Genomic DNA, 115,343 nt, shown 5'->3' with positions numbered 1-115,343 from the left:
AAGGGCAGGCGACCGGAAGGTTACCAGCACGGACCGCCCTTGATCCGCCTCTTGCTTGGCTGCCTCGACCAGGACCATTGATTTTCCGGTTCCCGCACCGCCGTGCACGAGCATGCGTTGGTTACGCGCGAGGGCCGCCAAGACCCGCGATTGCCCGGCAGTTGCGCGGTTCTGTTCCTCGATGACCGCGCCGCGCTGCGCGTCCACAACTGGCATCCGAGTGAACTCTCCAAAGAGATGCGTTCTGAGGTCTTTCATTCGCGCAAGCTTTTGACCCGACGGAGCATTCCGCGCCCCTGCCACTACCTCGTCGAGTGCGGTAGCTATGCCAGCAGCGGTCATCTTGTCTCGGGCAAGCCAGTGCGTGGGTAGCCAGCCAACTGCCTCTGGAGGCGCGTCGATGTCAGGGGTCACTACGACTGCCTCGTGTGCGAACCATCCGATCCCCTGCTCCTGGAGGATGCTTCGGAGGGCGAAGGCCGCGGAGCGAGCCTGCTCCATGGGTGAGCTCGCAAGCTTGTGCCAGTCCCCTCGCCGATCGACCGAGTACCATGCGCCGTCATGTTTGCGGACGCCTCCGCCTTTTACTTCTATCAGGATCAGGGTACCGCGCCACAGTATGACAAAGTCTGCCTCGGCCTGCTGCTTATAGGCGTGCGAGCGCAGGCTTACCGAGAAGAAAGCTACTGCGTCAGGATCGGCCTCGACATCATGCAGCAGCCGCGCGACGGAACGTTCAGCAGGGCTTACTGATTGCTTCTCGATATCTGCCAGGGTTGGAACCAGGATCATCCCTGCTGCTCCTTCCAGAGCTCTTCGTACTCGTGGTAACCGAGGAAGTTGTTCATAGCACCCCAGTTGTCTGCAACGTCGACGATCAGACACTCCTCCTTACCGCCGTTTTCCTTGCCACGCAGCCCACGTCCAGCCATCTGGATGTACGCGCCTGGGCTGAACGTTGGTCGCGCAATGTACAGCGCGCGAACGCCGGGTGCATCGAAACCCTGGACCAACAGGTCGCAGTTGGCAAGCACCTTGATCCCGCCGTCCTGGAACTCCTTGATGACCTTCCGGCGTTCCTGGCGTCCGGTCTGGCCACTCACCGACGCCGCCTTTACACCGCGATAACGCAAGGAAGCTGCAAGCACCTGGGCTGAAAGCACACTAGGTGTGAACACGAGAATCGGCCATTCCGGATCCTGTTGCAGGATGTGCTCCACCAGTATCCGCATACGGTGCTCGTTGCGGCCAATGCGCTCATAAACGTTTCGGTCGATGAGACGACTCGACTGGAGCGCGCTGCGTTCATTCATGCTGAGATCAACGTCGACCCCCGACGGAAGCACCTCGTGTCGGACGCTCGCTAGGACGCCGAGATTGACGAGCTGCTTATAGGCGTCGGACTCGAACGCCGTAAGTCGTTTCGTACCGAACCTCGCGACCAACTCCTTGGTCCCGCTGTGGTCCCCTGCCCGCCCCTTGAAGGGGGTCGCCGACAAGCCCACCAGCGGACGTTCCCAGCTGCGTCCGTCGACTCCGAGCCATCGCAAGATGGTCGTGTAGCGCGTCGAGCCCCCGGCACGGTGTGCCTCATCGATAAAGACGGCAGTCGGCCTGCTCAGCCACTCGTACTCAGGCCGGGCCATGATCGCTTCAATTTTGGCGTCTGTCGCCACAACGACGGAGAGTTCGGTGTCAGGTTCGTGGACGGAGTTGGTGTCCCACAGTCGGCCGATGGTCAGAGGGCGTTCGTCTCCCAAGTAGCGCCAGACTGTCTGGAACGTCTGTACTGCCTGCTCGCACAGCTCCGCGGACTGGGCTATCCACAGGATTGTGCCTGAGAGCACCTCGTCAACGAACAACTTGAGCGCGGTTTCTGTCGCCACACGGGTCTTGCCCGCACCGGTGGGCAACTCGACCATGCCCTTCTGCGCCGGTCCGTCCGCGGACGGCTGGGTTAGTACGGTTCGGAGGTCTTCGCTGATCTTTTTTTGGTAGCTGTGAAACTTATTAAGGCGCACGGCACCCACGACGACGAACTCTTCCGGACGCGGCTGGTTTCGCTGGCCCGCGAACTCCGGGCCGAAGCCCATTTTACGCACCCAGGAAATTGCTGCCGGCGTTCCCGCCCACGCCGACGGGACGTCAGAGAACCCCTCCTCCCGGAAGCGCTCCGCAAGGATCTTCAGCGAGTCGGAACCGTAGACCGTCAGGAACAGATCGGCTACGGACGTGTGGTCATCGACAAGTCCTTGCACCTCCAATGCCGTCCAGAGGCCGGTCGGCAGCGCATCCCGCAAATCGTCTGGCCCGATGTACAGGTCGAGACGTTCAGCATCGGACTCAATCGCCTGCGCCTGCTGACGTAGAAGCTCCAGCCTATGGTCGAGGCCAGCCCTGAGCACGGCGGATAGCCGGGCGTTGTCGAGGCGAAGATCGAATGCCTCGTTCACGAAACCGAGGATTCGTCGCTCGTCTGAGTCGCCGGCGACTACCAGTTCAAACCCATCACGGTGCCAGTCCAAGGGCTGGTCTTCAACACCATCCTCGGTTGTAACGCGTTTAGCGATCAGCAAGGCACGGGAGACCTTTGAGGCATATAGCTGCACTCCGAACTCGCTACGCAGTCCGGTGTAAACGTCAAGAACCTTCTGAGCTTCCTGCTGGCCCTCAATAACCATAGAAAACGAGAAACTGTCCTCAAACCTGCGACAGCCGACGACGGCGACCAACTCATCAACCTGCTCGGGCATTGCGCGCAGATAAGGGCGATGGCGGGCGCGAAGGAAGTTTTCCTGCTCATCCGTCTTAGCAAGGTAAACGGTAGACGGCGCATGTGCTTCCACCGTCTGCCTTACTCGAGCCGGAAGAGACTTCGGTTTAGCACCTTCTAGCCCGATCCTGCTTGCGGTCAAGACGAACTCCACCAAGATGTCATCATCTACCCGGGGGAAAAGTTCTCCCTCGAGCATCTCTCGCAAAACGTGAGGGGGAACGTCGGTGAGCTCGTCCGGAAGGTCAAGCACGGTCAGCGCCTGATGTGGACCCTTGTAGAGCGGCAGCAGGCCAGAAAAACGCACCAACGAGGGTGCGACGACATCACGGAGTGGACGAAAGCCTCGAGTCGTGTTGAAAAGGCCCGCCTGCTCAATGGCCCAACGAACGGGTGAGCAAACGGAAAATGTGCGTCCAGTGCCCGCGTCCTCGACAACCCAGTCTCCCTCGGCGAACGACAGGAGGGCTGTCGTCCAGCTCGCACGAACCTGATCGGGAGCGCCCGCGTCGCGGAGCATAAAAAGCACCGAAAATGGACCTGGTCCCTCGGCCGGGCTGAAGTCTATCGACTTTATCGGCCGTTCACCTGGCCCCTGCCCCGCGTTAAGCTCTGCGAGCATAGCCTCAACATACGCTTCGTTCGCCAGCTCGTCCTCCAGGGCAAAGTTTTTCACCGGCTGCTGCACTACACCCAACCGGTGCGCCACATCGGGTACGCAGCGTCGTCGATCGAGGAGCCTCGACGCGAAATCCTCTGATAGAGCAACATCGAGGTCTATCACCTGCTGCGGCCAAGCCCAGCCGCCGTCACGAGTTGGCACCTTGATCGCGGCCCTAGAACTGCCCATAAGCTTTGCAGCCGCAGGGGCGGCAACTGACAGGACCGCGTCCCATAGCTTGACGAGGTCGGCGTCATTCGGCTCCACCGGAAGCGTAGCTAACCGTGCGTTGAGAATCGCTTCAGGGTCGAGGTCGCGGAACCCTCGCCCCCGGAGAAGCATTTCGATGCCTTCCTCCGCGAGAAATGCGGCGTCGACGAAGACGGCTCCTTCGATTTCAAGGTCTGCCTCGCGGTGGAGGAAGACGATGTCCTTGTCGGCAAGTGCTCGCATACCTGCCGACGTAGGGATCACCTTCGCGGTGGCAATCTCATCAAGACCAGGATTCTTAGTAACAGTGCGGAACGCGTTGGCCGCGGACTTCGGATCGTTGCCTTCCGCCCACTCTCGAAGCCACGTCAGAAGGCCCCTCTTCGGCATCTGCTCCAGAGCGAGCCTAATGTCACGTTGACTCGGTTCAATGGCCGAGTTGGTCGCGGATAGCAGGAGGTCTCTTAAACGGCTCGCGCGCGTTGAAGTCGAGTAACAGCGCCAATGCGGGACGTCGTCTCCTGTATTGGGAGATGCGATCCAGCCCTGATGAACCGGCTCCTCGAAGCGGACTGTCAGATCTAGCGGCCGCAGCGCTGAACCGTTGCAAAGCTCGGCCCTAGCATTTGGGATTAGCTCTGTGGCGCCCGCGAGTTGCAGCACGTGGGTTGACAAGTTCTCGTCCCCAAACCCGTGGCTTTCCTGGCCCCGACCACGCGCGGGCATGTAATCCAGGTGGGCCGCGGGGTCGCTTTCAGTCCTCAGTTGAGGCAGCAAACCTACGAAAATCTCGGCAAGTGTTCGAAGCATTTCCCGGTTGTACTCGTTTTTGAGCAAAGTAGTCCGGTCATCGTTTACGCTCCAAGGCGCGTTGAATAACCCCGATGCTGACGTCGTGTCTTGCAGCCGAAAGTATGACCAGAACTGGCCGATCTTCAGCTTGTTTTGCTGAGCTGGTACAGCGACGGTTACTTTCACTTCCGCCCGCGATACCGCTTCTCCCACAAGTTTGCGCGACTCGGCCGAGGGGGCGTGCATCCGGCTCCCTACAATCCATTCGCTACCTTCACCATCGGGGCCTTCAATCCGTAGGACTCCACCACCCAAGTCTCGAGAAACGTGGCTTGTCTCAAAGGGATCTGGACCTACCACGCGGAGCTTAACTTCTCGGACAGCGCTGACGAAAAGCAAGAACTCCGAGTTAAAGTTCTCGATCTCCTCGCGAAGATGGTCAAGGTTGGACGCGCACGGAAGCTTCACAATTGTGGACGCCCACATTCCCAGCTCAGCAAGGACCGGATCTTCCTGAATTTCCTCTGCTGCGTCCAAGAGGGTCGCCGTACGTAGGACCGGAAAACGTTGGCCAGCCAAAACGCTAGCAAGGGCCTGTCGAGCCTGTGCGGAGTTGAACTCGAACGCGACGGAGCGGCTGAGAACCTGTGGCGAGTCACTGACGGCAAGGACCGACTTAAACCCGAGCCCGAAACGCCCAATCTCGTCACCACGCTTCCCACTGAGATGCGCGTGGGTGATAGCGATCAATCCCGACTTGGAAAATGGCCGTCCCGAGTTTGCACAGTAGAGCGTCCGAGAAGCAGAATCGAGCACAATCTCAACTCTTCCGAGGTCTCCTGACCCGGCGTCTTCGGAACCAGCCATCGCGTCAGCTGCGTTCTGGACAAGTTCGAGAAGCGTGCGATTCGCGTAGCCACCCGTGCGGATGGACTCCTCATGATTAGCGTGTTCAGCGATCAGAGTTGGCTTAGCCTTATAGGCTGCTATCGCACTCGAGAACTGCTCGTTGATCTCACGAACAAGAACTTCGTCGGCAACCCACTCGACAGTTGTTTTTGCCATCTATTCCCACCCCAACCTTGCTGGCGCTCCCTCGCACCGTATTGCAGCCACTGAAGCATAGACAAACATGGAAATCATGTAGGGACAAGTTGCGCCGCGTTCACTACTGATGCCAGTGTTGCAGCACACCCCGCCATGAGCCCCGAGTCGCGGACGCGGTCGATCCAGCAACTAGAAAACCATTTACCACTACCAAGGTAACGCCGCAAGAACCCGTTGAAGCCGGTTTTCGCTTGATCCTGATACGGCCTTCTAGACCACTCGGCATCTAGGTTGAACGAGGTTGGTTGACCTAGGCGGGACGCGGCAGTGCGGTGAAACCGTTCGGTTCAAGGACGCAGGTGGCTTCGAGATTGCCGCGCAACCCAAACCACGCAGGGTTATGCCCGAAATTGAAAACCCGAACCAGTTGGTAGATGTCCGATTGCTCTTTGGACACTTTCAGCTCGTTGGCGGTTACAAAAAATGGAGTTTCCGCGCGTGATTTAGTGGTCTTTACTTCAATAAGCTTTTCTTTACCGCTATCTTCAAAGGAAAGGATGTCGTAGCCGTCCCCGTCTCCCCGTGACTGGCTCACGTGCTCAATCTTTCGAGCTAAATAGGCTTTTCCTGCTTTGACCAGGCGCCGATATTCGAGGTCAGCTACAGCGAGCTCGCCGGCGAGACCGAGGGCACGGTTTCTTGCTTCAATCGCCGCGTAGTCTGGCCGTCCCGTCTGTTCGCTAGTCCACTTCGATGCTTTGGGGAAGATGATCGAGGGGATTCCAGCACTACTGAAATCCAGCGTCCCGATGGGGCTGGCTGTCGGTGCTTGTAAAGCTTCTGCCAGAACGAGCTCGATAAGGGACGGGGTGGCTGCCAACTGGCGCTGAACTTCGGGAATTAAGGACTGCTGGTAGTTCTGAGCTGGCTGGTAACCGCGAATTGGCCGTAACCCGAGTTTCATCAGCACTGCGGAGATGTTCTGGTATTTAAATTCAACAGCAGATTCGGTACGGTTAGATAACAATGGTAAGAGCATCTTCCGGAAGTGCGTCTTCACGTATGGCTGGCCCAACACTTCCTGTCGCAACATTTCTAGGTAGCTTCCGACAGTTGCTGCCACTTCAACCTCGGACCAATCCGTTACTTTGCTTGCCATGCCACCCCAATTCCCCACAATCTCGCTTGATTCGGCCAGGCTACATCACGATCTTGGGCGCCGCACTTCAGACCCCGCAGAGTGAGTGGCTCCATGAAGGTCACTAGCAAGCGAAAGATGAAATCAATGGAGCAACCGTAGCCTCCCACCCTCTGCTACTGCCGGTTCAAAGTCGCCGTTTGACCGCCCTCGGAATGGCGCTCCGATCAGGCTCATGGAAATAGTCCTACGCACCGCATGGTTGCTGGAGACGGTATTCCCGTGAAACGCGCAAGACCGTCTGTCGGCTATGACAAGATACCGTCATGGCACGCATGCTTGAATCGCATTTATTCGTGACAATGGGAAACATCCAGAACCTCCGCTGCGACTGCTGGCTGGCTCCCACAGATGAAGATTTGAATATCGAACCCGGTTGGACAGGCAGCGTTGCTGGCCTGTCCGAGGCTGCCCGTCTAAGCACAGGTCCGTCATTCCGGGCAGGGAAAAGCTTTGCGGCAGCCGCTCTAAACTGGCCCGAGACTGACCCGCTTCCTGTGTTCACTTCCGTTCCTGTCAAAGGTGTTCAATCGGCCGACGAACTGCGCCCGAGAATTTCAGCCTTCCTCCGGGAGGCCGCGCGCGCAGTGTCTGCGATGCCACGCAGGGAAACGGCACAGACCAGAGTAGTACCCTTACTAGCCCTTCCGTTCTTCGGAACAGCGGCGGGAGGGGGCGACCTTCAACGAGGCGAGATTATGCGCGCCATTCTCGGCACAATCGTTCGCGAGTTGCCGACCTTGGGTTGTGATGTCGTTCTGGTTCTTCGGGACGAGGCAGCGTTTGCCCTAGCGCAGGATATCCGTAGAACAAATGTGACGAACTATTGGTCACAACTATCAGAGGAACACTTGGACCAGGCTAAATCGCTTGCTCAAAAAGCGAAAAAGGGGCGATTAGTCCCGTTCCTGGGGTCCGGGGTAAGCGTCACGGCAGGCGCACCTTCATGGGAAGGACTACTCGACAACTTGGCCGAAAGCGTGGGACTAGATCCTAGAATGGCTGAGCAGTTTCGGAAGCTAAGCCCTCTTGACCAAGCCAATATCTTGCAGTCACTGTACGAATCAGCGCCTTCAAGCGCTGAAAAGCCAAAGGAACCATTTGGCTCGCTTGTGTCGGCATTCGTTCGGGTCGAAAGATACGGGCTGGCGCCTACCCTGCTGGCGAATCTTCCATCCGATGGGGCGATCACACTCAATTACGATTCACTTTTTGAGCGAGCAAGCGCAGATGCCGGACGAAGCCGAGCCGTCATCCCCCAGGATTCCATGAATACCTACGCTGATACCGACTCGCGTTGGCTCCTGAAGCTTCATGGTTCCGTTTCACAGCCGGACTCCATCGTTCTCACTCGCGACGACTACCTCGGTTTCAATGCGAACCGGGAGGCCTTGTCGGCGCTCGTCAAAGCCCATCTGATGACTCATCATTTGTTGTTCGTAGGTTTCGGTTTGAAGGATGATCATTTCCATGAAATCGTTCACGACGTCCGCCGGGCCATGCCTCACGATCCTGGCCGACCCGCGAGTCTCGGTACCGTGCTCACTCTGAACACAGACCCTCTCCAAGAGCTCGCGTGGAAAGACAAACTGACTTTTATTTCTATGGAACATCCCATGTCGGGGGATTCCGCCCGAACTCTCGAAATCTTCCTGGACGCGTTGACCTGCTATTCAACCGCAAGTCACTTCTACTTCTTGGCACCTAAATATGAAATGGGCCTTAATGCGAAAGAAAGACAGCTGAGAAGAGAGATCCTCAAATTAAAGACCCTGCCAGCAGCTGTTGGCGACAGTAGCGTGGTCGGTGTGATCGATGAAATGCTGAGGACCTTAGGCTGGTCAGAAAACGCCTCATATCAAGAGGAGATTTAGCCAGCTTAGGTCCTTTGTCCCGTAAACAATCAGGAGTGATCGGAAAGCTTTACAGATCTAGCGTCGCCTCACCCACAACCGCGACGGCCTCCCCCGCGTTCCGTCGGACATCTGCCCCGTAACGGACAGCTTCGGCTCCATAAACCGCCGGAATGTGTCCCGCATCAATGCGGCACCCGCCACCGCCTCGTGCAGCTCCCGCAAATCCTTCAACGTAAACGGCTCACCCAATACTGCACCAGGATCAGGAGCCTCAGCGTAAGCGGCACGCAGCCACTCAACCGCCTTGGCCACGATATCCGCGTGCCCGTAAGGCAGTCCGGCAATCAGCTCCGGTTCCCCGGTCACGGAAGCCAGCCGGACGCCGTCGGACGTCAACGCCTCCTCCAGAGCCGCCAGCGGAACCACGTCCACGTGTGCCACTGACAGCACCCAGCCGCGGTCATCACGGCCCGGCTCGTCAAACACCTGCAGCTGCCGGGGCACCCGCCCGGAGATCCCCGCCTTCTCCCGCAGGCACCGGAGCACCGCGTCCGCCAGGGTCTCGCGCTCGCGCAGGAACGTTCCTGGCAGGGCCCACTTTCCGTGCTGGTGGTCCTTCGCGCGACGCACCAGCAGCACGCACACGCTCGCGTCGGAGACGGTCAGCACCGCCGTATCCACCGCCACCGACGGCCGCGGGTAGTCGAGCAGGGACGGGCCTGGAGTGTTCTTGGGATCCTTCACATCTCCATTTATCGCAGTCTTGCGCTAAAGAAGCAACCCGTGCATACTGGGACCGATTAGCGCAGAAATGCGATAAATCAACCGGAGGTTCCCATGAAAGTCCCGCAGCTTTACGTCGGCGCCGGCAGCAGCCTCGGCCCGCTCAGCATCTTCCCCGTCTGGACCTCGGCACCGGGAAGCCTCGGCATCAGTACCGGCACGCACGCCGACGTCGCTGTCACCGAACTCGCCAGCGGCGCCCAGGTGTCCCGCCTGACCGTCACCAACAACGGCCCGCACCCGGCACTGCTGCTGGAAGGCGAGCTGCTCGAAGGCGGCCAGCAGCACCGGACCTGCGCCCGCGACGTCGTCCTCGGCCCGGGCGAAAGCCGCGACATCGACACCTTCTGTGTCGAGGCTGGCCGCTGGGAAGCCGGACAATCCAACCACCGGCGGCAGGCCCGCCGCGCGCCGCTGAACGTGTGGTCAGAGCTGGCCAACGGCCTGAACGGGCAACGCGGAAGAAGCCGGCAGGACCGCATCTGGGAACGGGTCCGCCGCTTCGACGCCGCCCGCGGCCCCTCCGCCACCAGCTCCCTCCTCCAGCACATGGACTGGTTCAAGGACGACAAGGAGGCTCGGAACCGGTTCAGCGCCGCGGACGCACCCGCTCCCCTGGAGGGCCAGCGCGGCGTGGTGATCGGCCTGGGCCGGCAGCCGCTGCTCCTGGAGGTCTTCGGCACCCACACTCTCTTCCGGCGCCACTACCGGCAACTGATCGAGTCGGCGCTGCTGGACCTTGAGCTCCTGCCACCCCAGGCACTGGCGTCCGGGCCGATGCCCGGCCAGCGAGCCCGCGACTTCGCTGCCCGCGTCCAGGCGATGGACTTCGGAACGTTCGACGGCGGCGCCGCGGCTGTGGAGGTACGGAACCACGGCTCCCTCCGGAGCCGCAACGTGACCCGCGCCGCCGGAGCGGTCACCGCCGCCGGCATCGCCGTCGCACTCCCCCAGCGCCGCCCGCAGCTGGCCCACCTGACCGGCTGGAACACCCAACACCCCCTGATGGAGATGGCATGAAACTGAACTCCCTGCAGAATGACCGCGCGGCCGGCGTCCTCGTCGCCCTGGCCGCCGGCGACGCCCTCGGAGCCGGCTACGAGTTTGGCGCCCCGCTGCCGGACGGCACCGAAGTCACCATGAAGGGCGGCGGCCCGTTCGGGTTCGCGCCGGCCGAGTGGACCGACGACACCTCCATGGTGATCCCGATCGTCGAGGCGCTGCTGGAGTCCGCGTCCGACGGCGGCCCCTCCTCCCCCGCGGGGCTCACCGCTGTGGTTCGGGCGTGGACTTGCTGGGCAGGCGAGGCGAAGGACGTGGGTGCGCAGACGAGTGCAGTCATCGCTGCTGCCCGGCGGCTGGCTGTCGCTGCTGGCCGCGAGGTTGAGGCCGCGGACTTCACTGCCGCCGCCGCTGACTTCCATGCCCGGACCGGACGGAGCGCCGGCAACGGGTCGCTGATGCGCACTGCTCCTTTGGCTCTCGCGTACTTGGACCGGGAGCCATCTGAACTGATGGCTGCTGCGGGTGTGCTGAGCGCCCTGACCCATGCCGATCCTGATGCGCAGGAGGCGTGCGGGTTGTGGTGCGTGGCGATCCGCCATGCAGTCCTCACCGGGCTGCTCGATGTCCGGGACGGGCTGCCGCTGCTGCCCGCCGCTCGTGCTTCCCTGTGGCTGGAACGGATCGAGACGGCCGAGCGGTCCCGGCCCCGCGACTTCACCCGCAACGGCTGGGTGGTTGAGGCGTTCCAGGGGGCATGGAGCGCCATCCATGTCTCCGGTCTGTCCGCTGTTGGTCCCGCCCACCTTCGGGCTGCCTTGGAGGAGGCGGTACGGGGCGGGCGGGACACCGACACAGTGGCCGCCATCGCCGGCGGGCTGCTGGGCGCCGCGTACGGATACACCGCCGTGCCGTTCGAGTGGCGGCAGCGGATGCACGGCTGGCCGGGACTGCGGGCCCGTGAGCTGATGGTCCTGGGCATGGAGCTGGGTCGGGGCGAAGGCCACCGGTCCACGTACTGGCCGCGCGCTGAACGGCACGACTACAGCATGTGGAGCCGCACCGACGCGCTGGTCCGGCATCCGCACGACAACGGTGTGTGGCTGGGCGGTGTCGACTCGCTTGAGCGTGTGGTTGAGCTGGGGATCGACGCCGTGGTGTCGCTCTGCCGGCTGGGCACGTTGGACGTGCCGGGCGTGGCTGCTGAAGACCACGCGACCTTTTGGGTCGTCGATTCCGCTGTTGAGGACGACAACGCGCATCCGGCCTTTGTCCTTGAGGAGGCCGGATGCGCCGTCGAACGCTACCGCGCGGAGGGCAAGACAGTACTGCTGCACTGTGTCCGGGCAGAGTCCCGGACGCCAACTGTTGCTGCGCTGTACGGGGCGCGGGTGGCCGGCATTTCTGCGATGGAAGCGTTGGGGGACCTGAAGCGCGTTTTGCCTGGCGCCCGCCCGAATCCGGTGTTCATGCGGGTGCTGAGGAACAGCGGTGTCGGCACTAATTCGCTCCAGGGCGGAGCCACGCCCACTGCTGCTAAGTAATGTCCGTGCCTGCTGATAGGAATATGACCATGACAACAACTCCTGAACTCAGCCGGGAGCAGCGCGATGCTGCAATGGTTGAGCGCTACGCGGACGGCGAGACGCTGGACGCCATCGGCCAGAGCTTCGGCATCACCCGCGAGCGGGTCCGGCAGATCATCGCCAAAGTCGGTGGGACGAACGCCGAGGAATCCCGTAGGAACCGGATTGCAGCACGAGAGGCGGCTACACGCGACGCGCATGAAGCCTTCCTGGCAGAGTACGGGGATCTTGCCCGACAGATGGCCAAGCGTGGTGTGACCAGGCCCGATGCAGTGCTGAAGCTCCAGGCGCTGTACCCGGCGATCGACGTCGATCTGGCCGAGGATGCATTGAGGGGGTCGGCGATTCTCTTCTCGAAAGCGCAGATCGATGACATCTTCTCCAAGGAAGCCCTCGCCGCGGGCATCTGGTTCCTGCTGGGCTCGGACCGGAACCTTTCACCCGACCGTGAGTGGGCAGCGGTCAACCTGGATCTGTCCCTCATGAACGAGCTGCGGGCAGCCCTGGAATCCGCCGAAGCATCGCCCGACGACGTGGCCACCATCCTTGGCGTGATTGGTGCCGCCCACAAGCTTGTCGCGGAAAACCCGTTGGCGAGTATCACCGGCGCACGCTACCAGGAGCTCCGTGAAGAGCTTGTGGTGGCCCTGGGTCTGGTGTCCCGGCAGGGAGCATTCCCTTGGCCGCCCACCCGGCAAACCGTGATGAAGCGCTTCGGCGGCTGGAATGAGGCATTGGAAGCGATGGGAATCGGGACCACAAAACAGGGGCGTTCAAAGGGACTGCTGAAGTTCACCCGCGAAGACTACGACGACACTGTTCGTGACTACTGCTTCTATGCCTCGGCAGCGGAAACGAAGGCAACTTACTCGGGCTACGACAATTGGGTTAAGCAGGAGATAGCCGCTGGCCGCGAAAGGCCGTCCGGAGCTTCGGTCCGGAACATCTACGGCACTTGGGCGGACGCAGTCCGTTCGGTGAAGGGGTAGGTGCCGGACTTGGGGGAAACAGTGGATGGGTCCGTTTCTGATTTATGGGCGTTTCTGGACATGCCTGATGATTCGGCAGCAGCAAAGCAGGGAGCCTACCGAAGCGGTGATCCCTTGCGGACCATTGCCGCCGCCCATGGCGTAGAAATATCCGATTTGGCTAAGTCGATGGTCTCCATCTTGGACCAGTCCGACGAGCTCGAACGTTTCCGGTCCGTCCGGCGGCGAAGCGTAGCCACGGCCATCGCGCTCCTGGCCCAAGAGGAACTGGTGGACCGGTTGTCTGCCTCAGGTATTGCCCGAACGGACATCCCCACGATCCTGAAGGCGCTGGGCACCCAGATCGACATCGAGATGGCCATCGAACTGTTGGGCATTCCCGGCGGCCCCTTACCCGTTGAACCTCGCCGCGCCGGAGACAAGTTGAGCCTTCTTTTCGTGGCGGGAAAGCATCACGGGATCGAACCCGACTACCAACTGGCGCTCGGAAAGATGTCGCTCGACGCCGTGGCTGAACTCAGGCACCTGCTGCGCCCGGAGGTCCCGTACCGGTATCTGGCAGATATCCTGGCGATCATCGAAGCCTCTGCCCGCGCCATCCAGACCAGGAATATCACGACTCTCGCCTATCAGGAATATGAAGACACCGCCCGGAAAGTCACGCGTGAACTTGGCATGATCACGCGGGATCCTGCGGCTCCATGGCCCGTGCCTGCACCTACGCTGCGGGGCCGCTACGGCCGGGGTTTTTGGGAAGACGCACTAACGGCAGTGGGCCTGGCACTTCCCTCCGCCGAAGCCCGTCTGGGCCGGGACGACTACTTCCATGCTCTCGACCACTTCACGGAAGAATGCCTGGGCGTTGACTCTCCGATGGATATCGGGACCTACGATCGCTGGGTGGTTGCCGACTCTGCCATGGGCACCGACCGGCCGTCCGCCGTCGAGATGGTCCGCCACTACGGCAGCTGGGAAACGGCGATGGAAGCCATTCTCCCGTCGGGTCACCCGGAGGATACGCAGCCCGGTGAGCCCACGTACATTGACTGCGACTCCGGCTGGGGAACGGAGGAAGAGCTGGCGGAATGGGAAGCTAGGGAATTCGAAGAATGGCGGGTCGTCGGGAACCTCGTTGCCGAAGCAATCGAAGCACTGCCATCCGGTTCCTTTTTGCACATCCAGTACAGTCACACCGCCGCGCCCTATGCTCGGGCGACGCCTGGCAGCAATGGAGTTATGTGCGAAATCGTCTCCGATCTGGGTATTCCGTCTCACGAGTGGCGCATGAGCACGCATTGGCTCTCCGACAACGGTTGGTCGGCTCCCAGCCCGGAAAACACCAATTGGTTCAAGGAAGGGATACCGCGAACGGAAGCCGCTGCCCAAATTCTTCTGGCCATTCAACGAGGCCGCCATGCGGTCGAGCCGAAGGAGTTGAGGTGGAATGTCGGAACGCGTCTCTAAATGTCCCGGACCGTCCCGCGGAGTCAGCGTGAGCCATGCGCTTCACGGAGAGATCCAGACCCTGCACAATGCCCAGGGGAGACCGCACTATGACTTCCGCACAATCTGAGCCATCACCGGCCACGGACCGACAACTAATGATTGCGCAAGTTGTCGTGGGTTTCCTGGCGGGAGATCCGCTCTGGTCGATCGCAGAAGCTGCGAACATGAGCAGCTGGGCTGCGTTGGGTGTCCTAAGTAGCAGAATTGCAGAACGGGGAGAGCAACAGCGGTTCCAGGCGCTCCAGAACCGGTGCGCTGACACTGCCGAAGTTCTTCACCAGAATCAGGAGCTCGTCTGGCAGTTGTTGGATGCGGGCATTGAAGGCAAGGATGTTCCCAAGGTCCTTGTAGCTCTTGGAATCTCCATTGACCTCGAAAACGCAGTGGACCTGCTCCGCAGCCCGGAATCATCCATGAACATACATGTGATCAGCGAAGCGGACACGTTTTCGCTTCCCAGCGACAGGTTCAGTTTGCTCTATGTTGTCGGCCGCCGTCGAAAGGTTGTGCCCGACTTCAAGTTCGCACTTGGAAAGGTTCCTTTGCCCGACATGGGGGAGCTCCGTCAGATTCTGATTGGTTATCCTGAAGCCCACATCGCCGAGATTATTGCCATGGTCGAAACAACAGCTAGGGCGGTCAGCACCGGGGACGCGAGCGGGATTTCCTATTCGGCCTACATGGATACATTCAAAGCGTTGAACCAAGAACCTGGCAGCGCTGAAGTGACACAGTGGCTGGTACCGGCACGGGCCCTTCGCGAGGGCATGGGAGGAGGGTCCTGGACATCCGCCTTGCAGGCCGCCGGGCTGACGCTCCCGTCGCCGACTCAATTTATCCCCTCCGATTATGCGGATGCCTCCAGAGCATTCATGACCGTATACAGCGACTTCGGATCCCCGAAAGACGTGGCCAGCTACGACAGCTGGGTGACGGCCGAAGCCGCCGCCGGACGCGACCGTCCATCAGTGATTGCAATGCGGCGGTACTTTGGCGCCTGGGAGTCCGTGATTGGTGCGGTCATGCCCTCCGAAGTTGAAGGTGAGTTCGCCGGAATGGTGAAGCAGCTCCGGGAGGAAGGCCTTGCCGAAGAACGCTGGGCGCGGGCGGGCGAAATGGTCTGTGAAGCCCTGACCAACATGCCTTGGAATTCATTCCTCAGTATCGACTACGGCGATGAAGCTGACGGGCCGAACCGACCCTATGCACAGGCAACCCCAAGTGCAGACGGTGTTTGGTGCGAGATCGTGTCGGAGAAGTTCCTTCCCGCGGACAAGTGGCCAATTGATGCTAACTTCTTCAAAAGAAACGGCTGGTCAGCGCCTGACGAAGAAGTCCCAAACTGGCACAAGCAGGGCGTCCCGCCACTCGAGGCTGGGCACCAGATACTAGAGGGCCTGGTACACGGACGGAGTTGCCCTGATCCACAGAAAGTCCGGTGGCACAGCGGAGAATTCCCCGGCGGCCCCGGTCCCGATGGGGGCGTCATCCTGGACTTCGAGCCCGGCGGAAAAGTCCGGAACCTGCGGCGCGCGAGCTGACATTCGGCATCGCCGGGGAAGTACACCCGCTACGAATGTCAGTGACCGCCTATAGCCTTCCCAGCAACCGTTGATCTGCTGCAAGGAGGCCCACATGCCATTCCCTACTCCGCCGTCGCGCCGAGTCCTTTCGGCCGCTGAAGCTGTCGCAAAGCGTTCCGGACTTACAGTGCTGATCGTTTCTCGACGGGGCCTTATCCTGTGGGCGGTGGCACGAACGGTCGAAGCTGCCGTTCTGGGAGTGCGGTCGGGCTGGATCACCGAGGCCGCCGCAGGGCCGCATTGGGGCAAAGCCTACGCGGAAGCCGCTCGCGCCGTTACGGAACTGGCTGCGGGCGGGAACGAGCCCGTCTTTTCCGCTGTGGATACTGCGCGCGAACGGTTGCTGGGGCTTGGGCTTCCTGTTGATCTTTCCTACCCGCCCGCTGCAGGCGTCGTGGTGACAGAAAAAGCCGTGGCCGAGAGGATTGGTGCACTGTTCTACCGGCTAGAGATTGCCACAGACGCCTCCATCGGACACCGCACTCCCTGGGCAGGGCACGGCTGGGTATTGGATTTCGGAAAAGGCCTGCCGCTTCGCCCCGGCCTGAAGGCCGTGGGCGGCGGAAGCATCCTGGAAAGCGAGCTTCGGGCGATTCGGCTGGCTCTCGGTGCTGCCAAGAACGCGTACACCGGCGTATTGGACGGACGCTGCGCCGTCACCGTTTCCTCCGACAACCTCACAGCCGTGAGGATGCTCAACGACAACCGCCTTCAGCCCGGACAATCAACCGCAGCGTGCCGCGACGAGATCCAACGGATCCAGGTCCTGGCCGCATTTGCCGACGTTCAATTCCAGTGGGTCAAAGGCCACGCCGATCATGAACTGAACGTTCTCGCTGACCGGCTGGCAGTGATGTCCCGAAGGCACAAGGAAGCCGAGCTTCCGGCACACGAGACCTTGCGAATGGCCGCAGGCGTTGTCGAACAGCGAAATATGGGCTTGGCTGCGTGAACAGCTTCCGGGATGAAGTCGTCCTGCCCACAGCGGAAAGCCAAGCCAAGATCGTCAACGTCACGCGGTTTGGCCGCATACCTGTCGAAGCTCCAGACTTGAGCTGGACCATGGGACGCCCCTGATAGTCCGGCCCGCCCGACTAAGTCATATTGAATCTGACCTTCACGGGTGGGCCAAACTCTGCGGCCAACGGCCAGAGTTCTTACACTGCATTAGGAAGATGGAACGTGCCATGGAAATGCTGAGCGATTTCAGTGTTGATACATTCAAAAATCTTGTTTGGGTCGCTGCCTTTATTGTCGGCGGTTTCTTTGTCATTGGCGCTCCCGTGTCCTCGGCATGGAAAATTGCCGCGAGGGCGGCCAATGCTTTGCTTGCTGCCACCGTGTCATACGCTGTGGCGAATCTGGCCGTAGTGTTCTATATCCTTGCCCACCTCACAGACCCGCGCTGGTCTGTCGGGAAAGATCCAACACTTGACAGTCCCGAGCTGTCTGCCGGGCCGTTCTTCCAGTCGATCACCGATACATTGAATGACATTTTGAGCAGTCTGACGGGAAGCCTGAACAACGTCATCGCATTGAAGAACGCGTTCTCGACCATGCCGGACTTCATCATTGCGGCGGGCTGGGCATTCTTACTGTTGCTTCCACTCGTGATCGCAGTCCGCATCATTGCCTGGTTCATCGAAAGAGATCAGGTCAAACAGATCGAGCGAAACACACGGGATTTGGCTGACATCCGAGCCCAGTTTGGTTTGGCCCCCTTCAAAGACGCGGCCAGATCGCGCTCCTGATATTCAAGTACGTTACCTCGTTTCGTGTCGCGAAGGTGAAGCGCCCGGCCCCCGCTAACGTTGGATGAGTGCGAAACCGGGAGGCCGGTTCATCAGTATGGAGGCGGCAAATGCGATGCGTTCCGGAAGAACCTGAGTTCGGCGAGGGACAGCTGGCGGAAAAGGCCGTCTGGACCGCACTGAAGGACAGCCTCCCCGATGACTGCATCCTCGCCCACTCCGTCCACATCCGGGACGGCCGCAGCGAATACGAGATTGACCTGCTGGTCCTCTGGCCCAACGTCGGGATGGCCGCCATCGAGGTCAAGGGCGGACAGGTTTCCATCGACAACGGCCAGTGGTACCAGTCGGACCGAAACACCAAGCGCAAGATCAAAAGTCCGGTAGCGCAGTCCCAAGGCTCACTCCATGCCCTCAAGAAGTGGCTCGAGGACCAGTTGGGTTCCCCCATAAGCAGCCGCTGTGCCTACCTGGTCAGCCTGCCGTACACCGCTGTGCCGGCCGGCTGGACCATGGCAGGCTGCGCCCGGACGCTCATACTCGACCAGACCGACAACAAGTCCCCCGCCGACCTCGTGCGGCACGCGATCGAGACCGAAGGCGGCGGCGCCGCCCCACTGGCCCCGGCTTTCCTGGAACGCATCATCCACAAGCTGGGCGGAAACCTGGACACCGCCGTCGTACCCTCCACCACCTCCCAGGAGGACGAGGCAGCGCAGGACCACCTCACTGAGCGCCAGTCCGTGCTGCTCCAGGCTACCCGCTCGCTCCCCCGGATCCGCTTCACGGGCGGTGCCGGCAGCGGAAAGACATGGCTCGCCGTCGAAAAGGCCCGCATGCTCAGCAAAGAGGGCAAACGGGTAGGCCTTTTCTGCTACAACAAGGGCCTAGGGCAATACCTTCAGGACCGCGTCGAAACATGGAGGCGCCAGGCTAAGCCGGTGTTCACGGGCGAGTTCCACGAATACGTGCGTGGGCTCGGCGTTCCGGACGGTTCCGGGCAGGACTACTTCGACGTCGAAATGCCCCGCCTCCTGAAGGAGTTGGCAGCCGGAATGGCGCCGCACGAGCGGCTGGACGCCGTCGTCGTCGACGAAGCGCAGGACTTCGCGCCCCTGTGGTGGGACGCGCTCCTCGCCTGCACCACCGATCCCGCCGCGGGTGAGGTGTACGCCTTTATGGATGACCGGCAGGACGTCTACCAGCGCTGGGGAGGCGCGACGGCGGATCTCACCAACGGTCCGATGGCCACTTTGGTGCCCATCCACATCGACGATAACCTCCGGAACACCGTCAAGATCGCTGAGACGTTCAAGCCGTTCGCCGGCGAATACTTCAAGCCCCGCGGCAGCACGGGTCTGCCCGTACGGTTCGTGGACTGCCCAACCGAGGACGCGCTCGAGGTCGCCGGGGACTGTGTTGAGGCGCTGATTGACGAGGGCTGGGCGAACAACCAGATCGCGCTCCTCACTACCAAGGACCGCCACCCCATCCACCTGGACTATTTCGAGCGGGGCGCCACGGAGGAGTACTGGCGGGACTTCCACGCCAACGAGGGTGAGTTCTACGGCCATGTGCTGGGCTTCAAGGGCCTGGAACGCTCCGTTGTTGTCCTTTGCGTCAACGGCTTCAAGGACATGGGCCGGGCCCGGGAACAACTCTACGTCGGACTGTCCCGCGCCCGGAGCCTGCTGGTGGTGGTGGGTGATTCCGGGCTGCTGGAGGAGGCCGGCGGCCGCGAACTTAAGCTCGCGCTGTCCCGCAGCCAGGCCTGGAATCCAATGTTGGAAGACGGGTAGTGGCGCTGCTCACCTGAATTGTCAGTGCCTCGCCATACTCTTCAGGCACCAGATCAGAACCGTCCAATGGGGGATGAAATGCCAGAACTAGCCGACGCCGGGTCCCACCCGATGGCGACGCTTCCGCGGGTGCCCGTCGCGGCCCCGCCCGCGGCGGTGCCTGCCTCCTACGACTACGCCTTTCTGTACCCTTGGCAGCAGGAAGCCCTGAAGGCGTGGCACTCGAATGCGCGCCGCGGCGTCGTGGAAGCCGTTACCGGTTCCGGCAAAACCCGCGTTGGTATTGCCGCAGCTTTCGAGGCAGTCCGGCAGGGCATCAAAGTCCTGATTCTGGTGCCAACGGCCGAGCTCCAGCGCCAATGGCTGGTGTCCCTCCGGCGCGATCTGCCCGCTGCCCGGCGTGGCGCCCTCGGTGACGGCCGTTCCGATTCCTTGGACAACGTCGACATCCTCGTTGCCATCGTTCATTCGGCATCCAACCGGGAGACGCTCCGCTCCCACAAGGCCGGCCTCATCATTGCTGATGAGTGCCACCGTTATGCGGCCCCCATGTTCACGGGTGCGCTGCAGGAAGGGTATGCGTGGCGGCTTGGGCTGACAGCCACGTTCGAACGGGCGGATGGCGAGCATGAGAACCTCCTGACGCCCTACTTCGGCGGCGTCATCTACAACCTTTGGTATGACCGGGCGCTGAAGGACCAGGTCATCGCCCCGTTCGACATCGCTTTGGTTGGCGTTGACCTGACCCCTTCCGAACAGGTTGACTACGACGAGTTTTCTACCGTGATGGTGGAGGCGGCACGGAACCTCGAGACGTACGCCGGCATCCCGCGGCGGCCCTTCCCCCAGTTCATCACTGCCGTGGCCGCGCTGGCCGCTTCGGATTCGCCCAGCCGGGAAGCAACCATCGCGCGCAGGTACATGCGGGCAATGTCCTCGCGGCTCACCCTGCTGGCGGAGGCGAAGACAAAGTACTTGGCGCTGGCAGCTCTGAAGGGAACGGTTGACGGGTCCCGCGGGACCTTGGTCTTCACGCAGACCCAGGACTCAGCCCGGCGGGCACAGGAGCTGTATACGTCCCTCGGATCGACGGCGTCGGCCGTGTTCAGCGGCATGGCCAAGGATGACCGCCGGCAGGGCCTTGAGGATTTCCGCACCGGCGCATCACAGGTTCTGACCGCGCCGCGGCTCCTCGATGAAGGCATCGACGTCCCGGAGGCCGACCTCGGGATCATCGTTGCAGCCAACCGCAGCCAGCGGCAGATGGTGCAGCGGCTCGGCCGCGTTATCCGCAAGAAGGCCGACGGGCGGCCCGGCCGCCTGGTTGTCCTCTACTCCAAGGGCACGGTGGAGGATCCGGACGTCCAGGGTGAGGAGTTCCTGGGCAAGGTCCTGCCCTTCGCCCGCAACGTTGGGTTCTTCGACATCAAGACGGACCAGGACGGGTTGGAGGAGTTCCTCCGCCAGGCCGAAGCTGAAGAGGCACCTTCGCCCGGGACTGGTGAGCCAACCGTGGGTACGACCGGGAGCGGAGCGGGAGCCGAGGACGGCAGTGCGCCTGAGCCAGTGGTGGAACGTCCAGTGGAGGACGACGACGAGAGCGCACCGACGTCGTTTGATCTTGAGGACTCCGGCTGGCTGGAGGAGCTTCAAGGGCTTGAGGGGTTCAGCGACGACGGGGTTTCGGACTACCTGCAGCGGGCAGGGCGTGCGGATCTGCTGACAGCCGAGCAGGAAGTGGAGCTCGCGAAGGACATCGAGGCTGGCCTCTATGCTGCGCACCTGCTGGCGGATGGCACTCCGCGGGGGCGCCGCGAAAACCGGGAGCTGCGGATGATCGCGCAGTTGGGTGAGCGGGCTGCGGACGCTTTGCTCGAGGCGAACCTCCGGCTTGTGGTGTCCATTGTCAAGAAGTACGTCTACAGGGGGATGGACCTGCTGGACCTGATCCAGGAAGGGAACATCGGCCTCCACCGGGCAGTCTGCAAGTTCGACTACACCCTGGGTAACAAGTTCTCCACGTACGCGACGTGGTGGATCCGACAGGCTGTCACCCGCGCCCTGGCCGACCAGGCCCGGGTCATCCGACTCCCGGTCCATATGGTGGAGCAGATCAATAAGGTGAAGACCGTCCAACGCGATGCGTTCCGGAATGGCGTTGAGTACACCTTTGCCGAGCTCGGCAAATACACGGATCAGTCGGCCGACAAGGTGGAGCATCTTCTGTCACTGGACCAGCCCGTGCTTTCCCTGGACTATCTCGTTCCGGACGGCAAAGGTGGTTTGGAATCATTGGCAGGCCAGCTCATCGATCCATGCGGCGTTGATGTTCTCGACAAGATCGCCAAGGAGCAGTTGAAGGCCGAAGTGCATGCGGTCCTCGACACGCTGACGGAACGGGAAGCCGGCGTCATTGCGATGCGCTTCGGCCTTGACGACGGCGAGGAAAAGACCCTCGATGCCATCGGCAAGGTCTACGGCGTCACCCGTGAGCGCATCCGCCAGATCGAATCGAAGACGATGAAACTGCTCCGAGAACCAGAACGATCCCAGTCCCTCCGGGAGTGGAACTTCGGCAGCGCCACCAGGGCCAGCGGCGTCGAGGTAGGTGCAGCTTGATGCCGGGGCCAGGCAAATCGCCATGGCCGGCCAAAAGTACGGGACCGGTGGATAACTACGAGGAATTCATTGGCCGTCTTGATGCCGCCAGTGCCAAACTCAAGGTCCGGCGCAACACCCTAAACGAAATTGTTGAAATCCTGGCTCTGCTGATGAGGCAGAACACCACGGGTCTTCAGCTCTGGGAGCAGCGGCTTCACGTGTGCGAGGAGCTGCTAGCGGGTACCGCTGGAAAGTCCACACGGAGAACTGCCCTGGTTGAGCTCCATGAGGTTGCGCTCCAGATGGAGCCCCTATTCAGAAACCGGGTGCAGCGGGTCGATGTTCGATTAGCCGCCGTCCGGGCGCGCTGGGACGAAATCAACAGATCCCTCCAGGCGCTGGAGAAGAGCAGGACCAAGCTGACGTCATCCCGGATGCTCTCGCAGGAGCGCGAGAACCTCAGCAGGGCGATCGGCGAACTCAGCGGAACGGCGAACGCAGTGGCAGCGGTAAACCCGGACCCTGGCCTGCGCAGCGATCTCCAGGACGCACGGCAGGCCATCATCCTGGCCGAGGCCCTGCTCGAAGCGAAAGGGGAGAAATGATGACCAATCGACAGCCGGAGTCCCGCGTCCTGAAGGCATTTACGTCAGAACAGTGGAGCGGCCGGCCAGCAAACGGCGTCGGAAGCATGTTCTTTGGTTTTGCCGTGATCGGCGCTGTTGTAGGTCTGATCCTGATGATCTTCGTGCCGGTCCTCAGGGGCGGCGGAGCTTTCATGGTCTTCGCCGCTGCATTCGCCGTCGTTTTCACGGTACTCGCAATAAGGGGGAAGGCCTCCGCTGAGCGCAAGTGCCTCGAAGGACTGACGGGCACGGTCAACGAAATACTCGTGGGACTGACAGGAAATATTGCCAACGAATTGTCGGTGAAGCAGTTCAGGTCGCTGATCGAAACAGGCAAACCCCTGCCCCTCCTCGTCAACGGTGTTCCCGGACTGGAGCTTCTGGCGACTAGGGAGCAACCGCCTGCCCAGTCGCGGAATTCTGCCATAAAGCGCGTGGACAACGTGGTCTGGATGACGCGCATCGCCATCAGTGCCACCCCTCCCGACTACGGAATAACGAGCTTTGACCGCTTGCTTGTCGCAGCCACAGAATCTGGTGGGGACAGCAGCGCGCAGAATAGGGCACGGTAGGCCGATGACACTTCCGTCAGGGCCGTGCCATACCGTGGTACAAAGGCAGCAAACAAAGCTTGGGGGCACCAATGATCGTTGAATTCGGCTGGTTTCTGGACCGGGCGCCATGGGCCCACGCCCATCCCGGCCTCAACCGGGTCCGGGTAGGCCGCAAGGGATTCACCACCCTGCTGCAGACACGGCTGGGCATTACCCGCCCTGAAACCCCGCACGCCGAGCGCATCGGCCAGTACCTGCAGCGACTGCAGTCCATAGACACACCGGCCGAATGGTTCCATGCCTCGCTCCAGGTGGATCCATGGTCCACCGCCCGGGAGCTCCTCGACGACCGGGACGACGCCGTTAGCAACGGATGGGACGGCACACTGCCCGAAAACAGTCCCAACATCACGGGTCCTTCGCCGTTGCTTCGCACGCTGGCTGCTGCGGAACATGCCGCAGGACCTTTGGCCCCCTCGCTTGCGGACGACACCCTGGAACTGCTCGACGCCCTCGACACTCCCCTGCCGCTCGGGATCGACCAGCTGATCCTCCAGCACCCCGAGACATCCTTCCCCGCAATCTGGCAACGCATTATCGCCAAACTTCGCGGGCACGGCGTCCAGGTCAGCGATGCCACTCAGGCCACTGTCCAGCCGCGCCTGACAATTCTCACAGCCGAAACAGAGTGGGAGGCTGCCGAGCAGGCAGCCCGTTGGCTTTCCTACGGGGACAACGCCAGAACAGCTGTGGTGTGTTCGGACAGCACCTCCGTCCTTGACCAGTACCTTGCCGGGCATGGACTGCCCCGCCTGGGTGTGGGCGCCCGCTCCCCGTGGCGGGTACAGGACCAGCTAATTCCCCTCTTCTTCGAGCTTATCTGGGCCCCGGCCGACGTCCGGCTCCTGGCTGAGTTCCTGTCGCTCCCCGGCAGCCCGGTCAAGCGACGGGCAGCGCACCACCTCCTGCAGGCCCTCCAACAGGCACCCGGCACAGGCGGCGCCGCCTGGAAGGAGGCCATACGGAAGATCGCCGCCAACGAACAGCTTGGTCATGATCTGGCCGCCATCCTCGACCGTACGTTCAACGCCGGCCTGATCAGCGGGGACAGCGCCAACGGAGCCGAACTGGCGGGGAGCGCGGCTTGGTTCGCCGGGCGGCTGCGGGCCCGGGCCGCCGTCGACGCCGTCTTCCAGGCCCCGTCCACCCAACTACAGCGGATTCTGGAGCTCGTCGCGCCCCTCCCGTCGGTTTCCCGCCGCGAGCTGCGGCGCATCATCTCTGCCGTGGTGACGCCAACGTCCAGCCCCTTAGTCGCCGCGGAAGCCAGTCCTTGGCTCCGGCTCAACCATCTGCACGAACTCGGTGAAAACGTTGAGAACGTACTGTGGTGGGGCTTCCGCAGTGGATCCACGGCTCCGGGGCGGCGCTGGGACGCGCATGATGTCGAGACCCTCGCCAGGGCGGGTGTCCACCTGCCGTCACCGGAAGGTCTTGCGGCGCTTTCGGCCGGGCAGACGCTCGCAGCCGCCGGCCGGTGCCGGAACCTGGTCATCATCCAGGCCCAGCAGCTCAATGGCGAGCGGACCGAAAGCAATCCTCTCCTGGAGGCACTGGCCGCCGCCCAGCCCCCGCCCCCGGAAGAGGGAACTGCGAAGTCATTGTCCGAGCGCATCGCCCTACTGAGCGCGACGCCGGCCGAGCTCACCGACCCCGACGGCCGCTGGCGGTTCGCCGGGCGGAGCGCCCAACTGGTTCCAGTGGACCGGCACCTGCCCGTTCCACCCCCGCCTGTCCACGAAGTTGGCCCGAATCCCTCGCTACGACCGGAGCGGCTGTCCTTCAGCCAGCTAACGACGCTGCTCGGCTGTTCCCTTGCCTGGGTGCTGCAGAAGAAGTCACAGTTGCACGTTGCCGACGCCGCCGGCATCCCCATGGACAACCAAATGCTCGGGAGCTTCGCGCACAAGGTGGTGGAGGTCCTCCACGACCGCCTTCGCCCCGAGAATCGGGCAGTTCCAGACGAAACAGAGATCCGGCTGGCCGTCGACGAACTGATTCCCCACTACGCCTCTGAACTCCTGCTGCCGGGCCAGCTCCGCCGCCGCGCCGCAGTCACGGCCACTCTCCTGGCCTCGATCAGCACATTTTTCAGCCAGCTCTCGCGCGGGGGCATAACCCTCCAGGACGTTGAGCGGGAATTCGAGAAAGACGTTCTGCTCTCCGCCTCAGGGGAAGAATTCAGCGTCGCCGTGACAGGCAGTGCGGACGCCGTGGGCATCGACACTGAAGGCCGCACCGTCGTCGTCGACCTCAAGTGGACCAACAACGCGAAGTACCGCCGCGAGGAAATCCAGCAGGGCACCGCCCTCCAGCTGGCGCTCTACCAGTGGGCCCTCCATTCCGGCGATACCCCGCCCGATGACCCGACGGCGTTCTACCTGCTCAAACAGGGCGCTTTCGCGTCGGCCCATCCGCACTTCGGAACTCCCCTGCCCCGGGCGGTTGAGCCCGCGCTGCTTTGGACACAGGCTGTGGCGGCCGCCGAATTCACTGTTGAAGAGGTGCTCGCGGGCCGGATCACCGCAACCCAGCCGGCCGACGACGCCCGCACCGCAGACGCACCTGATCGCGCCCAGGTCGACGCCGACGCTGGCAGACACCACATAAAGCCGCCTTGCCGTTTCTGCGATTTCGGTGTGCTCTGCGGATTGAAGGGGGACTTTTCATGAACCTGCTGGAGAACGTCACCATGGTCTCGGCGAGTGCCGGGACCGGCAAAACGTTCCATCTCACCCAAGTCATCGCCGAGAAGATCGAGGACGGATTGCCTGCCGACGCCGTTATGGCGACAACCTTCACCAAGAAGGCGGCTGGTGAGCTGAAGGAACGCATCGGGGCGCGGCTTCTGGACCAGTCGGGTTCAGCCTCCTCGTCTGGAGAGCTCCAGCTGGCCGAGTCATTGCAGCTCGCGGCGCAGCAACTGCCGGCGAGCCTTATCGGGACAGTGAACAGCGTCTGCGGAAAACTGCTTCAGGAGCATGCCATCGATGCAGGGCTCTCCCCGGCACTTGAAGTGATCGGTGAGGAGCAACTCCACGGGATCTTCCACCTGGCCACAGACACCATCCTCGCTGAGCACGGAGCCGGTATCCTGCCCATCGCCCGCAGGATGGGCACTGACGGAAACGGAGCCCGGGACGCCCAGCCGTGGGAAGAGACTGTTCGCGCGATCGTAGACGCCGCGCGCACCAACCTCCTTGATGCCGATGATCTGGCTGCCTGTGCCGAGCAGTCCTGGCGCGGGCTCCGGGAACTGCTGGACGAGCCGGGCCAGGACGACCGGCAGGTGTGGCACCGGGAGTTCATCGAGCGGCGGATCCAGCTCGACACCGTTGCGAGGACGGGAATCGGCCCGGACGGAAAGGCCGCGAAAATCACCACGAAGGCTTTCTGCGAGCAGTACCCCAAGGTGATCCAAAAGCTCGACCAAGCGGTCAACGTCGATGACACACCTTGGGAGATCTGGCGCGGTTTCACCGCGTCCGCCCCTGCCGCGCCGATCAAGTCAATCTTCTGGGACCTGCGGGAACGCATTCATGAGGGACTTCTCTCCAACCCGGCGTTCCACTCCGATCTTGAGCAATACATCCGGCGCATCTTTGCCTGTGCCAATGAATGCCTCCTGACCTACGCCGAGTTCAAACGGCTTCACGGGCTCATGGACTTCGTGGACCAGGAGACCCTCGTCCTCCAGCTCGCCCGGAACAGCGAGGCCTTCCGCGCGTCGTTTGGCCGGCGCATCAGCTTCCTTGTTGTCGACGAGTTCCAGGACACGAGCCCACTGCAGCTGGAACTCTTCCTCCAGCTCAGCAGCCTGGTGAAAGAGGCCGTGTGGGTGGGCGATCCGAAACAGTCGATTTACGAATTCCGCGGCACCGACCCGGACCTGATGCAGGCGGTAGTTGACCGCGTGCCAACAAGACAGCAGCTTTCACAGTCCTGGCGGTCTCACCAGGCCGTCGTCGAGCTGTCCAACGCGGTCTTCGAGCCGGTGTTCGCCCAGCACGGCATGGCGCACGACACCGTGCACCTCGAGCTGCCGGACGCTCACAAAGACTGGTCCGCCGGAAGCCTTGAGGCCTGGACGCGTCCGCAAACCAACGACGGCGAGCGCTTGCGCGCGACGGCGGCCGGCGTTGCTGAGTTCCTGGCGCGCCGCACAGAGTTCCGCCCGGGAGACGTTGCTGTGTTGACCCGGTCCAACGCCGATGTCGAGGCGCTCTCCGCGGCCCTTGACGGCCTGGGTATCCGAGCAAGCCGCAATCCGCGCAAGCTTGCCGACGCCCGTGAAATCCAGTTGGCCCGCGCAGCCATGGCGTATGTGGCGGACGGCTACGACACGGTGGCACTCACCGAGATTGCGGCCCTCCACCCCGGCCATTCTGCGAACCTGAAATGGCAGTCGGAACTGCTGTCCGCCGCCGACCCCGCACCGGCGCTGGACCGCTGGAGAACGGAACCATTGCTGACAGCGCTGGATGCGCTGCGCACGCAGGCCAAAACGGCCACGCCGACCGAAATCTTCGAAGCGGTGGTCGGTGCGCTGGGCCTCCCGCGGCTGATCAAGTCCTGGTCCGCGCCAGCGACACGGCTGCGCAATCTCGACGCTTACCGCGGCGCCCTTGAGGACTACTACGAGCGTTGCCTGGCGCTCCGCTCGCCCGCCACCTTGCGGGGATTCCTGACGTTCTTCGGTTCGGAGCAGCAGCAGTCGGCTGAGAACGCCGGACCGGACGTCGTCAACGTCCTCACCTACCATAAAGCCAAGGGGCTGGAGTGGCCCGTGGTGGTCATGGAGGCACTGGACAAGGACCTGCGCTTCGCGGCGTTCGGTGCCGCCGTGGAACAGGACGGAACGCTCGATCTTGAGCAGCCTCTTGCTGGACGCTGGATCCGCTTCTGGCCCAGCCCTTTCCCCTACATGGGTTCACCGCTCGATGCCCGTGGCAAGGAAAGCCAAGTGGCTTTGAACGCAGAGGAGCGCGAGCGAAGGAACATGGCACGGCTGATGTACGTCGGAATGACCCGGGCGGTGGAGACCAATGTGCTGACGGGCAAGGGAAACGTCCCCGGCCTGCTGAACAATCTCGGCGTCGAAGCCCTTCTGTCCTGGTCTGCATTCGGGGGCCCCGAAGCCCGGGACACCGGGGCGGACCTGTTCGAGGACCCTGAGTCGCCAGGCGCCTCAGGGACCTTGAACGTTGCCGGCGACGGCGTCTTTCCGGCTCAGGTTGCGACACTCGAACCGGCGGAGCGCGCTGTGGCCGCACCTGCATGGGCCGCGCGGTTCACGGATGCGCCGAGTCAGCTACCTCCCGCGCTGTATCCGCCGTCGCGCCTCACTGCCAGCTCCGAAGGTTCCGGCGGCAATGACGCAAAGATATTTGTGGTTGCAGAGCTGGGCTCCCGCTTGGCAGAGCATGGCGCGGACGAATGGGGCGCCGTGGGCAGCGCCGTCCATGCATACCTCGGCACGGCATACGGCGTCCTCGACGCCGAACAGCAGCTTGACCTTGCGGAACGGATCATTGAGCGTTGGAAGATCGGACATCTGGTGGGCCCTGATCTCCTCGTGACATCGGGAACCCGCTTCGAGGAGCACTTGAACGCAGAGTTCCCCGGCTGGATCCGGTACCGGGAGGCCGCCATCGGCTGGAGGCCAGAGAACAGGGTGATGGAGGGATGGATCGACCTGTTGCTTGAGGGTCCGGAGGGATACGTGCTTGTGGATCACAAGACGTACCCGGGCAGCGATCCCGAAGGGCATGTGCGTGAAAAGTACTTAGGACAAATGGCGGCCTACAGGAGCGCGGTCCTCGCAGCCACTGGAAAGCCGGTATTGCGGACCCTGATCCACTTCCCGGCGTTGGGAAGTGTGTACGAGGTCAGCGAGGCATAGAACACGGTTGCGGCTACCACCAGCGGTGGCCGCAACCCGGATTCTGGCACGCCCAAGCCGGCGTTCCCCACTCCACTTTGCCGGTGGCAGGATAAATCCGTTGTTCCTCCACCATGACGCAGCCGGCAAACTCCGCTTTCGGATACTGCTCCCTGACATCGGGCATAACCATGCCGTAGATGATCCGCCAAGCCTCATGCCCGCAGACCGGGCATCTCCTTGTCGCAGCTCTTTTCCTCGTCGCTTCGTCTCTAGCCATGCGAGCAACATAGCGGCAGCCATAGACATTCCTCGACTTACAAAAATTTCTCAGCCGCTAAGCGCTTTTTGTATCGCTTAGAGGGCACACCACCAAGAACGGCAGATGAGCATCAGCGGATAGAGACGTCCGCTTTCTCAGTCACGCTCGTTCTTGTTCGGTGTCATCAGGAGCGGCGGCTGCGCTTGCGGCTGAGTTTTCGGAGGCGGGAAAGTTTTTCTTCGCCCAACTTCCGGCGGCGCGGGTGCTGGTGAAGTTGACACCGCCGCCGACTACGCCACCCACGAGAGGTGCGAGCTTGGTTAGGTTCACGATGCCCTTGCTGCCGGCCTTGGTGATCAGCCTGTAGCCGACCTTCTTGTTAATCTCGATGAGCACACGGCCTGGGACTTGCTTGATGGCGCTGATGGCGGACTTCGTACCGATCTGGACGCCGGCCTGCGCCAAAGCCTCGGTGGCCGAGGACCCGACGAGCGACATAAGAACGACGGAACGCACCTCATCCGAGCGGACGTCGTAACCGCGCAGGTGCGCGATTGCGCCGGCGAGGCGCGCCTGGGTTATCCAGAGCGTCGTGAAGTCGGCGGGCAGCGTGACGGGCAGGGTGATCAGCCCTCCGAGGCCGGTCAGGAAACCGGTGCTGGAGGTGATACGGACGTGAGTGGCGATAAGTCTTTCAATGGCCTTTTCAACGTCGCCGTGCTTCGCGAGATGCTCCTCCGCGACCTGTACGGATCCCTTCCATGCGCCCATGCCACCGATGCCGACGTTGGAGATCTTATCGCTGACCTCCAGTGCCTTGCTGGTGAGGCGCTCGAACCGTGTGGAATCGGTAGCCGGGGACTCGTCGTCGACCAGGACCTCGAAATCGTTATCGCTCATCCGAAGAGAATAGCGGGCAGGACATACGTTCGGAGGCGGCAACCCACCGTGTCGCCGTCAATGGCACTGGTGCCGTTACGTGCTCGTCCAACGACCATTCAGTAGGGAATAATTTGTCCTGTCCTACCGACGTTCCGAGTCAGGGGTAGCGCTCTAGGCTGTCAAGCGTTCTGTCGCGTACTTGTTGAGAGGCATTCCGTGATTGGCCGCTTCAATCGCCAGTCTGCGGTGGAGTTCGGGAGGGACCCGGAGGTTGAGGCGGCCACTGAACTTTTGCGTCGCGATCGGCTCGGGCACGGGCTCACCCGACTGTGTAAGTTCATCGATGACGTCGGTCACCAGCCGTTCAATGCCGCGGAGCGCCTCGAACTTGTCCTCGTCTAGCCAGGAGAGGGAAGGGAATTCGAGAACAGTGGCAACAAACTCTCGATCCTCCGGCGACCACTGGACCGAGTACCGGTACTGCGCCACGGCAGACGGCGCAGCAGCTGCTTTTCGAGTGGACATCTACTTCTCCTTGCTCCGATCGATGGCGGCTATGGCTTGCTTCACCTGGTACGGCTTGGCCTTGCCATTCTTGTTCTGCAAATTGATCCTGGGATCCCCCGCCCAAGGCATCTTAAATATTGCGTTGTGACTCCCAGAACCTGACCTCGGTTCTCCGAAGTAGTGCCTACAGAGTTTGAGCATGTCACTGTACGAGACGTTCTCAGGGGAGTTTCTAGCTTGCTTCTCGATCTTGTCGATGCTCGCCACATGTACAATGGTGCCACTTTTGGCACCACTTCTCAAGGGGTCCATAGATCACGTCTCCATGGGGGAAAAACTATGACGGAATTCGATCCTGCCGACTCACCAATGTGCATAGTCCGGACGGAGGGCTGTCGTGGCGCGGGGCTCCTCTTCGCCCCGAACAGCCGTTGCGTCGCCGGGACGGCTACCTGATATTCACTGACTCTTCCGGGACCAGGCATTGGTACGGCAGCGACGCCGTTACCAACTCCTACAACAGGTGGCTACAGCCGGAACCTCGAGTCGCAGCCATCGCCGGCCCGAAGGAGAAGCAGCGGGCCCGCTACCCCGACATAATGGTCCGCGACTAGCACGGCCGACGGCGCGAACTGCCTGACCTTCGCCCCTACGATCATTGGCCTCAAGTATCTCGCATACGACGTCGCCGTAAGATCATTTACCAAGGGCTTCAGGACGCGTCCGCTGATGCTCTGCTTTATTGTCGGGTACGCTGCTGCGTTTGCCTACCCTCGCCCTGACACGCACGCGGCAAGAAGGGCCCGTTACGCACCCAAGCCGGATGCCGCCGTCGTTACTTGCGAACCCTGGTCCCCACCGGGTGTCCGATCCTGCCTGCCCAAACGGAGGACATCGCACAGGTTCGTCAGCCCACGCGGATGCCATTGTCGGCTAGGAACTCGCGCGCACGGCCCATCTGGCGGTCGGCGGAGAAGGTGTACCACTGTTCGCTGAGGTTCTCGCCGTGGACGAGGTCACGGAACCTCGAGAAGGCACCTTTGCCTTCGATGGCATGCTCCAGTCGCTCTCGGAAGGCCTCATCATGCTGCCGCTCGGCGAAGGCCGCCATGTCCTGCCAGGCTTTCCGCGAACCGGTGCGACGGAGTCGAAGCCAACGGTCCGGCTCTTCCTCCACATCGATGGCGGAATCCTCCCCAACCATCGTCGGGTCAGTGGCATTGTCCTCGTACACCTGCCCGGTGCGAAGGTCGAGGTAGCCGCCGGTTGATAGGTCGGGATCGCCTTCCAGCACCATGCTGAGCATATCCAGGTCAACCGGCACCACCCGGCCTGACAGCGGCTCGCGGCGCAGAATGTCCAGCAGGTCCTCGGCCAGCACCTGGTCACCGTTTCCGCCGCGCCGGCTCAGCCGGTTGATGACCGAGAGTGCCACCGGCTCGGCCTCCTGCCTGCGGCTCTCCAACGCCATCGGTATGCCCGCCCCCACCTGCTGCAGAGCGTCATCGATGTCGTGTCCTGTCACCGCCGCCGGAAAGCGGCCCGCGTCTCCTGCGCCGATCGCTATACGCAGTTCGGACAGGTCGATCTCCGGAACTTGCGCCGGTGCGGGCCATGCGTGAAGCAGCATCGGGTGCCGCCAGCCCGGTTTCCCCGGCGGATTGCTCTCGCCGTCGTCGGTAGCCCATCGGCGCCCATACTGGTCGGGGATGGTGCCCCAGCCCCAGTACGGCAGGGGAACATCAGGACGAACACCCAATACCTGCAGCGGGTCGACCTTCACCTCCCCGACGACGCATCGGTGGGTCCAGGCGTCACCGAGGTCGAACGTGAACTGAAACTCGCCCCCCGGCTGCACCGTCCGCATGACTTTAGCTACATGGATGTCAATCGGTGCGATGATCGGGCCCCGGAGTGATGCGGCCATCTCGGCTCCTGTCTCTTCATCGGTGATGACCCGACTGTCGGACAGGGTGAACATGGACAGATGTGAGCGGTCCCACCGGGCGAACGCATCATTTATGGCATTGGCGAGATCCATGAAGGTGTGCGACGGTCCGACCGCGAAGATACGCCCCGGCCACGGCCAAAACTCCTCACCACGTCCGCCGAGCAACTCCACCGTCACCGATAACCAGGTTCGTGCCATAACCCAAGGATGGCATGTGTCGAAGCTGCTTTCGAAAGGCAGCGGGTCCAGATCCAGCCGCTGAGATTAAAGCGCAGAGAACACCTGCTTTGTCAGTCCTGACGGGTAGCTTTAAGCCGTGACTCTCGAGCACCCTCCCGTGATACACGACGCCGTCATCAGTTCCCTTGTCGGCAGCTCTTTCCTGAGCCGCGGCCGGACCTACTCACGCAAAGGCGCTGTCTTCGGCGTCGAGTGGAACCCCAAGTCCCTCGAGCTCAAAGGAAAGGTGCAAGGCACCCGAAACAACCCCTACAAGGCTAAAGCATCCTTCAAGGACGGCATCAGCGGCCTGCGGCTCGACTGGGGGCACTGCTCCTGCCCCGTGCAGTTCAACTGCAAGCATGTGGCAGCCCTGCTGCTCGAAATCAGCTGCGGTCCCGTGATGGAACAGCCTCCGCTGCTGGAAGTAACACCGGCGGCAGCTCCCCCGGCGCCAAAGAAGAAAGCCGCGCCTGCCCCACCAAAAGCTGCCGGGCAACAGGTGCGCAAGGACGCATCCCCCGCCCCCTGGCAGGAACAAATCCAGTCCCTTCTTCATCCGGAGGCAACGCCACGCCACGCCGGTGTCAGTGGAGGGAAGGGCCGGTCTACCGCCGCGCTTGGGGTGCAGCTGGAGCTTAGTGAGTCTTCCTCCGGGCAGTCCCCCTGGTACCAACGGGGACGGAGCGACCCCTGGCAGGGCAATTCGGCACCGCAGGTAACCCTAACCGCCCGGCCGGTAAAGCAGAACGCCAAGGGCACGTGGGTGGTGGGCCAGCTCCGCTGGGACACGTTCCGCCGTTCGAACTACGGTTATCAGCTCGACGAATTCTCCACCGGACAGGTGCGCTGGATGCAGGCCTTTGACGCCCTCTTCGCCGCCGGCGCCAGCCAGCCGCCTGGCACGCACCTGCCGCTGGAACGCTTCGATAACCCGCTGCTCTGGGAGCTTCTCGCCCAGGCCGGCCAAGTCGGGGTGGCGCTGCTCATGGCAAAGTCCGGAGACGCCGTCGTCGTAATTCATGACCCAGTTGACCTTTCGCTGGATCTCCGCGATCACGACGGCGGGCTGCGGCTGGCACCCCATGTGGGCTCCGGGGACTTCGCCACCCCGGCGGAGACCGCCGCCGTTGGCGCCATCGGAACGCCCGGGCACGGCGTTTTCTGGTGGGACGCCGCCACCGGGCCAGGCACCAGCTCGGCGGCCCGGGACCTCCACCTCGCTCCCACCACGGCAACGGTCCCCGCCGCCATCCGTACCCTGATCCGGCACCGAACGGAGCTGCTGGTTCCGGCGGATGCGCGCGACTCCTTCCTCGCGGACAGCTTCCCCCAGCTGGCGCAGTCGGCCCGCATTACCTGCAGCGACTCGTCCGTCGATTTGCCGGAAATCCTGCCGCCGGAACTGGTCCTGACCGCCGCACACACTTCCCGCGAACTGCAACTTGGCTGGCACTGGGAGTATCACGCCTCCGGTACCGTCACCCGCCTGCCGCTGACGCCTTTCGGCGAGGGATACCGGGATCACGCATTCGAAGAACGGCTCCTGGCCCAAGTGGCCGCCTCGCTGGAACAATTCCCGGTGGCCTGGCAGGAGCAGTTCCCGGACAACGGCTCCGGACAACCGGGCAGCACTGTGCCTTCGATCCTCAAGAATCTGTCCGCGGCCCGGTTCACCACCGAAGCACTGCCGCGGCTGAAGCAGCTGGAGCACGTCCGGGTGGTCACCACGGGACCGGCGCCGGACTATAGCGAGCTGACGGACAGCCCGCTCATCGGCGTCCGCACCCAGGAAACGGACGACGCCGACTGGTTTGATCTGGGCGTCACCGTCACATTGGGCGGGGAGGATGTCCCGTTCGACCTCCTCTTCCGCGCGCTGGCCGCAGGCGACGATCATCTGATGCTGGCCAACGGCAACTACTTCCGGCTGGACCAGCCCGAGTTCCTCCAGTTGCGCCGGCTGATCGAGGAAGCCCGTGCCCTGCAGGAGAACGAAGGGCCGCTGCGGATCAGCTTGTACCAGGCCGGGCTCTGGGGCGAACTCGAGGAACTCTCGGCCAACGCAGAGCAGGCTGAGTCATGGCGGCGGAGCGTTGGAGGCCTGCTGGGGTTCTCGGAGATCCAGGATGTGCCGCCGCCAGCGGGTCTCGATGCGTCCCTCCGGCCCTACCAGCAGGAAGGCTTTAACTGGCTGGCCTTCCTCTGGGAGCACGGGCTGGGCGGGGTTCTAGCGGACGACATGGGACTGGGCAAAACCCTGCAGGCCATCGCCCTAATCCTTCACGCCAAGAACGGCATCGGCGTTCCGGACCGGGACAAAACCGCATGCCACCCCTTCCTGGTGGTTGCCCCCACCTCAGTGGTCCCCAACTGGGCCGCCGAAACCGGCCGCTTCGCCCCCGGGCTCCGCACCACTGCCGTCACGGACACACTGCAGCGCAGCGGCACTGATCCCGCAGCACTCGCGGCCGGGTCCGACGTCGTGGTTGTCTCCTACACGCTGTTCCGGCTGGACTACGAAGCCTACGCATCAAGCCAGTGGGCAGGGCTGGTGCTGGACGAGGCGCAGTTCGTGAAGAACCCTGCTACCAAGGCCAGCCAGAACGCACGCCGCTTCCCCGCCACTTTCAAGCTCGCCATCACAGGCACACCCATGGAGAACAACCTGATGGAGCTGTGGTCCATGTTCGCCATCACCGCCCCCGGGCTGTTCCCGTCATCGAAGAATTTCACTGACTACTACCGGACCCCGGTGGAAAAGGACGGGGACGCCGCGAAGCTGGCGCAATTACGACGCCGGATCCGGCCGTTGATGATGCGGCGCAACAAGGAGCTGGTTGCCAAGGACCTGCCCGCCAAACAGGAACAGGTGCTGGAGCTGGACCTGGCGCCGAGGCACCGCACCATCTACCAGCGGCACCTGCAGCGGGAACGGCAGAAGGTCCTGGGGCTGCTGGATGACATGGAGAAGAACCGCTTCGCGATCTTCAAGTCCCTCACCACACTGCGAAGACTAAGCCTGGACGCGTCCCTGGTGGACGAGAAACACGCATCCGTCCCGTCCAGCAAGCTGGACGCCCTGCTGGAGCAGCTCGGCGATATTGTGGCCGAAGGCCACCGCGCGCTGATTTTCAGCCAGTTCACCGGCTTCCTGGCCAAAGCCGCGGACCGGCTCGATGCCGAAGGCATTCCCTACGCCTACCTGGACGGCAAAACCCGCCGACGCGCGGCCGTGCTCGAACAATTCAAGGCGGGCAGCGCCCCGGTGTTCCTCATCTCCTTGAAAGCCGGCGGATTCGGCCTGAACCTGACAGAGGCGGACTACGTCTTCCTACTGGATCCGTGGTGGAATCCTGCCTCAGAGGCGCAGGCCGTAGACCGCACCCACCGGATCGGCCAGACCCGCAACGTCATGGTCTACCGGCTCGTCGCCAAGGACACCATCGAAGAGAAAGTCATGGCACTCAAGGAAAAGAAAGCCAAGCTGTTCAGCGCCGTCCTGGACGACGACGCTATGTTCGCCTCGGCGCTGTCAGCGGACGATGTCAGGGACCTGTTCGAAGGCTGAGGCACCTCGGCTGCCGGCAGCGCGGCAACAGCACGGCCATCCTCCAGTTTCAGCACTCTGCCTTGACTCGTCCTTCAGCACGTTAAGCCCGTGCCCTTCCGGCAGGTGGCCGGAGAAGAAGAATGGCAGAGGTCCTCAGTCATGAGTCATAGCCCTTCCACCGCTCGTACGAACGGAGGCACCCGCCCCAGGTTCCGCCGTCGTACCCGTTAAGTCGTCGTACCCGTTAAAACGGAGGCGACACCCCCGCAATAGCCGGGGCGCCGCCGTCGTGCATGTCATTCCGCCTGGTTCAGTCGATGAGCACCGGCTGCTTGTCACCCTCCGAAGATTCGACAGGCGGCTGAGCGTCCCGCTTACGGTGGTTCAGCCAGCACCCCACCGCAAGAAGCGCTACGAGTCCAAACGTGCTCAGGAGCTGGGGACGGGAATCCTCGCCGATGAAGCCCACCGTGAAGATCGCCGCGAGGATGAGCAGGCCAAAGCTTGTAAGCCACGGGAAGCCGGGCATCCGCAAGGGAAGCTCTGTTCCCTCACGGTCGGCGCGGAGGCGCAGCGCGAGCTGGGCCAGGAGCGCGGACGTCCATACCAGAAGGCACGTTGAGCCCACGATGTTCAGCAGAACGCCAAGGACCATCTCGGGGAACGCCAGCTCCAGCACCACCGTGATAACGCCGAACGCGACGCTGGCCAGAACTGCGACAACCGGAACCCGTGCCTTGGACACCGAAGCAAGCAGCCGTGGCGCTTCGCCCCGCTCCGCGAGGGAGTACGCCATCCGGGAGGCGCCGTAGAGGTTGGCGTTGAGCGCGGAGAGCAGTGCCGCGACGGCCACCAGGGTGATGGCAGTTGCTGCGCCGGGCATGCCGGCAGCGTCCAGCACGGCGGCGAACGGGCTCTTCAGCCCCTCAGAACCGACGGGAACCACGGCCGCAATAATGAAGATCGCTCCGATGTAGAACACCAGGATGCGCCACAGCACCGTGCGGACTGCCTTCTTCACGCTCCGGGCCGGTTCGGCGGTCTCAGCTGCCGCCACGGACACAATCTCGGTGCCGCCGAACGCGAAAGCCACCACGAAGAGCGCCGTGGCAATCCCGGCGAAACCGCTCGGCGCGAACCCGTCGCCCATGAAGTTCGACAGGCCCGGCGACTGCACGCCCGGCAGCCAGCCGAAGAGAAGGGCAGCGCCCACAGCCAGGAACGCGACGATTGCCGCCACCTTCAGCAGGGCGAACCAGAACTCGAACTCGCCGAAGTTCTTCACACTCGTCAGGTTCACCGCGGTGAGCACCACGATGAACACGAAGGCCATCAGCCACACCGGCAGGGCCGGGAAGATGGTGGCCAGCAGGCCTGCCGCACCGAGAGCTTCGGCCGCGATGACCACCACGAGCTGGATCCACCAGAGCCAGCCCACGGTGGCGCCGGCCACCGGCCCGTACGCCTTGGCGGTGTACACGGAGAAGGCGCCGCTGTCCGGATTTGCGGCGGCCATCTCGCCGAGGGCCCACATCACCAGGATGATGAGGGTGCCGGCCACGAGGTACGAGATCAGCACGGCCGGGCCGGCCGCCTGGATGCCCGCGCCGGAGCCGATGAAGAGGCCAGCGCCGATGGCGCTGCCGAGGCCCATCATCGTGAGCTGGCGTGGTTTGAGGGCCGCGCCGAGGGCGCGGGCAGACGTCGTTGTCTGTTGTTCCATGGGGATTCCTCTAGCTAGTAGGTGGAACGGATTGGGGGGTTGAGGTTCAGTCAGTTTTAAGGGCCGCGTGGGCTTCGAGGATCCGAAGCACCCGGTCATTGGAGGCGGCGTCGGCAACGGTGATCCGCACGCCGTCGCCCTGGTACGCCCGGACCAGAATGCCGGCGCCGTCGAACGCCTCGATGAGCCTCGCCCGGAGCCCGTCGTCGGCACGGATCCACAGGAAATTGCCCTGGCTTGGCTGCAGTTTCCAGCCTTGGGCTGCCAGCTGCTCGGACATCCGTGCGCGCTCCTGCTTCACGACGGCGACCCGCGCCTCCATCTCCTCCCCCGCGTCCAGTGATGCGATGGCTGCCTTTTGGGCCAGTGCGCTCACTGAGAAGGGCAGGGCGGTCCGGCGCAGCCCCTCAGCAATGGCCGGGGCGGCCACGGCGTATCCCACCCGCAGGCCGGCGAGTCCGTAGGCCTTGGAGAAGGTTCGCAGGATGCAGACGTTCGGGTACTCGCGGTAGAGCGCCAGGGAATCGGGCCCGCTGCCCGCTTCGGCGTACTCCACGTAGGCCTCGTCTATCACCAGGAGGATGTCCGAGCGGACGGCGCGCAGGAAGGCGTCGATGCGTTTGTGGCTGATCGGCACTCCGGTGGGATTGTTGGGGGTGCACAGCAGGATCACCTTCGTGCGCTCGCTGACGGCCGCCGCCATGGCATCGAGGTCGTGGCCCTCAAGGTGATTCAGCGGGATGCGGACCGGCCGGGCACCTGCCAGTTCCACCAGGATGGGGTAGGCCTCGAAGGAGCGCCATGCGAAGATCACTTCATCCCCGGCGTCGCACAGTCCGGTAATGATTTGCTGGAGGACGCCCACGCTGCCGGGTCCCACCGCCACTTCCCCTGCCGTGACGCCCAGGTGACTGGCAAGCCGTTCGCGGAGTTCGACGGCGGCCGAGTCAGGGTAGCGGTTCATGGTACCGGCCGCCGCGGCCACCGCAGCAGCGGCAGCGGGCAGCGGCTCGTAATGGCTTTCGTTGCTGGCGAGGGCGGCGATGTCCGTGCCGGCGCTGCGCCTGCCCGGGACGTAGGACGGAAGGCCGGTCACCGCGTCGCGAAGGGTGGGGCGCGCGGTATCCGGTGAAGTCCGGAACTGAGTGATGGTCATGAGGACCGATCATGATTGTGATCCGGGGCACATTGCAAGATACGCTCATGCCATTGGGACTTCTGCTCAACTTCTACTGTGTGTGGTGAAAATATGACCATCGCGAACTCTCGTACCCTGGATTCCCTCGACGGCAGGATCATCCTGGCCCTCGACAAGGACCCCGAAGCCAGCGCCCTGGCACTCTCCCGGACACTAGGCGTCGCACGGAACACCGTCCACGCCCGGCTGGCACGGCTCGAGCGCAGCGGCGCCCTTCGCTCCTTCAGCCGCAGGCTGGACCCCGCCGCGCTCGGTTATGACCTAATGGCCTTCCTCTCGCTGGCCATCAGCCAGACACGGGCAGGTGCGGTGGAAGACGGGCTCGCGGGGATCCCGGAGGTGATCGAGGTGCACGCCACCACCGGGGACGCGGACCTGATGGCCAAGGTGGTGGCCCGGAGCACGGCGGACCTCTACCGCATCACCAACCAGATCCTGGCCATCGACGGGATCCAGCGGACCAGCACCGCCATTTCCGTGGTGGAACTTATGCCGCCCCGCTACGACGGCCTCCTGGCCAGGCTGACGGAACAGGAATCGCGCCCCTCGGAGTAAACCTGAGTGACGGGCGCCACAGTTGGTCAATTTGTCACTGTTGCCATCGCATGCTGCCAATTCTCCCAAGCTCTTTTCGCTCTATTGCCTCTGTGAGAAGCAGCCCACAAGATTCCTGCATGACCACTCTCACTGTCTCCGGCCGCGTGGCGCAGGTTCTCAGCAGCTACCTCAGCGATGTCTTCGGCGTCATGGGCAACGGCAACGTCTACTTCCTGGACGCAGCCGAAAAGCTGGGCCTCCGCTTCTCCCCCGTCCGCCACGAAGGCGCAGCCATCGCCGCGGCCGACGCCTACTATCGGACCTCGGGACGTCTCGCAGCGGGCACCACCACGTACGGCCCCGGCTACACCAACGCCCTCACCGCCCTCGCCGAGGCGGTCCAGGCGCAGATCCCGGTTGTGCTTGTCACCGGGGACGCACCGAGCAGCGGCGCCCGGCCGCAGGACGTGGACCAGGCGGCCATCGCCGCCGGCCTCGGCGCGGCCACCTTCACCGTCACCCGTGACGCCGCGGGAACCATTACGCAGCAGGCGGTGGAGTACGCACTCACCAAACGCACCGCCGTCGTCATTGCCATTCCCTACGACCTTGCGTCACTCGAGGCTGCGGACGAAGAGCTTCCCGAACTGCCGGCACCGAAGGTGACGGACGACGTCGACGGCGGCCTTGGACAGGTGGCCCGCCTGCTCGCCGGGGCCAAGCGGCCGCTGATCCTGGCCGGCCGGGGTGCGCACCTCGCCGGCGCCGGGCCGGAACTCCGCAAACTCGCCGACCGGCTCGGCGCACTGACCGCCGGAACCGCCCTGGCGCTCAATCTCCTCAATGGCGAGGGGTACCTGGGCGTCGCCGGCGGTTTCGGCACGGACACCGCGACGGGCCTCATGGGTGAGGCCGACGTGGTCCTGGTGGCCGGGGCGAGCCTGAGCCCCTTCACCATGCGGTTTGGGCATCTGCTCGGCCCGGACAGCACGGTAATCCAGATCGACACCGCCCTGCAGCCGACCAACGAGCGGGTGGACCTGTTCGTCAGCGCGGACGCGAAATCCGCTGCGGGACGCCTCCTGCAGTTGCTGGATGTCGAGGCTACCGCGGAAGGCTGGCGTGCGGAAGCCCGCAAACGGCTGGCCGAAGGACCGGCGCACAGCCCCGGTTCCGATGTGACCGAGGACGGCCGGCTGGACCCGCGCTCTCTTGCCATCGCGCTGAATGCCGTGCTGCCGGAGCGCCGCACGGTGGTTCAGGACGGCGGGCACTTCATCGGTTGGGCACCCATGTACTGGAACATCCCGCGGCCGCAGGACCTGGTGATGGTGGGGACCGCCTTCCAGTCCATTGGGCTGGGACTCGCAAGCGCCGTCGGGGCAGCCCGTGCATTGGAGGACGGCCGCACCCTGGTGCTGGCGTCCGGCGACGGTGGTTTCCTGATGGGCCTGCCCGACCTCGAATCACTCATCGGTACGGCAAGCAGCGCCATCGTGGTAATCTACAACGACGCCGCCTACGGGGCCGAAATCCATCAGTACGGCTCCCAGGGCCTGACCGAAAAGCCAATGCTGATCCCCGAGGTGGACTTCAGCGGGATCGCCCGCGCCCTCGGTGCCGAGTCGGCGATTGTCCGCTCACTGGCTGACCTGTCCGCGCTTACGGAGTGGATCGACGCCGGCACGCAGGGAACCTTCGTGGCCGACTGCCGGATCACGTCCAGCGTCCGGGCGCCCTGGCTGACCGAGTGGATGAACGCCAAGCAGGCGGCGAAGGCGGCGGTGGCTGGGTAGCTCGCCCTTCACCGAATGTGAACTTGCACGGGCCGTTAAAACAAAAGCGCCGTGGATACCTTCGACTGTATCCACGGCACTCCTGTTTGTGGCTTGCTTACTTATCGCAGCCGATACCGTCGCGGTCCCTGTCCAGGTGGGTTCCGTAGCCGGGCGTTCCGGCGTAAACCGGTGCTGCACCTGCCGCTCGAGCGGCGGCGCAGTTGGCGAACGGAGCGGCTGCGGGAGCCGGTGCCGGTGCAGGTACAACGGGCGCAGGCACCACAGGCGCGGGCGCGGCGGGGACCTGCGGGGCAGGACGTGCTGCCGCCTCCCGAGCGGCCTGCTCTGCAGCAGCTTGTGCAGCTGCAGCTTGTTCCGCTGCAGCCTTCTCGGCGGCGGCCTTCGCCGCAGCTGCTGCTTCTGCTGCGGCTTTCTCGGCTACCACCTTTTCGGCGGCAGCTTTTTCAGCCGCAAGAACGTCAAGGGACTTGACGCCGAGCTTTACCAAGGAGCCCTTGTCCGCGCTCTTGCCTTCCGTGGGGTCCTGGGAGATAACCTGCCAGTTTTTCGGCGCCATAATCGTTTTGCCGTCGACGACGTCAACAGCTTCTACTTCGAACGCAAGGTCTTCCAGCTGATCTGTTGCCTTATCCAGGGTCAGGCCCACCACACCGGGAACCGTCACCGTTTGTGCAACAGTCTCGACAGCTGTGGCAGCAGCCGCGGGCTCGACGTCCGCCTGCTGGCCGCCACATCCTGTCAGCATCAGGCCGGCCAGCACGGCCAGCGCCAGTGATTTCTTCAAATTTCCAGTCTTTGTCATCGTTTCCCCCGTAGGAATGTTGGTTGTTGTTGTGTAAGTGGAATGCGAACCCCCGAAAAGCTGAGCAGTTATTCGCAGGCAACGCCGTCCGAGTCGCGGTCCAGTGCAGGCCGGTAGCCGGCGTGCCCGGCGAAAAGGGGCGCGGCACCGGCAGCCCTGGCGGCGGCACAGTTGGCATAGTAGGCAGCCGCCGGCGCGGGCACGGCGGGGGCAGGAGCGGGTGCCACGGGGGCAGGGGCGGGTGCTACTGGAGCGGGTGCGGGAGCAACCGGAGCGGGCGCCGGAGCGACGGGAGCAGGAGCTACAGGTGCAGGAGCTACGGGCGCAGGCTCAGCAACAACGGGCGCGGGAGCCTGGGCGTTCGTAGGCGCCAGCTGCCCCGAGCAGTCCCCCAGAATCCGCGCCATGGCGTCGTGCTCGGCTTGAGTCACCCACAGCATGTACGTCGCCTTAACTGAAATCTGTCGGGCGACGTACTCGCACCGGAACCCCTTGTTCGGCGGCAGCCAGGTGGCGGCGTCGCCGTCGCCCTTCTTCATGTTGGTGGGACCGTCCGTCGCCTGCAGGTTCAGCGGGTCATTGGCAAACGCGGTCCGCTGCTCCGTGGTCAACTGCTGCGCGCCCTTCTGCCAGGCATCGCTGAGTGCGACCACGTGGTCGATCTGGACTGCGGTGCTTGTAGCCTGCCCGCGCAGGAAACTGATGCTCGTACCCGTGTACGGGTCTGCCAACGTTCCCGATCTCACCTTGCACGGCACGCTGTTGACGTAGGTAATGGCAGTAAGGTCGCGGTTGAGCATGTCGTTGCGCGTGTCGCAGCCGTTGCGGTCCACGTCCGCCCATGCCTGTCCGAACAGCGCCCGGTCATACCCCGTTTTAGGAGCCCTGCCCTTGATGGGAAGGGTTGCCAGCAGGTCCAGCGCCTTCGTGGCGTAAGAAGGCTGCTGGTTTGGTGCCGTCACCGAGGTGCCTTGTGCGACCACGGCCGCTGTCTCCGGGTCCAGTGGCGCGTCGGTCTCGTTCACTGTGGGAGTGGCCGACGGCGTGGCGCTGGCTGAAGCGGTTGGGCTGGCACTCGCGGTCGCGGTTGACACGGTACTGTCCGACGCGGCAGTTACCAGGTCCGCGGTGGCCACCGGCGGCAGGGCGAGCCCACCGGCGATGAAGAGGGCTAGTGAGGTGGCGAGTGCGACGGCGCCCGCTTTGCGCCTTGCCGGCAACATGGCCCAGGAGCGGCGACCCGTTGCCAAAACGTAGAGTCCAGTCAGCGCACCGGCAATGGCGAGGAAGACTAGGGCGAGTCCTATCCCGCTGCTCAACGCTCCCAGCAGCATGAAAAGCGCGGTGATGCCTCCGACGATGAAGGTGGAGATGCGTGTTTTGCGCTTCGGCTTCGGCGCAGACGGTGATGGACCCAGAAGGGTGCGGTAGTTCGACAATTCTTTCCCCCATGAAGCGGGTCGCACAGTGACCCGTGATTCGCTGGCTTCGAGAGTCCAACGAATGTACTGCCGTCAAGCCTATTTCCTTGCTATGTGCAGAAAGCGAAGATCACAGAGTCCTGTGGCAAAGCTGAGCCCTTCTTGATTGGGTCTTGAGCTTGGGTGTCGCGCTCGGGCTTTTGCGCTTAACAATTGCCCGCAGCGGGCAACCATTTCTCCCCGCTGAGCGTGGAAGAGCTCCGGTATGCAGGCCTACTACCGCGCGACTGCCGGATCACGCCCGGCGCCCGGGGCGCCGTGGCTGAGCGAGTGGATGAACGCCAAGCAGGCTGGGAAGGCAGCGGTGGCTGGGTAGCCAAGTCCTGCGGCCATCCGTGTGCCGGGTGCCCCGCGCCTAAGCCGTGATGACAAACGACACCGCTGCGACGAAGGCCGGCAGTGCCAGGAGGACTGCCAGCGCGAGGAACGCCCTGCCAGCCCACAAATACCTGGGAGACAACGTCCTGTTTGGACGAGCCGCCACGCCTGGCCATGCCACGACGAGCAAAGCGCCGAGAAGGATCAGGACAGCCGCCGGTGGAAAGACGATGACCGCCAGGAGCGGCAGGTAGGCCGGAACCGCCCCGCGCGTGAACAGCGGCAGCCGTTGGCTGTACCAGCCGGCAGCGGCTGCCACGATCGCCCCGGTCAGAACGGCGAGGAGGATGAAGAGCAGCACGGACAACCAGCCCGGGCCGATGAACGTGAAGTCGATGTTGCTGGTCCTGAACGGTTCAACACCCGCCCCGAACACGACGATTCCCAGGAGTCCTGCCAGCGGACCGGAGAGCCTTCCGGGCGGGAGCCAGCGGTGGATGGTGAGGTAGATCAGCGACGCTACAAACGCCGTCGGCATTCCACCGAACACCAGCAGGGCCAGGGTGCCGTCCACGGTAATGAAGCCCACGTTGGCCTGGGCCTCTGTGAGGCGTCCCTGCGCCGAATCCGGGGAGGTCGCCGCCAAAATCCGCATGAGAAGACGGCCACCGGGCCAGGTCATAAGCAAACCGGTGATCAAGGCCGTAAGGCACCAAAGGTTGGCCCACCAGAAGTACCGGCGTATCGCAGCAACCCTGGCGGTTCGACCGTCCTGATCTGGGCCGCCGCCGGCGGGCGGTTTGATCGCCATGCCGCCCCAACGGACGATAAGCCACAGTCCGGCCAGGAACAGCAGCACCGAACCCGCGAGGATTGCAATGGTCATCGGACGGCGCCTGGGTCCATAGCCGCCTCTGTCTTTGTGGCCATGCAACTTCCCTGGAACATTTCCGCCTCCGCGGTCGCCACGGCTAACACTCAGGGCATGCAGTTTCCCCCCCCCGGCCGGGCCCGCGTCAATGCACCATCTGGAAGGCGGGCACCCCGGCGAGCTGGGCCGACGTCGTCCGTTACCGGGAGTGCCTCGGACACGGAAAGGCCGCGGCACACACGTGCCGGCGCGGGCTGGCATTCCAGGCACGGAACAGGAGCTCTGGACGTTGACCTGGCTATGAGGAAGCGCGTTGTGGTCCCGGCCGTGCTGCTCGTGGCTGTCATCGCATTTGCTGTGGGACTGTACCTGTTCCAGCCCTGGCGCATCTTCACCAGCTCAACTGTGATCGAGGATATTCCAGCCGTTGCTACGCCTGCAGCCACGCCTGACGTCGGGTCGCAGGAGCCTTCGGCAACACCCACTGCAGCGCCCTCCGCCGTCGCCGTTCCGCGTGAGCTGGCATCAGGCCAGCTCATTAGCCATGAACACGCCAGCTCGGGAACTGTGAAGATTCTCGAGCTCCCCGACGGGAGCCGGATCCTCCGGTTCGAAGGCCTTGACACGTCCGATGGTCCCGACCTCCGCGTCTGGCTCACCGACGCTCCGGTCATCGAGGGATTGGCCGGCTGGCAAGTATTCGATGACGGCGCCTACCTCGACCTCGGCGCGCTCAAAGCCAACAAGGGCGACCAGAACTATGACATCCCGGCCGCCACAGTGCTGGGAGACTACACCTCGGTCAGCATTTGGTGCGCCCGCTTCACCGTGTCCTTCGCCGCTGCCGAGCTGAACACTTAATCGCGCTGCAGCTGGCCTAGCCGGCGGGCCGCCGTCGTAAATGTACGACGGCGGCCGCTCACCACAGTGCCAAACTCCCCTACAGTCCCGGGGCTTTACTGTCCCGGGGCTTTACTGTCCTGGCGCCCGGTAGGACGGCGTCTTCTTGGCGGCTTCATCGAGGTCTTCAACCGTCAGGAGCGGCTTCAGGCGGACGTTGACGTTGCCCGACGAATTGATCAGCAGCGACAGTGCTGCAGCACTTGCATCATCCGGCGCCTCAAAAACGCCAAGGACGTCGTAGTAGCCAAAAGCGTAGTAGAAACTCTCCAGCGTTCCGCCGACGGATTTCAGTGCCTCGGCCAGGGCGTCACGGCGCTTGGTACCGCCTTCCTGCATGAGCCCCTGGATTCCTTTGCCCACGTACGTCGCTTCAAACAGATACTTTGGCATGGCCTTTCCTTTCCCTAGATTTCGATTTCCATCCGGCGCTCTTAAGGCTGTCCCGAGTGCACAACGCAGCCCGGACGCACGCGGTGCTGAATGGGGCGCACACAGAATCCTCCTCACCTGGCTCCATCGCCGTGCAGGAGCGGCCCAGATCCGGCCCCTCATTCCGTGGAAACGGGGCGTTTGACCCCGCTACCGCAGAAACTATTCCTCCGGCTACAGGCAGTCAATAGGCCGGGGAAACCATCCCGCCGAACGGCTAGGCCAGCATCGGGGAACCGTAAGGGCGGCACCGCCGCCAGCGCAGTCGTACTGACGAAACGTAGGCGCGGCAGCCGGATTGCGCACTACCGCCAGCGGAGCAGGCCATGGACTTCGTCCCCCTGTGCCGAGGACGGGACCGGGAATATAATGTGCCATGCCTGTGACCGGCCGAATCGTTTCTGCCGTGCTGCTGCTCGTCGTCGGGGCAGGACTGGCGGTGTTGGCGGTGATGGTCCACTACGAATTCATGAGAATTTACGGCGATGTAAGCGGTACCGCGTTGGAGGGTCTCACGTGGGGGCTCACGGCCGGACCCTCCGGATTGGCGCTCGGTCTGGTCGCGGTGGTTGCCATGATCGGCTTCATGATCTCGACGCGACGGTGGATGCGGCTTACGGCCGTGGCCATCCCGGTCCTCATGCTGATTGGGATGTTCGCTGTCACTCCCGCGGCTCTGGGGCAGAAGATGGATAAACAATTTGTTTCCGCTCCGCAATGCGTGGCTGACGGGGCCGAGGAGCCCATGGCCAGCGCAGATCGCGAGGCCCAGCAGGCGTTCGATTCCATCAGCCACATCGGTCATTTCAGCGGTGGCGGCATGAGTGGCGTCGGCGGCTGTACCCGCTGGTTTAAGCTCCCAGGAGACGGCGATGTGTTGCAGCACTATCGTGGAGCGCTGCCAGCGGCGGGCTGGGAAGTGGTCGAAGATGACGGGCGGCATCTGAGGGCGCATCTTGATGGCCGGGCTTTCGACGTGATGCCCTGCCCCGGAGGCGGTGTCATCTGGGCGGGAAGCGACGACGAGCCTTCATACGGGCAGGGAAGGCCTCAGCTGGCGGGCACTGAAATTTGTCCACACGATCTCTGAACACAAGATTTCCGGTCACCGGTTTAGAAGAACGAAACCAATCCCAGTAATAATTTCGACGCCCGCCCCGGGTCCCCACTGGCTGGCGAAAGCCTCGTCGATGCCGAAGGATCCTTCCGATTCCCCATGGATGCCCATAGCGCGGAAGGTCCGCGTCTCGAATGCCCACTCCAGCAGCCGTGTGCCTGCGTGGCCGAATGGAGCGTCCAGTTGCTGGCCCCTCGCCCGTGCCGAAGCCGTCGAGGGAGACTGAGAAGTTATGCACGCGAACAAGGGACATGCTGCTCTCCTGAGGGCAGTCACGGTATGGCGGTTGGTCCCGAACCGCTCAAGGCCGGATGCACGGCGATTAGTTAGTCACGGGGTTCATCGGCCGCTGCCTCGCCACCACCTGCGCCTGGCTTGTTGTGAACCCTTTTCGGGATCTTACCCTCAACGTCTGCCGGCACGGGAGGGTCCTTCTCTTCATCAGTAGACATAGGCCAAGCCTAGGCTGCACCCCTTTGTCGCCGCACGTGCGGCGATCGCACACGCCCTTAGGTGTTGGTGACCGCGGCGGTGCCTGCCGCCGTCGTCCGACTCTGTAGGAGGTGACGGAAGGGCTCTTCCGTGTTTCAGGCCGCAGGTTTGATGTTCTGGTTGATATGGAACAGGTTGCCGGGATCGTACTTTGCCTTGATCCTGGCCAACCTGGCGTAGTTGCCGCCGTAGTTGTCCTCGATGCTGGACTGGTCGTCGGCATCAAGGAAGTTAACGTAGCCCGCGCCGGCTCCATAAGGATGCAGGGCCTGGTGGTAGTCCCTGACCCACCTCGTGTTGGCCGCGTTGTCCGCCGGGGACTCCCACATTCCGGCGATGGCTACCGAGAAGTTGGCACCCCGGTAAGGAAAGGCAGTCTCGTCCTGTCCCACGCGCTGCGCCGCACCGTTGATGGGGTAGTAATGATTGGCGGTTTGGGGACTGGGAATACCGGCTCCGAACTTCCGGGCAACGCCGATCACATCGTCGCTCAGCTCCGGAAGGAACTCCGCCTTCCAATACGCTTGAAGGCCTTTCGGGAGCATCGGGTCGAACAACGTGTTCAGCACCGGGTACGGGAGCGGGCCGACAAAGGACCCGGCAACCGGGGCGACCTCAAGGAACTGCTGCCACTGCCGCTCGCCTTCATCGTGGGGACCGGTCCAGCCGCCCACCACAACCACCACAGGTTTGCCGTGGTGCTCCTCCGGCAGGAAGGGAACCGGCGGGCCCTGGTGGAATCCGAGGAAGATGCCCATGTCTTCGGGAGCTGTGGCGATGTAGTCCCGGTACAGCTGCCCAACCGCCTCGGCGTGCTCGAGCAGGTAGATCACCACACCGCCGTAAACCACGTCCACCGGATGCAGTGTGAACTCCAGGGACGTGACCGCGCCGAAGTTTCCGGTGCCGCCGCGTAACGCCCAGAAGAGATCGTCGTTCTCGGTTGCGCTGGCCGTGAGGAACTTCCCGTCCGCGGTAACCACATCCGCGGATACGAGGTTGTCGCAGGACAGGCCGTGCTTGCGGGCGAGGTAACCGATGCCGCCGCCCAGCGTCAGTCCGGCAACACCTGTGGATCCGATAATGCCGCCGGTTGTTGCCAGCCCGAACGCGTTGGTGGCGTGGTTGAAGTCGGCCCAGGTGGTGCCTGCCTCAGCCCGGGCCGTCCGGGCAGCAGGATCCACCCGCACACCGGTACGGTCGGCGAAGTCCAGCACGAGGCCGCCGTCGCAGGTGCCAAACCCTGGGGCGCTGTGACCACCACCCCGCAACGCGAGGTCCATGCCGTTGTCGCGGGCAAAGTTCACTCCGGCAATGACGTCCGCGACTTGCGACACCCGCAGTATGGCGGCGGGGCGTTTGTCGATCATGCCGTTATAGACGGTCCGCGAGGCGTCGTAGAGGGGGTGGTCTGAAGTGATGACGTGGCCCCGTACTTTGTCCTGCAGGGCCTGGAATCCGTTGTTGTCCATGGGAGACTTCCATTCGCCCCGAGCATGCCTGGACGCTCGGGGACTTGGCACGGCATCCCCCGGCCGTGCGGGACCTTCATGATGCAGCCGCTGCGGCCCGGAAGAGTCCGGGAACAGGCCTGGCGGCCTGAAGCAGCGGCGGAGACCGGATGCGCCGGGGCTGCATGCAGACGCATGCAGTTGAGGCGTGATTCTCGAATATGCGCCTGCCGGCGACGTTGCCGGGCGAGGCTTGGGACGCCCTTGGATGGACGACTAACCGTAAGCTACGCCCGCCCGTTGTCAAGGTCAAGAAGCGGTAGGAAAAGGCATCGTCCCGGCGTCGGTGGCCGGGACGATGCGCACCGTGCGCCGCGCGGACGGCGCGGCGCACGGTCTACTCGCGCTAGATCCGCGCGGTTTCCTTCTCGCGGTCGGCCTTCTTGTAGGACTCCCAGAAGGTGGCCCCGGTGATGCCGAGGGGCTTCGGGTCGAAGACCGGGTCGAGGCCAAGCTTCTGCTGCCGCTCGAAGTCCTTGAGGGCCTTGAACGCGGGCTTCTGCAGGATCAGGATGCCGACGATGTTCAGCCAGGCCATCAGCCCGACGCCGATGTCGCCCATCACCCACGCATCGGCGGCCGTGTTCACGCAGCCGTAGGCAGCGGCGACGAGGATGGCTACCTGCAGTGCGATGGTGGTGGCGCGGCCGAGGCTGGTCCGGAGGCCGGGAATCATCGTGGCCGAGGAGTTGCCCAGGAGGAAGCGCAGGTTTGTCTCGGCCATGTAGTAGTACGCGATGACAGTGGTCAGGCAGAAGAAGATCAGCGTGACAGCGATGAACGCGGCGCCGACGCCGGGGAAGACGGAGTCGAATCCGGCCTGCACATACTGGGGCCCGACGACGGCCGAGGCGGACAGCAGGCCGCCTTCGGCGAGGATGTCACCGTCTTCGCTGCCGCCCGAGAAGACGCGGTAGGCACCGGTGGAGAGGATCAGGAAGCCGGTGGCCGAGCACACGAACAGCGTGTCGATGTACACCGCGAAGGCCTGGACGAGGCCTTGCTTGGCCGGGTGCGAGACTTCGGCTGCAGCCGCGGCGTGCGGGCCCGTTCCCTGGCCGGCCTCGTTCGAGTAGACGCCGCGCTTGACGCCCCACATCACGGCCAGGCCGATGATGGCGCCGAGGGCCGAGTCCATGCCGAAGGCGCTGCGGAACACCAGCGAGAGGATCTCCGGCAGCTGGGCGGCGTTGATGACGACGACGATCAGGGCGAGGATGATGTAGCCGGCGGCCATGAACGGCACCACGAAGGCGGCAACGCTGGCGATGCGCTTCACGCCGCCCATGACCACAAGCGCCAGGAGGATGACCGAGCCGACGGCAACAATCCAGGGCTCGAGGGCCCAGGCGCCGCTGATCGCGGTGGCCATGGAGTTGGTCTGGACACCCGGCATTAGAACGCCGCAGGCAAGGACGGTCACGGCCGCGAAGACGTACCCGTAGACCTTGAAGAAGCCGGCGCCCTTGGTGTGGGCGAACCCGCGGGAGAAGTAGTACGCCGGGCCGCCGCGGTACTCGCCGGTCAGCGGATCCCGGGTCTTGTAGATCTGGCCGAGGGTTGACTCGATGAATGACGTGGACGCTCCCAGGAAGGCGACCGCCCACATCCAGAAGAGAGCGCCCGGTCCACCGAAGGCGATCGCGGTGGCGACGCCGGCGACGTTGCCGGTGCCGACGCGGCCGGACAGGGACATGGCCAGGGCCTGGAACGAGGAGACGCCGGAGGCGGACTTCTCGCCGTGAACGAGCTGCTGGAACATCCCCTTGACGTGCCGGACCTGCAGGAAGCGGGTCCGGATGGAGAAGTAGACTCCGGTGGCGAGGCAGAGATAGACGAGCCAGTCGCTCCAAATCACGTTATTGATGGCTGATAAGGCATCGCTCATAAGTGTGGGTTCCCTCCAGGAAGAGCGTGGGTGATGCGTTTGGTGCTGCGCGGCGTCGGTTGACGCGATGTGGCGCACCACACCAAAACCTGTGAAGCTTCTCACAAAGAATTAATCCAGTCCATTTGGCTTCCCTGTGGGGGCTCTGGGAGCACCATCCCGGCATGTACCAGGCGGCCGGCCCTGGTGGTGCAGCGGCACTGGAGCCCGCCCATGCAGCCGGGCTGCTGTAGTCGCCGCCCAGTACGCAAACTGACGGCCACCCCAATCATTCGGGTGGCCGTCAGTTTCATGTGCTTTGGGGTTACTGCTCCTCTTCCCCGGCGGCAGCAGCTTTGATGGCGTCCTTCTCGGCGCGCAGGGCCTCGGCGTCGTGCTGTTCCTCGGCCTTTTCCTGATGGATGACCTCTGCGAAAAGCTTCTCCATCTCCTTGGCCACGCCGGCAGCCGACGCCGGGTTTTGCCCGGTCACCAGCCGGTCGTCAACCACAACCTTTTCCTCGAAGACACCGGCGGAGACGTGGGTGGCGCCCTGTTCCTCGAGCCGGTCCGCCAGGAAGAACGGGATGACCTTGTCCTTCCCTGCGGCAACCTCCTCGTCGTTGGTGAAGGCGGCCACCCTCCGGCCCTCGACGAGGCGTAGCCCGTTCTCCAATTCCACGTTCAGCAGTCCGGCCGGTCCGTGGCAGACCGCGCCCACCAGTCCCCCGGCGTTGTAGACGCTGGCCACCAGATTCTGCAGGCCTTCGCTGTCCGGGAAGTCCCACATGGTGCCGTGGCCGCCCACGAGGTAGACGCCGTCGTACTGGTCCGGATCCACCACGTCCACCCGGGCAGTGTTGTAAAGGCCGGCACGCGTAGTCTCATCCTCCGTGAAGGCGACCTGGATGGGATCTTTCGAGTCCACCTCGTCGCGCGGCGGCTGCCCGCCCTGGATGGACGCGAAGTCGACGAAATGCCCGGAGTCCTTGAACACCTTCCACGGATGTGCAGCCTCGGCCACGTTGTAGCCGGTCTTCTCTCCCGTATCGCCGATCTCGGAAACGCTGGTCAGTACCATGAGGATTTTCTTCATGACATGCTCCTTTCGTCCACCTTCCACCCTACGCGCAGCCCATTCGGGCCCTCCGCGTCTTGGATGGTGAACTGTGAGGTCACGCCGCTGAAGGTATCGGCACCGAATCTGCGGCGCTTCCCCATCCGGCCAGCAGCGCCGGAGGCACAATCATGCTGCCGGTATGGGCGTGCCGCAACGTGTCCAGCATGGCTCCCAGGGCGCCGTCTTTCGGAAGGAATCCGCAGATGCCCGTGCGGGCGGCTTCACTTAGGGCTTCCTGGGACGGGTTGCCCGTCAGCATGATGATCCTGGTTTGCGGCGCCTCCGAGAGGATGCGCCCGGCAGCTTCGAGCCCGGTTCCGTCGGGGAGGTGCAGATCCATAATCACGACGTCGGGCGCAAGGTCCCGGAACATCGTCACCGAAGATGCCACAGACTTCGCCGCTCCCACGCTTTGCAGGTCCGGCTCACGGTCCAGCGCCCCGGCCAACAGCTCGGAAAACGTGGTGTGGTCATCAACAATCAGGATTCGCAGGCGGTCCGTTGGCTTTGTGGCCGCCGCGGCAACGGGACGGCTTTCCGTGACCGCGGGACGACGGCCCCCGAACTCCACTGGCCCCGACGATGCGGTGCTCCTCAGCAGCCTGGCCTGTGCTTCCCTTAGCGTGGGAGCGGGGGCGCAGCCCAGTTCCTCATCCATGACCCTGCGGCAGCGGTCGTACGCCCGCAAGGCTTCCGTGCTCTCGCCGTTCTGCTCAAGCCCAAGAATCAACGCCGTCCACGCCCGCTCGTTGAGGGGATCCTCCTTGGCCGCCGCCCCGGCCCAGGCAATGGCCTTGCCCGTTTCTCCCACGGAGAGCGCGATGCCCGCAGCCGCAACGCGGGCCAGGCCGACGCGCGCTGCGTGCGCGGCGCGCTCCTCCTCTGCCCACGCCGGCAGCAGCTCGTCTCCCAGCAGTGGAGCGGAAGCCAGGTCCAGTGCTTCGGTCAGCAGTGCCAGCGCTTCGCGGGGCTCGGCCTGGGAGGCCCTTTTGGTCAGTGTTTCGAAGCGGTCCAGGTCCAGTTCCACCAGTGACCGGTCGATGGCGTAGCCGCCGGTGACCGTCCGCAGGGGACCGGTCCGCCCGGTGCCGGGCTGCAGGTTGCGCCGGAGGACGCTGACATAGCTTTCAAGGGTGGCCAGTGCAGCGGCGGGGTGGTTGCCGCCCCACAGCAGATCCATCAGCCGGGACTTTGACACTGCCGAGCCAAAATTCATCAGGAGAATTTCCAGTACCTGGCGGGGCTTGGGCCCGCCAAGGTTGTTGGCGCTCAGCTCGATGTCGCCGCGGCGGATTGTCAACGGGCCGAAAACCGAAATCGAAAGTGCCGGCGTCGTCGGCGGAATTTCAGGGACGAGGCTCGCCTGGCCGGTTTTGTTCGGCAGTTCCAAGGTAATCACGGTGGTATCCCCCAAGTAGTCCTGTGCTGCGTGGTTCCCATTGAAGTGGCGGGTAGACACACAAACCACAGTGGTCAGTACTCGCTTTCTTGTGCCGGCTTTCCGTCGAGTACTTGCTTCGGGGCGCAGCTACGCAGAAATTGTTGAGCGGACACTCAGCAAGGAATCGGGGAAAGTGAGCTGCCCGGAAGCCGTTTGCGCTGGTGAGATCCCGGATCATGATCCATGCCGAAGGTTGGAAAAACCCTAGGTAGTGCTGCGGGGGCTGCTCCTGGGGGCAGCCAGCCGTTGGCGCTCATTTTTTGGGAAAATTCCGAGTCGAACACCGCAGCGCCTGTACGTTACGGAATCCCTGCGCCCGCTCGACCACATGACTCGACCACCGGTCAGGTGCCGGAGGTTCGCTCATCAATCATGCGCTGCAATTCCGCCTCATCGGGACACGGACGGTTGTCGAGAGGGCATTGCCGGTCCCCGGGTAGCGCACCCATGCCTTCAGCAGCCTCGATGCACCCCGTGCACACAATGTCCGAGTCATGCAGCAGCGCCGGCTCGTTTTCAATGTGGCCGCAAAGGGCCCGGCGCCACTCCGCATCCCGGCAACACACCAGGTGATCCAGTTTGCCTGGGTTCTCCATGAGGTTGTACGTAGCTCCCCGCGCAGGGCCGCGACCCAACTCCACAGGCCCGGCTTTCCCGGCTGCCTTCGGATTTACCGCTGATGTCCCAGTCATCGCTCCCCGATGGAAATCATTCAGATATTGCTCGCCCCATTGGACGACATCGGTAAACGATTGTAAACCCTCGCTCCTGAATGGGACCGATAGTGCTCGGCCAGCCTCGCCAGCCCCTCATCAATCGAGACGGCGGGCGTCCAGTTGAGGAGTTCCCGGGTTTCGCGCTGGTCGAACCAGTGGGCGGTGGAGAGCTGCTCGGCGAGGAACCTGGTCATCGGCGGCTCCTCTTGCCGCCCTGCCCGGGTCCAGAGCTTTTCCACCACGGCTCCTGCAGCCCGTGCCACCGCACCCGGCACGGACCACGACGGCGCTGGGACGCCTCCCGCAGCGCAGATTCCGGCCAGTAATTCACCCACCGGTCGGGGCTCGCCGTTGCTCACCACCACCGCCCTGCCATGGACGTGTTCCATGCGGTGCAGGGCTGCGACGATAGCCGCGGCGGCGTTGTCCACGTAGGTGGTGTCGATCAAGGCCGCACCGGCGTCGAGCAGCGGCAGACGACGGCGGCTCGCCCGTGCCAAGACCCGCTCCACCAGCTGCGTGTCCCCCGGACCCCAAACGATGTGCGGGCGCACCGCTGCGACCCGGAAATCCGGAACGTTCGCCGCCAGCGCCAGGAGCTCCGCCTCGGCCTTCGTGCGGGAGTAGTCACCGTGCGCGCGCTGCGGGTCCGCCGGATCCGCGCCCAGCCCGGCGATGGCGGCGCCGGAATTCGCCACGGACGGGGAGGACACAAACACCACGTCCCGCACCCCGGCGGCCCGGGCAGCACGGAGCAGGCGGCGGGTCCCTTCGACGTTCACCTCATCGAACTCGGCCGCCCGGCCTGTAAAGGAAACCTTCGCCGCCAGGTGGATGACTCCTTCTGCGCCTTCCACTGCTCCCCGAAGCGCTTCACTGTCCGTAACGGACCCGCAGAAGTCCGTGGCGCCGTCGACCCCTGACGGACGGCGCTGGAAGGTGGCCACGTCATGGCCCTGGCGCACCAGCAGCCCGGCCACCGCTCCCCCAAGCAGCCCGCTGGCACCCGTGACGAGGACTCTCATGGCTTTCCCGGCCGGCCGCCGGCCAGCACCCGCGACGCCCAGCGGGACAGGCGGGTCCTGTCGATCTTGGCGTTGTGCCGGATGTCGGTGGGCTGTGCGGGGACTTCGAGCACAGCGGAGACCTGGACGCCGGCCTCGCGGGCCGCCCTGCGGACGTCACCGGCGAGCTGCGGCGCAGCAGGGCCGGCTTTCCGGGCAGGAGGGAGGGTCTCGACGACGGCGACCACCGCCTGGGTGCCCGCCGGTCCGACGCCGGTAATCGCCGCTAGCCGGACGGAGTCCAGCCGTTCGATCGCCTGTTCGGCACCCACCGGCGTCACGACGGCACCGGGCGCCGTCACAACATGGGCGAGGCGGCCCTCCACCCACAGCCGGCCGGCGGCGTCGAAGTGCCCCACATCGCCGGTGCGGTGCCATCCGGGCAGGCTGGCACTCTCCTGCTGGGTCAGCCACAGCCTGTCGTAGGCTTCGTTGACGTGCGGGGCGCTGACCAGGATCTCCCCCGTCACGCCGGGCTCCGTCACGGGATGGGTCCCGGGGGCGGTGCCATCTTCGGCCAGTGGGACGACGGCCACCCGGGCGCCATGCACCGGCCAGCCCACGCACACGCCGTCGCCTGCTCCCGCAACAGCGCCGGAGGGATTCTCAGCCCCGGCGGCAGCGTCGGCGTCGGCGGCCTGGATTTGTTCGAGGCTGATGTCGGTCACCGGCAGCGCCTCGGTCATCCCGTACGGGGTGTGCAGCTTGGCCCGCGGCAACAGCCGCTGCACCTCAGATAGCAACGGTTCCGGGACGGGGGCGCCGGCAGACAGCAGCAGCTCAACACCTTCCAACGCCTGTTGCCCTGCGGCACTCAAACCGTCCCGGGTGGCGAGGACATTGCGTAACGCGGCCGGCGAGGCGAAAACTACCGAAGCGTCTATGGCCGCGGCGGCGTCGGCGAGCCCACTGGCAGTCAAGGTGCGCGGCGCAGTGACGTCCATGGCCGGCGTCACCGACACCGCTCCGAGCGCCGGTCCCAACAGGGCAAACGGTGCGAAGCCTGCCACCAGCCGGGCACCAGAACGGATCCCGAAGGTTGCGGCCACCGTGTCCCGCATCGCAGCCAACTGCCGGTGCGTATAGAGCACGCCTTTGGCAGGGCCGGTGGAACCCGAGGTGAAGAGGACGGCGGCCGGGGCATCCGGACCCACGGTGTCCGCCATCTGCTGTGGACCTCGGCTAGCACCGGAACGGGCCAGGGCTTCGAGGGAGGCCTCGACCCCCAGCATGCGACGACGGGCGGCCGGGAGCTCCCGCACGCTGATCCGCCGCCCCGGCCAGCCGAGCACGGAGGCAGCCGCGAGCGCCTTGTCGATGCCGATGAGGAAGTCGGGGGTGGCGCCTTTCACGGCACGGCTGAGGCCCTTGGTTCCCAATCCGGCGTCGGCCACCACCACCACGGCGCCGAGCCGCAGGCAGGCGTAGAGGGCGACGGTCAGGTCCACCCCGGGCGGAACCATCAGGCTCACCCGGCTGCCGCTTTGGACTCCGGCCTCCCGCAGCCCCGCGGCGAGGTCCAGGATGTTCCGGTCCAGCTGCTGCCAGCTGAGCGAGCGGGCCACCGTACCGTCCGGCGCCATTTCCGCGACGGCGGTACCTCCTCCCGCTGGCCCTGCAGCCTGCTCGCCGAGCAGGTCCCACAGCAACCGGAATTCCGACGGCGCCGGCTGGACGGCGTCCTGCCTCTCCCCCTCGGCGGCTGTGGCTTCCGCTGCCGGGGGTACGCTTCCGCTGCCACCAAAGTTTCCGCCGAGCCACTGAAAGACCGGTGCCGCGATGTTCCGGTCCTCCGCCACAAGATGGCCGGCGCCTTCGAAGCGGTGCACGCTGGCGTGCGGAAGCCGGTTGATGAGGTCCTTGAGGTACCGGTCCGAAAAAATGGGATCCTGCGGGCCCCAGAGCATCAGCGCCGGGACCTTCAGCCCGTGCAGCCCTTCCGCTACGGAGTTGAGCGCTGGAAAACTGGGGTGGGACTCGTCCACCGGAATGTCCGCCACAAAGTTCCCCACCCCGGCTCGGCGGTGGGCTCCGCGGTAGGGCGCCATATAGGCGTTCCGGACATCGGCGGGCAGCGGCGGGTGGGCCAGGGAGTGCGTCACCCGCAGAAACGCGTCCGACGTCGTGGTTCCCCACGTGTGCACGGCGGGATGCAGGGCAAGCCGCAGGGCGGGCGGGATGCCCAAACAGGCGGGCTGGTGGACGGCGGTGTTGGTCAGCACCACACCGGTGAGGAGCTGAGGGTGCGCCAGGGCCCAGCCCAGGCTGATTACCCCGCCCCAGTCGTGGCCCACCGTCACCACGTTCCCGTCCAGGCCAAGTGTGGCCGTCAGGTCGCCGAGGTCGTTGACCCGGTCGGCCAGCCGCCGGAAGGTGCCGGTGCGCTCCGAGAAGCCCATGTCCAGCTGGTCCACCGCCACAACGCGCCACGGGTGGTCCTGATCCGATCCGGCAGCCAGCAGCGTCCGCCACAGATAAGACCAGGTGGGGTTGCCGTGCACGCACAGCAGGGTTCCGGCGGGAGTCAGACCGAGGCGGGAGAGCTGTGCGCCGTTGTCCAACAGGTGCCAGCGGCGCACTGTGCCGGGCCCATCAGCGTGGGACGTGGACGCAACCTCCACTTCGCGGGACCATTCCGGGTCCACGCCAGGCCAGTCTGCGCCTACCAAACGATTTCCATCATGGCGGTGTTCAGCCCGGATCCGACGCCCATGCAGAGGACCCGGTCCCCGGTTTCTAGGGATTGCGCTTCGGCCGCGAGGGTCATGGGCAGGGAGGCCGGGCCCACGTTGCCCCAGTGCGGGAAAGTGATGGGCACCTTGGCAGGGTCCAGGTCAATGGCGTCGATGATGGCCTGCGTGTAGGCATTGCTCACCTGGTGCGTGACGTACCGGTCCATGTCCGCCCAGTCCCACTCCGGCCGGGCTTCGTGCCAGGCGTCGACGACGAGCTGGAGGCCGCCGTCGAGCAGTCCCTTTGTGTCGGTGGCCATGCCGTCAATGCCGCCCACACACAACTCATGGTGTTCGGTGCCGGCGCGCATCACACCGCCGATGATCCGGTGCGCACCCGGGTGCTGGTCTGCCGGGCCCAGGACGGCGGCTGCGGCCCCGGAGCCCAAAGTGAGGGTGGCGAACTCCCGGTTGAAGTCCTCGCGTGTGGTCTCGGGCCGCTGGAGACGGGCCAGCGTGGCCTCCTGCGTGGCCTCGGCGTCCTCTGCGTTGACGATCATCGCGTACTTGATCTGGCCGGAGTCGATCATGTTCGCCGCCAGGGTCAGGCCGTTCACGAAGCCCAGGCAGGCGTTGGCCAGGTCGAAGTTCATGGCCGACGACGGCAGGCCGAGTCCGTGGTGGATCTTCACCGCGACGGACGGTTCCAGGTTCCGGCGCGTGACCGAGGTGTTGATCAGCAGTCCGACGTCGGACGCTTCAACCCCGGCCTCGGCCAGGGCCTTCGCGCCCGCTTCGGCGGCAGCGTCATCAAAGGATGTCCCGGCCGCCCACCAGCGGCGGTGCGTGACGCCGGCAACGCGCTCGAGCAGCCGGGGCGGGAACTTCAGCCGCTGCAGCGTGGACGCCAGCCTGCTGTCGAAATCCGTGGAACTCACGATCCTCGGAGCCTCCACACTGCTCACCGAAAGCAGCGCGGTATTGCTGTGCCGGAAGGTTGCGTTTCCTGCCAATTCGAGCCCCTGTTCCTGTCCGTCCTGCAGCCATGCGCTGACAGTACGTTAGCCGACTGACCCGAGACGCGATGGTAAGCATGCTTAGGATATGTTACAGGTGCAAGCACGGGCCGCCAACCGGAACAGGGAGCAAAACGGGATCAGGCGGCACGCCCGGGGATGGTTTTTCTTGATGCCCGCGGAGCGCGCCGCGACGTGAATGCTTATGAAGGAGCGCCCCGAAGGCGCATAGTTGGACGATGACAGGTCCATACACCCGGGGCGACTCCTTCAGTTGCGGCGCTTCCCGGGAACACATTCGACAAGCGCTCGTGGACTACGGGGCGACGGACGTTCTGTTCAGCCAACGCGGGAACCGGAGCGCCATCGCGTTCAGGGGCGGCGGGAGGCAATTCCGTATCGTCGTTTCCTTACCGCAGCCGGATGGTGCCTTGACAGGTTCCGGGGACGCAGCGGAGGGCCCCATCCGTGAAGCGAAGGCAAAAGAGCTTGAACGCGCCCCCCGCAGGTTTTGGCACGCCCTGTCACAGTCGATAGATGCCAAACTCCGGGCGGCCGCGTCAGGCATCGCCACCCTTGAATCCGAATTCCTGGCCCACGTGGTACTTCCAGGGAACCGCACAGTACTGGACGAACTCGAACCCGTCATCCACTCCGCTTACCGGTCGGGCCGGCGTCCCTCCTTCGGCGATTTCGACCCGGCTTTGCGGCTAAGCCCTGCGGAGCAATAACGGCGTAGATCGTCCAACTTCCGCTGAGGGCAACACAGCGGAACTGGTTCTGGTGGAGGACACCAAAGCTGTAGCCTCCTGCCCGCGGCAGTGCCAGTATGTGGAGAACCAAGTTCACCCCGGCGCCCCTCCCGGGCAGCAAGGACGCGGTCATGACCTATATCAACGATTTGAGCGATGTGGGGCCAGACGACGTCGCCGTGGCTGGCGGCAAGGCTGTGGGTCTCGGTGGCCTGATTCACGCGGGGCTGCCGGTCCCGCCGGGGTTTGTCCTCACCACCGATGCCTATGCGCACTTTGTCGATGACAACCACCTCGCAGCGGACATCCAGGACATCGCCACGCTGCCACCGCAGGCGGAGCCGCAAACCTACGAGGACGCCTCCCAGCGGATCACCGCACTGTTCAGGACCGGCACTATGCCGGCCGAAATCGCAGCCGAAATCGGCGCCGCCTACGGGCATCTCGGCAGCAGGGAGACGGCGGTGGCCGTGCGCTCCTCTGCCACAGCCGAGGACCTTGCCTCCGCCAGCTTCGCCGGCCAGCAGGAAACCTACCTGAACGTCCGCGGCATGGTGGAGCTGTCCACGGCGGTGATCGACTGCTGGGCTTCCCTGTGGACGGCGCGGGCCATGGCCTACCGCGCCCGGGAAGGTGTGGGACCGCACGAGGTGCGCCTCGCCGTCGTCATCCAGCAGATGGTGGAGGCCGAGGCAGCCGGGGTGATGTTCACCGCCAACCCCTCCAACGGCCGGCGGGACCAGACGGTGATCAGTGCGGCCTGGGGCCTTGGCGAGTCGGTAGTCAGCGGTACGGTCACCACCGATGACGTGGTGGTCGACGCCGGGACCGGCACCGTGGTGTCGCGGCGGACAGCCGACAAGGACGTGATGACGGTCTACGCGGAGAAGGGCACCCGGGAGCAGCCGGTGGCGGCAGCCCGCCGTCGTGAACCCGTGCTCGATGACCGGGCGGCGGCGGAACTGGTCCGGCATGGACGGCGGGCAACGGATCATTTTGGCGCACCACAGGACATCGAGTGGGCGCGGGCTGCCGGCAAGTTCTTTATCCTGCAGTCCCGCCCCATCACGGCCCTGCCCGAACCAGCGGCCGACATCCCGGACACGTGGCCCCTGCCCTATCCGAAGGGGCTCTACTTCCGGGCGAGCATCGTGGAACAGCTACCTGACCCGCTGTCACCCCTGTTCGCCGACATGATCGACGGCTCCGTGGCGAGGTCGCTGACAGCCTTGCTGGCCGATGCCCTGGGCAAGAACGTCATCCGCGACGGCGACGTCGGACTGCCTACCATCAACGGCTACGCCTACTACTATTACCGCACCTCCGGCATGTGGCGGATGACGGGCAAGGCCCCGGCCGCCGTGGGCGCGCTGGCCCGCGGCAAGGCGCACATGGGGGTGGCCGGCTGGCGCGAGTTTTCGCATCCCCGGTACGAACGGGTCATCAAGGACTGGCAGGCGAAGCCCCCGGCGGAGCTCACCGGCGAGGACCTGCTGGAGGGCGCGCAGGCATTGCTGGACGCCGGCACCGTGTACTACACAGCGGTGCAGTCCATCATTCCGCTCGCCGCCACCAGCGAGCTCTCCTTCCGGGCGTTCTACGACAAGCTGGTGCGGCGCGACGGCGATCCCCCGGCCCAGGCGTTCCTCCTTGGCTACGACAGCGAACCGATCCGGGCGGAGAAGTCACTGCATGACCTGGCCGGCTGGGCCCGCAGCGATCCCGGGCTGACGTCGGCTTTGCTGGAACGGCCGACGGCGGCGCTCGCCGAGTGCCAGCGCACCGGTTCCCCGCCCGCCGGTGTGGACAATCCGCTGTGGCAGGAATGGCGGTTCGCCTTCCAGGAGCATCTGGATCTCTACGGCCACGCGGTCTACAACCTTGATTTCGCCAGCCCGGTAGCCGCCGACGATCCCTCCGCCCTCTTGGAGACGGTGAAGTTCTACCTGCGCGGGCAGGGCACCGACCCGCATGAGCGGCAGCGGGAGCTGACCGAACGCCGGGAGTCGCTCACTGAACAGATGGCCGGCCGGCTCGGGCCGCGCCGGCGGGCAGCCTTCCTCCGGTTGCTCCGGTGGGCCCAGGAGATGGCGCCGATCCGCGAGGACGCGCTGGCCGACGTCGGACTTGCCTGGCCGCTGCTGCGGCGGATGCTGCTCGAACTCGGGCAGCGGCTGGTGGATTCCGGTGTCATCGCTTCCCCGGATGACGTGTTCTGGCTGCGCCACCAGGAGCTGCGAAGCGCCGTCGACTTCGGCCTCGCCGCGCCGGGAGTGCGGGCCGCCGTCGTTATTTCCGGTGCTGCCCGGCCTGTCCGCGCCGCAGTCGTCGAGGAGCGCAGGATGCTGTGGCGGGGCCAGGTGAAGGCCGCCGCCCCGCAAATGCTTCCCGAGAGCCGGTGGATGGAACGGGCCTTCGGGTCGATGATGCCGGCCGGCTCGCAACACCAACGCGGCGATGTCATCAAAGGCGTGGGGGCCAGTTCGGGCCGGGTCAGCGCTCCCGCCCGCGTCCTGGCCGGGCCGCAGGACTTCGGCCAGATGGAGCCCGGAGACGTCCTGGTGGCCCGCATCACCACTCCTGCGTGGACGTCGCTGTTCGCGATGGCCTCGGCCGTGGTGACTGACGTGGGCGGCCCGTTGAGCCACAGCTCCATCGTGGCCCGTGAGTACGGCATCCCCGCCGTCCTCGGGACGGGAGTGGCCACGCAGCGGCTTGCCACCGGCCAGCAGATCCTCGTGGATGGCGACGCCGGCACGGTCACCATTGAGCATCCGGGCGCCGCGGATGCCGCGCAAGGAGGGAACGTCGTCGGTATTTAAGAGTTCAGGGATGCCGGCGGGCGCGGTCAGCTTTCAAAAGGCCATGCGTTCCGTGGGAGCTCTTGCCTATCGCTTGGCGGAACCAAGTGGAGTAGGTTGAGCCTACGCCGTACGAGTAGGTGCTGCTGGGCACTGTCATTCCGGCCACCATCGCCTGGACTCCCACCGCCAGCCCGGCTTGAACAACGACGTCCGTGCCAGGGCAAAAGCTCAGCCACTTCGAAGATTCAAATCCATGACCTCTGCAACCATTCCCCGCCCCCGCCCAAACGCCAAAACCCGGTGGCTCGTGCCCGCCGCCCTGATCTTCCTCAGCCTCGTGCCGATCATCGCCGGGGCTGTCCGCCTGACCGACCTCACGGGAGGCCAGATAACGCCGGATAATGCGCGGTTCTTCGATTCGCCTGTCCCCGTGCTGATCCATATCCCCACGGTGACCGTGTACTTGGTGCTGGGCGCTTTTCAGTTCGTTCCCCCGCTCCGCCGCGGGAAGCGGGGCAGGGCAAGCTGGCACAAAATCGCCGGACGCATCCTCGCGCCCACCGGCCTGCTGGCTGCCCTGTCCGGCCTGTGGATGGCCGTTTTCTACGACCTTCCCCCCTTGGACGGGTCGCTGCTGCTCATCCTCCGGCTGGTGTTTGGGTCCGCGATGGTGGCGTTCATCGTGCTGGGATTCATTGCCGTGCGGCGCCGGAACTACGTCCGGCACAGCCAGTGGATGTCCCGGGCGTACGCCATCGGCATCGCCCAGGGAACGATCGTTGTGGTGACCATCCCCTGGATTGTCCTGGTGGGTCCGGTGGACGAGCTGACCCGTGCCCTGCTGATCGGGGCGTCATGGGTTTTGAGCCTGGCCGTTGCCGAGTACTTTATCTACCGTCGGGCACATGCTTCAGCACGGAAGCCCCGCCCCGCTATCCAGCCTGCCTAGGTTGATCGCTTGGAACGAGCCGGTAGGCGAAGCGGCTGTCCAGGCCACCGGGCCCCATCCTGAGGTCCACTCCTTCGGTGGGCAGCAGCACGGGCGCCTTGAACACGTTCCCGCCGCAGGGGATCTGCACAGGGGCGAGAACCTCAACACCTCCCCACGTGGAGACGGACAGTTCAGCCACCGGCAGTCCTGCGCAGACCAAGTGCAGTTCGTACTGGCCTGGTTCGGCCGTCAGGCTGGCCGTGGTGGTGGTTTCCGCGCTGCTGGTGCCGCGTAGTTCACCAGGCAGGCGCGGCTGGAGCTGCTGGGCTGACCACTCTGACACGTCTTCCAGCTCCGAAGCCCTGCGGTCCGGGTTGTTCTGCACTTTGACGCCCGTGGCGGACGGTTTGCCGGTCGGTGGAACCGCGCTGATGGTGATGGGCCCGCCGTCGTGCCTGACAAAGCGGTTCAGCGTGGAGGTGCACTCAAAGCTAGACGCCTCCGGAACGCCATCCGCCTTCACAATGGTGAGCTTAGCGCCGTAAACCCCCGCACAGGCGCCTGTGACCATGTAGTCGCCGGGCGCCAGGACAAGGGATAGTTTTCCGGCGGGCTCCGCCTCTGACGGCATGCCGGGGCCCGCGGGGGAAGCCTCGAGCAAACGCGCCACTTCACCGACGTTTTCCTCGAAGGACCGGGGCTGCGGCGTTGCCGCCGGCGGAGATGTTTGAGCCGGTTGTTCGGACGGGCCGCTGTACTCGCACCCGGCAACTGAAATAACCATGGCGGCTACAGCGAACAGAACTACTCCGCGCCGCGCCCGCATCCCCCCAAGAGCTGACATGGCTCCGAGTCTACGGCCCCCCTCTTCTCAGCTGGACGTTTAGGTGGCCGCGGGTGGGAGGTCCTGGTGAAACCCCCTAGCCTTGGAACATCGGTTGCAAACAAACCAGTTCGGAAAGGTACGCACCCATGCGGATACTCGTCGTCGGAGCCGGAGCCACAGGAGGGGCGTTCGGTACCCTCCTGCAGGAAGCGGGACGGGATGTCACGTACCTGGTGCGGCCGCGCAAGCAGGAGGTCCTTCGCCGCGAGGGGTTGCGCTTCATCTCCCCCACCGCTGACCGGACTCACCAGGTGAAAACCATCACCGCCACGGACGGGTCAGGGACATTCGACCTGATCCTCGTCACGGTCAAAGCCACCGCGTTCGAGGGCGTCCTCGGCGAGATCGGGGCTTTTGTCGGCCCTGGAACCGCCATCATTCCCATCCTCAACGGCATGGCCCACGTGGACCGCCTTGAGCAGCTGTACCCGGGACAGGTGCTCGGCGGCCTGGCCCGGATTGTCGCCACGCTCGACGGCGACGTGGTCCGCCAGCAGGTGCCCCTCACTTCCCTCATGGTGGGCGGGCTGAACGGAAACCCTGTCCCAGTGGATGTTTCCGAAGCTCTGGACGTGCCCGGCGTCGACTTCTCGGCAGTGGACGACGTAGTAGGCGCACTGTGGGATAAATGGGCGTTCATCGCTGCCGCAGGGATCATCAATTGCCTGTTCCGGGCGCCGGTTGGCCGGATCATCACTGCCGGCGGGCGGTCAAAAATCCTGGAGGCCATCAGTGAAACCGAAGCGGTGGCGGCCGCGGCAGGACATCCCGTTTCCGACGCCGCTCATGCACAAGCGATCGGAATCCTCACTGAGCCGGGATCGGCCTTCACGTCCTCCCTGTACCGGGACCTCAGCGCAGGGCTCCCATCGGAAGCCGAGCACATCCTCGGTGACCTCGCCCGCCGAGCCCGGAACCTCGACGTCCCGACGCCCCTGCTGGACCTCACACTCATCCAGATCAGGGCGGGCCTCCCGCTCTGAATCCAGGCAGTTCGACTGCAATCCCGCCCGTGTCATCAATCCACGCTGATTCTGAAACAGAACTCTCACTGTGATAGTCCGGTAGGCATGTCTTCCTTACCCTCGCCCTCCACGTCGGCAGTTGCCGCTGAAGAACGCAGCGCCCGCATCGCCGTCACTCTCTTTCCCGTGCTGATCCTGGCCGGAGGAGCCGTAGCGCTTGCCGCGCCCACAGCCTTCACCGGCCTGGCCCCCTGGATCACTCCCCTGTTGGGCGTCATCATGTTCGGCATGGGCCTGACCCTCACACCTCCTGACTTCGCCGTCATCGCCAAACGGCCCGTCCCAGTAGTTATCGGTGTTGTGGCGCAGTACGCCATCATGCCCCTGCTGGGCTGGCTGATCGCGGCGGCGCTCGGCTTGCCGCCGGCCTTGGCCGCGGGCGTCATCCTGGTGGGCTGCTGCCCCGGAGGAACGGCGTCGAACGTGGTGTCTTACCTTGCCAAGGGCGACGTCGCCTTGTCCGTTGCCATGACCACCGTTTCCACCCTGCTTGCTCCGGTGTTGACCCCGGTGCTGGCACTGTGGCTGGCAGGCCAGTACATGCCGGTGGACGCCGGTTCGATGGCGTGGTCCATCGTCCAGGTCGTACTGATCCCTGTGCTTCTGGGACTCGTGCTCCGTACATTCCTGCCGCGCCTGGTCACCAGAGCGCTGCCTGCCCTCCCCTGGATTTCCGTCCTCGCCATCACCCTTGTTGTGGTCGCGGTGGTAGCCGGAAGCGCGAAGGCCATCTTTACTGCAGGTCTGCTGGTCCTCGCGGCCGTTATCCTGCACAACGGCCTGGGGTACGCCCTGGGCTACGGCGCGGCCCGCCTGTTCAAGCTGCCCGTTCCATCCAGGCGCACCACCGCAATCGAGGTCGGCATGCAGAACTCAGGCCTGGCAGCAGCACTGTCACGGCAGTATCTGACTCCCGAATCGGCCCTGCCCGCCGCCATCTTCTCGGTATGGCACAACGTTTCCGGTGCTGTCCTGGCCGCTTATTGGCGACGCCGGAGCACTCCTGCTGTACGCGGCGGCGAAACAACAGCTCCGGTGGCCGTTGTGGAGTAAGCGTAGTTCCAGCCGAAACCGGACTGACCGCTTACACCAAAAGCGCCTGCCGCCCCTTTTTCGGAAAGGGCGGCAGGCGCTTTTGGTGTTTTGCGGAAGTTAGCCGATGCGGGTGTAGCTGATTTCCGTCTTATCCGCAGGAACCGAGTGAAGCGTCATGTACGTGCCCTGGGCTTTGTTCGCGTTGCCGGGAAGGACGCCGGGCAGCGAAACGTAGTTTCCCTCGACGCGGCGGAGCGGAACTTCCCGGCCTGCCGGGAGGCTGACGTAGCTGCCGCCACGCGGGGTGCTGTTTTTGGCGGTCGTTTGGGTTTCCTGGGTTACGGCCAGTTCGGACTGCAGAGTCAAGTGATCTCCTGTGGTTGTGGGGGCTTGCCGGCGTCGCCGATGCTGGTGCAGTACCGCCTGCACGCCATTCAGAAAGGGGCGCGGGTTCAAGCATGGGCAGTCAGACGCGGCGGCCGACTGCCGGCACGCGAGGACGTTATCCCTGCGGCAGCACTTAAGGGCTTCGGCGGCCTGGTAACAAGTCTACGGAATTAATGTGAGTAACTCAGAATAAGGTGGGCGATCTCACGGGGACTTCGTCCGTCCCTCGCGTGAGAGTCACAAGTGTTTGTTTTCCGTTTGGCCAGGCCATACCGTGAAGGGACGCTCAGCCGAAGCAGGTGCAGCCATGCGGACTATCTCGTGGTCAACGCGCTGCCTGCTGGTGTGCTTCCTCCTGACCGGAACTCTCGGCGGCGCCGCTCCACCCCGATCGGTCCACCTTGGCCTGATGCCCACCCAGCCCGGCACTCCGGAGCAAACCTACGAAGCTGTGGACACCTTCCTGCGGGAGCAGATCGAAGTCCTGGGGATTCCCGGTGCCGCCGTCGCCGTCGTCCGGGATGGCACCCAGGTGCACGCCGCCGCTTTCGGCCGCGCGGACCCCTCCGGGCGGCCGATGACCGCCCAGACTCCCGTTCTGCTCGCCTCCACCAGCAAGTCACTGACGGCCATCGCCGTGATGCAGCAGGTGGAGGCCGGGCGCCTGCGGCTGGATGAACCGGTGCAGACCTACCTGCCCTGGTTCACCCTTGACCACCCCCGATCGTCGGCGATCACCGTCCGGCAGCTGCTCCACCAGACCAGCGGTATGTCGGCGAGGGACACCGCTTTTGAAGCTTCCCTTGCACAGGACCCGGGAGCCCTCGAAAAAGCAGTCCGCGCGCTCGCCGACTCACCGCTGGCGGGCGAACCGGGGCAGCGTTTCCACTACGCCAGCGCCAACTACAACGTCCTGGGCCTCCTGGTGCAGACCGTCGCCAACCAGCCCTTCGGGGAGTATCTAAAGCAGCACGTCTTTGGGCCCCTGAACATGGTCCACAGCCATCCCACCCGCACCGCGGCACGGGCGGACAGCGCGGCTGCTGGGCATTCCCGCTGGTTCAGCTCGTTCTGGCTTCAGACCGACGTGCCGGCACCCACCGCCGGAATTCCCTCCAGCACCATGTACTCCTCGGCCGAGGACCTGGGCCATGAGCTGATTGCCCTGCTCAACGGCGGCCGTTACGGGGATGCCCGGATCCTGAAGCCTGAGAGCGTCGCGGCGATGTTCGAGCCCCGGACCCGGGTGGACGAGGCCAAGGGCTACGCCATGGGCTGGTACACCCGGCCGCTCGTGGAATCAGCTGGTCCCGCAGCCCCCGCTTCGGAGGACTTGCCGCTGCTGCTGGAGCACCAGGGGGAATGGGGCAACAGCCACACCTACCTGGCCATGGTTCCGGACTCCGGGCTCGGCGTCGCCCTGGTCATCAACGGCAACGACACCGCCGCCCCCTCCCGGCTCAAGGCCATCGACACGAACATCCTGCGGATCCTCCACGGACAGTCGCCGGTACCCGCCGTCGTATATGAGGACTGGCTGCAGCAGTTCAGCTGGGCGGTCTCGCTGGCCTTGCTGCTGGCGGAACTCCTGAGCCTGTGGCTGGCGCTCTCGGTCCTGCTCCACGGCCGGTTCGGTGCCGGCAAACGCTGGGCGCACCTGGCGTGGGCCGGTGGCACCCTGGCGCTCGACGCCTTCGCCTTATGGCTGTGCCTCGTCTACGCGCCCGCCCGGTTCGACACCGACCTCCTGGTGATCATCCGTCAGTTCCCTGACGTCGGCGTCTCGCTGGTGCCCGTGCTTGGGCTGGCTGTCGTGTGGTCCATCCCGCGAACGGTATGGCTACTCGTCACCATGCGGTCAACTCAGTGACCACCGTCAGCGAGCGCGCGGCCTACTCCCCCATGGCGGGATGCACCGGAACGAAATCAATCGTGTTGCCGGAATTCGTTCGGCCCGCAGGAGTCCTGGAGTATCCCCGCGCATCGAGGCCGTTCTTGGCACGGAATTCCGCGAGGGCTGCATCGTAGGCGTCGTTGAGGGTTTGCCCTGAGAACTCACCGGTGCTGCCGTCGGTGAAAGCGATCTTAATGCGGACGCTGGCGGGGTAGTGCCGGTTCATCCGGATAAAGCCTTCTGCGTCCTGCTGGAGGGTAATCAAGGAGAGCTGCTTTCGTTAGGGGCCAAACTCCAAGTGTGGCGCAGATTGCGCGGCACAGATACCAGCTCTGCCGCTTCGAAACACGCCGCCCTGCACGTACGCAGTTAGTTCACCGGGTAAACTTGGTGGAGGAATTGTTGGGCCAGCAGCGCCAGGTTCCGCTTCCCTCCCCCTTGAATGGAACATTCCTCATGTCCTCCGCGATTTCCGCGCCGGCTCCCCAGCGTTTCCCGCTGGCCGCCATGATGGTCCTGGCCACCATCGCCTTCACCGCCATTACCACCGAACTGCTGCCGTCCGGCCTGCTCCCGCAGATCAGCACCGGCCTGGACGTGTCCGAGCCGGTGGCGGGCTATCTTGCCGCCGCCTACGCCGCCGTCATTGTGGTCACCGTGGTGCCCGCCGCCCGGCTGCTGGCCAATGTACCGAAGAGGCCGTTGCTGGTGGCCCTTGTCCTCACCTTCGCGCTCAGCAACGCATTGGTAGGCCTCGCGCCCGATTTCACGTTCGCGATGGTGGCACGGCTGGTGGGCGGCCTGGCGCACGGACTGCTGTGGACCACGATGGCTCCTTACGTGGCCCGCGTGGTCCCGGCCGACAAGGTGGGCAAGGCCCTGGCCATCGTCTTCAGCGGCAACAGCCTGGGCCTGGCTATTGGCGCCCCGATCGGGACCGCCTTGGGCACGGTCCTCGGCTGGCGTGCGGCGTTCCTTGCCCTCGCCGGATTCGGCGTGCTCCTCGCTGTTCTGGGCTTTTTGTTCCTCCCGTCTGTGCGGCGCAGCGCAGGCGAGATCCGCCCGTCGATGCGCGCAGCCATCGCCCAGCCTGGCGTGAAGCCCGTTGCCATCGCCTGGCCGCTCCTGGTCCTGGCACACTTCGCGCTTTTCACCTACATCGCCCCGTACATCCGCGAAGCCGGCCTGCCCGACTACGCCATCAGCCTCTCCCTCACCGTCCTCGGAGTGTCCGGCCTGCTTGGCATCTGGATCGCGGGGCTCACCGTGGACTCACACCCCCGCCGTTCGCTGCTGATTACGACGGCGGCAATCGCCGTTTCGATGCTCGCGCTGCCGTTCGTGGGTGGGAGCCTGCCCATCGCCCTGGCTTTGATGACCGTGTGGGGCGCCGGGCTGGGAGCCATCGGCATCTACAACCAGTCCGCCATCCTCCGGGCCGGCCGGGAGAACAAGGACGCCGCCAACGGGCTCACGGTTCTCACGATCCAGCTGGGCATCACCATCGGCGCCCTCTACGGCTCTGCTGCCCTGGTGGTGGCCGGCCCGCTGCTGGTCCCGGCCGCCGCTGCTCTGCCGGTGATCGCGGCGCTGGTCATCACCTTTGCCGGCCGGAAAGCGGCCTACCCGCCCGGTCCACGCGAGTCCACGTGGAAGCGGCCCCGGCCCGTTGGCGAGCGCGAAGGCAGCCACTAGCAGCGCCAAGTGCTGTGCCAATCAGCACGCCTGACTAAGCGCGTTCACCGCCGCTTCTGACATCTTCAGCGATTCCGGATCCTCAAAACCAACCAGCTCCGGCTTCCGTACGCCCGCCACGGCCATGGCAATCTGCCGCGATCCGTCGGCGCTGATCAGCGCCAGGGCAGCGTATCCCCGCACCACTCCCAGGTGGCCGAAGTAGTCGTTGTTGGAGCAGGAGTCATAGCGGCGGACAACACCGAGCCCGTACTGCTGGTACTTGGGATGGTGCATTTCCGCCACGCTTTGAGGAGTCAGCAGTGTCCCCTTCTGCAGCGCGGCGAAAAACGTGTTGAGCTCGGGGACAGTCGAGATCATTCCGGTGTCCGGGGAACCGCTGTGGAATGGAGCCAAGGCGTTGTCCACCAGCTCACCGCTTTCCGTCTTCGTGTACCCGTGAATCAGGTTCTGCGGACCAGGCTCGTTACCCGCCATGTGGGTGCCCTGAAGCCCCAACGGCTCTACCGTGTCCGTACCGATGACCGCAGCGATGTCCTGGCCGCGCACCTTCTCGACGAGCAGGGCCAAGGCCGAGTAGTTGGTGCCTGAGTAGCTGAAAAGGCTGCCCGAGCCTCCCGTCCAAGGGTCAGCGGCTGCGGCCAAACGTTCCTCATGGCTGCGCTTGCCATCCGCCGGATCGCCGGCCCTGAGCAGGCTTTCCCAGTAGCGCGGAATGCCGGACCGGTGGCTGAGCAGGCTGCGGATGGTGATGGGTCCCGGCGGCTTGATGATGCTCTCGAAGCCCGGAACGTGCTTCTGGACAGGATCATGCAGCTGGATTTTCCCTTCCTCCACGAGCTTCATCACGGACACCGCCACCATTGTCATGGTGATGTCGCCCACGTGCGTTTGATCGGTCAGCTGGACGGGCTCATTGGTTTCCAGGTTCCGGACTCCCTCCGCCGAGGACCACTCACCCAGCCGGGACTTCACCTGGATGACGACGGCGGTAGCTCCCCCGGCGCGGATGTCCTTGCTGTACTTCTTGAGCACGGCTGCGAAGGCCGGCGCAGTTGCGGTTGCAGAGGCAGTAGCGGTGGCACTGGCGGACGCCGATGTGGGCGCCGACGTTTGTTGGTCCGGTGCGGTGGGCGCCCTGGTGCAGCCTGCAACTCCAAACAATACGAGCGCTGCGGCGGCTGCGGCCGCACCGTGGAGCGGGGTGAAACGTCCTGACTGCATCTCAAATCCCTTCGAGACGCCGTACCACAGCTGGACCCCTGGGAGACCGCCAGTTGCACCGACACTTCCGATGTTCCTCATGGCCGGAAAGGGTGTCAAGACCGCCTGCAGCCCGCAATGTTAACGCCCGGAACACCGCCGTTAACCCGCCCTCCAACTCCCCGCATCAAAGACGCAACCTGCCCTCCTTAGCGTTGGCGGGTCACCGGCGAACAGCCGGTCCCCGTCATCCCAGGAGGAACCACCCATGCGCCACGTCCTGACTGCCGCAGCAGCCGCCGCCCTGATCGCCGCCATGGCGAGCCCCGCCGTCGCCGCCCCGGAGGACGAAGCCGGGACGCCGTCGTCGAACGCTGCCGGAGCCGCCACGTCCGCCCTGAAGGTAAACGAGCGCAACGGCTCCTTCGACCTGCAGAGCCACCGCGGCGGCCGCGGCGAATGGACAGAGGAGTCCCTGGCCGCATTCGCGAACTCCCTGGCACTGGGCGTGACCACCCTTGAACTGGATACCCACCTGACCGAGGACGGCAAGGTGATCGTCTGGCACGACGACACCATCCAGGCCACCAAGTGCGCGGACACCGCACCCGCCACCGCCGGTGACCCCGAGTTCCCGTACGTCGGCGACCGCGTCGCCGAGCTCTCCCTGGTGCAGATCAAGACGCTCAACTGCGGCTTCGTGCAGCTGCCCGGCTACCCGGAACAGGACGTCATCGAAGGCAACCGGATCGCCGAGCTCAAGGACGTCTACCAGCTGGTCCGCGACGCCAGCGCCGGCAAGGTCCGCTTCAACGTGGAGACCAAGGTGGAGAGCAGCGAGGTTGGCGGCGCCGGCATGGAGTCTCTCACCCGCGCCGTGGTGGCCGAGATCCAGGCTTCCGGCATGGCGGACCGGACCACCCTGCAGTCCTTCGACTGGTCCTCGCTGAACCTCACCAAGGAGATCGCGCCCGAGCTCCCGTTGGTGGCTCTCTCCAGCGGCGACGCCTGGATGGGCGTGGGCCAGCCCGGCGCGAGCCGCAACCTGGGCGGCATCGACATCGACGACTACGACGGTTCCCTTCCCAAGGCGGCGGCTGCCCAGGGGTACGACGTCGTCTCCCCCACGTTCCGCTCGGTCACCCCGGAGATGATCACCGAAGCCCATGACCTGGGCCTGCCCGTCATCCCGTGGACGGTGAACACCACCGCTGACATGGTCCGCCTGATGGACCTGGGCGTGGACGGCATCATCACCGACTACCCCACCCGCCTGCGCACCCTCATGGAGGAGCGGGGCCTGAAGCTGCCGAAGGCTTACGACGTCAAGGGCTGACTTCCCCTGTGTGTCCGGCCCGGCTGCAGCTTCCGCAGAGCTGCTGCCGGGCTTTTCCATTCGGTAGTGTCTGTTCATGGACAGCGACACCCTGCTCAATTTCCTGTTGGTCCTCTTTTTTGTGCTGCTGGGCGGGGTGTTTGCCGGCACGGAGATGGCGCTGGTTTCGCTCCGCGAGAGCCAGGTACGCCGGATGGAGAAGTCTGGAAAGCGCGGCGCCCGAATCGCAGCGCTGGCCGGGAACCCCAACCGGTTCCTCTCAACGGTCCAGATCGGCGTGACGCTGTCCGGCTTCTTCTCGGCTGCCTACGGCGCCTCCACCATCGCGCCCGATGTCGAACCCCTGCTGGAAGGCATCGGTTTCGGTGCCTCCGCGGAACCGATCGCCTTTATCGGCATGACGCTGCTGGTCGCCTACCTCTCCCTGGTCCTCGGCGAACTGGTGCCCAAGAGACTGGCCATGCAGAGCGCCGTCGGCTTCACGAAAGTCCTGGCCCCTCCCTTGGGTGTTCTCTCCGAAATCATGCGGCCCGCCGTCTGGCTGCTGTCCGTGTCCACGGACGCCGTCGTGAGGCTGTTTGGAGGTGACCCGAATGCCAAGCAGGAGAGCGTCAGCTCCGAGGAACTGTGGGACATGGTGGCCGAGAGCGAGGTACTGGAAGAGCACAGCCGCAGCATCCTCTCGGACGTCTTCGGCGCGGGAAACCGCTCGCTGCAGGAGGTCATGCGCCCCCGCACCGAGGTGACCTTCATCAATGGCAACCTCAGCATCGCCGAGGCGTTCAGCATGGTCAGGGACGCTCCCTATTCGCGCTATCCCGTGATGGACAAAACGCCCGACGACGTCCTTGGCTTCATCCACGTCCGTGACCTCGTGCCCCGGGACGGGAAGCACGACGACGGGCACGTGCGGGACATCGTGCGGGAGATCCTTCCGCTGCCGGGGACCAACAAAGTGCTGCCCTCCCTGCAGCGGATGCGCAGGCTGGGCCAGCACATCGCGCTCGTGGTGGACGAATACGGCGGCACGGACGGCATCGTCACTCTTGAGGATCTCGTGGAGGAACTAGTGGGCGAAATCTACGACGAGTACGACGCCGGCGTGGACGCCGAGGACCGGGTCACCAGGGCCAACGGATCGCTTGACGTGGACGGCGGGCTCATCCTTCAGGAGTTCGCCTCGGCGTCCGGCATCGAACTGCCGGAGGGGCATTACGAGACAGTCGCAGGGTTCGTCATTGACCGGCTGGGGCGGCTGCCCCGGACAGGTGACAGTGTGGAAGCGGACGGCCATGTGCTGACCGTAACGGCGATGGACCGGCTGCGTATCGCTCGGATCCGGGTGACGCCGGCGGACGGGCAGGAACCGCCGTTGACCGGAAAGTAGACCGGGAAGCCCGGCGGAAGCCCGGGGCGCGGCCTCCTCCACTTCTTCATTGACAGTGATCCGAAGCGGATATCCAATTAAATTGGCTCCAGCAGTCGGCCGGAGCCAGTCCACGAAGCGGCCTCCGCTTCCGTGAGGCCGCCCAAAAATTGGAGGTCCCAAATGGGACAGGCACGCGAAGTCATGGATCGCCTCACCACCGCCATGAATGACAAAGACAAAGATACGCTGGCAAGTTGCTACGCCGCAGACGCCGTTGCCTACACCCCTGACGAAGGGGAACTGAACGGGCGGGATGCCATCACCAGCTACCTCTTCCATTTCTGGGAAGCCCTGCCCGACGTGCACTATGAGTACGCGGAGAGGCACGAAGCCGGCAACGTGGCGGTCGACGAGGGGTACGTTGTCGGTACGAACACCGGACCACTGCGCATGCCCTCCGGCGAAGCCCTTCAGCCCACCGGCAAGCAGGTCAGGATCCGGAGCTGTGACGTCGCCAGGGTTGAGGGCGGGGAGATCGCCTCCCACCACTTCTACTTCGATCAAGTGGAGTTCCTGGCACAGCTCGGGCTGATGCGCGAGTTGTCTTCGCACTAGGGAGCTTGCCTGCCGCCCTAACTAAAAAGCCGTGGATACCTTGAAGGAAAGGTACCCACGGCTTAGTCACGAACGCCTATTAGCAGGCAGCTCCCGCTGGTAGCCGTACGGAAAGTGACGCGGCCGGACGTTGGCGAGCGCCGACGTCGTACGTTCCTTCGGTCAGGCGCCCTGACGCGTCCGCTCAGATGCTACGTGCGCTGGGTGATATTGAGAATGTTCCCCTCGCTGTCCAGGAACCAGGCGGACTTTCCCCAGTCGTCAGTGACAAGGCCGTTCTCCGTCTTCAACCCGGGCTGATCGTAATCCTCAAAAACAACGCCTCGGCTCCGCAGTTCCTCCATGTCGCGTTCGATGTTGTCCGATTCCCAGCCCATCTGGGTGTTCTTTGCTGTCCCTGCGTTGTCCGTCTGATAGATGAGGAAGCTCGTTCCGTTCCCGCAGCGGTACAGCAGGCTGTACTCCTCCATGGCCTCGGAACTTTCCAAACCCAGCTTGTCCCGATAAAACTCCTTGGCCCGGTTGATGTCCTTCGCGGGCAGGACAGCCATAATTGCTGAGTCCTTGAGCATGATGAATTCCTTTGTGCATTGTTCGCGTTGGCGGGGATGCTCTCCCCTCTTACGTTCCCGGAGTATCCCTATTCCGGGGCCGCGTGGCCGCCCGTTCCGCCATAACCGTCCAGCCACCTGGGACCCTGCTGCGCCCCCCAGCATTCATCGCCGCAGGGGTCCCCGACGCCTACGTGGCCATTATGGAACCGAATTCCCTCTACGGAAATAGGTAATTCATTCTTTCCTATGCCCGCTTCAAGCCCTTGGCGTAAGCGGCCTGCCCCACGTGCTGCAGGCAGTCCGCGATGGTGCTCACCAGCCGGACGCCGAGGGTGACCGGCGGGTCCCACCGGGTGTCCACTATGCGGTCCAAATCCTCATCGCCGAGCGTCTGCACGAACTCCACCGTTTGCCGGTGGACTGCGTCGTAGTAACCGAGCAGCAGTTCCGGCGGCGCCTGTACCGCGTCCACCTGGTCGCTTGAATGGCCGTAGCCGGTGTCGTTCCTGGACAGTGGGAGGCCGAAGCGGCCCACGAAGTCCTGCGCGGTCCATACCTGGTCCAGTCCCCCAGCGTCGGCCACCTGCACATCCTCCACCCGGGCAAGGTGCCAAATCAGCCAGGCGATTGAGTTCCCGGTGCCACCGGGCCGCCGGACCAGGGGCCCGTCGTCGAGCCCTTTCAGTGTGGCTTCCACTGTTTCCCTGATTCTGCTGAAGGAGTCCAGCAGCAGTTCGTTGGACTTCATTGGTGCCCCCTCGTCGCTTCAGGCCTGCCGACGACCCGATAACTAGTTCTCCTGGCCGCCGTTTTCGTCGTCTGGCTTGTCGCGGGCCGCCCGCAGACGCTGCTCCAACTTGGACTCTGCGTCCCTTCTGCGGTAGCCGATGGAGCGGGCCTGCTCAGCCGTGGGATGGCGGGGTTCCCGCTCCCACGCATGGTCGTTTACCCCGGTTACCGGCACAGCGGCCGCGTCCGGTTTGTTGTTTTCACCCATACCGGATGGTCTCACACCCGGGGGTGGGGCAACAGGCCCGGGCCCTCCTGCGGGACACGTGATGGCGGTCCGGGCAGCCCTTACGAATCCCGTCAACGCCTTCTCCTCATCGGTTGTTCACCACGCGTTTGGAACCCGGACGTCGGGGCTTCCTACTGTCACAGGGACGGCGGCGGAAGCGTGGCCGCGCACCATGCAGGAAGGCAGCCATGACCATCAAGATCCACCAGCCCAGGTTCAGCCGGAGGGCCGCTTTGGCAGCCGCAGGAACCCTGGGCGCGCTGGGAGCCACAGTGGCGGCGGGAACCGGGGCCACTGCGGCACCGGGCGCGAAGGCGCCCAAGCCAACCCTTGCGTTCCGCCCTGACGGCCGGTTCAAGGTGGTCCAGTTCAACGACACCCAGGACGACGAGCAGACGGACCGCCGCACCATCGAACTGATGGACCGCACGCTGGACGCGGAGAAGCCGGACTTTGTGGTGATCAACGGCGACGTCATCAACGGCGGCTGCGATACGGAACTGGAGGTCAAGCAGGCGCTGAACCACGTGGTCCAGCCGATGGAAAGCCGGAAGATCCCGTTGGCCATCACGTTCGGCAACCACGATGAGGACTCCGTGGCCAGGACCGGGATGACCGAAGCCCGGATGCTCCAGTTCCTGCAAACCTACGAATACAACGTTAATGGCGACACCACCGACGGCGTCACCGGAACGTCCAACTCGCTGCTGCTGGTCCAGTCCTCCAAGTCCAAGGACCCTGCCTTCGGCCTGTGGCTCATCGACACCGGCCGCTACGCCCCGGACAGCATCAACGGCCAGGACTTCGAGGGCTACCCGGACTGGGACTGGGTACGGATGGACCAGGTCACCTGGTACCGCAACCTCTCGATCGCTACCGAGCAGAAATACGGGAGGAAGATCCCGTCACTCATGTGGGGGCACATCGCCCTTCACGAGCACCGCAACATGTGGTTCGCCAGCATTGATTCGCGGACGGATGCGGACCACCAGCGCGCCGTGCAGAAGCACAACATCACGGGCGAGCGGAACGAGGACGAGTGCCCGGGCCCCTTCAACTCCGGCCTGTTCAACGCTTTCCTCGAGCGCGGGGATGTGCGCGGCTACTTCGTGCGCCACGACCACGTCAACACCTATGTGGGCAACTACTACGGCGTGGAGCTTGGCTACGGTCCCGGGACAGGGTTCGGCGCCTACGGGCTGCCGGGCGCCGACCGGAACAGGCTCCGCGGCGCGCGCGTCTTCGAACTGGACGAGAACCAGACGGGACTCTACAAGGAGACACGGCTGGTTTTCGCCAAGGATTTGGGCATCGACCTGACGGCGAATGACCAGCCGATCACTCCCCTGCCCCTGGGCCCGGCGCAGCTATAGCGGCTACTTCCGGATCTCTGCCCGGCGCAGCCGGACCATCTCTTCCACCACGTCATCTGGGACGGGGTGGTCCGGCGTGAACCTGACGGTGCCCTTAGACAGGGAGTGGCCTTCAAGCTTGGATGCGACGGCGTCCACCACGGCGGGCGAGAACGGAAAGATGGACAGGTGCTTGGCAGCCGCCACCACTCCGATCAGGGGCTTGCCGTCCAGTTTCAGGGCCGACATCCCGTAGCTCATCCCTTCTTCCGCATCCGGGGCGATGCTCCGGGCTATCGCGACGACGCGCTGCAGGCAGGATCGGTCCGGCTCCGACATGGCGGCAAGGGAATCGTCAACGGCACCCATGCGGTCATCTTAGTCCTGGCAGGAGTGTCCGACGGCGGCACCCGGCTTCCAGCGCAGGCCTCGCTTTGCGCGTGCTATAGGGCGCTGGGTCTGGCCTGCAGGAGTGGCCTCTTTCCCTCCCGGCCGGATCGGGGAACCATAGGGTTTGGCGGAAGGAGTTCACCGGTGAGCTATGAAAAGGACCCGCGCGTTGACCACTACATCGACGCGCTCCCACCCTGGCAGCAGGACATCTGCCGGCAGGTCCGGGACCTGGTCCACGCCGCCGATCCCGAAGTCGAGGAAACCATCAAACGAACCGTCCAGCCGTACTTCGTCCTGCAGGGCAACATCTGCGCGCTGCTCGCCGCGAAGGATCACGTCAACGTGTTCCTGTACGACGGCGGCATCACCCCGGACCCGCACAACATCATCACCGGGGGCCACGGCAACAAAACCGGCCGAATGATTTCGTACTACGAGGGCGAGCCGCTCAACGAGGACGCCCTCGTGGAGATGTTCCGCGCGATCATCGCCAACAACCGCGCGGGCGGCTGGCGGAAAATCAAGGCTGGGCAGTAACAGACCGTCGCTTTCCCATGCACCCACCATCGCCGGGGTCTGTCAATTGCCGCGGAAGGCTTCCGCCCCGGATTCCCAAAGGCGGAAAGCTAGTCCTGCGGTGCCTCGGCCAAGGACAGGCTGTTGCCGTCCGGATCAAGGACGACGACGTGGCGCACCCCGTTGCCGTAGGTTTCCATCGGCTCGTGGTTAACGCCGCGGGCGGCGAGGCGGGAAAGAGACACATCAAGGCCTTCCACCCCGAGCGTCAGCAGCGCGCCGCCTGCCCGGTCCGGCTGCTCCGTGACGAAAAGCCAGGCGGTTTCGCTGACCTCCCGGAGCGCCTCATCGCCGATGATTTCGTCGGCCGGGCGCCCGAAAAACGCGGCGAACCACTCAAGTGCCCGCGCCTGGTTTGTCACCGGGACACCTGCATACAGGTATGACATCGAGCCCATATCGCCTGATCCTAGTCCCGCACCCAGCCGATTTTCCTGAGCCAACCGGTCAGGATAGGGAGCACCACCGAACTGTGCATCGCGCCAAGATGGTCCAGCCCGGGAAGGACCTGCACGTCCCAACCGGCGGCAACGAGCGCGTCGCGGTGCCTGGCCAGCGGCTCCCCGATGCTCACCCGGACGCCGCCCCACTGCGGGCTGTAGTCGATCTGGTCCTTGGACCCAGCGAATGCCAGCCGGAACCGGCCGGGCGGCAATGCGGCGGCGCCGTCGTCGAAATCCTGAAGTGCCTCGTATAGGGTGACGAACTGCCGGGTCTGCGCCTCAGTGGTCTGCACGGACACCGAGTCCCAGTCCCCCGGCTCGGCGTCGTCGACCGCGACGGCGGACGGGTCAGGTGGCCGCACGGACGCGGCGTGGGCCGCGCGGGTCACCGCCAGCATGCTCCGGTACGGCCCGCCGCGGGGCGGAAAGCCACCCATGGCCAGCGCCCGGAGGCGGTCAGTGCGCAGGGCCAGCTGGAGACCGGCAAGGGCCAGCCAGGAGTGTCCGTAGTAGCCAAAGGCGCCGGCGCCGCCCGCACCGGCAATGGCCAATAAGTCGGCGGCGAGGTTCTCAGGAGTGAGGGTTTTCGCCGCGGGCTGGGCCATCCGGTGGCCTTCATAGTCGGCAACGATGAGCCGGTTCGAGCGGGAAAGCCCTTCCACCAAAACTGCGCCCAATCCAGGATCGCCGCCCCACTTGCGCATGGTCTCCGCCTCGGCCGGCGGATGCGGGGCGAGCCGGACCGGCAGCAGCAGCGCAGGACCGTCGCCATGAACGGAAACAGGAATGACGGTGCCGTCATGAAGAACAGCCTCAGCGGTAGCAGCCATCACCGGCCCCTTCAGTGGTCGTGCCCAACCCGGACCATCCGCATCTCGGGCACGCTTTCCCATTCGGGTGGCAGCAAACCCCGCTTGCCGTCGGGCCGGAAACCGTGCCGGCGGTAGAAAGCCTGGGCCCTTGGGTTGTCCGCCGGCACCCAAAGGTACGCCGGCGAGTCACCGATCGCGGCTTCCAGCAAGACCGCTCCCAATCCCATGCCCTGGGCACGGCCGAGGATGTAGATCGAGTACAGCTCCAATGGAACGGGACCGTCCTCGTCGCGGCCTGGACCGGCGTCGGCAAATCCCACCACTTCATCATTGGAATCCACCGCAATGATCCGCGGGTCAGGGCCGTCCAGGTGCTTCCGACGGCGTTCCACCCGTTCCGGAATCGCATCGCGGCGGGCGGCGAAAAACTGCGGGGACAGCAGGTGGGGGTAGCACTCCTCATGGGACAGCGTGTGCATCAGCACCACCGCCTCGGCATCTTCCGGCGTAGCTTGGCGCAACTGATAGTCCATGCTTCAGCCTAACTAAGCTGCACGCAACCTCTCCGTACCCCGGGAAAAGCGCCCTTCGTACCGCTCGGGTGATGCATATCAACCTCCTAAAACCTTGCCCTTTCTTGGGGACAGAAGCATACTTGTTAGCAGGACTAATTAGCATTGCTAAGCATCTTCAGGAGGCGCAACGCAAGCGTGACCACCACCAACACCGAGAACACTGAAACGGCAGAGTCCGTCAGCCCCGACAGCCTGGCCATAGACCTCCGCACGGCCGTAATGCGCACATCCCGCCGGCTCCGCGTCGAGGCAACCGGCGACGTCATCACACCGGGCCAGTACACCGTCCTTGCCCAGCTCAACGGGAACGGGGCGCAGACCCTCCGCACCCTCGCCGAGCGGGAACATGTGCAGGCTCCGTCCATGACCCGGATCGTCAACGCCCTGGCCGAGCAGGGTTTCGTTTCCAGGGCCGCCAATCCCGACGACGGGCGGCAGGTCCACGTGGACATCACCGACGCGGGCAGGGCCGTTTTGGCGGAGGCCAGGAACCAGCGAACTGCCTGGCTGGCACAGCGTGTGGCCGGGTTGAGTGAAGAGGACCGGCTGGTGCTGAGCCGCGCGGCGCACATCATGCAGGAGATGAGCGGCAAATGAGTGCGATGTTCAGGGCCCTCGAAAACCGCAACTACCGGATCTGGGCTGGCGGTGCGCTGGTGTCCAACGTCGGCACCTGGATGCAGCGGGTGGCCCAGGACTGGCTGGTCCTGACCGTCCTCACCAACCATTCCGGCGCCGCCGTCGGCATCACGACCGCCCTGCAGTTCCTTCCCATGCTGCTGCTTGGCCCGTACGGCGGCGTGCTGGCGGACCGCTACCGCAAGCGGGTGATCCTGCTGTGGACGCAGGTGGCCATGGGCCTCACCGGACTGGCGCTTGGACTGCTGGTGGTAACCGGCACCGCCCAACTGTGGCACGCGTACCTGGCCGCCCTTTGCCTCGGCATCGCCAGCGCCATCGACGCCCCCGCCCGCCAGTCCTTCGTCTCCGAGCTCGTGGGGCAGGACAACATCTCCAACGCGGTGGCGCTGAACTCCGCGTCCTTCAACACCGCCAGGCTGACCGGCCCCGCCGTCGCCGGTGTGCTCATCGCCTGGGCGGGCACCGGCCCGGTCTTCCTGCTCAACGCTGCCAGCTACGCCGCCGTCATCATCTCGCTGTTCCTGATCCGCACCTCGGAGCTCGCCCCGGCCGCCCGGGCAGGGCGCGGTAAGCACCAGGTGGCCGAGGGCGTGCGCTATGTCCGCCAGAGGCCGGACCTGCTGCTGATTATGGTCCTGGTGGGCATCCTCGGCGCCTTTGGCATGAACTTTCCCATCATCAACGCGCTCATGACCACCACCGAGTTCGGTGTGGGCCCCAGCGAATTCGGGCTCCTCGGCTCCATCATGGCGGTGGGAACCTTGGCCGGCGCGCTGCTCGCGGCACGGCGGGCCGGGCCGCGGCTGCGGTACCTGCTGGGCGGGGCGCTCGGGCTCGGGTTCTTCACGCTCCTTGGCAGCGTGTCGCCGTCGTTCTGGCTGTACGCCGCGGTGCTGATACCTGTCGGCCTGGCGTCCATCACCTTCCTGAACAGCTGCAACACCAGCATCCAGCTCTCGGTGGAACCCCGGTTCCGGGGGCGCGTGCTGGCCCTGTACCTGGCGGTCCTGCAGGGCGGAACTGCAGTGGGGGCGCCGCTGATGGGGTGGATCGGCTCAGAGTTCGGCGCGCGCTGGTCCGTAGCTGCCGGGGGTGCGGTCGTTCTGGTGACCGCCCTGGTTGCCGTAATCGTGGTCAGCAGGCGGAACCAGCTAACGTTCCGCGACAACCTGCGAACCGTGTTCCGCAGGCGGCGCGAGCCCGCGGTTTAGACACGAACCGTTGTGTTCACGTTGGCGCGTCGCAAGGTACCAGGAGGCAGCAGCGCCGTCGTCAGCTCTTTCTTGCGGCCACAGCCTCGGTGAGCGATTTCAGCCCGCGTTCGAAGTCCGATCCCACCAGCTTGTCCATGTTCATAAAGACGGCGAACACCTTGGCGGCACCCTTGTTCTCGCCAGTCATCCGCCACGTCACCTCGGTACCGCCCGGCGCTGGGGTGAACGTGAACGATGTGGGGTTCAGCGCCTTGAAGGGTTTGGTGAATTGCAGGCGGACCTTGATTTCGCTTGACGGCACCGACTCAACGATTTCCATCGTTCCGCTGCCGGCTTTGCGGTTGCCGCTCCACTCGTAGCCGGCGCCCACACCGGCGTCGGTGCCAAAGTAGCGGCGGTCCATGCCCGGATCCACCGACTCCCACGGAGACCACTTGGTCCACTCGTGAAAGCTGTTTACCAGCGGAGAGATGTCTTCGGCGGGAGCAGGAATGACCGCGCTGCGGCGGACCTCATAAGTGGACATACGCCCAGCTTAGGAGCCGGGGGCGTGCTGCAAAGGCAACACGGGGTCACTCTTGGCCCCAAATATCAATTATTGGGCAAGGAGTGACCCCGCGTTGCAGTACGCCGCGGTGTTAGCCCCGGGACGGACCGCCCAGCACCACGTTCACTGGCTCCTTGCCATCGAGCATCAGGCCGATCTGCTGCCTGATCAGCCTGACCATCCGCGGGAACATCGCCGAGCTGGCCCCGCCCACGTGCGGAGTAATCAGCACGCCGGGGGTAGTCCACAGCGGATGGCCAGCCGGGAGCGGCTCGGGGTCCGTGACGTCCACAGCGGCACGCAAACGGCCGGACGACGTCTCCGCCAGCAAAGCGTCGGTGTCCGCCACCGGGCCGCGTGCCACGTTTACCAGCAGGGCGTCATCGGGCATCGCAGCCAGGAATTTTGCGTCCACCAGCTGCTGCGTCTGCTCGCTCAGGGGCACGCTCACCACCACGATCTCGTGCAGCGGCAGTTGCTCATACAGCGAGTCGATCCCGAAAATCTTCCCGGCATGGTCCTCACGCTCACGGCTGGCCATCCGGGTCACGTGCGTCTCGAACGGCAGGAGCCGCGCCTCGATCGCCTTGCCCACTCCCCCGTAGCCCACCAGCAGCACGCGCCGGTCCGCCAGGCTGGGCCGCTGGCTGTTGTCCCACGTTCCGCTGGCCTGGTTCCGCACGAAGTCGGCCATTCCGCGCTGGCTGGCGATCATCATTCCCAAGGCAAGTTCCGCCGTCGAGGTCTCGTGGACCCCGGCCGCGTTCGCGAAAACGCAGCCCTTGGGCAGGACGTCCGCGACGCCGTCGTACCCGATCGACTGGCTCTGCACGAGCCCAACGTCGACGCCCTCCAGGGCCGCCAACGCGGCCGGCTTGCCCATGTAGGCCGGTACCAACAGGTCCAGGCGGCCTTCCGGAGCAGGGCCGGTCAAGTCCCAGAGAACGAAGTCGACGCCGTCGATCGGCTCCAGCGCATCCAGCAGCTTTTGGTCGGGCAGGCACACCCGCAGCCGCCGGCTCATGCGGCTACCACGAGCTTGACATTGGCGGCAGCCAGCGCGTCCTCGATCTCCGGCGGCGGCGGCGCGTCAGTCACCAGCACATCGGCAGCATCAAAGGCCGCAAGCCTGGCCAGCGCGTACCGCAGCATCTTCTGGTGCGTTGCCACCACTACCACCTGTTCCGCAGAGTTCATGAGGGCGATCTTAGTGGCCCGCTCCACGTCCCGCTCAATGTAAAACGCCTCGTCATGGATGCCGCTGACGCCGATAAACGCCGTCTTCGCCCGGAGTCCGGCTGCGGCACTGACCGTCATCGGCCCGTTAAACGCCTGGCTGTCCAGGAGCAGCTCCCCGCCCAGGCAGATGGTCCGGGCAGCCGTCAGCTGCAAGCAGCGCTGGATGGCCGGAGCTGAGTGAGTGATGATGGTGCCCGTAAAGGAAGCGGGCAGTTCCTGCGCAACCTGATACGTCGTGGTGCCTGCATCCAAAATGATGGCGTCCCGCTCCCCGATCATTGCAACGCAGGCGCGGGCCACCCGCTGCTTGGCGTCGGCGTCCTCGCGGACACGGGCTGCGAAGTCCGCGTTCTGGCCTTGGCCATGAATGGCGCTCACCCCGCCGTGCACCACCCGGACCAAACCCAGTTTGGACAGCACGCGCGTGTCCCGCCGCACCGTCATGTCCGAGACCGCAAATGTTTCAGCCAGATCGGTGGTGGAAATGAACCCCCGGCGGCCCAGCTCGTCCAGAATGGTGCGCTGGCGGGGCGTCAGCGGCGCCTCCTCACGTGCCATGCTCATAACCCCTTCTTTCCTGGTCCTCATACTGGACGTCCGCACCGCGGAGTGTTGCAATTCCAACACCAATCTACTTACTGACGTACCCCGGCACCGCATTCGCAAGCTCAATGGGGCGTCCTTCTATGATGGAGCGCTCCGCCGCCAACCCCATCCGCACGGACTGCAGGCCGTCCGCGACCGTAACTTCCACAGGTCCTTCCCCCAGGATGGCCTTCCGGTAGCCAAGGTGCTCATAGTACGTGGAGCCGTGGTGGGCACCGGCGGCCAGGACCGCTTCATCCACCGGAACCTCATGCTTTTCAGGCCCCAGCGGCGAGCGCGGGCTGAACTCCACCGTCGCTTCCGCCTCATCACCTGCGATCCAGTGGTTGGCCGCCACCGGGATGAGGGTTTCGATCTTGGCAGCGTCCCCCACGATCGAGATCCGCTCCTGGAACTTGGACCCTTCGGCGAACATGGACAGCTCCAGCATGGCTCGGCGGCCGCCCTTGAAATCGACGATGACGTAGGCGTTGTCGATCATGTCCGAAACACGGCCGTTGTAATCCTCGTCCATATGGTTCACGTCGTGGCCACCGCTTGCGTAGACACGTACCGGCTCGTCCTGCAGGATCAGGCGCATCAGGTCAAAGAAGTGGCAGCACTTCTCCACCAGGGTTCCGCCGGTCCGCTCGGAGAACCGGTTCCAGGCGTCCACTTTGTGCAGGAACGGGAAGCGGTGCTCCACGATCGAGAGCATGTAGATGTTGCCGAGCTTGCCATTGCGCGCGGCCTGGATGACCTCCTGCACCGGCGGCATGTACCTGTATTCCATGGCAACCCACACCGGCGCCGGGTAATCCGCTGCAAGCTTTTCGAGTTCGTCGGCCTGGGCGGGACAGGTGCAGACGGGCTTCTCCACGAGAACGGGCAGGTTGGTGCCGCTGGCAAAGATGTCCTTGAGGATTCCCAGGTGCGTGTCATTGGGGCTGGCGATCACCAATGCATCCACCAGGCCGGAGGCCAGCAGTTCCTGGTGCGAGGGGAAGGTCTGCACCTCGTAGCCGATCTCAGCCACGGTCTCCTCCAGGGATGAGGGCTGGGGATCGGACACTGCGGTGATCCGGCTCCCGGGAATCAGGGCGAGGTTCCGAACGTGTTCGCGGGCCATGTGGCCGGCGCCGATGAGGCCGTATCGAATGGTCCGGACCGTTTCCGCAGAAGGCAATGACATGTGCTGCTCCGTTTCTCTACGTTGAGTTTGGGGGACCGCGGCGTTGCATCCCAAACAGAACTATACAGAAAGTGTTGTTATTCCAACATAGCGTGTGTATATTTCTTCAGTACCAGCCGGAACTACAACGAGGTGGAACGTGCCCCAACCGTCAACTGGACCCCTGCTCTTCGTAGGCTGCGCCACTCTTGACTCCATTGCCTTGGTGCAGGAGTACCCTGCCGCGGACAGCCGCACCGTTGCCACAGACTTCGCTATGGCGGGTGGCGGCCCCGCAGCCACCGCCGCGGTCGCAGCGGCCCGTGCCGGAGCCCGGACAGCCTTCGCCGGCGTCCTTGGCACTGACGAGGAAGGGGATCGCATCATCCAAGGACTGGAAGCAGAAGGCGTCGACACCTCAGCCGTCATCCGCGACGCCAGCGTCAAAACCGGCGCCAGCGTGATCGTCGTCGCCGCCGCCAGCGAAAGCCGGGCCATCGTCACCCGTCCGGTCCCGCCGGTCAGCTTTCCCGCAGGCAGCCGCTTCCACGAACTGCTGGCCACCGCACCCTGGGTCCATGCAGACCATTTGGGCTGGAACGCGGTGGCCAACATCCCTGGCGTCCACTCAGCTGAAATCAACATCAGTGTGGACGCCGGCAACCCCATTCCCTCCTTTACCCCCAACGGGATCGCACTCTATGTCCCCACCATCGAACGCCTCCGCTCGGAATATGGCGAGAGTCTTTCCCCGGAGGCCCTCCTGAGGAAAGCAATGGACGACGGCGCCTCCGCCGTCGTCGCCACCGCCGGCTCTGAAGGGGCCTGGGTCCTGGAACGCGGCGGGGACCCGATCCACGTTCCTGCGGCGCCGGCCACCATCGTGTCCACCCTGGGCGCCGGTGACGTCTACCACGGCGCGCTCCTCGCCGCCGTTGCAGCAGGCCTTTCCCTGGTGGAGGCCGCAGCATTCGCTGGCCGCACCGCCGCAGCCTCCTGCGCCGGGCTGGACGGCCGGTCCTTGATTCCTCACCAAACCGTCACCCCTGCCCTCTCCTCCAAGCCTTAACCTCCAAAACCCACCGCCTAGCTGAAAGAAGCAGCCCATGAGCCCCACCGACCTTTCCCCGCTCCAGCGCCCGTCAGGCGCATTCGCCATGCTCGCCGTTGACCAGCGTGAAGCAATGCGCAACATGTTCGCCGAGCACACCGACCAGCCCGTAACCGACGAGGACCTCCGGGACTTCAAACTTGAGGCAGCCCGGATCCTCACCCCGTACGCCTCCGGCATCCTCATCGACCGCCAGTTTGCGCTGGACCAGGCCATCGAGGCCGGCGTGGTGGACCCGACCTGCGGGCTCATCGCTTCGGCCGACCACTTTGAATCCGCGCACGGCGAGCTGGTGGGCGAGGTGACCATCGACCGGCTGGTGGACCCGCACAAGTACGCCGCCCTGGGCGTGAAAGCGCTCAAGCTGCTCGTCCTGTACCGTCCGGACGAACCCGCCGAGGGCCGAGTGGCAATGGTCCGCGAATTCGTCGAAAGCTGCCAGTCCGCCGGGCTCATCAGCATCATCGAGCCCGTCTCCCGCAAACCACTGGCCGGCGGAGACTTCGACTGGAACGCAGGCATCCTCGCCGCTGCCAAGGAACTGGGCAGCCTAGGCGCCGACCTTTACAAGGCGGAGGTCCCCTTCCACGGCCAAGCACCCGAAGAGGACGTCCGCGCCGCGTGCGCCGAACTCACCAAGGCCATCGACGGCCCCTGGGTGGTTCTCTCCTCCGGCGTCCCCGAGGACGTCTTCCCCGACGCCGTCCGGTGGGCTTGCCTGGAAGGCGCGAGCGGCTTCCTCTCGGGCCGCGCCGTCTGGGCGTCCTGCATCGGCACGCCCGACGTCGTCGAATCCCTGTCAACAGACGCCGTCCGCCGGCTGCAGCGCCTCTGCGCCGTGGTGGACGACGTCGTCTCCACCCAAAGGACCCACGCATAAGCGCTCCCGGAGCGCCAAAGCGTTCTGACCGTGGCAACCCCTTTTTCGCGGCCAAGTAAACAAGGCACAGCAAAACTCAACGAGGAGATTATTGTGAGTCAGATTTCACGCAGGCAGGCCATCGCGCTTCTCGGAGCCCTGGGCTTCGGCGCCAGCGCAGCAGCGTGTGCCGGACCTGGCGGTACCACAGCCCCGGGCGGCGCCACCGGACCGGCGGCTCCCACCACCGGCAACATCACCGGAAAGGTGTCATTCGCGCACTGGCGCGGTGAGGACAAGGTGGTGTTCGACGAACTGGTCAAGCGGTTCGCTGCACTGCATGACGGCGTGGAGGTGGCCCAGGATATCTCGACGTCCAACGACTACAACGCCCAGGCCCTGCAGAAGCTGCGCGGCGGCTCGATCGGCGACGCGTTCGCCACTTTCCGCGGCGCCCAGTTCAAGAACTTCACGGATGCCGGCATTTACACCGATCTCAAGGGCAGCAAGGCCGCCGGTAACTACCAGCAAGGGCTCCTGGCTGCCGGCAAGTCCGGGGACAACCAGCTTGGCCTGCCCTACCAAGTGGTGTTCCCCATGCCCATGGCCAACCTGGACCTGTTCGACAAGGCCGGTGCCGAGATCGCACCCAAGGACTGGGATTCCTTCCTGGCCATGTGCGAGAAGCTCGCATCCTCCGGAGTCATCCCCATCTCCTGGCCGGGCGGCGACGTTGGAAACGGCGGCCAGCTGTTCAACTGCATGATCGCCAACAATGCCCCTGTGGATGACATGTGCGCCCAGATTGAGCAGGGCAAGCTGAAAGTCACTGACGACTGGTTCATCAAGATGCTGAACCAGTACAAGGACCTGGTCCCGTACCTGCAGCCGAACGCCACCGGCACCGCAGTGGAGCCGGCGCAGAACCTGTTCTCCCAAGGCCAGGCCGCCATGCTGGCCACCGGCTCCTACCACATCGCCGCAGTCCGCGGCCTGGGCGCCCAGTTCCCCATCGAGCTGGTGTTCCCCAACACCTCCGACGGCAACGGCAAGTACGAGGGTGCCTACAATGCCACCTTCATCCTGGGCGTCAACTCCGCCAGCAAGAACCAGGCGGCAGCGGCAGCGTGGATCGACTTCCTGTCGGAGCCGGAGAACGCGGGCTACTACGCCAACCAGACGGCCCAGCACGTCTCCGTGAACAACGTGGAATACACCAACCCGGACCTGAAGCGCCTGAGCCCCTGGCTGGAGAAGAAGACGGCGCTCGCCGCACGGTTCCAGTTCCAGAACCTGGACGTCCGCAACGCCGTGGAAGCCAGCGCGACGGCGGTCATCTCCGGCACCAGTCCGGAACAGGCTGCCGAAGCTGCCCAGAAGATTGTTGATGAACGGCTATGAGCACCCACGCCACCAAACCGGCCGCAAAGCGCAGCAAGGCTCCGCACAGCGCTGACGAGGCCGCCGCTGCCAAGGCCCGCCGCCGCCGCTCCCCCACCCGGGTGAATCCGGCACTGTACCTCTTCCCGCTTCCCGCCGTCGCCATCATCGCCTTCTTCCTGGTGATGCCCACCCTGCAGGCCTTCCAGTACGCCATTACGGACTGGAACGGCTTCTCGGCCGCGTTCAACTATGTGGGGCTGGACAACTTCATCCGCGCTTTCACCAGCGATTCGCTGTTCACGAATGCGCTGGCCAACAACCTGAAGTTCGTGCTGCTGGTGGTGATCGCGCAGACGCTGTTCTCCCTGATCCTTGCCCTGATGCTCACGAAGAACTCCCGGGGCAGCATCCTGCTCCGGGCCCTGTTCTTCTTCCCCACCATTCTGTCCTCCGTGTCCGTGGCCTTCATATGGAAGTTCATCTACGACCCCAACTTCGGCCTGGCCAACTCGGTCCTGGGCGCCGTAGGGCTGGAAGCACTTCAAGGCTCTTACCTTGGCAACAACGCCCAGGCCCTCTACTGGGTGGCCGTCACCCAGGTGTGGTTCCACGCCGGCCAGATGATGGTGGTGTACATCGCGGGCCTGCAGTCCATCCCGCGCGAACTGTACGAAGCAGCTGAAATGGACGGCGCAGGCAAATGGCAGCAGTTCAAGTCAATTACCTGGCCGTTCGTGGCCCCGGCAACGTCCATTGTGGTGGCTTACACCACCGTCCAGTCGTTCAAGGCCTTCGACCTGATCCTGGGCATTGCGGGCAACCCGCCCAAGCAGTCCCTGGACATCCTCTCCACACGCATCTACAGCACCTTCGCCAACTCGGAGTTCGGCTACGCCGCCGCCCAGTCGATCATCTTCATGGCGATGATCGCCCTGGTCACCTGGCTACAGCGCCGCCTGCTCCGCCTCACCCCGAAGGGGGAATGACAGCATGCTCGCTTCAATAACCCGCCGCGGGATCCTTGCAATCTACGCGGTCATCATCATCGTTCCGCTGACCGTGGTGGGGTTCGGCAGCTTCAAGTCCACGCAGGAACTCTTCGCCGGACCGTTCAGCCTGCCGCAGTCCCTCTCCCCCGGCAACTACGCGGAGGTGATTGGCGGCCAGGACCTGGGCTCGTCCTTTATGAACAGCGTAATCGTCACCGCCATCTCCGTGCCGGTCACCCTGTTCCTGGCCAGCTTGGCCGGCTACGCCATCTCCAGGCTCAAGGGATTCATGTCCTGGGCCATCTTCGGCTTCCTGGTCCTGGGCATGGCCATCCCGGCGCAGGCCAACATGGTGCCGCTGTACGTGCTGTTCGGCAGGCTGGGGCTGCTGGACAGCCTGACCGGCCTAATCCTGGCCAACGTGGTGTCCACGCTGCCCATCGCAGTGTTCATCCTTGGCGGGTTCATGCGGACCCTGCCAAAGGAACTCTACGAGGCATCATCCATTGACGGCACCGGGCCCTGGAAGACCTACCAGTCCATCGCCCTGCCGCTGTCGGCACCGTCCATTGCTGCCGCCGCGATCTTCCTCTTCGTTATCCACTGGAACGAGCTGCTCTACCCGCTGCTGTTCATCCAATCCCCAGGCAACCGCACCCTGCCGCTGGCACTGCTCAGCTTCCAGGGCGAGTTCCAGACCGACTACCCGCTGCTCTTCGCTGGCGTCATCCTGGCCTCCCTGCCCGTCGTCGTGGCTTACGTCTTCCTGCAGCGTTACTTCGTCGCCGGTATCACCGCAGGTGCCAGCAAGGGATGAGGATGACGACAACGGCGGGCCGCACCCGCCCCTCCGCGCTTGAACTTTGCCAGCCCAACGAAAGGCACCATTCGTGAACCTCAAATCAGCCCGACACCTCGTGAACGGCAGCTGGCACACCGCCGGAACCGCCAAGGACGTGACGGACCCCGGCAACGGCAGTACCGTGGGCGAGGTGGCCTGGGGCACCGCCCTTGATGCGACCAAAGCGGCCGACGCCGCGGCGGAGGCCTTCGGTTCCTGGTCCCGCACCACCGTCCGCAACCGCGCTGACCTGCTCCGCAACGCCGCAGATCTCCTGGTAGAACGCCGCGACGAACTCGCCCACACCCTGGCGCTCGAAGCGGGCAAACGGCTTCCGGAAGCGCAGGGCGAGGTGGATTTCTCCGCGGAGTACTTCCGCTGGTTTGCCGAGGAAGTCCGCCGCGCCACCGGTACAGTCAGCCCACCGGAGCTGCAGGGGCGCCGCCACCTCAGCCTCCGTAAGCCCATTGGCGTCGCGCTCAGCCTCACGCCGTGGAACTTCCCGGTTTCCATCCAGGCCCGCAAACTCGCCGCGATGCTCGCTGCCGGCTGCACCGTTGTGGGCCGGGTGTCCGAGAAGGCACCGCTCGCCGCCACCGGCCTGTTCGAGGTCCTGCACGACGCCGGGTTCCCGGCCGGCGTGGTCAACCTGGTCCACGGCCCGTCCCGCGAGATCACGGCAGCCCTGCTCCAGCACCGCGCAGTGCGGGCCGTCAGCTTCACCGGCTCCACCGGTGTGGGGCGGCAGATCATGGCATCCGCTTCCGAGCGTGTGGTCCGGCCACTGCTGGAACTTGGCGGCAATGCCCCCTTCATCGTCTTCGAGGACGCTGATTTAGACGCCGCCGTCGAGGGCGCGGTGCTGGGCCGGCTCCGTAACACGGGCCAGTCCTGCGTGGCCGCCAACCGCTTCCTGGTCCAGGACAGTATCGCAGACGAATTCGCGGCAAAGCTTGGTGCCCGTTTCGACGCCATGAGCATCGGGCACGGAGTTCCCGACGCTGGAGCGCCCGTCCCGGACCTCGGTCCCGTGATCGATGCCGACCGGGTTTCCGCTGTCCAGGCTCTGGTCGATGATGCCCTCAACCGCGGTGCCCGCCGTGTCACCCAACGCACCGAAGTCCCCGGCCAGGGCTCCTTCCTGGCACCCACCCTGCTGACGGACGTGCCGGACGACGCACCCCTGGTGACGGAGGAAGTGTTCGGCCCGGCGGCCGGCGTCGTGACCTTCTCCTCGGAGGAGGAAGCCATCCGGAAGGCCAACGCAACCGAGATGGGCCTGGCCGCCTACATCTGGAGCGGCAGCCCGAAGCGGGGCTGGGACATCCCGGAGCAGCTCGAAGCGGGCATCGTAGGTGTGAACGATCCCCTGCCCTCCGTGGCCTTCGCGCCGATGGGCGGCGCCAAGCAGTCCGGCTTGGGCCGGGAAGGGTCAAGCCTCGGCCTGGAGGAGTTCGAGGAGGTCCAGTACGTGGCCTGGCGGCCGTAAGTGCTGACCACCGGGTTGGTGCTGGGCGCCGTGGTGATGGGTGCCGGGATGCAACGGATCACCGGGATGGGCTTCGCCCTCGTGGCCGCCCCCTTCCTGGTCCTGCTCCTGGGCCCGGTGGAAGGTGTGGTGCTGGTTAATGTGTGCGGTGCAGTCACAGCGGGCGCCATCATCTTCCGGGTTGCCCGGGACATCGACTGGAAGCGGTACCTGTGGCTCGCGGCCTCCGCCCTGCTGGGGATCATTCCGGCGGCGCTCCTGATCCCCTTCATCCCCGCGGCGGTCCTGGAGATCTCCATCGGGGTGATCCTCGCCGTGGGGCTGACCGTCCTGCTGGTCCTGAAGTCGGCCACCCTCCCGGCCCGCCGCCGCTACCTCTTCACTGCCGGGGGCCTCAGCGGATTCATGAACACCGCGGCGGGCGTGGGCGGGCCGGCGGTGAGCATGTACTCCATCGCCACCCGGTGGCAGCACAAGTCCTTTGCCGCCACAATGCAGCCCTACTTCTTCACCATTGGCGCGTTATCCCTCGCCTCCAAGGCGATCACTGCGCCGGCGACGTTCCCTGTGATGCCGTTGGGCATGTGGGTTGCCGTTGCCGTGGCCTGCCTGGCGGGGCTGGTGCTGGGCGACATCGCGTCGAAGTTCGTCCCCGCCCGCGCCGCGCAGATCCTGCTGATCATCCTGGCCTACCTGGGAGCGGCCGCCACCATCATCCGCGGCGTGCTGGACGCCGTTGGGTAACAGCTGTGAACCATCCAATCGCTACTTCGTACTTGCACCTGCAACAGAGAGAGGAAATAACATGACGTGGCTGAACAGTGCCGCTCACGCACGATGGCTCGAGGCGGAAACCGATCGCCTGATCACTTTCGCCGTGAATTCGAAGGTGCCCACGGGATTTGGCTGGCTCGACAACTACGGCAAAGTGTTCGCCGACAAGCCAACCCATCTTTGGATCACCGCACGGATGACGCACAGTTTCGCTGTCGCCGCTTTGATGGGACGGCCGGGCGCCGCAACACTCGTTGACCACGGCATCGCAGCACTCAATGGAGTCCTCCACGATGATGAGTTCGGCGGCTGGTACGCCGAGGTGGATGAGAACGGTCCGGTCAACGACACCAAGTCCGGCTACCAGCACTCCTTCGTGCTCCTCGCTGCTGCCAGTGCCGTTGCAGCAGGGCGCCCCGGCGCCCGGGAGTTGCTGGACGAGGCGTTGCGGATAGCTGACACAAAATTCTGGGACCACGAAGCCAACATGTGCTTCGACTCATGGAACCGGGAATTCACCGAAACCGAGGCATACCGTGGCGGTAACGCAAGCATGCACTCGGTGGAGGCATACCTCATCGTCGCTGACGTGACCGGGGAGACCCGCTGGCTTGAACGGGCCCTGCACATCGCCGAGGTGCTCATCAACAACTTCGCGCGCAACAACAACTACCGGGTCTTTGAGCACTTCGACCCGGAGTGGAACCCCATGCCGGAGTACAACACCGATGACAGGGCCAGCCAGTTCCGTGCCTATGGCGGAACCCCCGGCCACTGGGTTGAGTGGGCGCGCCTGCTCCTCCACGTCCGTGCCGGGCTCGAGGCCCGCGGCCTGGACGTCCCGGCCTGGCTGCTTGAAGACGCGCGGGGCTTGTTCGACGCCGCCATCCGCGACGCCTGGGAGCCGGACGGCCACCAGGGATTTGTCTACACCGTCGACTGGGAAGGCAAGCCGGTTGTCACCACCCGCATCCGATGGGTTCCCGCAGAGGCAATCGGGGGCGCTGCAGCTCTCTACATCGCCACCGGCGAAAAGAAGTATGCGGACTGGTATGAGCGAATCTGGGACCACGCCCGCGACTGGTTCATCGACTACGAGCACGGATCCTGGAAGCAGGAACTCGACGAGCACGGCAACGTCACTTCTACCGTTTGGTCCGGCAAGGCCGACATTTACCACCTCTGGCACTGCCTGGTGGTCCCGCGCCTTCCGCTGGCACCCGGACTGGCTCCGGCAGTCGCGGCAGGCTTGCTGGACGCCCGCATCAGTGGAGCCAGGCCAGGCCTCTAAAGCAATTTCACCCAGCAACCATCCTCACCCCTCTCTGAAAGGACAGCCATGTCTGCCATCTCCTCCAAAGAAACCGTCCTGCACGTCTCCGCCGCGGACGCCGAACCCCTGAATCTGCGCCTCGACGCTGGCGCCGCAGTGAACGTCCGCGTCGAGGTGCAGGGCAACTGCACCTGCCAGGGTGGCGCGGCCCGCCGGCCGGGTTCCTACACAGACACCGACTTCGGCACGCGGTAGCCCGGTACGACGTGGAGGACCCGCTGCCAGCAGAGTCCGAGGCCGGCGCTAGTTCTCCTTCAACCGGATCACAGGTGACGCGAAACGGGCCGGAAGTTTTCAGCCTGGCAGCATCGTAGGTGGCTTTCGGCCCTCGGCCGTGGCCACCACGATGTCGCGCTGTTCCGCATAGTGTCTGTTCAGCCCCGCAACCAGATCGCTCAGCCAACCCTCGCCGTCGGGCCCCCTATCCATCACGTCCGAAGCTTCCGCCAGTTGCTGCGCGGCGAAAGCTGCCCGGTGTAGCAGGAGGGCATCCAGGGTAACTGCATGGCCTGCTGTCCGCCGATATCCATCAACGAAGGCAGCCAGCAGTTCCGGATGCAATGGCGCGGCGGGCCGTGGACCCAGGAGGTCACGCACGGCAGCGGACATGTCAGCAGCCGCAGGCATAACCCCCGCTTCATCCAAGTCGAAGGAAGTGGGTCTGCCGGCGGACCACCTCAAGTTGTCCAGTTCGAAGTCCCCGTGGCCCACCACGAGCGGACCGCTCTCCGGGCCCCAATGCATCGCCAACTCCTGCGCCGCTGCCGCGAGATCGGGGTCTGTCATATGCCGGGCCAGCACGGCGAAAGGATTCCGCGGCGGCGGCGCTGACGGCGGCACCACCTCTCCCGCCGTTCGGTGGAACTCCGCGAGCGCTGCACCCCAGGCGGCGGCAGCGCCGGCGTCGAGCCCGTCCACATCCAACTCCTCGCCGTCCACCCTTTTCACCACACATGCCGCCATCTCGCCGAGAGGCGTGTGGATTAGCTCCACCGCCCGGCCCGCGCATGACCTCACGAGTTCCGCCACGGGTGCTCCGGCGTCGGTGAGCCGGTCATGCAGCTGCGCTCCACGCTGCAGGTGCGCTCCTGACGCGGAGCCGGCCGGGGCGAAGCGCGCGTAGAGCACTCCACGGGCGTCCCCGCCAGGCGGCACTACGAACACGTGCGCCGCCGAGGAACGCCAGTACCGCAGGCCACCGGCGGGAATGTCCCAAGCCCGGCCGACCGCATCTGCCACCGGCGACCGCCACTCATCGTCAACGGTGGTTCGCAACGCGGCGATCTGAGTCAACGGCAGCATGTGGCCATCCTGACACGCACCACGCCCAAGTCCGGGTCAATTTCGCCCCCCTCCCACGAACTTGATACAGGTTAATAAATGCAAGACCTACTGAATCCCGCCATGCCCCTCATTGCCGTCACGCTGGCAGTGGCCGCAGGCCTGGTCCTGTCCTGGCTGCTGCGCAAGCTCGTCCTGCGCCTCAACCGCAAGCGTCCGGAGCTCCAGGCCACCTCGCGGGTGGCGCGGCAGCCGCTGCGTTTGGCACTGTGCCTGATCGGCGTCCGCACCGCGCTGGGACTGACAGCCGCGGACAAAAGCTGGCTTCCCGCCGTGGACCATTTGCTCCTGATTGCCCTCATCGGTTCCCTTGCCTGGCTCGCCGTGGCAATACTGCTGATCATCGAAGCGGTGGTCCTGGGCCGGTACAGCGTGGACGTCGCGGACAACCGGCGTGCACGGCGGCTGCGCACCCAGATGATCCTGGCCCGCCGGATCGGGGTGGCGCTGGTGGTGGTGCTCGCAGCCGGCTCGGTGATGCTTACCTTCCCGGCCATCCAGGCCCTCGGCGCCGGGCTGCTGGCCTCCGCCGGCGTCATCTCGATCGTGGCTGGCCTGGCCGCCCAAACCTCCTTGGTGAACGTCTTCGCGGGCATGCAGCTTGCCTTCACGGACGCCATCCGCGTGGACGACGTTGTAGTGGTGCAGAAGGAATGGGGCCGGATCGAGGAAATCACGCTCACCTACGTGGTGGTCCACATCTGGGACGACCGCCGCCTCATCCTGCCCTCCACGTACTTCACCACCACGCCGTTCGAGAACTGGACCCGCCGCCAGTCCGAGGTGATGGGCACCGTGGAGTTCGACCTCGACTGGCGCGCCCCCGTGGAAGCCATGCGTGCCGAACTGCGCACCGTCCTGGCGGGGACAGACCTGTGGGACGAGCGCGTGGGCATCCTGCAGATCACCGACGCGACCGGCGGCTTCGTCCGGGTCCGCATCCTGGTCAGCGCCGCGGACAGCGCCGCGCTCTTCGACCTGCGCTGCCTCATCCGTGAGGCCATGGTCAGCTTCCTGCAGCAGGGCCATCCGGAGGCCCTTCCCCAGCAGCGCTGGACCGAGGCAGTGTCCGACGGCGGCGCCTCCTCCCACCGTCAGCGGCCACTGCGCGGACTGGGGACCTCCGCCCGCGAGGGTTCGCGCCCTCCGACTGAGCCGCAGGAATCCCAGCTTTTCACCGGCTCAGTCGAAGCTGTCCAGCGCTCACGGGCCTTCACCGGTCCCGGCGAGGATGTGTTCCAGGACCGGGACCAGACGCTGGCGTCCAGAAACTGAAAAGCCTTGATAGGTGACCATATGGTCACCTATCATTATTCCCATGGATGCCGTGTTCAAGGCACTCTCCGGCTCCACCCGGCGGGACTTGCTCGATGAGCTCTTCCGCGAGGACGGGCAGACCCTCGGCGCCCTCGAGGGCCGGTTCGACATGTCCCGGTTCGGGATCGCCAAGCACCTCAGGATCCTGGAGGAAGCCGGGCTGGTGGTGACCCGGCGCCGGGGGCGCGAAAAGCTGCATTTCCTGAACCCGGTCCCCATCCGGCTCGTCCACGACCGCTGGGTGAGCAAATATGCAGAACCATGGGCCGCTGGCCTCAGCGACCTCAAATCCAGATTGGAAAGCCCCATGGAAAAGATCTTCGAAATCTACATCAAGACCACGCCGGAGCGGCTCTGGGAAGCCATTACGGACAGCGGGATCCGCAGCAAGTACCAGTTCGGGAACACCATCGAATCGGACTGGACTCCGGGCGGCAGCTTCACCATGAACAACGTCAAAGCAGGCGCGCCCCTGGGTGAAGGCGTGAACCTGGAAGTGGACCCGCCGCGCCGGCTCGTCCAGACCATGCGGGCCCTCTGGGGCGAGGACGTCAAGGCCGAGGGGACCTCAAAGGTCACCTGGGACATCGAGCCGGTCGGCGATTCCTGCCGCCTCACCGTAACCCACAGTGACCTCCGCGAGGGCGCCAACGAACAGCTCTACGGCGGCTGGCCCATGATCCTCTCCGGCCTGAAAACCTGGCTGGAAACCGGCGAGAAACTCACCACACCCGGCTCGCTGATGTACTCCTAAGTCCCTCGCTGCACAGCTGAGGAAATACGACGACGGCGCTCCGGCGCCGAGGAGGAATGGAACCTGTCTCTGCGGGCAGCCCCTCTGCCCGGGGGCGCGCTATCGGGGGTGGGCGCGCTATCCGGCCAGCGGCCGGTTGGTGCCGTCCCATCCCCTGCGCCGCAGGTTGCGTGTGGCCACCAGCGAACCCCCGATGAACAGCACACCCAGGACCACGGTGGCAACGCCCACGTAGAACCATCCGCCCCGGCCGAAGATCATCAGCGCGGCGCCGAGAATGCACAGGCCTTTCGCCGTGATATCCAAGTACAGCTGCACCTTTGGATTGTCCATAGCTCCACGATAAACCCCGCGCAGGCAGCCCGTCCCGGGCCCTCCGGGGCAGGCCCTACTCTGCGCGCTGCCGCCATAGCAGGAACACACCGAACGTCACCAGGCACAGGACGAGCATGGCCAGCACCATGCGTGCCCAGTTTTCCTGGTCCACGCCGCCGGCCGCGAAAACGCCGATCATCACGGTGGCGGTGATGGCGCCAACATACCGGCAGGTTTGGTAGATGCCTGCCGCGACACCACGTTCCTGGGGCCGGGTGGAGACAAACATGCCCTGGTTCGTGGCAATACTCACCGTTCCGTAGGGGACGCCCATCAGGGCAGTCAGCACCACCACCAGCGGGATCACGAGCGTGCCGGTCAGGAGCCACATCAGCGCGGCCGCCGCGGTCAGGAGCACGACGCCGGCAATCAGCACCCGCCGCACGCCGAACCTGCCCATCGCCCTGACTGCCCACGGCGTGGCTACCACCGACATCGCGGCCAGCGGCAGCATCAGCAGGCCAACGACGCCGGGATCGTAGCCGCCCGCTTCCTGCAGCAGCTGGGGAAGGCCGAAGAACACAAAGTAGTAGACGCTGCTGAACACTGCGAAGCCCAAGTAGACCAGCATCAACGGCCGGTTACGGCCCAGCAGCCGCAGGTCCAGGAAGGGCCTGTTGAACCGCAGCTCGCGCCAGGCGAACAGCGCACCGATCGCCGTTCCGGCGGCCAGCATCCACCAGCGGTAGCCGGGCGCCACGTTCAGCGCAGCCATCATCACCAGGAGCAGGGCGGACACGAACCCCAGGATTCCCGGGATGTCCGAGTCCCTGACAAGTTCGGCGACGCTGCCACGTTCCCGCGTCTCATCGTGCGGCGCCGCCTGCCTGACGATCAGCAGCGCGGCCAGCGCCAGCGGCACGTTGATCAGGAACAGCGCTTCCCATCCCACGAAGCTGACCAGCAGGCCGCCCACCACCGGGCCCACTGCGGCCGCCGAAGTGTTGGCCATCTGGAGCCGGCCCAGTGGGCGCGCGGAATCCACCTTGGCCCGGTGGGCGACGGCACCCACCATCACCACCGCGCTGGGATATGCAGTTGCCGTGCCCAGCGCCATCACGGCCCGCGCCACGCAGAGCAGGGCGAAGTTCGGTGCGAGCGGTGCCAGCGCGCAGGTGACGGCAACCAGTGCCATACCCAGCATGAACATCCGGCGCGGTCCGAACCTGTCGGCCAGCCTGCCCATTACCGGCTGCCCGGCCGCCGAGGCGAGGTAGAACGACGTGACCACCCAGGTGACGGCGGCGACGTCGAGCCCGAAGTCTGCGCGGAGCACCACCAGGGCCACGGCGATCATCGAGGAGTTGAGGGGGTTCAGTGCCGTGCCCAGGCTGAGGCCGGCGACGGCCAGGGGAGTCCGGGGTTTGTTGCTCACGGAAACAGTCTGGTGCACCGGAACAGGCATGCGCGACTTTGATGACCTAACGTGCCTGGCCGCCGGCCTGCACGGGCGGAAACAGCGATTCTTCGACCAGGCCGGTGAGCTCGCGGATGACGTCAGCCTGCCCCGGTGCTTTACTGCCCTCGGGATTCTCGGTGTAGACCACCAGCACAAACGAGGAGCCCCGGTACGTCAGGACCGCCGCGTCGTGAAGTTCGCCGCCAAATTCCCCGTACTTATGAAAGACCTCGACGCCGGCCTGCGACCCGGCTGGGATCAGTTCCTCGTTATTGGTGTCCTGCATGTAGCCGAGCAACTGGGCGGTATTCTCCGCGTTCAGCAGGTCCCCGGCGTAGAGCCGCTTGAGGACCAGTGCCATTTCCGCAGGAGTCAGCAGATTCTCCTCGGGATCGTAGGCGACGCCGATGGAGGCGGCATATTCAGTGAGCTGCGGGTAGCCCACTGCGTCCATCAGCAGCAGCCACGAATCGTTGTTGCTTTCGTTCACCATGGCTTCGAGCTGGAACGCCGCGTCGTAGTCCCCTAACGGCTCATCCAACGCGGCCTCGCCGTTTTCAACCTGGTGGTAGTACGCCGCCGCCGTGATGATCTTCGCGGTGCTGGCGGCCGTAAAGGCTTCCTGGTCGCCGAAGGTCAGCGCCGCATCGCCGGACACGTCCGCCAAAGCCAGCCCGATCCTGTAGTCATCGTTCTCCTCCAGGACGGAATTGATGCGGTCTTCGAGGGCATCCGGGGCCACAGCCACGGGGGCTTCCGGAACAGCGGCGGGGACTGGACCGGCTGCGCCAGCCAAGGGCCCGGACCGGACGGCTGCGAAAACAAGGCTGGCCCCAATGACCAGCGCGACGGCAGAGAACAGCAGCGCCAGCAGCAGAACTCTTTGCCCTTTCCGGGACGCGCGGAAGTGACGCCCTGCCGGGCGCAGCGCTGGGTCCGCCGACATAGAACTCCTGCAACTCGGATGATCATAAAATCACATCGGGCGCCCAGCGCACACCGATGCTAAGGCTGCTGATTAAATCACACGAGCTTGGGAGTTGCCTGAACGTCCGAGACCCGTCAGCGGGCGCGTGCCGAGAGTGCCGTGTCCAGGAACTCGAGGTGGGCTGGAGCGGTGCGGACCGTATTGCCGTCGTACTCCGGGTGTTTCGTCAGGAACTTTTTGATGTACGGGCACACGGGAACGATGCCCCGCCCGGCGCCCACGGTTTCATCCAGGGCCGCCGTGGCGAGCTGGCCTGCGAGGCCCTGGCCGCCGTATTCCTCGTTGATCACGGTGTGGTAGAAAATCCGCTGGGGTGAGGCGCCGCCGTCGTAATCCTTGTAGGCTGCCTTGCCGATTACGTTGCCGGCGTCGAGGATTTCGAAACGCTGGCGGTCGGGGTTGTGGCGGACGGTGATCTGGCTCAAGGGAACTCCTTCAATGCGGTGACGTTGCTGCCCTTGCAAAGCCTAACCCGGGCAGGGCAGCCCTTATTTCCGCATTGATTTTCCCGGCTGGACCACCGCCCGCCGTGACGCCTTAGCTCAGGTATCCGTTGGGGTTGAGGACGTACTTCGTGGCTGCGCCGGCGTCGAATTCCGCGTAGCCCTTGGGCGCCTCTTCCAGGGTGATGGGCTTGGCGTTGACGTTCTTGGCGATGCTCACCCTGTCGTGCAGGATGGCCATCATCAGTTGCCGGTTGTACTTCATCACCGGGCACTGGCCCGTGGTGAAGCTCAACGACTTGGCCCAGCCGGTGCCCAAGCTGAGGCTCAGCGCGCCCTTCTTGGCGGCCTCGTCAATCCCGCCCGGGTCACCGGTGACGTAGAGGCCCGGGATGCCCAGGGCGCCGCCCGCCGCGGTGATGTCCATCAGCGAGTTCAACACCGTGGCCGGCGCCTCCTCTGCGTCCTTTCCATGGCCGTGTCCCCTGGCCTCGAAGCCGACGGCGTCCACGCCACAGTCCACTTCCGGTACGCCGAGGATCTGTTCGATCTGCTCCGCCGGGCCACCCTTGGTGAGGTCCACCGTTTCGCAACCGAAGCTTCGGGCCTGCGCCAGCCGGTCCTCGTTAAGGTCACCAACAATCACGACGGCGGCGCCCAGCAACTGCGCGCTGGTCGCCGCTGCGAGGCCAACCGGGCCCGCTCCTGCCACGTACACGGTGGAACCGACACCCACCCCGGCGCTGACCGCGCCGTGGTACCCGGTGGGAAAGATGTCCGAAAGCATGGCGAGGTCCAGGATTTTCTCCATCGCCCGGTCCTTGTCCGGGAACTTCAGCAGGTTCCAGTCTGCATACGGCACCAGCACATAGTTCGCCTGGCCGCCCACCCAGCCGCCCATGTCCACGTATCCGTAGGCGCTGCCCGGGCGGTCGGGGTTCACGTTCAGGCAGATGCCGGTCTTGCGTTCCTTGCAGTTCCGGCAGCGGCCGCAGGCAATGTTGAACGGCACCGAACAGAGGTCTCCGACTTTGATGAATTCGACGTCGCGGCCCACTTCCACCACCTCGCCGGTGATCTCGTGGCCCAGCACCAGATTCGGCGGTGCGGTGGTGCGTCCGCGCACCATGTGCTGGTCGGACCCGCAGATGTTTGTGGCCACGGTCTTGAGAATTACGCCGTGGTTGACGGCCCGCCCCACGTTCGCCGGATTCACGCCCGGCCCGTCTTTCAGTTCAAAGCTGGGATAGTCGATGTCAATAAGTTCAACCTTGCCTGGCGCTTTGTAGGCAACGGCTCTGTTCCCTGTCATCTGTTTCTCCTGAAGTCAGGCCGGCCCGGTGGGGCAGCCGTAGTTTTGGGTAGGTGTAGTACCCCTGCAGGCAGGGCCCGGCCTGATCAATCTGGCGCCTTCTTTGGTGCCAAGTGATCGGTGCTGACGCTCCTGGCCTGAGGTTCGGCCAGTCTAGGCGGGGCTTGGTGGCAGTTCCAGAGCCAGCCGGGAGGGAGATCTACCCTGTTTGGGATTAGGGGTTTTAGGGACCCCATGACTTCCGTTGCGAAGCCTTGTAATGTCGGCACCGGAAAGACGCCACTCAGCAGCTGGCCCGATACTCACGACAGGAGCGAACCATGGCAGTCAGTGACGAAGAAGCACGGGTACTGGACCAGTGGAGCAACCGGCTTGCCCAGGCGCTGCAAATTCTGGATTTGGACGTGGACAACGAGTTACTCCTTGACCTGGCCCGCAGGTCGGCGGACTCGATAATCCACCCTGCCGCCCCGGTCACCACCTTCCTGGTGGGCTATGCCGCCGGGCTGGAAGCCGGTACCGGCAGCGCGGGGACGCGGGAGGCCTCCAGCGCGGCGGTGGCCAGGGCTGCCAGCGTTGCTTTCGGGCTCTGCGACGACGGGCACGACGGCGGCCCGGCCAGCAAGGGCTGGGCCGACACAGCGCAGTAGACGGACACAGCGCAGTAGCCAGGCACAACGCAGTAGCTATCGCGTCGCCGTCGCTAAGCCACGCGCGGTCTTGGCCGCAGGAACGGTGCTGGCCGGAACCGCTCCTGCGGGTGAGGGCCGTTCCTGCGGTTGATCACCAGCTAGCCCGCCGCCGTCGGCTCCTCTTCAAGTACGGGAACGGGTTCCAGCCGGACAATCACGGCCTTGGATACCGGTGTCTGGCTGCCCTCGGCCACGCTCTCCAGCGGCACCAGGACATTGGCTTCAGGGTAGTAGGCAGCCGCGCAGCCGCGCGCGGACGGGTAGGACACCACCCGGTAGTTCCGAAGGACCCGCTCCACCTTGTCCGGGTACACACCGCGGACGTCCACGTGCTGCCCGTCCTCAAGCCCCAGCTCTACCAGGTCCGCAGGGTTAACAAACACCACCTCGCGGCCCTTCTTGATGCCCCGGTAGCGGTCGTTGTGGCCGTAGATGGTGGTGTTGAACTGGTCGTGCGAGCGCATGCTCTGCAGGATCAGCGTGCCGGCCGGCCGATCCACGTGTTCGAGTTCGTTCACGGTGAGCATGGCCTTGCCGGTGGGAGTGTTGAACGTGCGTGAGTCGCGGGGCCCGTTGGGCAGGACGAAACCGCCCTCCTGCCGGATCTTTCGGTTGTAGTCCTCGCAGCCCACCACCACGTGGGAGATGTGCTCCCGGATCAGGTCGTAGTTCTTCTCGAAGCCGGCCCAGTCGGCCGCAACCCGGTCCCCGAGCACCCGCTGTGCCAACCGGCAGACGATGGCCACCTCGGAGAGCAGCCCCGGCGCCACCGGCTCCACCGTGCCGTGGGAGGCGTGAACGGCGCACACTGTGTCCTCCACCGAGACGAACTGCGGACCGGACTCCTGCCGGTCGATCTCAGTGCGCCCGAGCGTTGGCAGGATCAGTGCCGCGGCGCCGGTAACGGCGTGGGAGTGGTTGAGCTTGGTGGAGATCTGGACTGAAAGTTCGGTGTTTTCCATCGCCGCTTCCGCCGCATGGGTGTCCGACATGGCGCCCACGAAGTTACCGCCCAGGGCCATGAACACCTTGATGCCGCCGTCGCGCATCTGTCGGATGGTTTCCACCGCGTCCGCGCCGTGTCCCCGCGGCGGTTCGAAGCTGAACTCCTTGCCCAGCGCGTCCAGGAACGCCGGCGGCATCTGCTCCCAGATGCCCATGGTGCGGTCCCCCTGAACGTTGCTGTGCCCGCGGATGGGTGAGGCGCCGGCACCGGGTTTGCCGATGTTCCCGCGGAGCAGCAGCAGGTTGATCATCTCTTTGATGGTGGCCACAGCCTTTTTGTGTTGTGTGATGCCCATGGCCCAGGTGATGATCACCTTTTCCGCGCGCAGGTAGCGGTCCGCCAGTTCGTCGATCTCCTCGGCGCGCAGCCCGGTGGCCTCAAGGACGGCTGCTTCATCCAGCGTGGCAAGGTGCGCCCGAAGTTCCTCGAGCCCCAGGCAGTGTTCCTCGAGGAACTGGTGGTCCAGCACCGTCCCCGGCGCCGCAGCCTCGGCATCCAGGACCCGCTTGGACACCGCCTGCAGCAGCGCCATGTCCCCGCCGATCCGGACCTGGAGGAACTGGTCAGCCAGGTCGGTACCGCGGCCGATGATTCCCTTCACCCGCTGCGGGTTCTTGTAGCGCATCAGCCCCGCCTCGGGCAGCGGGTTGACGGCCACGATGCTGGCGCCCGCTTCCTTGGCTTCTTCCAGCGCGGTGAGCATCCGTGGATGGTTGGTGCCGGGGTTCTGCCCCATGATGATGATCAGGTCCGCTTTGGCGTAGTCGTTATAGGAAACCGTGGCCTTGCCGACGCCAATGGTCTGGCCCATGGCCCAGCCGGAGGACTCGTGGCACATATTGGAGCAGTCCGGCAGGTTGTTGGTGCCGTACCCGCGGATGAACAGCTGGTACAGGAAGGCCGCCTCGTTGGAGGTCCGGCCGCTCGTGTAAAACGCTGCCCGGTCAGGGCTCGGCAAAGACTTCAGTTTGTCCGCGATGATGCCGAACGCTTCATCCCAGCTGACGGGCTTGTAATGGTCCTCGCCCGCGGCTTTGTAGACGGGTTCGGTGAGCCGGCCCTGCATGCCCAGCCAGTACTCGGACCGCTCCCTGAGCTCGCTGACCGGATGCTCCGCCCAGAACTCCGAGCTGACCACCACCGGGGTGGCTTCCCAGGTGACTGCCTTGGCACCGTTTTCACAGAATTCGAACGTCTTGCGGTGGCCGGGGTCCGGCCAGGCACAGCTCATGCAGTCGAAGCCGTCCTTCTGGTTCAGCGCCAGCAAAGTTTTCCGCGCCCTGTCCACGCCCATGTGCTTCAGCGCAGGCTGCAACGAGTAGTAAACGCCGGGCACTCCGGCGGCCCAGGACTTGGGGTGTCCAGTCACCTCAAGCTCGGACTCGTCGGCTTCTTCGACCTTCGGGTTTTCGCGCGTCACGCTGCACACTCCTTGCTTGTCCTGGCCCAAAACTTCACAGCTTCTGCCGGCGGACCAGTTCCTTCCACAGTTGTTCAGGGTGGCTGGGAAGTCAAGGATGGGGCACCCCGTATGTGGACAACGGGAAAGAACCGGAGTGCCGGTTTGTCCACATGGCAGATGGACCAGGACAACGCCGGGTCCCGGCCCGCGCTAGGCTTGGTACCTCGGCTGAAGCAAGCGGCCGCAGGACCCACTGTGCGGAGCCGCTCCCTAATGTCCGACGATCTTGCCCTCAGCGCCCTTGCGGCGTCCTCCTTTTCCCTGCCCCACCTGCGCGACGGCCAGCTGGACGGAATCCGCGCCCTCGTTGAAGGCCGCGATGTCCTGGCCGTGATGCCCACCGGCTACGGCAAATCCGCCATCTACCAAGTGGCCGCCCGGCACCTTCACAACACAACGGGACGACCCGCCGTCGTGGTTTCCCCGCTCATTGCGCTGCAGGAGGACCAGCTGGACGGGTTGGCCGACGAACTGGGCGACGGGGCCGCCGTCGCCGTCAATTCCGCCCGCAGCGACGGCGAGGTGGAGGCCGCCTGGCAGGCGGCTGAGGCGGGCGAGGCCACTTTCCTGTTCCTCGCGCCCGAGCAGCTGGCCAAGCAGGAAACAGTGGACCGCATCGCCAAACTGGACATTTCCATTTTCGTGGTGGACGAAGCCCACTGCGTCTCCTCCTGGGGCCACGACTTCCGGCCGGACTACCTCAACCTCGGCAACGTCCGGGAACGGCTGGGCAACCCGCCCGTGGCTGCCCTGACCGCCACTGCCTCGCCGCCTGTGCGGGACGAGATCGCGGAGCGGCTGGGCATGAAGGACCCGCTGGTCCTGGTCCACGGCTTCGACCGGCCCAATATCTCCCTCGATGTGGTCCGCCACCAGGAGGACAAGGGCAAGCGCAAGGCGGTGCTGGAGCAGGTTGGGGCGCTGGCCCGGGATGACGGGCAGGGGCTGCTGTACGCCGCCACCCGCAAGGACACGGAGAAGTACGCCGCGAAGTTCGACAAGGAAGGGTTGCGTGCGGAGGCGTACCACGCGGGCCGGTCCGCAGGAGACCGCGAGCGCATCCATGAGCAGTTCCTGGACGACCAGCTGGACGTTGTGGTTGCCACCACCGCCTTCGGTATGGGCATTGATAAACCCAACGTGCGGTTCGTGGTCCACGCGGACATCCCGGAGTCTTTGGACGCGTATTACCAGGAGATCGGCAGGGCGGGCCGTGACGGCGACTCCGCTTCCGCGGTGCTGCACTACCGTGCAGAGGACCTTGGCCTGCGCAAGTTCTTCGGCACCCACTCCCCCGATCCGGACTCGCTGCTGGCGGTGTTGAAGGTCCTCAAGGCTGCAGGCGGGCCCGCACCGAAAACCTCCCTGGCGGAGCTCACCGGCTTCCCCGCCCGGCGCATCACCGGGCTGGTCAACCAGCTGGAGGAGGCTGGCGCGGTCACCACCGGCAAGCGCGGCATCCGCCTCACCTCCAAAGCCAAACTGCCCTCCCTGGTGGACCGCGCCGTCGAGCTTGCCGAGGCCCGGCAGCGCGTGGACCAGTCGCGGCTCACCATGATGCGCGCCTACGCGGAGACGGACAGCTGCCGGCGGCAGTTCCTGCTGGGCTACTTCGGCGAGGACCTGCCGGAACCGTGCGGCAACTGTGACGCCTGCGCGGATGCTGCCAGCCGCGCGGATGCTCCTGCCCATGCTCCTGCCCGGGGAACAGGGAGGCACGACGACGGCGGCCCGGGGTCCGCGGAACAGGCGGCCCCAGGTGCCGGGGACCCGTTCCCGCTCCAGTCGTCTGTGGTCCACAAGGAGTGGGGTCCGGGGCTGGTGATGCGGCACGAGGACGACGTCATCACCGTCCTGTTCGAGCAGGAGGGATACAAAACCCTGTCCCGTACCGCCGTCGTGGAGCATGAACTCCTGAAGCCTGCTTAGGTGCTGCCGGCTTGGGTACGCTGGAAGGACACCCCGACGAAAGGCCCGCCGCGTGGAAGTACCTTCTTATGTCTGGACCCTGACCATCGCAGGGATTGTTGGCCTGCTGGCCTTCGACTTCTTTTTCCACGTGCGGAAGGCCCACACGCCGTCGCTCAAGGAATCCGCCATTTGGTCGGCCATCTATGTGGGTATCGCGCTGCTGTTCGGGCTTGCTGTGCTGGTTTTCGGCGGGCCCACCATGGGCACGGAGTACTTCGCCGGATATGTGACGGAGAAGGCACTGTCCATCGACAACCTGTTTGTGTTCCTCATCATCATGGCCAGCTTCAAGGTGCCGCGTGCGGACCAGCAGAAGGTACTGCTGTTCGGCATCGTCTTCTCGCTGATCGCCCGCACCGCGTTCATCTTTTTGGGTGCCGCGCTGATCAACAGCTTCGCCTGGGTGTTCTACATCTTCGGGCTCATCCTGCTCGTCACCGCCGGCAACCTGCTCCGTCCCAATTCCCACGACGACGATTCCGAAGGCCTGGTGGTCCGGCTCGCCAAGAAATTCCTTCCGGCGTCGGAACACTACGACGGCGACAAGCTGTTCACCATAGAGAACGGCAAGCGCGTCCTCACGCCAATGCTGCTGGTAATGGTGGCCATCGGCGGCACGGACATTCTTTTTGCCCTTGATTCCATTCCCGCGATTTTCGGCCTGACCCAGAACGTGTTTATCGTCTTCACGGCCACCGCTTTCTCCCTGATGGGCCTGCGGCAGCTGTTCTTCCTGATCGACGGCCTGCTTGACCGGCTGATCTTCCTGTCCTACGGCCTGGCAGCAATCCTTGGCTTCATCGGCGTAAAGCTCATCCTGCACGCCCTCCACGAGAACACGCTTCCGTTCATCAACGACGGCCAGCATGTCAACGTGGTGGAAATCAGCACTCAGGTCTCCCTGAGCGTAATCCTCGGCGTCCTGCTGGTCACCGTCCTGGCATCCATTTTCAGCCCCAAGGGCAAGGCCAAGAACGCTGTGTCCGGCGCCAAGCGCCACGCCAACGAGTACCTGGACCTCAACTACGAGACGGACATGGTGGAGCGGGACAAGATCTTCGCAAAGATGTGCCGCGAGGAGGACCAGATCCGCAAGCTGCCCGAGAAGTACAAGAAGCTCGTCCGCAACGAGACCGAGTTCCTGGACCTGTTGCGGAAGGCCCACATCGAGCACGACAAAGCCCAGGTGCGCGCGGACGCGAAGGGCTGACCCGGCCGTATTGTCAGGGCCCCTTGCTAGGTTAGGTTCGTAGCCGGGGGAAGCCTCCTTTGGCTAATGATCACAGCCCGGCATTCGATGGGGAGGCCCCGTGTTCTTGCTCGAAGCTGCAAAAGCCGGCGCGCCGCCGGACCTGGTGTTTTCCGCCAGCGACCTGGTGGCGGCCAGCGAATGTGAGTACCGCACGCTCCGGATCCTGGACGAAAAGCTGGGCCGCACGCCTAAGGCCGAATTTGCGGCTGACGAGATGCAGGTCCGTGCCGGTGAGCTGGGTGACAAGCACGAGCAAACCGTCCTGGCCAGCCTGATCGCCAAGTACGGAGAATGGGATGCCACCCGGGCTGCGGGCGTTTACTCCCTCGAGCGAGGGCAGAACCTGCGTGGGGACCTACAGGCAAAGCGCGCCGAAACCGAGCTCGCCCTCCGCTCCGGGGCCGACGTCGTTTTCCAGGCCACCTTCTTCGACGGCGAATTTCTCGGGTACGCGGACTTCCTCGTCAATGAAGCCGCCGGCACCGGCAGCCCGGGGCGCTACGAAGTCTGGGATACCAAGCTGGCCCGGCACGCCAAAGTGGGCGCCCTGCTGCAGCTGGCCGCGTACGGGGACCAGCTTCTTGGGATGGGACTCGAGCCCTCCCCCACAGTCACCCTGGTGCTCGGCACCCGCGTGGGTGACGACTGGCTCCGCAGCAGCCACTCCCTTCCGGATTTACTGCCGGTTTTCCGGGAACGACGGCGGCGTTTCCGTGACTTGACGGGCCGGCACCGGGCGGCCAGCACCGCCGTGCAGTGGCAACAGCCCGGGATCGTCCACTGCGGCCGGTGCGACTACTGCGCCGAGCAGGTTCAGGTCCATCGGGACTTGTTGATGGTGGCCGGCATGTCCGTGGTGCAGCGCAGGAAGCTGAATGCTGCAGGCATCCGCACCATCGACCAGCTAGCGGCAATGCCCCTCGAGGAAGCCAAAAATTCTGTGGTCCGGCTGCGGGCCCAGGCCCGGATGCAGCTGGGCCTGGACGCCCCGGCCGGATCCCGGACCTTCACGAAGGACGGCCAACCGTATACGGTCTCGTTCACGGTGCTACCCGAGAACACCATCGGGTCCCTTCCGGCTCCCAGTCCAGGCGACATCTTTTTCGACTTCGAGGGCGACCCCCTCTGGCAGGACCCTGCCACCGGAGCCTGGGGCATCGAGTACCTGTTCGGTGTGATTGAGGCCCCGGGTGCGGGCAATCCCGGCAGCCCTGTTTTCCGCCCCTTCTGGGCCCACTCCCGGTCTGAGGAGCGCCGCGCCTTCCTGGACTTCCTGGAATACGTGGAGGAACGGCGGGCTCGCTACCCGGACATGCACGTCTACCACTACGCCGCCTACGAAAAGACAGCGCTGCGAAACCTCTCCCTTGCCCACCAGGCCGGCGAGGACACTGTGGACGCCTGGCTTCGGGAGGGCCTTCTCGTGGACCTCTACGCCACGGTCCGGCAGTCCTTGCGCATTTCCGAAGCGTCGTACTCCATCAAAAAGCTCGAACCGCTGTACATGGGCAGCAACCTCCGCTCGGGGGACGTCAAGGATGCCGGGGCCTCCGTCGTCGCCTACGCCGCCTACTGTGCAGCCCGGGATGCGGGGAACGCCGCAGAGGCGGAGAAGGTCCTCGCCTCGATCTCGGACTACAACCAGTACGACTGCCTTTCCACCCTCCGGTTGCGGGATTGGCTCCTGGAGATTGCCGGGCAGCCGGCTGCGGGTGCAGCCCCGGAAGCAGAAGAGGCGGGACGACGCCCCGGGGCCGCGCCGGCGGAACGCCCGGCGGCCCCGGAAGAAACTGCCGAGGAGGCAAGGCTGCGCGAATATCTCGCCGGGCTGCCGGACAACCGCCCCTGGACGGACGACGAACGAGCCATCGCCATGGTGGCCGCCGCAACTGGATATCACCGCCGGGAACGCAAGCAGTTCTGGTGGCAGCACTTCGACAGGGTGGAAGCACCGATCGAGAACTGGTCCGACCAGCGGAACGTGTTTGTGGTGTCTTCGGCGGAAGTGACGTCCGACTGGGCCCTTGCCAAGCCCCGGGAACGGATGCGTACCCGGATACTGCGCCTCCATGGCACCATGACGGAGGGATCGGACTTTCGAGCGGACTCCAGCTGGTGCCGGCTCTACGATGCACCGCCGCCGGACGGCATGGCCGATCCCGACGCCGCTCCCGGCACCCGGGCGTTCACCTTCGGGACCAGGATCAGTGAGGTTGGGCCGGCGCCGGACAACCCGGAGCACACTATCATCACCATCGCCGAGCGTGAGTCCGGAAAGGTTGCCGCCTACCCGCACCTTCCCGTTGCCCTCACAGAGGACCAGCCCCTGGCCACCGCCAGCATCGAAGCTGCCATCGCGGAAATCGCCGGCAGCGTCGGCGCTTCCGTCCCGCACCTGCCCGCCCAGCCAGGACTGGACATCCTGCGCAAACAGCCCCCGCGTTTCCGCACGCTCCGGCAGCCCGTGGACGTCCCGCACGCGCCCGACGGTTCCGCGGATTACGCCGCCGCGATCACCAATTCCGTCCGGGACCTCGACCGTTCCTACCTTGCCGTCCAAGGACCGCCCGGAACGGGAAAGACGTACGTCGGCGCCCACGTCATCGGCCGGCTCATTAGTGAAGGCTGGAAGATCGGGGTTGTAGGCCAGTCGCACAACGTGGTCGAAAACCTGCTCTGCTGCGCCATCAAAACCGGCGGCGTGGATCCGGCTGTGGTGGCCAAGAAGCTTGCGTCGCCGCACGACGTTCCTTGGAAGTCCTCCTCCGATGGTGACGTCGCCAGGCTGTTGGCTTCTCCCGGCGGCTGCCTCGTAGGCGGCACCGCCTGGACCATGACGGGCAAGGAAGTTCCGGCCGGCTCCCTGGATCTGCTGGTCATTGACGAGGCGGGGCAGTTCTCGCTCGCCAACACATTGGCTGTCTCCCGCGCGGCCAAACGGCTCCTCCTGCTCGGTGATCCGCAGCAGCTGCCGCAGGTCTCGCAGGGAGCACACCCGGAGCCTGTGGATGAATCAGCGTTGGGATGGCTCGCCGCAGGGCACGCCACCCTGCCTGCCAACCTTGGTTATTTCCTGGCCGACAGCTGGCGGATGCACCCGGACTTGTGCCGTGCAGTATCCCGGTTGAGCTACGAAGGGAAGCTCCAGGCCGCCCCTGCGGCTTCGCAACGCCAGCTTGAGGGACTGCCCGCCGGGGTTGAGACTGCCTTCGTCAACCACACTGGCAACACCACCGCCTCGAAGGAGGAAGCCGACGAGGTTGTGCGCCAGGCGCGGCGGCATCTTGGGCTGAAGTGGACTCCCGGTGCGGATGCAGAGTCACGTCCCCTTGGACAGGAAGACCTCTTGGTGGTGGCCGCGTACAACGCGCAGGTCCACCTGATCCGGAAATCCCTCGAAGCGGAAGGCCTGGCCGGGGTCCGGGTGGGGACAGTGGACAAGTTCCAGGGCCAGGAGGCACCGGTGGTGCTGGTTTCGATGGCGTGTTCGGCCGTCAGCGAGGCACCCCGCGGGGCGGAGTTCCTGCTGAATAGGAACCGGATCAACGTGGCGGTATCGCGTGGGCAGTGGCGGGCGGTCATCATCCGCTCCCTCGAACTGACCAGCTACATGCCGCACCGGCCGGCCGCGTTGGAGGAGCTCGGCGCCTTCATCGGTCTCAGCCCGCGGGAGTGAGGGGGCCTCGGGTTGAGGGGGCCTCGGGTTGAGGGGGCTCGGGATTGAGGCAATCCCGCGAGCGCCTGCCAAGCCTGCGGGTTTGCCGCTCAGCGGGCCCTGAAACTGCGGAAGCTGCCTTCAGCGGGTGACAGCGAGTCCTCCACGCGCTCCACCCGGCCGGGCGTGGCATCGGAGTTCAGCCACGCGCGGAGCTCGTGGATTTTCCATTGGGGGCCCTCGGCCACCAGGGCGACCGAACCGTCGTCGAGGTTCTTCACCTCACCGGTCAGGCCCAACTCCTCCGCCTTGCCCATGGTCCAGAAGCGGAAGCCAACCCCCTGGACGATGCCGAAAACGCGGGCAGTCAGCCGCACGGCCTCCGCATCCGACGGATCGGACGTACCGGACGCCTCGAACGCATCAGAGGCACCGGACGACGAAGATTCCCTGCCAGTCATAGGAGCTCCCCTCTGCTAACCAACTGCTGGGCGGCCGCCGTCCCAACTGGGTCGCAATTAACACTCGGAAAACGGGTTTTCACGACGTTAACTGCGACGCAGTTGGGCGAGCGGTGGCGCTTAGTTGATGGTGATGTCGCGGGTGCGGTGGTCGTATCGGATGGTGACCGTGCCGCCGTCGTGGTGCAGTTCGTGGTTGGGACCGTCGAACGTGCCGAACGCGCCGTAGTTCTCATCCCAGGACCGGTTCAGGGCGATCTTGAAGGTGTAGTGGCCGGCCGGCAGTTCGGCGCTCTTCTTCCAGAGCTGGTCCAGGAAGTCGAACTCCATCTGCGCTTCGTCGTACTGCGGAGCCCAGTTCTCGGGTGCACCAAGGATGGTGTTGAAATCGCCGGCGAGGGCCACCGCTTCGGGCTGCGGGTGCGTCTCGACGTCCGGGTCCTCGAAGGAACCGACAGCCGCAGGCGCTTCAGCCTCCGTTGTCGCGGCCGGAGCCTTGCCCTTCCGCACAGCCTTCACAACGGGCTCGACGGCGTCTTCGAGCACCTTGGCTGCCTTGCCCACAGCTGCAGCGGCCTTCTTTGCCGGGGTCTTCTTCGCGGGCTTCTTGGGCTCCGTCTTGGCCACGGCCTCCACCGGCGCGGTGGTTTCGGCGGTTGCGAAGGTCGGGCGCACGAATCCTGCGGGAGCCGTGGGAACCGGGGTCTCGGCAGGAACGGGGGTGCCGGCGTCGAGCGCGGAGGCGAAGGACACCGGATCCGGGAACGCTACCGTGGCGCGCATCCCGTCTTCGGTGATGGTCCAGCCGGAGCGGCCCTTGACCAGCCAGCCGGCCTTCACCAGCTTGGCGGTGGCTGAAGTCAGCGTCTTGTGGCCGCGGGGAATACCGCCGCTGAGCAGCTCGCGCTCGTGGTCGTTGAACGGCACCCGGGCGGTGGCCTCGGCGAGGACCTGGCCCGCGTTCAGTGCCTCACCGGACCACACGCCTTCGGTCAGGACATCCAGCACGGTCTTGAGTCGAAGGAAGGTGTTCTCTGCGGTGGACTTGGCCATGATTCCCCTTTTATAAAGCGATCGGTCTTAGGCATCATGCCAACTGCCCGTTAAATCGCGCGACTTGAAATGGTTAACTCTGCGTGTCGTGACCGACTATGAAGCGGACATTCCAACAAGTGAGTCTGGAGTATCGGGTACAGGGCTGACTGCACAACCCCTGAGCGCTGGCATGAGTGCCACTCCGCACCGTCCCAGATACGCCTGCGGCACCAAGTTTAGCGGTATCAGTGCGGGCTCGTTGCGTGAGACACAGCAGGCGTCAGTGCGTTACTTCGCCGCCGTTCAATTCCTCCAGCAACTCCGCCTTCCGCTCCTCCG

The 115,343-nt window shown here is 64.7% G+C and carries 95 protein-coding genes (2 of these 95 only partly in view); 49 read left to right on the top strand and 46 right to left on the bottom strand.

From position 1 onward, the window contains the following. The 3 genes from M8J71_RS01135 to M8J71_RS01125 all read right to left on the bottom strand — a co-directional run. Positions 1 to 792 carry the 5' portion of a nuclease-related domain-containing DEAD/DEAH box helicase gene (locus tag M8J71_RS01135; protein ID WP_256246181.1) on the bottom strand. It extends 732 nt beyond the left edge of the window, so the window shows 792 of its 1,524 coding nt (coding positions 1-792); it begins with the start codon at positions 790 to 792; its stop codon lies beyond the left edge, outside the window. Next, positions 789 to 5,501, bottom strand: coding sequence for a sacsin N-terminal ATP-binding-like domain-containing protein (locus M8J71_RS01130; RefSeq protein WP_256246180.1), 4,713 nt, complete (start codon positions 5,499 to 5,501; stop codon positions 789 to 791). The genes M8J71_RS01135 and M8J71_RS01130 overlap by 4 nt, the downstream gene beginning before the upstream one ends. 292 nt (positions 5,502 to 5,793) lie before the next feature. Next, positions 5,794 to 6,642, bottom strand: coding sequence for a DUF3883 domain-containing protein (locus tag M8J71_RS01125; RefSeq protein WP_256246179.1), 849 nt, complete (start codon positions 6,640 to 6,642; stop codon positions 5,794 to 5,796). A 314-nt stretch (positions 6,643 to 6,956) separates the two neighbouring features. Here M8J71_RS01125 and M8J71_RS01120 point away from each other — a divergent pair, with 314 nt between their 5' ends. After that, positions 6,957 to 8,555, top strand: a complete 1,599-nt coding sequence (locus M8J71_RS01120; RefSeq protein ID WP_256246178.1) for an SIR2 family NAD-dependent protein deacylase — start codon at positions 6,957 to 6,959, stop codon at positions 8,553 to 8,555. A gap of 57 nt (positions 8,556 to 8,612) precedes the next feature. On the opposite strand, the gene M8J71_RS01115 is transcribed toward M8J71_RS01120, so the two are convergent. After that, positions 8,613 to 9,281 carry an NUDIX hydrolase gene (locus M8J71_RS01115; protein ID WP_256246177.1) on the bottom strand — a complete coding sequence of 223 codons (669 nt, stop codon included), beginning with the start codon at positions 9,279 to 9,281 and terminating at the stop codon, positions 8,613 to 8,615. A gap of 93 nt (positions 9,282 to 9,374) precedes the next feature. On the opposite strand from M8J71_RS01115, the gene M8J71_RS01110 reads away from it, so the two are divergent. The 13 genes from M8J71_RS01110 (at position 9,375) to M8J71_RS01050 (ending at position 29,279) form a co-directional block, all read left to right on the top strand. After that, the gene (locus tag M8J71_RS01110; protein ID WP_256246176.1) at positions 9,375 to 10,340 is read left to right on the top strand and encodes an ARPP-1 family domain-containing protein; all 966 of its coding nucleotides are present in this window, start codon (positions 9,375 to 9,377) and stop codon (positions 10,338 to 10,340) included. Next, a complete protein-coding gene (locus M8J71_RS01105) occupies positions 10,337 to 11,866 on the top strand; it encodes an ADP-ribosylglycohydrolase family protein (RefSeq protein ID WP_256246175.1) in 1,530 nt (509 codons plus the stop codon). The genes M8J71_RS01110 and M8J71_RS01105 overlap by 4 nt, the downstream gene beginning before the upstream one ends. A 29-nt stretch (positions 11,867 to 11,895) precedes the next feature. Then, entirely contained in the window at positions 11,896 to 12,897 is a 1,002-nt protein-coding gene (locus M8J71_RS01100) for a sigma factor-like helix-turn-helix DNA-binding protein (protein WP_256246174.1), read from the top strand. A gap of 60 nt (positions 12,898 to 12,957) precedes the next feature. Next, positions 12,958 to 14,361: a TY-Chap domain-containing protein gene (locus tag M8J71_RS01095; protein ID WP_256246173.1), complete on the top strand. Its 1,404-nt coding sequence runs from the start codon at positions 12,958 to 12,960 to the stop codon at positions 14,359 to 14,361. 35 nt (positions 14,362 to 14,396) lie between these two features. Then, complete coding sequence (locus M8J71_RS01090) at positions 14,397 to 15,944, top strand: TY-Chap domain-containing protein (RefSeq protein WP_256246172.1); 1,548 nt, start codon at positions 14,397 to 14,399, stop codon at positions 15,942 to 15,944. Between the two features lie 94 nt (positions 15,945 to 16,038). Beyond that, positions 16,039 to 16,938 (top strand): ribonuclease HI, encoded by a 900-nt coding sequence (locus tag M8J71_RS01085; RefSeq protein WP_256246171.1) that lies wholly within the window; start codon positions 16,039 to 16,041, stop codon positions 16,936 to 16,938. A gap of 235 nt (positions 16,939 to 17,173) precedes the next feature. Further along, the gene (locus M8J71_RS01080; RefSeq protein WP_256246170.1) at positions 17,174 to 17,737 is read left to right on the top strand and encodes a hypothetical protein; all 564 of its coding nucleotides are present in this window, start codon (positions 17,174 to 17,176) and stop codon (positions 17,735 to 17,737) included. Between the two features lie 110 nt (positions 17,738 to 17,847). After that, entirely contained in the window at positions 17,848 to 19,536 is a 1,689-nt protein-coding gene (locus tag M8J71_RS01075) for a nuclease-related domain-containing DEAD/DEAH box helicase (RefSeq protein ID WP_256246169.1), read from the top strand. 78 nt (positions 19,537 to 19,614) lie between these two features. Beyond that, a complete protein-coding gene (locus M8J71_RS01070; protein ID WP_256246168.1) occupies positions 19,615 to 22,155 on the top strand; it encodes a sigma-70 family RNA polymerase sigma factor in 2,541 nt (846 codons plus the stop codon). A 47-nt stretch (positions 22,156 to 22,202) separates the two neighbouring features. Next, positions 22,203 to 22,742 carry a hypothetical protein gene (locus M8J71_RS01065; RefSeq protein WP_256246167.1) on the top strand — a complete coding sequence of 180 codons (540 nt, stop codon included), beginning with the start codon at positions 22,203 to 22,205 and terminating at the stop codon, positions 22,740 to 22,742. Further along, a complete protein-coding gene (locus M8J71_RS01060) occupies positions 22,739 to 23,335 on the top strand; it encodes a hypothetical protein (protein WP_256246166.1) in 597 nt (198 codons plus the stop codon). The genes M8J71_RS01065 and M8J71_RS01060 overlap by 4 nt, the downstream gene beginning before the upstream one ends. Positions 23,336 to 23,406: 71 nt before the next feature. After that, positions 23,407 to 26,049 carry a PD-(D/E)XK nuclease family protein gene (locus tag M8J71_RS01055; RefSeq protein WP_256246165.1) on the top strand — a complete coding sequence of 881 codons (2,643 nt, stop codon included), beginning with the start codon at positions 23,407 to 23,409 and terminating at the stop codon, positions 26,047 to 26,049. Beyond that, on the top strand, positions 26,046 to 29,279 hold the full coding sequence (locus M8J71_RS01050) for a UvrD-helicase domain-containing protein (RefSeq protein WP_256246164.1): 3,234 nt from the start codon (positions 26,046 to 26,048) through the stop codon (positions 29,277 to 29,279). The genes M8J71_RS01055 and M8J71_RS01050 overlap by 4 nt, the downstream gene beginning before the upstream one ends. A 400-nt stretch (positions 29,280 to 29,679) precedes the next feature. On the opposite strand, the gene M8J71_RS01045 is transcribed toward M8J71_RS01050, so the two are convergent. Both M8J71_RS01045 and M8J71_RS01040 read right to left on the bottom strand, forming a co-directional pair. Then, positions 29,680 to 30,420, bottom strand: a complete 741-nt coding sequence (locus tag M8J71_RS01045) for an EcsC family protein (protein WP_256246163.1) — start codon at positions 30,418 to 30,420, stop codon at positions 29,680 to 29,682. A 153-nt stretch (positions 30,421 to 30,573) separates the two neighbouring features. Continuing rightward, the gene (locus M8J71_RS01040) at positions 30,574 to 30,927 is read right to left on the bottom strand and encodes a type II toxin-antitoxin system HicB family antitoxin (protein WP_256246162.1); all 354 of its coding nucleotides are present in this window, start codon (positions 30,925 to 30,927) and stop codon (positions 30,574 to 30,576) included. A 353-nt stretch (positions 30,928 to 31,280) separates the two neighbouring features. Here M8J71_RS01040 and M8J71_RS01035 point away from each other — a divergent pair, with 353 nt between their 5' ends. Beyond that, positions 31,281 to 31,523 (top strand): hypothetical protein, encoded by a 243-nt coding sequence (locus tag M8J71_RS01035; protein WP_256246161.1) that lies wholly within the window; start codon positions 31,281 to 31,283, stop codon positions 31,521 to 31,523. A gap of 293 nt (positions 31,524 to 31,816) precedes the next feature. On the opposite strand, the gene M8J71_RS01030 is transcribed toward M8J71_RS01035, so the two are convergent. Further along, positions 31,817 to 33,058: a UPF0158 family protein gene (locus M8J71_RS01030; protein WP_256246159.1), complete on the bottom strand. Its 1,242-nt coding sequence runs from the start codon at positions 33,056 to 33,058 to the stop codon at positions 31,817 to 31,819. Between the two features lie 118 nt (positions 33,059 to 33,176). Here M8J71_RS01030 and M8J71_RS23405 point away from each other — a divergent pair, with 118 nt between their 5' ends. After that, the gene (locus M8J71_RS23405) at positions 33,177 to 36,650 is read left to right on the top strand and encodes a DEAD/DEAH box helicase (protein WP_256246158.1); all 3,474 of its coding nucleotides are present in this window, start codon (positions 33,177 to 33,179) and stop codon (positions 36,648 to 36,650) included. A 292-nt stretch (positions 36,651 to 36,942) separates the two neighbouring features. Here M8J71_RS23405 and M8J71_RS01020 read toward each other — a convergent pair whose 3' ends face one another. Together M8J71_RS01020 and hisC are read right to left on the bottom strand one after the other, a co-directional pair. Further along, entirely contained in the window at positions 36,943 to 38,355 is a 1,413-nt protein-coding gene (locus tag M8J71_RS01020) for an amino acid permease (protein WP_256246156.1), read from the bottom strand. A 46-nt stretch (positions 38,356 to 38,401) separates the two neighbouring features. After that, positions 38,402 to 39,511 (bottom strand): histidinol-phosphate transaminase, encoded by a 1,110-nt coding sequence (hisC, locus tag M8J71_RS01015; RefSeq protein ID WP_256246155.1) that lies wholly within the window; start codon positions 39,509 to 39,511, stop codon positions 38,402 to 38,404. A gap of 93 nt (positions 39,512 to 39,604) precedes the next feature. Here hisC and M8J71_RS01010 point away from each other — a divergent pair, with 93 nt between their 5' ends. Both M8J71_RS01010 and M8J71_RS01005 read left to right on the top strand, forming a co-directional pair. Further along, positions 39,605 to 40,108, top strand: a complete 504-nt coding sequence (locus M8J71_RS01010) for an Lrp/AsnC family transcriptional regulator (RefSeq protein WP_256246154.1) — start codon at positions 39,605 to 39,607, stop codon at positions 40,106 to 40,108. A gap of 119 nt (positions 40,109 to 40,227) precedes the next feature. Beyond that, positions 40,228 to 41,886 carry a thiamine pyrophosphate-binding protein gene (locus M8J71_RS01005; protein WP_256246153.1) on the top strand — a complete coding sequence of 553 codons (1,659 nt, stop codon included), beginning with the start codon at positions 40,228 to 40,230 and terminating at the stop codon, positions 41,884 to 41,886. A gap of 97 nt (positions 41,887 to 41,983) precedes the next feature. Here M8J71_RS01005 and M8J71_RS01000 read toward each other — a convergent pair whose 3' ends face one another. The 3 genes from M8J71_RS01000 to M8J71_RS00990 form a co-directional block, all read right to left on the bottom strand. Beyond that, on the bottom strand, positions 41,984 to 42,673 hold the full coding sequence (locus M8J71_RS01000; protein WP_256246152.1) for an excalibur calcium-binding domain-containing protein: 690 nt from the start codon (positions 42,671 to 42,673) through the stop codon (positions 41,984 to 41,986). A gap of 86 nt (positions 42,674 to 42,759) precedes the next feature. Beyond that, a complete protein-coding gene (locus M8J71_RS00995; protein WP_256246151.1) occupies positions 42,760 to 44,130 on the bottom strand; it encodes a GmrSD restriction endonuclease domain-containing protein in 1,371 nt (456 codons plus the stop codon). Between the two features lie 397 nt (positions 44,131 to 44,527). Next, positions 44,528 to 45,376, bottom strand: coding sequence for a hypothetical protein (locus M8J71_RS00990; protein WP_256246150.1), 849 nt, complete (start codon positions 45,374 to 45,376; stop codon positions 44,528 to 44,530). Between the two features lie 285 nt (positions 45,377 to 45,661). Here M8J71_RS00990 and M8J71_RS00985 point away from each other — a divergent pair, with 285 nt between their 5' ends. Then, positions 45,662 to 46,222 carry a DM13 domain-containing protein gene (locus tag M8J71_RS00985; protein ID WP_256246149.1) on the top strand — a complete coding sequence of 187 codons (561 nt, stop codon included), beginning with the start codon at positions 45,662 to 45,664 and terminating at the stop codon, positions 46,220 to 46,222. A 111-nt stretch (positions 46,223 to 46,333) separates the two neighbouring features. Here M8J71_RS00985 and M8J71_RS00980 read toward each other — a convergent pair whose 3' ends face one another. Continuing rightward, positions 46,334 to 46,654, bottom strand: a complete 321-nt coding sequence (locus tag M8J71_RS00980) for a GYD domain-containing protein (RefSeq protein ID WP_256246148.1) — start codon at positions 46,652 to 46,654, stop codon at positions 46,334 to 46,336. Positions 46,655 to 47,075: 421 nt separating this feature from the next. Between M8J71_RS00980 and M8J71_RS00975 the strand changes: the two genes are divergently transcribed. Then, complete coding sequence (locus tag M8J71_RS00975) at positions 47,076 to 47,783, top strand: hypothetical protein (RefSeq protein WP_256246147.1); 708 nt, start codon at positions 47,076 to 47,078, stop codon at positions 47,781 to 47,783. Positions 47,784 to 48,136: 353 nt separating this feature from the next. Here M8J71_RS00975 and M8J71_RS00970 read toward each other — a convergent pair whose 3' ends face one another. The 8 genes from M8J71_RS00970 to M8J71_RS00935 form a co-directional block, all read right to left on the bottom strand. Next, on the bottom strand, positions 48,137 to 48,262 hold the full coding sequence (locus tag M8J71_RS00970; protein WP_256246146.1) for a hypothetical protein: 126 nt from the start codon (positions 48,260 to 48,262) through the stop codon (positions 48,137 to 48,139). 135 nt (positions 48,263 to 48,397) lie between these two features. Further along, positions 48,398 to 49,774 carry an FAD-binding oxidoreductase gene (locus tag M8J71_RS00965; protein ID WP_256246145.1) on the bottom strand — a complete coding sequence of 459 codons (1,377 nt, stop codon included), beginning with the start codon at positions 49,772 to 49,774 and terminating at the stop codon, positions 48,398 to 48,400. Positions 49,775 to 50,159: 385 nt separating this feature from the next. Continuing rightward, positions 50,160 to 51,701 (bottom strand): alanine/glycine:cation symporter family protein, encoded by a 1,542-nt coding sequence (locus M8J71_RS00960; RefSeq protein ID WP_256246144.1) that lies wholly within the window; start codon positions 51,699 to 51,701, stop codon positions 50,160 to 50,162. A gap of 304 nt (positions 51,702 to 52,005) precedes the next feature. Further along, a complete protein-coding gene (locus tag M8J71_RS00955) occupies positions 52,006 to 52,776 on the bottom strand; it encodes a type 1 glutamine amidotransferase domain-containing protein (RefSeq protein ID WP_256246143.1) in 771 nt (256 codons plus the stop codon). 79 nt (positions 52,777 to 52,855) lie between these two features. Then, entirely contained in the window at positions 52,856 to 54,199 is a 1,344-nt protein-coding gene (locus M8J71_RS00950) for a BTAD domain-containing putative transcriptional regulator (protein ID WP_256246142.1), read from the bottom strand. Between the two features lie 754 nt (positions 54,200 to 54,953). Continuing rightward, a complete protein-coding gene (locus M8J71_RS00945; RefSeq protein ID WP_256246141.1) occupies positions 54,954 to 55,982 on the bottom strand; it encodes an NAD-dependent epimerase/dehydratase family protein in 1,029 nt (342 codons plus the stop codon). Further along, a complete protein-coding gene (locus M8J71_RS00940) occupies positions 55,979 to 58,690 on the bottom strand; it encodes an alpha/beta fold hydrolase (RefSeq protein ID WP_256246140.1) in 2,712 nt (903 codons plus the stop codon). Before M8J71_RS00940 ends, M8J71_RS00945 begins: the two co-directional genes overlap by 4 nt. Next, a complete protein-coding gene (locus M8J71_RS00935) occupies positions 58,684 to 59,706 on the bottom strand; it encodes a 3-oxoacyl-ACP synthase III (protein ID WP_256246139.1) in 1,023 nt (340 codons plus the stop codon). The genes M8J71_RS00940 and M8J71_RS00935 overlap by 7 nt, the downstream gene beginning before the upstream one ends. 434 nt (positions 59,707 to 60,140) lie before the next feature. On the opposite strand from M8J71_RS00935, the gene M8J71_RS00930 reads away from it, so the two are divergent. The 3 genes from M8J71_RS00930 to M8J71_RS00920 all read left to right on the top strand — a co-directional run bounded on the left by M8J71_RS00930 (position 60,141) and on the right by M8J71_RS00920 (position 64,214). Then, positions 60,141 to 60,440 carry a hypothetical protein gene (locus tag M8J71_RS00930; protein WP_256246138.1) on the top strand — a complete coding sequence of 100 codons (300 nt, stop codon included), beginning with the start codon at positions 60,141 to 60,143 and terminating at the stop codon, positions 60,438 to 60,440. Positions 60,441 to 60,592: 152 nt separating this feature from the next. Then, on the top strand, positions 60,593 to 63,283 hold the full coding sequence (locus tag M8J71_RS00925) for a PEP/pyruvate-binding domain-containing protein (RefSeq protein ID WP_256246137.1): 2,691 nt from the start codon (positions 60,593 to 60,595) through the stop codon (positions 63,281 to 63,283). A 235-nt stretch (positions 63,284 to 63,518) separates the two neighbouring features. Further along, positions 63,519 to 64,214 (top strand): DUF2306 domain-containing protein, encoded by a 696-nt coding sequence (locus tag M8J71_RS00920; protein WP_256246136.1) that lies wholly within the window; start codon positions 63,519 to 63,521, stop codon positions 64,212 to 64,214. On the opposite strand, the gene M8J71_RS00915 is transcribed toward M8J71_RS00920, so the two are convergent. Continuing rightward, entirely contained in the window at positions 64,198 to 65,040 is an 843-nt protein-coding gene (locus M8J71_RS00915) for a hypothetical protein (protein WP_256246135.1), read from the bottom strand. The two genes, M8J71_RS00920 and M8J71_RS00915, sit on opposite strands and share 17 nt — an antisense overlap. 128 nt (positions 65,041 to 65,168) lie before the next feature. On the opposite strand from M8J71_RS00915, the gene M8J71_RS00910 reads away from it, so the two are divergent. Together M8J71_RS00910 and M8J71_RS00905 are read left to right on the top strand one after the other, a co-directional pair. Next, positions 65,169 to 66,065: a ketopantoate reductase family protein gene (locus M8J71_RS00910; protein ID WP_256246134.1), complete on the top strand. Its 897-nt coding sequence runs from the start codon at positions 65,169 to 65,171 to the stop codon at positions 66,063 to 66,065. 87 nt (positions 66,066 to 66,152) lie between these two features. Continuing rightward, on the top strand, positions 66,153 to 67,160 hold the full coding sequence (locus M8J71_RS00905) for a bile acid:sodium symporter (protein ID WP_256246133.1): 1,008 nt from the start codon (positions 66,153 to 66,155) through the stop codon (positions 67,158 to 67,160). A gap of 99 nt (positions 67,161 to 67,259) precedes the next feature. Here the strand turns inward: M8J71_RS00905 and M8J71_RS00900 are convergent, their stop codons facing one another. Further along, positions 67,260 to 67,508 (bottom strand): hypothetical protein, encoded by a 249-nt coding sequence (locus M8J71_RS00900; protein WP_256246132.1) that lies wholly within the window; start codon positions 67,506 to 67,508, stop codon positions 67,260 to 67,262. Between the two features lie 328 nt (positions 67,509 to 67,836). Between M8J71_RS00900 and M8J71_RS00895 the strand changes: the two genes are divergently transcribed. Then, positions 67,837 to 69,399, top strand: coding sequence for a serine hydrolase domain-containing protein (locus M8J71_RS00895; protein WP_256246131.1), 1,563 nt, complete (start codon positions 67,837 to 67,839; stop codon positions 69,397 to 69,399). Between the two features lie 22 nt (positions 69,400 to 69,421). Here M8J71_RS00895 and M8J71_RS00890 read toward each other — a convergent pair whose 3' ends face one another. Then, the gene (locus M8J71_RS00890) at positions 69,422 to 69,688 is read right to left on the bottom strand and encodes a hypothetical protein (protein WP_256246130.1); all 267 of its coding nucleotides are present in this window, start codon (positions 69,686 to 69,688) and stop codon (positions 69,422 to 69,424) included. A gap of 191 nt (positions 69,689 to 69,879) precedes the next feature. Here M8J71_RS00890 and M8J71_RS00885 point away from each other — a divergent pair, with 191 nt between their 5' ends. After that, positions 69,880 to 71,118, top strand: coding sequence for an MFS transporter (locus tag M8J71_RS00885; RefSeq protein WP_256246129.1), 1,239 nt, complete (start codon positions 69,880 to 69,882; stop codon positions 71,116 to 71,118). A 21-nt stretch (positions 71,119 to 71,139) separates the two neighbouring features. Here M8J71_RS00885 and M8J71_RS00880 read toward each other — a convergent pair whose 3' ends face one another. Beyond that, the gene (locus M8J71_RS00880; RefSeq protein WP_256246128.1) at positions 71,140 to 72,342 is read right to left on the bottom strand and encodes a serine hydrolase domain-containing protein; all 1,203 of its coding nucleotides are present in this window, start codon (positions 72,340 to 72,342) and stop codon (positions 71,140 to 71,142) included. Between the two features lie 247 nt (positions 72,343 to 72,589). Between M8J71_RS00880 and M8J71_RS00875 the strand changes: the two genes are divergently transcribed. From M8J71_RS00875 to M8J71_RS00865, 3 genes are all read left to right on the top strand, one after another. Then, entirely contained in the window at positions 72,590 to 73,657 is a 1,068-nt protein-coding gene (locus M8J71_RS00875; protein WP_256246127.1) for a glycerophosphodiester phosphodiesterase family protein, read from the top strand. Positions 73,658 to 73,733: 76 nt separating this feature from the next. Beyond that, entirely contained in the window at positions 73,734 to 75,044 is a 1,311-nt protein-coding gene (locus M8J71_RS00870) for a hemolysin family protein (RefSeq protein ID WP_256246126.1), read from the top strand. A gap of 162 nt (positions 75,045 to 75,206) precedes the next feature. Continuing rightward, entirely contained in the window at positions 75,207 to 75,641 is a 435-nt protein-coding gene (locus M8J71_RS00865) for an ester cyclase (RefSeq protein ID WP_256246125.1), read from the top strand. Between the two features lie 191 nt (positions 75,642 to 75,832). Here M8J71_RS00865 and M8J71_RS00860 read toward each other — a convergent pair whose 3' ends face one another. From M8J71_RS00860 to M8J71_RS00850, 3 genes are all read right to left on the bottom strand, one after another. Further along, positions 75,833 to 76,213 carry a VOC family protein gene (locus M8J71_RS00860; RefSeq protein ID WP_256246124.1) on the bottom strand — a complete coding sequence of 127 codons (381 nt, stop codon included), beginning with the start codon at positions 76,211 to 76,213 and terminating at the stop codon, positions 75,833 to 75,835. Between the two features lie 226 nt (positions 76,214 to 76,439). Continuing rightward, positions 76,440 to 76,943 (bottom strand): mycothiol transferase, encoded by a 504-nt coding sequence (locus M8J71_RS00855; protein ID WP_256246123.1) that lies wholly within the window; start codon positions 76,941 to 76,943, stop codon positions 76,440 to 76,442. Between the two features lie 42 nt (positions 76,944 to 76,985). Beyond that, complete coding sequence (locus tag M8J71_RS00850) at positions 76,986 to 77,192, bottom strand: hypothetical protein (protein ID WP_256246122.1); 207 nt, start codon at positions 77,190 to 77,192, stop codon at positions 76,986 to 76,988. A 209-nt stretch (positions 77,193 to 77,401) separates the two neighbouring features. Here M8J71_RS00850 and M8J71_RS00845 point away from each other — a divergent pair, with 209 nt between their 5' ends. After that, positions 77,402 to 78,586, top strand: a complete 1,185-nt coding sequence (locus M8J71_RS00845; RefSeq protein WP_256246121.1) for a metallophosphoesterase family protein — start codon at positions 77,402 to 77,404, stop codon at positions 78,584 to 78,586. Positions 78,587 to 78,589: 3 nt separating this feature from the next. Here M8J71_RS00845 and M8J71_RS00840 read toward each other — a convergent pair whose 3' ends face one another. Further along, entirely contained in the window at positions 78,590 to 78,934 is a 345-nt protein-coding gene (locus tag M8J71_RS00840) for an iron chaperone (RefSeq protein WP_256246120.1), read from the bottom strand. A gap of 165 nt (positions 78,935 to 79,099) precedes the next feature. Here M8J71_RS00840 and M8J71_RS00835 point away from each other — a divergent pair, with 165 nt between their 5' ends. Then, a complete protein-coding gene (locus M8J71_RS00835) occupies positions 79,100 to 79,495 on the top strand; it encodes a DUF1801 domain-containing protein (RefSeq protein ID WP_256246119.1) in 396 nt (131 codons plus the stop codon). Between the two features lie 89 nt (positions 79,496 to 79,584). Here the strand turns inward: M8J71_RS00835 and M8J71_RS00830 are convergent, their stop codons facing one another. From M8J71_RS00830 to M8J71_RS00820, 3 genes are read right to left on the bottom strand one after another with little or no spacing between them, the layout of a single operon-like run. Further along, complete coding sequence (locus M8J71_RS00830) at positions 79,585 to 79,932, bottom strand: VOC family protein (protein ID WP_256246118.1); 348 nt, start codon at positions 79,930 to 79,932, stop codon at positions 79,585 to 79,587. 11 nt (positions 79,933 to 79,943) lie between these two features. Then, a complete protein-coding gene (locus M8J71_RS00825) occupies positions 79,944 to 80,807 on the bottom strand; it encodes an alpha/beta hydrolase (RefSeq protein WP_256246117.1) in 864 nt (287 codons plus the stop codon). A gap of 11 nt (positions 80,808 to 80,818) precedes the next feature. Next, positions 80,819 to 81,322, bottom strand: coding sequence for a GNAT family N-acetyltransferase (locus M8J71_RS00820; protein ID WP_256246116.1), 504 nt, complete (start codon positions 81,320 to 81,322; stop codon positions 80,819 to 80,821). 177 nt (positions 81,323 to 81,499) lie between these two features. Between M8J71_RS00820 and M8J71_RS00815 the strand changes: the two genes are divergently transcribed. Beyond that, positions 81,500 to 81,961: a MarR family winged helix-turn-helix transcriptional regulator gene (locus M8J71_RS00815; RefSeq protein ID WP_256246115.1), complete on the top strand. Its 462-nt coding sequence runs from the start codon at positions 81,500 to 81,502 to the stop codon at positions 81,959 to 81,961. Continuing rightward, positions 81,958 to 83,217 (top strand): MFS transporter, encoded by a 1,260-nt coding sequence (locus M8J71_RS00810; protein WP_256246114.1) that lies wholly within the window; start codon positions 81,958 to 81,960, stop codon positions 83,215 to 83,217. Before M8J71_RS00815 ends, M8J71_RS00810 begins: the two co-directional genes overlap by 4 nt. 61 nt (positions 83,218 to 83,278) lie before the next feature. On the opposite strand, the gene M8J71_RS00805 is transcribed toward M8J71_RS00810, so the two are convergent. The 4 genes from M8J71_RS00805 to M8J71_RS00790 all read right to left on the bottom strand — a co-directional run bounded on the left by M8J71_RS00805 (position 83,279) and on the right by M8J71_RS00790 (position 86,783). Next, on the bottom strand, positions 83,279 to 83,746 hold the full coding sequence (locus M8J71_RS00805) for an SRPBCC family protein (protein ID WP_256246113.1): 468 nt from the start codon (positions 83,744 to 83,746) through the stop codon (positions 83,279 to 83,281). A 112-nt stretch (positions 83,747 to 83,858) separates the two neighbouring features. Further along, complete coding sequence (locus tag M8J71_RS00800; protein WP_256246112.1) at positions 83,859 to 84,791, bottom strand: 2-hydroxyacid dehydrogenase; 933 nt, start codon at positions 84,789 to 84,791, stop codon at positions 83,859 to 83,861. After that, entirely contained in the window at positions 84,788 to 85,570 is a 783-nt protein-coding gene (locus M8J71_RS00795) for a DeoR/GlpR family DNA-binding transcription regulator (protein ID WP_256246111.1), read from the bottom strand. Before M8J71_RS00795 ends, M8J71_RS00800 begins: the two co-directional genes overlap by 4 nt. A gap of 67 nt (positions 85,571 to 85,637) precedes the next feature. Further along, entirely contained in the window at positions 85,638 to 86,783 is a 1,146-nt protein-coding gene (locus tag M8J71_RS00790; protein WP_256246110.1) for a Gfo/Idh/MocA family protein, read from the bottom strand. 139 nt (positions 86,784 to 86,922) lie between these two features. Here M8J71_RS00790 and M8J71_RS00785 point away from each other — a divergent pair, with 139 nt between their 5' ends. The 9 genes from M8J71_RS00785 (at position 86,923) to M8J71_RS00745 (ending at position 95,736) form a co-directional block, all read left to right on the top strand. Beyond that, positions 86,923 to 87,831 (top strand): carbohydrate kinase family protein, encoded by a 909-nt coding sequence (locus tag M8J71_RS00785; RefSeq protein ID WP_256246109.1) that lies wholly within the window; start codon positions 86,923 to 86,925, stop codon positions 87,829 to 87,831. 37 nt (positions 87,832 to 87,868) lie between these two features. Continuing rightward, entirely contained in the window at positions 87,869 to 88,753 is an 885-nt protein-coding gene (locus M8J71_RS00780) for an aldolase (RefSeq protein WP_256246108.1), read from the top strand. Positions 88,754 to 88,846: 93 nt separating this feature from the next. Next, positions 88,847 to 90,133 carry an ABC transporter substrate-binding protein gene (locus M8J71_RS00775; RefSeq protein ID WP_256246107.1) on the top strand — a complete coding sequence of 429 codons (1,287 nt, stop codon included), beginning with the start codon at positions 88,847 to 88,849 and terminating at the stop codon, positions 90,131 to 90,133. Then, positions 90,130 to 91,101, top strand: coding sequence for a carbohydrate ABC transporter permease (locus M8J71_RS00770; RefSeq protein ID WP_256246106.1), 972 nt, complete (start codon positions 90,130 to 90,132; stop codon positions 91,099 to 91,101). Before M8J71_RS00775 ends, M8J71_RS00770 begins: the two co-directional genes overlap by 4 nt. A 4-nt stretch (positions 91,102 to 91,105) precedes the next feature. Next, entirely contained in the window at positions 91,106 to 91,921 is an 816-nt protein-coding gene (locus M8J71_RS00765) for a carbohydrate ABC transporter permease (protein ID WP_256246105.1), read from the top strand. 73 nt (positions 91,922 to 91,994) lie between these two features. Next, positions 91,995 to 93,434: an NAD-dependent succinate-semialdehyde dehydrogenase gene (locus tag M8J71_RS00760; RefSeq protein ID WP_256246104.1), complete on the top strand. Its 1,440-nt coding sequence runs from the start codon at positions 91,995 to 91,997 to the stop codon at positions 93,432 to 93,434. Continuing rightward, positions 93,435 to 94,178 carry a sulfite exporter TauE/SafE family protein gene (locus M8J71_RS00755; RefSeq protein ID WP_256246103.1) on the top strand — a complete coding sequence of 248 codons (744 nt, stop codon included), beginning with the start codon at positions 93,435 to 93,437 and terminating at the stop codon, positions 94,176 to 94,178. Between the two features lie 61 nt (positions 94,179 to 94,239). Further along, complete coding sequence (locus tag M8J71_RS00750) at positions 94,240 to 95,499, top strand: AGE family epimerase/isomerase (RefSeq protein WP_256246102.1); 1,260 nt, start codon at positions 94,240 to 94,242, stop codon at positions 95,497 to 95,499. Positions 95,500 to 95,547: 48 nt separating this feature from the next. Beyond that, positions 95,548 to 95,736, top strand: coding sequence for a hypothetical protein (locus tag M8J71_RS00745; protein ID WP_256246101.1), 189 nt, complete (start codon positions 95,548 to 95,550; stop codon positions 95,734 to 95,736). 99 nt (positions 95,737 to 95,835) lie between these two features. On the opposite strand, the gene M8J71_RS00740 is transcribed toward M8J71_RS00745, so the two are convergent. Further along, a complete protein-coding gene (locus tag M8J71_RS00740; protein ID WP_256246100.1) occupies positions 95,836 to 96,843 on the bottom strand; it encodes a phosphotransferase in 1,008 nt (335 codons plus the stop codon). A gap of 78 nt (positions 96,844 to 96,921) precedes the next feature. Here M8J71_RS00740 and M8J71_RS00735 point away from each other — a divergent pair, with 78 nt between their 5' ends. Both M8J71_RS00735 and M8J71_RS00730 read left to right on the top strand, forming a co-directional pair. After that, on the top strand, positions 96,922 to 98,157 hold the full coding sequence (locus M8J71_RS00735) for a mechanosensitive ion channel family protein (RefSeq protein ID WP_256246099.1): 1,236 nt from the start codon (positions 96,922 to 96,924) through the stop codon (positions 98,155 to 98,157). Positions 98,158 to 98,200: 43 nt separating this feature from the next. Continuing rightward, positions 98,201 to 98,953 (top strand): ArsR/SmtB family transcription factor, encoded by a 753-nt coding sequence (locus tag M8J71_RS00730; RefSeq protein WP_256246098.1) that lies wholly within the window; start codon positions 98,201 to 98,203, stop codon positions 98,951 to 98,953. A gap of 117 nt (positions 98,954 to 99,070) precedes the next feature. On the opposite strand, the gene M8J71_RS00725 is transcribed toward M8J71_RS00730, so the two are convergent. The 5 genes from M8J71_RS00725 to fdhA form a co-directional block, all read right to left on the bottom strand. Beyond that, complete coding sequence (locus tag M8J71_RS00725; RefSeq protein ID WP_256246097.1) at positions 99,071 to 99,286, bottom strand: hypothetical protein; 216 nt, start codon at positions 99,284 to 99,286, stop codon at positions 99,071 to 99,073. Between the two features lie 55 nt (positions 99,287 to 99,341). Continuing rightward, the gene (locus M8J71_RS00720) at positions 99,342 to 100,703 is read right to left on the bottom strand and encodes an MFS transporter (protein ID WP_256246096.1); all 1,362 of its coding nucleotides are present in this window, start codon (positions 100,701 to 100,703) and stop codon (positions 99,342 to 99,344) included. A gap of 46 nt (positions 100,704 to 100,749) precedes the next feature. After that, positions 100,750 to 101,673: a serine hydrolase gene (locus M8J71_RS00715; protein ID WP_256246095.1), complete on the bottom strand. Its 924-nt coding sequence runs from the start codon at positions 101,671 to 101,673 to the stop codon at positions 100,750 to 100,752. Between the two features lie 116 nt (positions 101,674 to 101,789). Further along, positions 101,790 to 102,140 (bottom strand): GNAT family N-acetyltransferase, encoded by a 351-nt coding sequence (locus M8J71_RS00710; RefSeq protein ID WP_163165521.1) that lies wholly within the window; start codon positions 102,138 to 102,140, stop codon positions 101,790 to 101,792. A gap of 112 nt (positions 102,141 to 102,252) precedes the next feature. After that, on the bottom strand, positions 102,253 to 103,470 hold the full coding sequence (fdhA, locus tag M8J71_RS00705; RefSeq protein WP_256246094.1) for a formaldehyde dehydrogenase, glutathione-independent: 1,218 nt from the start codon (positions 103,468 to 103,470) through the stop codon (positions 102,253 to 102,255). Positions 103,471 to 103,790: 320 nt separating this feature from the next. Here fdhA and M8J71_RS00700 point away from each other — a divergent pair, with 320 nt between their 5' ends. Further along, entirely contained in the window at positions 103,791 to 104,120 is a 330-nt protein-coding gene (locus M8J71_RS00700) for a DUF6457 domain-containing protein (RefSeq protein ID WP_163165525.1), read from the top strand. 140 nt (positions 104,121 to 104,260) lie between these two features. Here the strand turns inward: M8J71_RS00700 and M8J71_RS00695 are convergent, their stop codons facing one another. Further along, complete coding sequence (locus M8J71_RS00695) at positions 104,261 to 106,588, bottom strand: FdhF/YdeP family oxidoreductase (RefSeq protein ID WP_256246093.1); 2,328 nt, start codon at positions 106,586 to 106,588, stop codon at positions 104,261 to 104,263. A gap of 255 nt (positions 106,589 to 106,843) precedes the next feature. On the opposite strand from M8J71_RS00695, the gene M8J71_RS00690 reads away from it, so the two are divergent. From M8J71_RS00690 to M8J71_RS00680, 3 genes are all read left to right on the top strand, one after another. After that, a complete protein-coding gene (locus tag M8J71_RS00690) occupies positions 106,844 to 108,559 on the top strand; it encodes a RecQ family ATP-dependent DNA helicase (RefSeq protein ID WP_256246092.1) in 1,716 nt (571 codons plus the stop codon). A 52-nt stretch (positions 108,560 to 108,611) separates the two neighbouring features. Further along, positions 108,612 to 109,811, top strand: coding sequence for a TerC family protein (locus M8J71_RS00685; RefSeq protein ID WP_256246091.1), 1,200 nt, complete (start codon positions 108,612 to 108,614; stop codon positions 109,809 to 109,811). Between the two features lie 100 nt (positions 109,812 to 109,911). Then, complete coding sequence (locus M8J71_RS00680) at positions 109,912 to 113,529, top strand: TM0106 family RecB-like putative nuclease (RefSeq protein ID WP_256246090.1); 3,618 nt, start codon at positions 109,912 to 109,914, stop codon at positions 113,527 to 113,529. An 89-nt stretch (positions 113,530 to 113,618) separates the two neighbouring features. Here the strand turns inward: M8J71_RS00680 and M8J71_RS00675 are convergent, their stop codons facing one another. The 3 genes from M8J71_RS00675 to M8J71_RS00665 all read right to left on the bottom strand — a co-directional run. Then, positions 113,619 to 113,969 (bottom strand): acylphosphatase, encoded by a 351-nt coding sequence (locus M8J71_RS00675; RefSeq protein WP_256246089.1) that lies wholly within the window; start codon positions 113,967 to 113,969, stop codon positions 113,619 to 113,621. 120 nt (positions 113,970 to 114,089) lie between these two features. Beyond that, positions 114,090 to 115,022, bottom strand: a complete 933-nt coding sequence (locus M8J71_RS00670; RefSeq protein ID WP_256246088.1) for a pullulanase X25 domain-containing protein — start codon at positions 115,020 to 115,022, stop codon at positions 114,090 to 114,092. A 262-nt stretch (positions 115,023 to 115,284) separates the two neighbouring features. Beyond that, on the bottom strand, positions 115,285 to 115,343 hold the 3' end of the coding sequence (locus M8J71_RS00665; protein WP_256246087.1) for an adenosine deaminase. 1,003 nt of this gene lie beyond the right edge of the window; only the last 59 of its 1,062 coding nucleotides appear in the window; its start codon lies beyond the right edge, outside the window; it ends in the stop codon at positions 115,285 to 115,287.

It is taken from the genome of Pseudarthrobacter sp. R1 (genome assembly GCF_024494415.1).
Lineage (GTDB): Bacteria > Actinomycetota > Actinomycetes > Actinomycetales > Micrococcaceae > Arthrobacter.
Note: the sequence above shows the minus strand (reverse complement) of the source record. Positions and strands in the feature narration are given on the sequence as shown.

What these genes read in the sequence shown, in the direction of transcription:
- M8J71_RS00965 (WP_256246145.1), bottom strand. Translation starts at nt 49,774, where the DNA reads ATGGACAACAACGGATTCCAGGCCCTGCAGGACAAAGTACGGGGCCAC.
- M8J71_RS01080 (WP_256246170.1), top strand. Translation starts at nt 17,174, where the DNA reads ATGGAAATGCTGAGCGATTTCAGTGTTGATACATTCAAAAATCTTGTT.
- M8J71_RS00780 (WP_256246108.1), top strand. Translation starts at nt 87,869, where the DNA reads ATGAGCCCCACCGACCTTTCCCCGCTCCAGCGCCCGTCAGGCGCATTC.
- M8J71_RS00730 (WP_256246098.1), top strand. Translation starts at nt 98,201, where the DNA reads ATGGATGCCGTGTTCAAGGCACTCTCCGGCTCCACCCGGCGGGACTTG.
- M8J71_RS01100 (WP_256246174.1), top strand. Translation starts at nt 11,896, where the DNA reads ATGACAACAACTCCTGAACTCAGCCGGGAGCAGCGCGATGCTGCAATG.
- M8J71_RS01045 (WP_256246163.1), bottom strand. Translation starts at nt 30,420, where the DNA reads ATGAGCGATAACGATTTCGAGGTCCTGGTCGACGACGAGTCCCCGGCT.
- M8J71_RS00810 (WP_256246114.1), top strand. Translation starts at nt 81,958, where the DNA reads ATGAGTGCGATGTTCAGGGCCCTCGAAAACCGCAACTACCGGATCTGG.
- M8J71_RS01005 (WP_256246153.1), top strand. Translation starts at nt 40,228, where the DNA reads ATGACCACTCTCACTGTCTCCGGCCGCGTGGCGCAGGTTCTCAGCAGC.
- M8J71_RS01040 (WP_256246162.1), bottom strand. Translation starts at nt 30,927, where the DNA reads ATGTCCACTCGAAAAGCAGCTGCTGCGCCGTCTGCCGTGGCGCAGTAC.
- M8J71_RS00955 (WP_256246143.1), bottom strand. Translation starts at nt 52,776, where the DNA reads ATGAAGAAAATCCTCATGGTACTGACCAGCGTTTCCGAGATCGGCGAT.
- M8J71_RS00830 (WP_256246118.1), bottom strand. Translation starts at nt 79,932, where the DNA reads ATGGGCTCGATGTCATACCTGTATGCAGGTGTCCCGGTGACAAACCAG.
- M8J71_RS00800 (WP_256246112.1), bottom strand. Translation starts at nt 84,791, where the DNA reads ATGAGCCGGCGGCTGCGGGTGTGCCTGCCCGACCAAAAGCTGCTGGAT.
- M8J71_RS00855 (WP_256246123.1), bottom strand. Translation starts at nt 76,943, where the DNA reads ATGAAGTCCAACGAACTGCTGCTGGACTCCTTCAGCAGAATCAGGGAA.
- M8J71_RS00700 (WP_163165525.1), top strand. Translation starts at nt 103,791, where the DNA reads ATGGCAGTCAGTGACGAAGAAGCACGGGTACTGGACCAGTGGAGCAAC.
- M8J71_RS00860 (WP_256246124.1), bottom strand. Translation starts at nt 76,213, where the DNA reads ATGCTCAAGGACTCAGCAATTATGGCTGTCCTGCCCGCGAAGGACATC.
- M8J71_RS01090 (WP_256246172.1), top strand. Translation starts at nt 14,397, where the DNA reads ATGCGCTTCACGGAGAGATCCAGACCCTGCACAATGCCCAGGGGAGAC.
- M8J71_RS00895 (WP_256246131.1), top strand. Translation starts at nt 67,837, where the DNA reads ATGCGGACTATCTCGTGGTCAACGCGCTGCCTGCTGGTGTGCTTCCTC.
- M8J71_RS00765 (WP_256246105.1), top strand. Translation starts at nt 91,106, where the DNA reads ATGCTCGCTTCAATAACCCGCCGCGGGATCCTTGCAATCTACGCGGTC.
- M8J71_RS00910 (WP_256246134.1), top strand. Translation starts at nt 65,169, where the DNA reads ATGCGGATACTCGTCGTCGGAGCCGGAGCCACAGGAGGGGCGTTCGGT.
- M8J71_RS00885 (WP_256246129.1), top strand. Translation starts at nt 69,880, where the DNA reads ATGTCCTCCGCGATTTCCGCGCCGGCTCCCCAGCGTTTCCCGCTGGCC.
- M8J71_RS01020 (WP_256246156.1), bottom strand. Translation starts at nt 38,355, where the DNA reads ATGGAACAACAGACAACGACGTCTGCCCGCGCCCTCGGCGCGGCCCTC.
- M8J71_RS00745 (WP_256246101.1), top strand. Translation starts at nt 95,548, where the DNA reads ATGTCTGCCATCTCCTCCAAAGAAACCGTCCTGCACGTCTCCGCCGCG.
- M8J71_RS00865 (WP_256246125.1), top strand. Translation starts at nt 75,207, where the DNA reads ATGGGACAGGCACGCGAAGTCATGGATCGCCTCACCACCGCCATGAAT.
- M8J71_RS00770 (WP_256246106.1), top strand. Translation starts at nt 90,130, where the DNA reads ATGAGCACCCACGCCACCAAACCGGCCGCAAAGCGCAGCAAGGCTCCG.
- M8J71_RS01030 (WP_256246159.1), bottom strand. Translation starts at nt 33,058, where the DNA reads ATGGCACGAACCTGGTTATCGGTGACGGTGGAGTTGCTCGGCGGACGT.
- M8J71_RS00795 (WP_256246111.1), bottom strand. Translation starts at nt 85,570, where the DNA reads ATGAGCATGGCACGTGAGGAGGCGCCGCTGACGCCCCGCCAGCGCACC.
- M8J71_RS00825 (WP_256246117.1), bottom strand. Translation starts at nt 80,807, where the DNA reads ATGGCTGCTACCGCTGAGGCTGTTCTTCATGACGGCACCGTCATTCCT.
- M8J71_RS01130 (WP_256246180.1), bottom strand. Translation starts at nt 5,501, where the DNA reads ATGGCAAAAACAACTGTCGAGTGGGTTGCCGACGAAGTTCTTGTTCGT.
- M8J71_RS00690 (WP_256246092.1), top strand. Translation starts at nt 106,844, where the DNA reads ATGTCCGACGATCTTGCCCTCAGCGCCCTTGCGGCGTCCTCCTTTTCC.
- M8J71_RS01070 (WP_256246168.1), top strand. Translation starts at nt 19,615, where the DNA reads ATGCCAGAACTAGCCGACGCCGGGTCCCACCCGATGGCGACGCTTCCG.
- M8J71_RS00740 (WP_256246100.1), bottom strand. Translation starts at nt 96,843, where the DNA reads ATGCTGCCGTTGACTCAGATCGCCGCGTTGCGAACCACCGTTGACGAT.
- M8J71_RS00945 (WP_256246141.1), bottom strand. Translation starts at nt 55,982, where the DNA reads ATGAGAGTCCTCGTCACGGGTGCCAGCGGGCTGCTTGGGGGAGCGGTG.
- M8J71_RS00670 (WP_256246088.1), bottom strand. Translation starts at nt 115,022, where the DNA reads ATGGCCAAGTCCACCGCAGAGAACACCTTCCTTCGACTCAAGACCGTG.
- M8J71_RS00990 (WP_256246150.1), bottom strand. Translation starts at nt 45,376, where the DNA reads ATGACCATTGCAATCCTCGCGGGTTCGGTGCTGCTGTTCCTGGCCGGA.
- M8J71_RS01120 (WP_256246178.1), top strand. Translation starts at nt 6,957, where the DNA reads ATGCTTGAATCGCATTTATTCGTGACAATGGGAAACATCCAGAACCTC.
- M8J71_RS00850 (WP_256246122.1), bottom strand. Translation starts at nt 77,192, where the DNA reads ATGGGTGAAAACAACAAACCGGACGCGGCCGCTGTGCCGGTAACCGGG.
- M8J71_RS00875 (WP_256246127.1), top strand. Translation starts at nt 72,590, where the DNA reads ATGCGCCACGTCCTGACTGCCGCAGCAGCCGCCGCCCTGATCGCCGCC.
- hisC (WP_256246155.1), bottom strand. Translation starts at nt 39,511, where the DNA reads ATGACCATCACTCAGTTCCGGACTTCACCGGATACCGCGCGCCCCACC.
- fdhA (WP_256246094.1), bottom strand. Translation starts at nt 103,470, where the DNA reads ATGACAGGGAACAGAGCCGTTGCCTACAAAGCGCCAGGCAAGGTTGAA.
- M8J71_RS01050 (WP_256246164.1), top strand. Translation starts at nt 26,046, where the DNA reads ATGAACCTGCTGGAGAACGTCACCATGGTCTCGGCGAGTGCCGGGACC.
- M8J71_RS00820 (WP_256246116.1), bottom strand. Translation starts at nt 81,322, where the DNA reads ATGGACTATCAGTTGCGCCAAGCTACGCCGGAAGATGCCGAGGCGGTG.
- M8J71_RS01105 (WP_256246175.1), top strand. Translation starts at nt 10,337, where the DNA reads ATGAAACTGAACTCCCTGCAGAATGACCGCGCGGCCGGCGTCCTCGTC.
- M8J71_RS00960 (WP_256246144.1), bottom strand. Translation starts at nt 51,701, where the DNA reads ATGAGCGATGCCTTATCAGCCATCAATAACGTGATTTGGAGCGACTGG.
- M8J71_RS00750 (WP_256246102.1), top strand. Translation starts at nt 94,240, where the DNA reads ATGACGTGGCTGAACAGTGCCGCTCACGCACGATGGCTCGAGGCGGAA.
- M8J71_RS00980 (WP_256246148.1), bottom strand. Translation starts at nt 46,654, where the DNA reads ATGCCAAAGTATCTGTTTGAAGCGACGTACGTGGGCAAAGGAATCCAG.
- M8J71_RS01125 (WP_256246179.1), bottom strand. Translation starts at nt 6,642, where the DNA reads ATGGCAAGCAAAGTAACGGATTGGTCCGAGGTTGAAGTGGCAGCAACT.
- M8J71_RS00970 (WP_256246146.1), bottom strand. Translation starts at nt 48,262, where the DNA reads ATGTCTACTGATGAAGAGAAGGACCCTCCCGTGCCGGCAGACGTTGAG.
- M8J71_RS00805 (WP_256246113.1), bottom strand. Translation starts at nt 83,746, where the DNA reads ATGTCCACTTATGAGGTCCGCCGCAGCGCGGTCATTCCTGCTCCCGCC.
- M8J71_RS00880 (WP_256246128.1), bottom strand. Translation starts at nt 72,342, where the DNA reads ATGCAGTCAGGACGTTTCACCCCGCTCCACGGTGCGGCCGCAGCCGCC.
- M8J71_RS00920 (WP_256246136.1), top strand. Translation starts at nt 63,519, where the DNA reads ATGACCTCTGCAACCATTCCCCGCCCCCGCCCAAACGCCAAAACCCGG.
- M8J71_RS00845 (WP_256246121.1), top strand. Translation starts at nt 77,402, where the DNA reads ATGACCATCAAGATCCACCAGCCCAGGTTCAGCCGGAGGGCCGCTTTG.
- M8J71_RS01085 (WP_256246171.1), top strand. Translation starts at nt 16,039, where the DNA reads ATGCCATTCCCTACTCCGCCGTCGCGCCGAGTCCTTTCGGCCGCTGAA.
- M8J71_RS00985 (WP_256246149.1), top strand. Translation starts at nt 45,662, where the DNA reads ATGAGGAAGCGCGTTGTGGTCCCGGCCGTGCTGCTCGTGGCTGTCATC.
- M8J71_RS01075 (WP_256246169.1), top strand. Translation starts at nt 17,848, where the DNA reads ATGCGATGCGTTCCGGAAGAACCTGAGTTCGGCGAGGGACAGCTGGCG.
- M8J71_RS00840 (WP_256246120.1), bottom strand. Translation starts at nt 78,934, where the DNA reads ATGGGTGCCGTTGACGATTCCCTTGCCGCCATGTCGGAGCCGGACCGA.
- M8J71_RS00870 (WP_256246126.1), top strand. Translation starts at nt 73,734, where the DNA reads ATGGACAGCGACACCCTGCTCAATTTCCTGTTGGTCCTCTTTTTTGTG.
- M8J71_RS00725 (WP_256246097.1), bottom strand. Translation starts at nt 99,286, where the DNA reads ATGGACAATCCAAAGGTGCAGCTGTACTTGGATATCACGGCGAAAGGC.
- M8J71_RS01095 (WP_256246173.1), top strand. Translation starts at nt 12,958, where the DNA reads ATGCCTGATGATTCGGCAGCAGCAAAGCAGGGAGCCTACCGAAGCGGT.
- M8J71_RS00925 (WP_256246137.1), top strand. Translation starts at nt 60,593, where the DNA reads ATGACCTATATCAACGATTTGAGCGATGTGGGGCCAGACGACGTCGCC.
- M8J71_RS00735 (WP_256246099.1), top strand. Translation starts at nt 96,922, where the DNA reads ATGCAAGACCTACTGAATCCCGCCATGCCCCTCATTGCCGTCACGCTG.
- M8J71_RS01010 (WP_256246154.1), top strand. Translation starts at nt 39,605, where the DNA reads ATGACCATCGCGAACTCTCGTACCCTGGATTCCCTCGACGGCAGGATC.
- M8J71_RS01060 (WP_256246166.1), top strand. Translation starts at nt 22,739, where the DNA reads ATGATGACCAATCGACAGCCGGAGTCCCGCGTCCTGAAGGCATTTACG.
- M8J71_RS00715 (WP_256246095.1), bottom strand. Translation starts at nt 101,673, where the DNA reads ATGTCGGCGGACCCAGCGCTGCGCCCGGCAGGGCGTCACTTCCGCGCG.
- M8J71_RS00675 (WP_256246089.1), bottom strand. Translation starts at nt 113,969, where the DNA reads ATGACTGGCAGGGAATCTTCGTCGTCCGGTGCCTCTGATGCGTTCGAG.
- M8J71_RS00790 (WP_256246110.1), bottom strand. Translation starts at nt 86,783, where the DNA reads ATGTCATTGCCTTCTGCGGAAACGGTCCGGACCATTCGATACGGCCTC.
- M8J71_RS01110 (WP_256246176.1), top strand. Translation starts at nt 9,375, where the DNA reads ATGAAAGTCCCGCAGCTTTACGTCGGCGCCGGCAGCAGCCTCGGCCCG.
- M8J71_RS00915 (WP_256246135.1), bottom strand. Translation starts at nt 65,040, where the DNA reads ATGTCAGCTCTTGGGGGGATGCGGGCGCGGCGCGGAGTAGTTCTGTTC.
- M8J71_RS00905 (WP_256246133.1), top strand. Translation starts at nt 66,153, where the DNA reads ATGTCTTCCTTACCCTCGCCCTCCACGTCGGCAGTTGCCGCTGAAGAA.
- M8J71_RS01055 (WP_256246165.1), top strand. Translation starts at nt 23,407, where the DNA reads ATGATCGTTGAATTCGGCTGGTTTCTGGACCGGGCGCCATGGGCCCAC.